Source organism: Microbacterium sp. Gd 4-13, assembly GCF_003095395.1.
In the GTDB taxonomy this organism is placed as follows: Bacteria; Actinomycetota; Actinomycetes; order Actinomycetales; family Microbacteriaceae; genus Microbacterium.
Genome location: NZ_QEIJ01000003.1, coordinates 229160 through 341806 on the forward strand (window position 1 = coordinate 229160; position 112647 = coordinate 341806).

Sequence of the window (112647 nt, forward strand, 5' to 3'; positions counted from 1 at the left end):
ACGCCTCGGCGCTCAAAGACCTCATGAAGCGCCTCGACCCCTCGTTCAGCGAGAAGGGGCTCGGCTTCCGCAGCTTCTCCGACTTCGTCAAGGCCCACCCCGAGGTCGTCGAGGTCGACGAGGCATCGAACGTCGTCCTGGTGCGGGCGGTCGCCCGCCCCGCATGACCCCACCCGCGGCCCGTGCCCGCGGCGTCACCCCCGGGTTTGGGGCGCACTATTCGCACTGGGGCGCGGAAACCCGCGCCCCGACCCGAAAAGAGCGCCCCAAAGCCAGGCGCCGTGCCGCGCAGCATCCGTCACACGGCGCACGCCCCCCACAACCCGAGCCACCCGACCCCGGACGCGGCGCGTGCCCCGGGGTTTGGGGCGCAGTATTCGCATTGGGGCACGAAAACCCGCGCCCAGACCCGAAAAGTGCGCCCCGAAGCCAGGCGTCGTGCCGCGCAGCATCCGTCACACGGCGCACGCTTCCCGCAACCCGAGCCGCCCGACCGCACCCGCGGCCCGTGCCCGCGGCGTCACCCCCGGGTTTGGGGCGCACTATTCGCACTGGGGCACGAAAACCCGCGCCCCGACCCGAAAAGAGCGCCCCGAAACATGCCCTCCAGGGTGGGCATCGGCGTCGGCGTCCGACGTACAGAGAGCGCGGAGTGCGCTCAGAATCAGTCGCGCAGCATCCCTCGCAGCGTCTGGATGGTGTCGGCCTCGGGCGCTCGCTTGTCGGTGCGGTACCCCTTCACGCGCGCGAACCGTAGCGCCACACCACCGGGGTATCGCGTCGACCGCTGCACGCCGTCGATCGCGATCTCGACGACGGTCGAGGGTGCCAGCGTCAGGGCGTACGCCGTCTCGGCGGTGGCGATCGTCGGGAAGTACTCGGTCTGCCAGCGGAGGAGTCCGTCGGTCAGGCCCTTGAAGGTCTTACCCACCATGACGAATCCGCCGGGTTCGCCGAACTCGCCGTCGGGGTCATGAGCGCCCAGGTGGAGGTTCGACAGCCACCCCGAACGGCGTCCGGAACCGCGCTCGACGCCGAGCACGACCAGGTCGAACGTGTGGACGGGCTTCACCTTCAGCCACGTCTTGCCGCGGCGCCCGGCCATGTACGGCGCGTCGATCGCCTTCACCATGACGCCCTCGTGCCCGGCGTCGAGCGCGCCGCGCGCGAAGTCGTCGGCCGCGACGGTGTCGTCGGTGACGAGAGCCGGCACGCGCAGCTCGCCGACGACGCGGGCGAGTTCGGCCGCGCGGACGGCCTGGGGCTCGTCGAGCAGGTCGCGACCGTCGAGGTGGAGGATGTCGAAGAAGCGCGGTCGAAGGATGACCTCGCGTGCCACGTCGGCCCCGAAGCGCGCCATCGTGTCTTGGAAAGGCCGCGGCGCACCGCTCTCGTCGAGCGCGAGCGTCTCGCCGTCGAGGATGACGTCTTCTGCCGGGAGCGCGCACACGACCTCGACGATCTCGGGAACACGGTGGGTCACCTCGGCGAGGGAACGCGTGTAGACGTGCACCTCGTCGCCCCGGCGATGCACCTGGATGCGCGCGCCGTCGAGCTTGTATTCGACCGAGGCCGTGCCGAACTCCGCGAGCGCCTCGCCGACGGTGGTGGCGGTCGCCGCCAGCATCGGCATCACGGGTGTACCCACGACGAGTCCGATGTCGGAGAGTGCCATCGCGGGCTCGGTGAGCGCGATGCGCGCGGTCATGCCGGTGTCGCCCGAGAGCATCGCCGCACGCCGGACGACGGTGAGGTCGCGTTCGGCGGCGCGTGCGATCGCGTCGAGCAGCACGCCCTCAAGAGCCCCGGTGCGCAGCTCGCCCAGCATGGCGTGCGTGAGGTACTCCCACTCGGCCGCGGTCGCGCGCTCGGCGAGCCCGCGCAGCATCGAGGCGCGCTCGGCCGCCGACCCCGCCCCACCCACGGCGGCGAGCGCGGTGAACGTCTCGTCGACATCGCCGATCGTCAGCGTGGGGTCTGCGGCGTGCGACACCTCCAGTGCTCCCAGCGATCGCCAGCCCACACCGAGCCGACCCTGCCGGAGCGACGCGGTCGCGAGCCCGACCAACGGCTCGACCTCATCGGGGCGCGCGGCGGTGAGGAGGTCGGCGAGAGCCTGGGTCTTGGCGAGACGCGAGCGCGTTGCGGTGACCGCGTCGAGCGTCGTGACGAGGTCGGCGAGCAGCATCCTCGAATCATCGCACCGACCCCCGACACCGGTGTCGGGGGCGCTCAACGACCCGTCGCGCGGAGGACGTGCTCGCCGACCGCGCTAGCGTCGCGCGACGTCGCGGAGCGCGGGCTCCAGCTCGGGATAGCGGAAGACGTAGCCGGCCTCCACCAGGCGATCGGGCACGACCCAGCGGCTCTTCAACAGCAGTTCCGACTCGGCGCCGAGCGCCCACAGCGCCGGCTCCAGCATGAACCGGGCCGCCGGGATTCCGACCGGTGCGCCCACCGCCCGCCGCAGCGCCGCCATGACACCGCGGTTGTCGGTCGGATTCGGGGCCGAGAGGTTGATCGGCCCCGACAGCGACGGGGTCTCGCGAAGGAACCGCATCGACCCGACCACATCGTCGAGGTGGATCCAGCTGAAGCGCTGGCGGCCCCGCGACCGGTGCCACGGCGCGCGATCGTCGCCGGTCGGATGCTGGCCGATGCCGCGGTAGCGGCGGTGCGGGAACCACGGGCCGTCGTACTGTGACCCGCCGAGCCCGAGGCGGGCCAGCCGCAGGAGCATCGCGGTCGCCGGGCCGTCGCCGAACACGATCGCCATGCGCAGCGCGACGCGGCGGGTAGCCGGAAGGTCGTCGGCGAAGAGCTCCTGCTCCCACGCCCGCGCCACGTCGACGGAGAAGCCCGATCCGAGATCGCCGCCGTCCTCGGACTGCGGGCGATCGAGGGCGTACCGGTAGATCGTCGCGGTGCTCGCGTTCAGCCACACGGCCGGCGGCGACTCGACGTCCGCGACCGCCTCGCGGAGCTCCCGCGTCGTCTCTACGCGCGAGCGCAAGATCTCGTCGCGGTTCGCGTCGGTGTAGCGGCAATCCACCCTCTTGCCGGCGAGGTTGACGAGCAGTTCGGCCCCGTCGATCGTGCGGCGGATGCCGTCGGAATCGCCCCACGAGGCGTCGGGCCCGCGCCGGCCGATCTGCGTGACGAGATATCCCTCGTCACGCAGCGAGGCGATGACCGCGGTGCCGACGAACCCGCTTCCGCCGGCGACGACCGCGCGTCGGGTCATCGGCGGCGACCGTCGGATCGGGTGGCCCAGATCGCCCACGCGACGAGCACCGGCTGCAGGAAGAGCCGCGCGAATCGGGCGCGATCGGTGCGCATGCCCGGCACGGGTCGACCGCTGCGCCAGTGATGCACGTTCCCGGGGAACACGGCGACGAAGAATGCCGCGATCAGCCCGCCGATGCGCTGTCGGTCCCGCGGCAGCACCAGGAGAGCCGCACCGAGCAGCCCCTCGACCACGCCCGAGGCGACCACGATCGCGTCCTTGTCCAGACGCAGCATCCGCACCGCCCACTCGGGCACGACGATGCGGTAGCCGCGACGCCCCCAGGTCAGGTGCGACAGGCCGGCGCCCAGCAGGAGAGCTGCCAGCGACCACCGCCCGGTCGTGCGGAGTCGTCGACGACCGGCCGATTCGCTCATGCGTCCAGTGTGCCAGCGGTCGGCATCACCAACGCGGGTGCACGGCCTCGCGGAAGTATCGGTCGTAGATCTCGTGCACGCCGGCATCGAATCCGTCCGGCAGCACGACCGTGCCCGCCGCGGCGTTGCCCTCGGCCTGGGCCCGGTTGCGCGCCCCGGGGATGACGGTGGTCACGCCGGGAAGGTTCGCGACCCACGAGAGCGCGGCGGCGGCGGGGGTCACGCCCTCGGGAACGAGGGCGGCGAACTCGCGCGCCGCCCGCACGCCGGTCTCGAAGTCGACGCCCGCGAAGGTCTCGCCCACGTCGAACGCGCTGCCGTCGCGGTTGTAGGTGCGGTGGTCGGATGCGGCGAACGTGGTGTCTTCGGTGTACTTGCCGCTGAGCAGGCCCGACGCGAGCGGTACGCGCACGATGATGCCGACGCCGGCCTCGGCCGCCGCGGGGAGCACCTCGTCGAGCGGCTTGAGCCGGAAGGCGTTGACGATGATCTGGACGCTCGCCGTGCCCGGGCGCGCGATGGCGGCGAGCGCCTCGTCGCAGGTCTCGACGCTCACGCCGTAGTGGGCGATCCGCTTCTCGGCGACGAGGGTGTCGAGGGCGTCGTAGACCGCATCGGTGGAGAACACCGGCGTCGGCGGGCAGTGCAGCTGTACGAGGTCGAGCGTGTCGACGCCCAGGTTCTCGCGCGAGCGGTCGGTCCACGCGCGGAAGTGGTCGAGCGTGAACTCCCCCGGCTCCTGCGGGCCGCGCCGGCCCATCTTGGTGGCGACCGTGATGCCGTGGCCCGGACGCTGAGCGAGGAAGCGCCCGATGAACTGCTCGCTGCGCCCGTCGCCGTAGACGTCGGCCGTGTCGAAGAACGTCACTCCGGCGTCGACCGAGGCACCGAGCACGTCGAAGGCGCTGGCCTCGTCGACATCGCCCCAGTCGGCACCGAGCTGCCAGGTGCCGAGGCCGATGGGAGAGACGGAGAAACCGGTGCGTCCGAGGGTGCGCTGCTGCATGGGGGCGATCCTAGTCGCCGCGGCCCGCGTCAGGGGGCGGTGCGAGCGACGAAGTCGAGCAGAGCGTCGACCCCGTCGTCGGCCGTGATCGCGCGGAGCACCACCTCGTCGACTACGGCCCGGTAGGCGGGGAGGCGTTCGCGCAGCTCCGCCTCGTCGCGGAACGTCGTCTGGGTCGCGTCGACTCCCAGCCGAGCGAAGTTCGCCGCATAGTTCGGATACGAGGCGTACCGCGCGGTCTCGGCGGCGAGCCGGTCGGATGCTGCGGGGTCGATCGCGGTGCGCACGTAGACGCAGACGCGGGTGTCGGCCGATGCCGCGTGGAGCTCGGCGGACTGGACGGCGGCCGCGGAGGCGGGAACCCAGTTGAGCAGAACTCCGTCGGCGCGTTCGGCTCCCAGCATCCGCATCTTCGGCCCCAGCGCCCCGACCACCACGCGGGCGTCGAGCTCGGATCGGAGCGCCTCGACGGCCTCGCCCACGCGCGCGAGCGCGCCCTTCGGGGAGACGCCCGAGCCGATTCCGAGCACGAGTCGCTCCTGCGGGATCCCCGCGGTCAGCACCTCGCGGGCGATCGTCTCGGCCGAGCGTCGGTCGACCGGGATGACCCCCGTCGCGAGGGTCAGCCGGTCGGTGACCTCGGCGGCGGCGGCGAGCGCGGCGAGGGCATCGCCGTCGGGGGTGTCGTTCACCCACAGCGCCGCGAAGCCGGCGGCCTCGACCGCCGGTGCGAGACGTGCGACCGCCTCCGGTCCGAGCGTGCCGGCAACCCCGATCGATACGCGTGCGGTCATGCTCCCCACTCTGTCAGCCCCCGCCACAGACCGCGAGACCGCGTCGGCGCGACGAGACCGTGGTCGAAAGCCAGGGTCTCGCCGCGCACGAGCGGTCTCGCGGTCAGGGGGCGGGCGGCCGGGGTCAGGCGGCCTGGGGGGCGAGGGCGGCGGGACGCACGACGAGGGCGCCGTCGGCGGCATCCACCGTCACCGCTCCCCCGTCGACGAGCGCGCCCGTGACGAACAGGTCGGCGACGCGATCGTCGATCTCGCGCTGGATGAGCCGGCGCAGCGGCCGGGCGCCGTACTCGGGCTCGTACCCGTGCTCGGCGAGCCAGTCGATCGCGGTCTCGGTGATCTCGATCGACACCTCGCGGCGGGCGAGGCGCTTCTCGGTCGTGCCGAGCATGAGCCGCACGATCTCGCGCAGCTGCTCACGGTCGAGCTTGCGGAACAGCACGATGTCGTCGATGCGGTTGAGGAACTCCGGCCGCATGGCCTCGCGCAGGCGCCCCATGACCCGGTCGCGCAGATCCTTCTCGGATCCGAAGCCGGTGGCTCCTCCGCCGTCGGCGATGAAACCGATGGCCCCCGCGCGCGACGCGAGGAACTCGCTGCCGATGTTCGACGTCATGATCACCACGGTGTTGCGGAAATCGACCGTGCGGCCCTGGCCGTCGGTGAGCCGACCGTCGTCGAGCACCTGCAGCAGCAGGTTGAACACGTCGGGGTGCGCCTTCTCGATCTCGTCGAACAGCACGATCGAGTACGGGTTGCGCCGAACGCGCTCGGTGAGCTGTCCCGCCTCGTCGTAGCCGACGTATCCCGGAGGGGCCCCCACGAGACGCGACACCGTGTGCCGCTCGCCGAACTCGCTCATGTCGAAGCGGATGACCGCGCCCTCGTCGTCGAAGAGCGACGCGGCGAGCGCCTTGGCGAGCTCGGTCTTGCCGACTCCGGTCGGACCGAGGAAGAGGAACGACCCGACGGGCCGGTTCGCGTCGCCCATGCCGGTGCGGTTGCGGCGCACCGCCGTCGCGACGGAGGTCACGGCGGCGTCCTGCCCGATCACGCGACCGTGCAGTTCGTCCTCGAGGGTGGCGAGGCGTCCGCGCTCGGTCTCGGTGAGACGGTTCACGGGGATCCCCGTGGCTCGGCTGATGACTGCGGCGATCTCGGGCTCGCCGACGATGGCCGACGAGGCCGTGGCCGACGCGCCCGCGGAGGTCGCCGCATCCAGCTTCTCCTGCACCGAAGAGATCTCATCGCGGATGCGGGAGGCCTCCTCGTAGTGCTCGGCCGAGACCGCGGCGTTCTTGTCGGCCTCGAGGGTCGCGAGCCGGGCGACGAGCTCCGACACGTCGACCTTCACGCCGAGCCGCAGGCGCAGGCGCGCTCCGGCCTGGTCGATGAGGTCGATCGCCTTGTCGGGCAGCACGCGGTCGCTCACGTACCGGTCGGAGAGCTCGACCGCGGCGCGGAGGGCCTCGTCGGTGAAGCTCACACCGTGGTGCTCCTCGTAAGCCGGGCGCAGACCCCGGAGGATCAGCACGGCGTCTTCGATCGAGGGCTCGCCCACACGCACGGGCTGGAACCGGCGCTCCAGCGCCGGGTCTTTCTCGATGGTGCGGTACTCGCGGAGGGTCGTGGCGCCGACGAGGTGCAGGTCGCCCCGCGCCAGGCGCGGCTTGAGGATGTTGCCGGCGTCCATGGCGCCCTCTCCCCCGCCGCCGGCACCGACGACGGTGTGCACCTCGTCGATGAAGAGGATGACTTCGCCCTTGCGGGCGGAGACCTCGTCCATGGTCTGCGTGAGGCGCTCTTCGAAGTCGCCGCGGTAGCGCGTTCCGGCGAGCATCGCCGGGAGGTCGAGTGCGATGACGCGCTTACCGCGCAACTGCTCGGGCACGGAGCCGGCCACGATCGCCGACGCGAGTCCCTCGACGATCGCGGTCTTGCCGACGCCGGCCTCGCCGACGAGCACCGGGTTGTTCTTGGTGCGGCGGCTGAGGATCTCGATCGTCTGCTCGATCTCGTCGCTGCGTCCGATCACGGGGTCGAGGTCTCCCGCCTCGGCGCGCGCGGTGAGGTCGGTGCCGAAGCGGTCGAGCATCGGCGTCTCCGACGGCGCCGCGGAGTCGGAGGCGTCGGTGCCCGGGGTCACGGTCTCGCGCACGGCCTGCGTCAGCGCTTCGGCGGTGACACCCGCCTGGGCGAGGATCTGCCCGGCGGGGGCGTCCTGCGCCAGCACGAGAGCGAAGAAGAGGTGCTCGGGGTCGACGTAGGTCGAACCCGCACTGCGGGCGACCTGGTAGGCCAGGAAGAGCGCACGCTGCACCGATGCGGTGACGACCGCTCCATCGACGTCGGCGGGAGCGGATGCTGCGGGCAGGCGTCCTTCGGTTGCGCGCGCGATGGCGCGGGGATCGGCGCCGATGCGCTGGACGGCCTCGTTCGCCGGCGACTGGTCGACGAGGATGCGCAGGACGTGGAGCGCGTCGAGCTCGCGCTGGCCGCGCTCGAGGGCGAACCGTCCGGCGCGCTGGAGCGCCTCCTGCGTGCGGGAGCTGAGGAAACGGCTGAGATCGATCGACCGCTCGGCGCGCGCCTGCTCGCCGGCGAGGTAGCGGGCGAGGAACTCGTCGAACGAACTCGCGCCGTGGCCGTCGGGGGAAGTGAAGTCTTCGGGCATGTCCCTGATGTCTCCTGGATGAAGGTGAGCGTGTGCGACTCAACTTGATATTACGTAGTTGAGTGCGTGCGTATCAAGTTCAACCGCGCGGCGCTCAGACTATTCCCGGCCTCCGCAGATGCGTCATCTGCCGGCGGGCCGACTACCGTGGCGAGGATGACCTTCCCCTTCGACACCCTTCGCCGCTGGCCCGATGTCGAGGCGCCCGAGCTCCTCGCGGCGGATGCTGCCGACCGCCTCCTCCTCGACGAGTCGGCCGGCGCACGGGCGGCCCTCGACGACGGCGCCCTCGTCGTCATCGGCGACACCCACGGCGCCCTCACCCTCGCCTCCGCCGCCGAGGGAGCGCGCCGCATCCGCGTGCACCAAGACCCGCTGACCGGTGAACGCGCCCTCGCCGCGAACGCCGAGCGGCTCGCGGTCGACGACGACGCCTTCTCGTCGCTGCCGTTCGACGCCGACCTCGTGCGCGACGCCGAGGTCGTGCTGCTGCGGCTGCCGAGGTCGCTCGACGAGCTCGACGACGTCGCAGCGCTCATCGCGCGCCACGCCTCCCGCGGTGTCACCGTCTTCGCCGGTGGACGCATCAAGCACATGACCGTCGCCATGAACGACGTGCTGCGTCGCCACTTCGACGTGGTCGACGTCACCCACGCCCGCCAGAAGTCGCGCGTGCTCGTCGCGCGCGGCCCGAAGGACGGGCACGATCCCGAGCCCCGGAGCGCCACCCACGACGGCCTCGTCGTGTGCGCGTACGGCGGGGTGTTCGCGGGCACCTCCGTCGACATCGGCACGCGGTTCCTGCTCGACAACCTCTCGGGGCGCGTAGCGGGCGGGGGCACCGCCGACGACCCGGTGGTCGACATGGCGTGCGGCACGGGCGTGGTCGCGGCGACGTTCGCCCGGCAGGGACTGCACGCGTACGCCTCCGACCAGTCGGCCGCCGCTGTCGCGTCGGCCCGCGCGACGGCCGCGGCGAACGGGGTGAGCGACCTCGTTCGCGTCGAACGCGACGATCTTCTCTCGCTGCTCGACGACGCGAGCGTGTCGTTCATCGCGCTGAATCCGCCCTTCCACGTGGGCGCGGCCGTCTACGAGGGGGTCGCCGCGCGGCTCTTCGCCGACGCCGCCCGCGTGCTCCGCCCGGGCGGCGAGCTGTGGACCGTCTGGAACTCCGCTCTCCTCTACCGCCCGGCCCTCGAGCGGGTCGTCGGGCCCACCCGCCAGATCGCCCGCAACAGCAAGTTCACCGTGATGGCCTCGGTGCGAAGCGCCTCGGCCTACGACCGCTGACACGGCAGCCCGGCGAGAGGGCGCACCAGCCCGCCGCATCCGGGCGCCGGTACCCGGCGTCCTAGGCTGTGGATGTGAAGCAGTTCGGTGCGGGCGTGGGCATGCTCGCGCGCGGATTCGGCTGGTGGCGTCGTCGTCCCGGAGTGATGGCGGCGGGTCTCGTGCCCGCTCTCATCGTGGGGCTCGTGCTGCTGGCCGGGGTGATCACCCTCGCCGTGTTCCTCCCCGGCATCGCGACCGCCGTCACGCCCTTCACCGACGGGTGGCCCGAGATCTGGGTCTCGGTCGTGCGCTTCGCGGCGGGGGCGGCCACCCTCGGCGCCGCACTGGTGATCGCCGTCGTGTCGTTCACCGCCCTCACGCTCCTGATCGGCGAACCCTTCTACGACCGCATCTGGCGGTCGGTCGAGGAGGAGCTCGGCGAGGTGCCCGACGTGCGCTACGGCTTCGCGCGCGCCCTCGTCGACACCGTCTGGCTCATCGCCCGCGGCATCGGCGTGGCACTTCTGACCGCGCTGGTCGGCCTCGTGCCCGTGGTCGGCGGCGCGGTGGGTGCCGTGCTCGGCGTCGTGCTCACCGGCTGGCTGCTGACCGACGAGCTCACCTCGCGCGCCCTCACCGCCCGCGGCGTCGACCGCGCCCAGCGCCGCCGCCTGCTGCGTGCGCGGCGCGGCCAGGCACTCGGGTTCGGCGTCGCGACGCAGCTCTGCTTCCTCGTGCCGCTGGGGGCGGTGGCCGTCATGCCCGCCGCCGTCGCCGGGTCGACGATGCTGGCGACCTCGCTGCTCGCCGACGCGCCGCGCTCCACCCGCTGAGAGTCCAAGACACCCGGGCGGACGCGCCGCAGCATCCGGGTGTCGCGGACTCTCAGACGGCGGGCGTCTTCGCGGGCATCGGGGGGCTGTTCTCGAGCCCCCGGATCAGGGTCGCCGAGTCGTAGGGGCCGATGTGCCGCCGACCGTTGAGGAAGAACGTCGGCGTGGTGTTCAGATCCATGATCTCGGCGTCGAGCCGGTCGTCCTGGATGTGATGGGCGACCTTCGGCGAGACGAAGTCGTCGGCGAACCGGTCGGGGTCGAGCCCGAGCATCTCGGCGTAGCGGAACAGGTCGTCCCGCTCGAGGTTCTTCTGGTGCGCGAAGAGCTTGCCCGCCATCTCGAAGAACCGCCCCTGCATCGCTGCGGCCTCCGCCGCCTGGGCCGCCTCCTGCGCGTGCGGGTGGGGCTGGTCGAGCGGCAGGTGACGCCACACCCAGCGGATGTCGTCGCCGAAGCGCTCACGCACAGCATCCACCGATCCGGTCGCGCGACTGCAGAACGGGCACTCGAAATCGCCGTACTCGACGATCTCGTACGGCGCGTCCATCGAGCCCTTGATGTGGTCGCGCTGCGGGTCGACCGGGCGCGCGAGCGTGAAACCGACCGGGTGCGGAGGGCTGATGCGGTCGCCGACCGTGAGGATCGCCCACCCCAGGAAGAACGCGATGACGGATGCGGCGAGAACGGCCACGCGCGCGAGATCCTGCGTGTGGGGATCACTGATGGCGATCGGCACGAGGAAGAGCGAGATCGTGAAGCCGATCCCCGAGAGCGCGGCACCACCGGCGACGCGGTGGAGGCTGAGACCGGGGGCGAGCTGGCCGCGGCCGACGACGCCGACCAGCCACGTGGCGAGAGTGATGCCGAGGAACTTCCCGAGTACGAGACCGGCGACGATGCCCCACGCGACGGGCGAGACGAGCGCGTCGCGCAGCGTGTCGCCGTCGATGTGCACCCCGGCGTTGGCGAGGGCGAAGACGGGGAGGATCGCGAACGAGACGTAGGGACGCAGGCCCGTGTCGATGCGCTCGTTGATCGAGATCGATTCGCGCAGGCTCCGCGTGACCGCCGCCGCGTACGCGGGGTTGGGCGATTCGCGGAACGCCCTGGTGAGTTCGACCGATCGCTCGACATCGTTGCGCCGCGGCGGGAAGACGGGGATGAGCAACGCCACCGCGACGCCCGCGAGCGTGGGGTGCACGCCGGCCAGGTACACCACGACGAAGAGCGCCGCGCCCAGCACGCCGTAGGCGAAACCGCGCCCGACCGGCAAGAACCTCACGAGGGCGATGAGCACCATCAGCACCAGGGCGATCACGAAGGGCACCGGGTTGAGGCCGCTGTTGTAGAAGAGCCCGATGACCAGGAGCGCACCGATGTCGTCGACGACGGCGAGGGTGAGCAGGAACGTCCGCAGTCGCGACGAGAACTTCGGCCCGATGAGGGCGAGGGCTCCGAGGAGGAAGGCGGTGTCGGTCGAGATCACCACGCCCCACGCGTCGAACTCGCCGTCGGCGAGGTTGAAGAGGAGGAAGATCCCCGCGGGGAGGACGAGCCCCGCCACGGCCGCCGCGATCGGCACGACCGCTCGCGACCGGTCGGTGAGCTCGCCGACGGTGAGCTCGCGCTTGACTTCCAGACCGACGAGGAAGAAGAACAGCGTCATGAAGCCCTCGTTCACGAGAGCGTGGAGGCTGAACGTCCACGACGCGTCGCCGAACGAGGCGCCCAGCGGAAGGTCCCAGAACTGGTGGTACGTCTCGCCGGGCAGGTTGGCCCACACCATCGCGATCGCGACGCCCACCAGCATCAGCGTCGCCGACAGCCGATCGCCGCCGCGCATCTTCTTCTTGTGCGGGACCGGCGCGGGGCGCGGTGCCCCGGTCGGGATGAGCGGGAACGTCGTCACGCTACCCATCCTGGCCCTCGGAGGTGTCGATCGGGTCACCGGATCGTGACGAGGATGCGTCACCCCATCGGCTTCGGCGAAGGCCCGTCGCAAGGTAGCCTGGCCTGAGGAGGCAACCACACATGTACGTCATCGCTCTGATCCTGTTGCTCGGCGGAATCTTCCTGATCGGCATCTCGTTCTCGATCGTGCCGATCCAGGCGCTGGTGTTCATCGTCGGCATCCTCTGCGTCGCGGCGTCTCTGGCGATCCCCTTCCACTTCAGCGGCAGCGCCTCGCACCGATGACATACACCGTCGCCGATCACCTCCTCGATCGGTTGGCGGATGCTGGTGTCAGACACCTGTTCGGTGTCCCCGGCGACTTCACCCTCGCGTTCCTCGATCACGTCGAGGCGCACCCGAGCATCGAGTGGGTCGGCTGCGCCAATGAACTGGGTGCCGGCTACGCGGCCGACGGCTACGCCCGTCTGGGCGGCCTCGGCGCCCTGAGCACCACGTTCGGCGTCGGAGAGCTGTCGGCGATCGGAGCGGTCGCGGGCAGCTACGCCGAGCACGTTCCCGTGCTCCACGTCGTCGGAGCACCCACGACGGCCGTCCAGGCCGCGGGCCGCGCCACCCATCACACGCTCGGCGACGGCGACTTCGGCCACTTCGCGCGCATGACGGCCGAGGTGACGGCGGCGCAGGCCGTCCTGTCGCCCGAGACGACGACCGACGAGATCGACCGCGTGATCACCGCGGTGCTCGAGCGACGCCTCCCGGGGTACCTCGTGATCCCCGCCGACGTCGCCGAGCACCCGGCGTCGCCTCCCGCGGCACCTCTGCCGCAGCATCCGGGAGTCACCGACCCCGGCGTCCTCGCCCGTTTCCGCGCCGAGGTCGAGGGGCGCGTCGCGGCAGCCTCCACCGTCTCGGCGCTCGCCGACATCCTCGTCTCGCGCCTCGACGTCGAGGCGCAGCTGCACCGGGTGCTCGACGAGGGCATCCCCCACGCGACGCTCTTGTGGGGCCGTCGCGTCGTCGACGAGGCGGCGCCCGCCTACCTCGGGTCGTACGTCGGTGCTGCCAGCTCATCGGCGGTGCGCGAGGGCATCGAGCAGGCCGATCTGCTGATCATGGCGGGGGTGCAGTTCACCGACCTCACGAGCGGCTTCTTCTCGCAGCACCTGGATGCGTCTCGCAGCATCGAGATCCGTGGTGAGCACGCGCGGATCGGCGACGACGACTTCCGGCCCCTCGCGATGGGCGATGCGCTCGACGTCGTCGCCGACGTGCTGGCCGCCACCGGGGGGCGCTTGCGCGCGGGTGCTGCGGTCGCCGCATCCCACCCCGACACCTCCGGGCCGAACGAGGGTGCCCTGTCGCAGACCGCGCTGTGGCGGGAGGTCACCGGCTTCCTCCGCGACGGCGACACGGTGCTCGCCGACCAGGGCACGTCGTTCTACGGCATGGCGGGGCACCGCCTGCCGCACGGGGTGGTCTTCGGCGGGCAGCCGCTGTGGGCCGCGATCGGCTTCACCCTCCCCGCACTCCTGGGCGCCGCCCTCGCCCGCCCGGAACGCCGCCCGGTGCTTCTCATCGGCGACGGGGCCGCCCAGCTGACGATCGCCGAGCTGGGAACGCTGCTGCGCCACCGGATTCCCGCGGTGATCGTCGTCGTCGACAACGACGGGTACACCGTCGAGCGGGTCATCCACGGCCTGCACGAGGAGTACAACGACATCGCCCGGTGGGACTGGACGGCGCTCCTCGCCGCCCTCGACCCGACGGGAACCGCCGTCGGAGTGAAGGCCTCGACGGTCGCCGAGCTGACCGCCGCTCTCGCCGATGCGCGCACCGCCTCCGGGCTCACCCTCATCCAGGCCGTCGTGCCATCGGACGACGTGCCCCCGGTGCTGCGCGATGTCGCCGCCGCGGCGGCGTCGGCCAACGCGCGGCGCTGAGCCGACGATCTGCGCGAACGAGCGTCGGAGATCCGGCGTTTCGTCGGAGGATCGAGCCGCGATGCTCCAACGACGGTGCGATGCTCCGACGAACGATCAGCGACCGGGCGGACCCACCACCAGCAGCACGACGTACGCGACCACGACGACGACCACGAGCAGGCCGACGAACAGCCACGCCCGGCGCAGGAAGAAGCGCAGCGCGCGGTCGACCGGCCGCCGGTCCCGCGCATCATCCGTCTCTTCGAGCCGCCAGGTTCCGGCGAGACGGCCCGTGCGGCTGAGCCACAGCTCCATCGGCAGCGTCGCATAGGGAACGACCGCGCTCGCGACGGCGAGCGCCCCGACCCCGACGCTCCACCGCTGGTGCACGGCGACGATGATCGCGGTGGCACCGTACGCGAGGAAGACGAACCCGTGAATACCCCCGCCGATGGTCACGGCGAGGCTCCACTCGAACAGTGCCCGCAGGATCAGTCCCCCGATGAGGAGCGTCCACGAGATCATCTCGGCGATCGCGAGCGTGCGGAAAAGGGTCAGCGGCGTGCGGAACACGTCTCTCCTCGTCGGGTCGGCGAGCTTCCAGCCTAGGAAAGCCGGGCCGCCGGCACCTGCCGATGCCCCCACCGTCGAGAGATCAGCGTCGGCGGGCGCAGGATGCTGCGCGCACGGACCCGACGGTTCTACGCTGAGCGCATGAGCAGCCGCGTGAGCGCCCCCGTCCTCTCCCCCGGCGACAAGCCGAAGGGCCCGGCGTCGTACTTCCCGAGCATCGAGAAGACCTACGGCACGCCGATCCAGGAGTGGCTCGATCTCATCGTCGAGCAGCTCGACGCAGGGAAGACCCACATGGAGGTCGTCACCGGGCTGAAGACGGAGCGCGGCCTCGGCCACGGTCACGCCAACGCCCTGGTGGCCTACGTGCGCGCGGAGCTCGCGGCGTCCTGATCCTGCGCCGCAACTCGGCGGTTGTGCACGCCGATGATGACGAACATGGGCACGAACATCACCAGCGCGACGATCAGAGCCGACCCGATCGGGCCGAACAGCGTCGAGGTCCAGAACACACCCCACACGGTGAGTCCGGCTCCGAGCGTACGACCGGCGAGCGACCACGCCGTGTTCCGGGGCGGATTCGTCCACCACGACATCCTGCTGCCCCGATTGGCCCGCGACGCGACAAGGAAGGACGCGGTGTAGAGCACCGCGCCCGCGATCGCGCAGAGCATTCCCCAGCCGACGTCCATGCCTCCAGCGCATCACGACCATCACGAGGTGTCAACCGCTCGCGCCTCCGATGAGACGGTGTCCGATCAGCGCCTCCGCGAGCGCGAGGCGCACAATGGGGTCATGGGACTGTTCGCATCGAAACCGGAAGACCCGACCGAGTGGGCGGGCCTCCCCTCGGAACCGTTGGGTCCGCTCAACGACACCGAACGCCTGGCCGATCCCCCGGTCGCCGATGGCCTTCTCGGTGAGACGACGGCGGGCACGGCCTGGGTCACCATCCCGGCCGTGCCCACCGTCACCGAAGGTTCGGCCGGAGACGCACCGACCCCCTGAGGGATCTCGACTACCGACTTCGCCGGTGCGCGTCAGACGATAGCGGCACGCAGTTCTGCAGCCGCTGCCCCGACGTCGTCTGCGCCGTAGATCGCACCGCCGGCCACAGCCACCTGTGCACCGGACGCCTGCACCGCGGCGATGGTCGACGCGTTGATGCCGCCGGCGACGGAGAAGGGAACGCCCGAGGCGCGCCCGTCGTCGAGGAGCGTGGAGAACGTGAAGCCTTCCTCGGCCTGCTCGTCGAGACCCGCGTGCATCTCGACGAACTCGGCGCCGAGGGCGACGACCTCTTTCGCCCGTGCCGGCTTGTCGGCGACCCCGATGAGGTCGACCACGACGCCCTTGTTGTGCTTCTTCGCGGCCTTGACCGCGCCGGCGATGGTGCTGTCGCCGGCAGAGCCGAGAACCGTGACCAGGTCGGCGCCGGCGGTGAAGGCGATGTCGGCCTCGAGCTCACCGGCATCCATGGTCTTCAGGTCGGCGAAGACGATCTTGTCGGGGTGGGCCGCCTTGATGGCGGTGACCGCCGAGAGCCCGGCGCTCTTGATCAGAGGCGTACCGAGTTCCAGGATGTCGACGTGAGGCGCGGCCTGGGCGGCGAGCTCGAGGGCGGCCTCGGTGGTGAGCGTGTCCATAGCGAACTGCAGTTTCATCGTGTCTCTTTCGTGTCGTTCGGGTGGGAGGAGTCGGGTCTATTCGATGTTCGCGTGGCGGGGCCAGAGCTCGTCGGCGCTCTTACCGGAGCGACGCCAGAGCACGTCGAAGAGGGCGTCGCCGAGCAGCACGACGAGCTGCTCGAACAGGCTTCCCGCGTACTGGGCCGAGGACTGACCGGTGCGGTCGAGCTTCTGCGCGGCCGGCACGACCACGACGGCGCGCGAGAGGGCGGCCAGGGGCGAATCGCCGGCGGTGGTGAGGGCTCCGACCTCGGCGCCGGCCTCGACCGCCATCTCCGCCGCCCGGACGACCCCTGCCGTCGTGCCCGACCCGCTCGCGGTGAGCAGCACGTCGCCGGCGCCCAGAGCAGGTGTCGTGACATCGCCCACGACGTGAACGACGAGACCGAGATGCATCAGCCGCATCGCGGTCATCCGCAAGGCCAGACCGGAGCGTCCCGCGCCGAGGACGAACACGCGGTCAGCGCCCGCGACCAGGGCCGCGAGGTCGTCGAGCGACCCTCCGGGGGGATCCGCTGACACGATGCGCTCGAGGACGCCACTCGTCTCCGTCCGCACCATCGCCACAGAGGCCTCGTACGCAGCATCCGAATCGGTCATGACTCCATGCTGCGAGGTCACGGCTCCCGCGCATACGACGCGTTCGGACGGTCTCACCTACCCGGAAGAGTAGTGCTCGACTTCCGTATAGTCGGCTCATGGACTCCACCCCCGGGCCTCATGCGGCGAGCGACGCGATCCCTTCGCTCGCCGTGCGCCAGGCGCAGATCGAGCACGCGCGCAACATGGCCGAGCAGGCCGACCGTCACGCCGTCACACTCGAGTCGATCCTGGCCATCCTGCGCGCGGATCGCTTGGACGACAGGGCCGCGCGCACTCTCGCGATCGACGTGGCCGCGAGCGCTCTCGTGGGCATCCGCATGGAGACCGACGAACGGCGAGACACACGGCTCGAACCCGTGGTGGGAGCTTTCGCACGGCTACGGAACGACCTGCGCCCCCTGGTACGGCACGGCGACCTCGACGTGCAGTTCGTCGAACCACCCATGACGGGGCGTGCGCTTCCCGGCGAGGTCGCCCACGCCGCCCGCGCCATCGTGCGCAGCGCCGTGCTCGCGTTCGTCGATGCCGGCGAGGCGCGCCGTGTTCGAATCCAGTGGGACTGCGACGGGCTGAACCTTCTCATCAGCGTCCGCGACGACGGGCGCGGGGAACTGACCGCACACGACGACTCGCTGCGTCCGATCTCGGAACGCGTCATCGCCCTCGACGGCGACGTGCGCGTGTCGTCGACGGCGGGATGGGGATCGACCCTCGACATCCGCCTCCCGCTCGACCCGCCCGCGATGCCCGACCTGCTGCCGGACTCGATGCCCCTGTCTGCCCGCGAACGCGACGTTCTGCGCCTCCTCGTCACCGGGGCCCGCAACCGTTCGATCGCCGAGCAGCTCGACATCAGCGAGAACACGGTGAAGTTCCACGTCTCGAATCTGCTGCGCAAGGCCGGCGCCGTCTCTCGCGCCGAGCTGATCCTGCTCGCCAAAAGAGACGAGCAGTGAGTGTCGCCGGGCGCGCCGCGCCGGATGACCCCGCAACGCAGAAAGGGGCGGATGCCGCAGCATCCGCCCCTTCGTGACTCACCCGTGTGCGGCGTCGACACACCTGGCGCTGATCGCCCTACTTGGCGCATGCAGTCACTGAAGTCGCGCCCGCACCGCGCCGCCGGATACTTCACAGAAGTTGGCACAGTCTGAAACGCCTCACCGGGCGGGCCGCGAGGAGACTGTGCCGTTTCGCCGTTCCTAGATTGCCTGCCGGCCACCGTGCCGCAGCGGGGTCTGTTTCCTTGACAAGTAACCCCTCAACTGTTGTGGGCGCCGGACGCCCAATGTCGCCACACCGGGTCGATGAGCATCCTAGGAACAAGCCGCGCATCGGTGGAGTCCACAAGTGTCTCGTACGCAATCGGGGTCTGGTTTCGATGGAACCTGACGACCAGAGAGCGGGTGTTCCCTTGACGGGAAAACCCGTAGATCGTTATCGCTTCGCCGCGACCGCCCCGCGGATCGGGATCGTAGAACGGGCTGGCAATCATCGTTGAGTCGTGCTCGCCAGCGTCGCCCGCGACGTTCACCCATGACTCGCTCGCGAACATCACGCCGTCGAACGGAGTCGCTCCTACCGTTTCGAGCGTGTGCACGATGGCGAGCTCATCCGGGTGCTGCGAGCTAAGAGCGAAAGGGACGATTCTTGCGACCTCATGCCCCTGGTAGAAGTACATCCCCGTGCCAACGAAGCCGTCGTTTTCGAGGAACGTCTTGGCCATGAGTAGCCGCTGATCAATGTCTTCGACGGGGCCGTGACCAAACGACTGGCGCAGCCCGTATTTCGCTGCCAGTCCGGGCATCGCGGCGTCGTCGCGAGGTATGAACCTCCGGTGAACCTCGTAGACCTTCCCTGTTTTCAGGTCGATGCTCGCCGAAATCGGTCCCGGCGGCAGGCATCGCAGTGAGGATTCGAGGTCTGACGTGACACACGGTCGAGTGAAGGTGGGCACGGCGCATCTCGTACTTCCAGCTCGCACATGCGCCTCGCGAACAAGCGCTTCCACCCCGGCGTACAGCTCCCGGAGTGCGTCGATGAGCTCATACTCAGGAAGTTGGTCGTCTATCCACTTTCGGGTGACGCGGATAGCGCCCCCTCCCCGGGGCTTGTCCCTCTCGATGAGATCAGAGAAGACGTCGAGGATGTGCTCGGGTGCAATGTAAGGAGGCACGAGGATGATGTCTTCCCCCTCTTGGTGCCGGGTGCCGTAGTAGGTCAGCTCCGCGACGCTCAGCGTCTTGAGGTCTTCCTCCTTGACGATGCGATTTCGTGACCGGACGCCCCACCGCATGACGTGGTTTGCCGCTGCCTCGGTCGACCAGGCGTCGTACCACTCAGCGAAGTTCGACCAGCGACTCTTGCGCTTCTGCACGAGGAAGCTCACGCTACGGGAGTTCTGTATCGCGGCATTCAGGTACCGTCGAAACTCGTCGCCATCGAAGTAAGCCTCACTCGCCCGATGTATGTCCTCGTGCATATCCATGAGTCGGCGGTGCGCATCGGGGCAGGGGCACACGGGTTGCGCGTCTCCCATCAGTGGACAGCCTCAGAGGGCGACTCTGTCCCGCCCCGCATCCGCGCGTTTGCCACGGAAGAGATGTACTCGTACGTCTTTTCTGCCGCACGACGCGCATCCACGGTCTTCGCGCCCCCGCGCCTTGCTTGTTCCATCAGCGCTTTCACAAAGACTGCCGGCCACGGAGTGAAGTCCTCGCGTGACGGCACCTCGACGTACATTCCCGACTCCTTGAACGTCGATTTGAAAGTGGACTGAGGATGACCGGCCTTGATTTCAATGAGGCCAGTTCCCATGGCCAGCTCAGGGAGGATGCCTTGCGTGGCCAGGTCGAAGTCGATGAGGAACGAGGTGGGGGCGGGTCGTATCAACTCAATCAGCAGCCCGACGCGGCCACCGCCCGTGCCCCAGACGGATTTAACGTCCCCGTCGGGCTCGTACTCCGCAACCCGAATGGCCTCTCGGATATCCGGAAATGGTGTGCAGTCCAACACCAGAACGGGTACGGGGGCACCGCCGAAAGCGTCAGCCCTCATCACCATTCCGTCGCCCACGATGCGGACACTCCGACCCGGCTCCACCCGCACTTTCCGACCGCGGGACATCAGAGGCCCCCCTTGATGTCATCCAGGACCCACTCTTTGTTATCCGTGTCCGTCAACCTGAGCCCCTGACGGCGCACGGGCTGCCCACCGGTACGGTCGTTCGACACCGCAAAGGTGAGCCATCCCTCGCTCACCTGCCGAGGCTTCAACTCGAGCGGCAGGGTGACCGCATCTCCGAGCTTGTGGTCGACGGCACCGGCGGCGATTTCGGTGAGCATAGGAGCCTCCCCCACCGAATACTCCACCCAGAGAGCTGCGCGTCGAATCCAGATGGGGTTGTGCGAGAGATTGATGATCTGCACGTGGAGGACCAAGGCATACCCGCCGGCGGCGGTTTGTTGACGTGCTTGAACGAGATATATGTCTACATCCGGCCGGCCCCTCGCTTCCGCGCGTTGTGCGATTCCGAGCGATCTTCTCGCCGTGTTGCGGCTGCTGATCGCAACGAACAACGAAAACGAAGCGATGACGAACGCCAACGCGGGCACGACTGCAATAAGAGTAGTAAGCCAGTCAGGCAACGTCGTCATCTCTAACCTTTACCTCTCGGCGCCTGTGCCTTATCGCTTGGTCGCAATGTTGCAGAGTCGACCTTGAAATGAACCCCCGTGGATAGATCAGGTCCCTTGTCCCCCGCACCGCCGGGGCTCGTCATCGATACGTTACATGGCCGGCCGTTCTCCTGAACGTACAGCCCACGGCGGTAGACGTTGCCGGCCTGGATGGCAGCCAAGGCGTCTCCACTGATGCCAGGATACGGTTGTGTTCAGACCCGACATCTGGGGGCGGCGGGACGCGGATGTCGGCCGGGGTCATAGTGAGGGGAATCGGCTATGAAGTCGTCGAGTTCAAGAACGCGACGTACCGCGCACTCCGCAAAGGTGACCGCGCGTAGCGCCCAGGCGTCCGGCGTCGTCAAGTGTTATGTCGAAGCATTCGAACGCCAGGACCGCCGGCCCGACTTTCGTCTTTTCGAGAAGTCCACACGTCGCCGGGTACGGGTACTTTCCGACAATCCTCTTTTCCAGCGCGTGCCTCCGCTGGCGAACCTGCTCCAGGATTGCCACGCCCACGGCGGGGGCCTCACCGACCGGTGGAGTCGCGAAGAATATATCGCCGTCGCCGCCCCGATCTCTGCTCAGGACCCCGACGAGATCGCCGTATGGCTCGACAACCGCTTTTCGGTGAAGGTGAACATCGCGACAGCGAATATCGAATCACCACCGGTGTCAGTGTGGTGCTACATCGAGGAGTATTCGGAGGGTTCGGAGACTGCTCTCGGCCTTCGACTTCGTGAAAAGACGACCGGCCGCAAGGTAGAGATGTACGGCAGCAACAAGAGGCACCTGACGACGTTCCTCGCTAGCCCCCACTTCACCGGCGCAGACGCGAAGATGTCGAACCTGTACGAGGGTCTGCCGCACCGGTAGGTGACATCTGAGTTTGGTTGCCCGGGAGGGGCGCCCTGGAAGGATGTCATTGCGCCTAAGCCTTATCCGAGCGAGTTCCGTGATGATGTTGTGCGCGTCGCGCGAGGCCGTGAGCCCGGTGTGACCATCGAGCAGGTCGCGACCGATTTCGGTGTCCACCCCATGACGCTCACGAAGTGGCTGCGGCGCGCGGCGGTCGAAGAGGGCGCGAAGGCGGGGGTGACACGGTCCGAGAGCGCCGAGCTGCGCGAGGCGCGGAAGCGGATCCGGCTGCTCGAGCAGGAGGTCGAGGTGCTGCGGCGTGCGGCGGCGTATCTGTCGCAGGCGAACCTGCCGGGAAAAGGCTCTACCCGCTCGTGACCGAGCTCGCCGCTGACGGTGTTCCCGTCGCGGTGACATGCCGGGTGCTCAAGCTCGCTCGCCAGCCCTACTACCGGTGGCTGGCGAACCCGATCACCGATGCTGAACTCATCGCGGCTTATCGCGGGAACGCGCTGTTCGATGCGCACCGCGACGACCCTGAGTTCGGGTACCGGTTCCTCCTCGACGAGGCTCGCGACGCGGGTGAGGTCATGGCCGAGCGGACGGCATGGCGGATCTGCCGTGACAACGGCTGGTGGTCCGCGTTCGGCAAGCGTCGCCGCGGGAAGGGGCGACGTCCCGGCCCGCCCGTCCACGACGATCTCGTGCGCCGGGAGTTCACGGCGGGCGCCCCGAACCGGCTCTGGCTCAGCGACATCACGGAACACAAGACCGGCGAAGGCAAGCTCTACCTCTGCGCGATCAAGGACGTCTTCAGCAACCGGATCGTCGGGTACTCGATCAGCGATCGGATGAAAGCACGTCTCGCCGTCGACGCCGTCAACAGTGCCGTCGCCAGGCGCTGGAACGTCGCCGGCTGCGTGGTCCACACCGACAGAGGATCCCAGTTTCGCGCGAGGAAGATGGTCCGCGCCCTGCATTATCACGGCTTAGTCGGATCAATGGGACGCGTCGGCGCGGCGGGCGATAACGCGGCTATGGAATCGTTCTTCAGCCTGCTGCAGAAGAACGTCCTCAACCGGCGATCCTGGGACACCCGCGACCAGCTCCGCATCGCCATCGTCACCTGGATCGAACGCACATACCACCGGCGCCGCAGGCAGAAGCGGCTCCACGGATTGACCCCCATCGAATACGAAGCAATCATGAACACCGACGTCGCCCTCGCGGCGTGACTACAACCCGTCACCTATCCGTGCGGCAGACCCCTTTCGTGCTGCTGACCACCGGGGCAACCGAAGATCCGTGTGGAACAGTTCTCCTCCGCGCCCAGCCAAACGACACCGTCCCTCCTCCACCGTTGAACCCCGCTTCGCGCGGACGCAATCTCACCGGCGTCCCGAGACTAGCTGTGGGGGAGCTGGCGGCCGCCAGACCTCCGCATTTCATCGACGTACGCAACCATGATTCAGGCCAGCCCCTAGAGACTCATTCCGATTCGTCAGTCCACGTCTCAGGGGCGGTACTGGTCTTCCGGTAATGCAGCCGACGCAGTAATTCGGGTCCGGCCATCTTGCCCAGATCGAATGTGCGGTCGAACGCCTTCCTCGTCCATTCGCGCTCTTCGTACACAAACTGTCGCAGCTGCATCGAGGGCTCTGACTGGACTCCGACGTCCAACCAGTCCTTGGCGGCCGCACGCTTGTTTCGCTCACGAGCCGCGTCCAGCGCGGAAACCACAGCGGTCCCACCACGAAAGACGCTCGAAGCTTTCAGGCCGGCCTCGACGATGTCCCACATGAGGGGCGTCGGTCCACCACCGCGCCCGAGTACGTCGATGTACAGGACTTCGCCGCCCGCCGCGGCGGACGCCCCCAGCAGGGTCACCTGAGGGGTAACCTCCCCTAGCCATGCTCTGGTCTCACCCCGCTGCGGGTAGACGAGCGAGTATCGATAGTGCTCCGGCGGGGATCCCACCGTCCTTGCAAGCGCATCGACGAATGACTCACCAGCCTGCCCGACGACGGTGACAGTTCGAGGCGGCGGGTTCGCATCTCCGAACGGATCACCGGCGTACCAGACGTCTACGGAAACTTGGCTGTCATCCCGGTCTTCGTTACGCATGTCAGCAAGGTACCGGTCGCCAGCACACGGGCATCACTATGTCGACCGTCCCGTCGGTGCACATTGCCGAGTGAACGCCCGCAGACGTCGAACGCCTCACCGCCGGAGCACGGGGGCCGCTGAATCGGCTCACCCGTTAGAAAGTGGCCGGGTGGCGACGATTGCTTTCGTTCATACAGCGCTCGATCTGAAGGCAGCCGTCTAGGAGCGTCCAGGTGCTCGCATCAGCGCCGGTTCCTGTATCAAACAGGGCCAGACCGTACATCGCGTCCATGGCGTCTGCCGGGACTGTGAACACAAGGTCGGTGCTGTTACGCCCGCGCTGCCCAGGTGACGTCGGCTGCTCAGCGTGGGAACGGTCCCCCACGTACTCGCCCGGGCTGAGCAGCTCGTCGCTTTGCATCCAGTCTCCCGGCTCCCAGTGGCTCGCGAAGTTCCAGCTGCCGTCGGGCCCCTTCTGCGCGTCGTCGTTGATGTTGGGAGGAATGGCCCAGTACGGGACCCCGTCGACGTAGACGCAGATCGGTTTGTCCCCAGCCGCCACCGTTTTCGTAGGCGGCATCCAGTGGAGCGTGTCCGCGTAAGGGACGAGAATTCGGATTGTGCTCGGCGGCGACGTTCCGATCCTGACGCTTCCCGCGGCTCGCGGCTCCGCGGTGATCCCCAAGCGAACTTTCAACTGAAATTGTGTGTGGTCCCACCCGCCACCAGCGGCCACCGCCGGGCCGGTGCACCACCAATAAACCTCGAGCTCGACGCGCTCTTCAAGTCTTGCATCTCCCGGTGCGGGACAGGCCTCGTCGGAAGGAGGAAGCGACGCGACCTTCGGCTCGGGCGTAACGGTTGGGGTAGCTCGCGGCGACCCAGTGGTGTCCAGTGAGGCCTCTGGATCAGCGGTAGGCGGGTCGACGGGGGCGGGGATGAGTCCAAAGACGGCCATGACCAGGGTGATCACGACGAGGAGCGCGAAGGACCAAACCCCCGCTGTGGTCCAACGCTCAAGCTTCCGGATCTGCCGGTTCTCGCGCCGCGAATCGGCCCTTTCGCGGACTCGAATAGCTACCAATACAGCAAGGGCCCCCACGAAAATGGTGCAAAGGAACACCGTCAATGGCGCCCAGGGTCGAAGGGACGCGGCAACGGGCGCGATCCAGTCGGTCATAAAGTCCGAATTCCCCTCCGTTGCGTCACTCCAGCGCGCGACATGAAGCCGAATAGGCATGCCTGAGTTACCACCTCACCCCACCGCGGGCAGAATACAGGAGGGGGCGAGCAATGCGTGCGATATCCGATTCAGCCGAGACGGCCGAAGACAGCTTCTCCCGTGTGGTGCAAGACAGCCGTGCGGGCGACCAGTTCCACCATGTGTGGGCCGCGCTACAGTCCCTCAAGCTATTGAACACAAGCTCGGGTTTGCAGGCGGTCTGGGTCGAGGGCGCCGCCGGGGACCCCATTTCCGGCGACGAGATCATCGACGTCGCGGAGTACTACGGCCCCGGTCGCCAAGCGGTAAGCCGTGTGCTCGTTCGTCAATTGAAGTACTCAACACGGAAGGCGAACACAGGCCTCGGCCTGGCCGACGTCGGACCGACACTGCGAAAATTCGCGAAGATCGACGCCCGCTCGGGTGACGCGTTTCGAGTGCCCGCGGGTGCCGACGTCAGCTACAGCGTCGTCACGAACAAACCCATCAACAATGCGCTGGCGACCGCGGTAAGAAGCATCGCGGCCGGAGAACCCATCCGGCCGCGCTCCATCGCCCAGAAGGTTCTCCAATGGCTGGAACTCAAGCCCGACGCCGCGGCACTGTTGTGTTCGCGAATCGAGTTCATTAGCGAAGGTGGAGCGCTCACGGCATTGCGTGGGCGGCTGGCCGCAGAGACCTCCGGGCTGGCGGGCGGGCGGGTGCCGGGCAGTTCCGCGCAGCTCATCGACGCTGTCGCTCGACGTGCCAGCGGCGACGCGACCGGCCCCATCACTCTCCCAGACGTGACCGCAGCGTTCGAGACGACGCCCGCCGATCTGTTCCCCGCGCCGCCAATGCTAGACACTACGCGGGCCGTTGTGCACCGGCCCGCCTACGACGACCTGGCCCGCCGTGTCCTTGCGAGCGCCGAGCCCCTCATCATCACTGCTGATGGCGGCGTGGGCAAGAGCACCTTTGCCTCCCGCCTTCCAATCATCCTGTCGAGCCGCGCACACGTCGTGGTTTACGACTGTTTCGGGGAGGGCGAGTACCGCACACCAACCCACCCTCGCCACCGACACCGTGACGGACTCGTGCAGATCGTGTCCGAGCTCGCCGGCCAGGGCTTGTGCGCACCGCTGGTCCCGTCCCCCTGGACGGAAGCCTCCGACTACCTCAAGGCGTTCACCGAGCGCATCACCGAAGCCGCCACACGCCTTCAGGAGATAAACCCGCCGCGCGAACTGGTCATTCTCATTGACGCCGCCGACAACGCAGCAACCGCTGCCGAAAGTCGAGCAGAACGTACTTTCGTCACCGACCTAGTTCACTTCCCCACCATCGACCACGTCCATCTCGTGCTCACCTGCCGGCCCCACCGTTTGAGACTCCTAGACCCGCCGCGGCGTGTAGCAGTCGCCACATTGCCGGCGTTCGCCGAGAAGGAGTCCGCCGAGATGCTCCGGGCTTTCTTCCCGGCAGCGAGCGACCCGGACGTAGTTGAGTTCCACCAACGCACTTTCGGTAACCCCCGCGTTCAGGCATACGCGCTGACGAATCGGCTCTCGCTCGAACAATGCCTCGCCTTCTTGGCTGGCATCACCGACGAGGACGGTGATGCCCTCACACACCTACTCACCTACAATCTCAATAACATCCTCGACGCGGCCGGCAGGGACCGGGCGACGCTGGAATTCCTCGGCCAGCTTCTCGCCACACTGCGCCCACCGATTCCGCTCCCGGTACTGTCAGTCCTCGCTGGTGCCGACCCCGGCCTCATCCGCGGGTTCGTTTCCGATCTGGAACGCGGGCTGCTCATCCAAGAAGAAACGCTGCGGTTCCTCGATGAACCGACCGAGACGTTCTTCCGAGACCGCTACCCGCTGGACCCGGGAACTACCGGCCAACTCCTCGACCGACTCACCACCCTCTCTGAAACCAACGCGTACGCGGCGGCGGCGTTGCCGCAGGTGCTTTGGGAATCCGGCCGGTACCCGGAACTGATGGCCTTGGCCGGCACAGAAGTGGCGCTTCCGAACACCGGCGAGGTCGAGCGACGCCAAATCGCGCGCTTACGTACAGAGTTCATGCTGCGCGCTGCCGTGGCCCTTCAGCGACCGGCAGACGTTGTACAGACGGCGATGCTGGCGGGCTCCGTCGCGGCAAGCAGCGAACGCAGGTACACCGTCCTTCGCGACGCGGCAGACCTCACCGGGGAGTTCCTCGACGGCATGACCATCGACGAGGCAAGAGAGGGAAAGCTGTTCCCGAGTAACTGGCCAGGCGCGGCGTTTGGGGCCGAAGCGGTCATGCTCGCGATGAACGAGAACCGCCAGGGCGAAGCGCGGGCACGTCTTCGAGCAGCGATCTCCGCGATGACTGCCTGGGCGCGGACTCGCCCGCCTGACCGTGCGCGTCAGGTGACGGCACCTCAGATCGCGCAGATCGCCCTTGCCATCGTGTTTCTCGATGGCCCGCAGCAGGCAGCGTCATTCCTCGCTCGGTTCGCAGCGCGCTGGGCTATGGAGAGCGCGGGCCACATCGCAGCCGTGCTCCTGTCGAGGGGCGACGCCGAAGTGCTTCAGGCCCTCGCGTCGGCACTACCGAATGTCAGTGTGAACGTGGCCGTCGCCGCAGAGCAGCAACGCCTCGGTCAGCCGATGACGTCTCAGCAAACTCAGATCGCTTGGGACAGCTTGCAAGGGGAAGCGGCGGAGTTCGGCGTCAACGAGTACGAGCTGCACAGGACCGAAGACGCGGTGTTCCGCGGCATTGCGTGGATCGCGGCATCTGCCGTCACCCATACTCACGCGTCTGAGGACGAGGCAGTGGGATTACTCGAGAAGTATCTGCCACCAAAACCGCCGTCCGACCTCGCAGATTCCCCTTCGCGCGAGCGGACCGGCCTTCTTCTCGCCTATGCGCTCCGCGCGCAACTTCAGCGCCTCAGTCTTGACGTGCAAGACCTCGCGCCCGAACCCTCCGAAGGGCGCCGTCGACCCCACAGCGACGAACGAGAACAAGACCGGCGGCGACTCCAGGACATCGCACCGTGGATCGAGCAATGGGCACGCTGGTCGCTTGGGCGTGCGACCGACCAAGCCACGGCCAGCCTTTTGAAATCTTTCCCCGCATCGGTCACGAGGTCCCCTCACCAGCACCTGCTTCGCCACATAGCAGGGCCCATTGCTGCTCAACTCGCCCGAGACAGCGCGTCGGCAACGGTCCGCGATCTCTTCGAGGGACTGCTCGAATCAGCCGCCACTCACTCGACTATCCCGGACGCGACGACGATGGTCGCTATCGCCTCCGGAGTTACACGATGGGCCAAGCCTGCCTACGCGTGTCTTCGTGCGAACGCCGACCGCGCCGTGCACCTCGCACAACCTGCGGACGAAATGGCCGCCGACCTCATACAGCTCGCCCGGGCGGCCCATCTGTTCGACCAAGGGGAAGCGCAGGCCTACTTCGAGCGCGCCGTGGAAGTGGCCTCGAAGGTGGGTCCGGACGCATGGGACCAGTGGGAGTCGGTCGTCGCCGTGGCCGGCGCCGCGGGCGCCGAGGACTACCGGGAGGCGTTCGCGCTCGCCACGCACCTGTCGCTGACTGCCCAGGCCATCGAGCCACACATGGGCGATGGGCTCAACTACGCCGCCCTTGTGAATGCATTCACGGCGATAGCCGGCGGCGGCGCCCTCGCCATCGTCAGCCGCTGGCGGGACCGCCGATTCGGTGCGTTCGAATGGATGGCGATGACCCTGGCCGAGGGCTATCTCGCCGCGCACCCGCAGTTCGCCATCGCCCTCGCCCCCTTCAGTGAACGCATCCCCATCAGCCCTCACATCGTCGAATTGGAACATGCCAGCGAACTCACGGATGCCCGTTTCAGCGCGGCTCGAACGGTGGCGTGGGCACGAGGCGAAGACCTCGATGCCAATGCGCTGGGCGCTGACCTCGCCTCCCGCTTCGCTATCCCCTCGGGTAACGAGCCCTTGCCGGAGGAGGATTCGGGCATCAGATCCTCCTGGACGGAGGAGCCGCGACGACGCAAAGACCCGCTCGCTGCGATACGCGCAAAGCTCGCTCGGGCGCACCTGACCGATCCGGGCACCGTAAGCACATTGCTGAAAACTCTCGACACGCGAGACGAGATGCAGCTGCTCGTGGATGACATGTCAACTCGCCCCGAGAACGAATGGGCGCCAGTTGTCCGCAACGTCCTCGCAGCCACCACTGCCACCCCGCGCCAGCAGGGCTTGTTCGTCGAAGCGGCGAGCAAGCTCTCCTCGAACAGCCTCGCCTTCCCCCGCGCGCTCAAGGAGCTGGCCGCCGACTATCTCAAGAACGATGCGACCAACATCGTCATTGGGCACTACTCATCCGGCGGACTTGACAACCTCGCACGGGTGTTCAGCTCCAGCCCTCGCGACGTTCTACTCGACGCCCTGAATCACGCCGATGCCGCGGTCATCGTGTCGTCAACGGAGAGCTGCTACCGCCTTGCGAGAACACTCGCCCGCCTCGTCACACCGACCGAGGGCGCTCTGGTCCTCTCCGCCATCCTGCACCGCCTGGACGAGGCGCTAGGGGTAGGCGCACCGCCGGACGTAGCTACTGCAACCTCGGACACAACCGATGCGGTCGCGGCATTCCTTTGGGCGGCGCTAGCGGACCCGCGCGCGCGCATTCGTTGGCAAGCCATGCACGCAGTGCGATTCTTGGTGGAGTTCGGGGACCCCGCGTTCAGTCGGGCATTGAACGCGGTCGCTCTCGGCGGCGCACCGGTCGGTTTCACTGACCCCCGCTTCCCGTTCTATGAGATGCACGCCGTCGAAGCACTCTTCACAGCCTTCGAGCGGGTAGCACGGGATGACCCAGCTGCCGTCCGCCCACACCTCCCCACCATCCGCGCATTGCAGGGGCGATATCCCGACCATGCCCGTATGCAGCACATCTGCGCGGAAATCGGGAAGCTGATGGGAGAGCCCGCCCTCACCCAGGCCGCCATCACGATGCTCCCGCCCGTCATCGTCTCCTTCGCTGACATGCCGCGCGCTCCGAAGCCGCACTCGCATGGTGCCCCGCGAGCGGAGGTGAGCTTCGGGCTGGACGGCGACGAGTACTGGATCGCACCAGTCAGCGAGGCATTCCCGGTGGAACACGCGGACGTCCTCAACGATGCCAGCGCTGTCGTCCTTGATGAATGGGGATGGCGAGACAACCCGTGGTTCGAACACGATCCACGACACGAGCTCGAAGGGTATGGGCAGGACAAGACCTATCTGTACAAGGACACCGTTCCTGACGCGGAGGATCTGGATTTCTACCTCATGTACCACGCTGCGTTCACCGTGGCCGGCCGCCTGGCGCGCAAACACGCCCCGTACAGAGAGCATGATGCGGACCAGACCAAGTTCGCTCGATGGTTCTCGCGGCTTGACCTCGCGCGACAAGATCGACGGTGGATCTCAGACAACCGCCGCCCATACCCGTCAGGTGTCGGACACGTTCCTTATCACTCGGGAGCCTGGCGTTGGCAGGTGAAGGCCGCGGATTTTCCTTCGGTGTTCCTCGGGACCGACGGCTGGGTCACGGTGCACCAATGGGCGCAGAACGTGAGCTATCGAGCGCGTGAAAACGTCGTGGTGAAGTCGGCGCTGGTGAGTCATGACACAGCGCAGGCACTGATTCGCGCGCTGCAGACGTCCCGCCCCCTTGTCGATTACGTCATCCCCTCCTCCGATAGCTCGCGCGATATCCAGGAAGAACCGTTCGTGCTGCGCGGCTGGGTCGTCGACAATGATTTCGGCGAGCAGGGCGCTGACGCGCGCGATACTTTCGCGTCCGACATCCGCGCCACCGCGCCTCAGCCCGCGGCGTGGGTCCTAGACACGCTTGGTCTCGAAGAGACGGCGGATGGCTTGCAGTGGACGACACCGGGTGACCCCGCGCCCCTGGCGCGTGCAGACCTGTGGGCCAGCAAGCGAGGCGGCGGCGACGAACGCGGGGTAGAGGGGTACCGGCTACGCGTCTCCTCGGATTTTCTACGCGTCCTGACCGAGAGGACGGACTCCGCGTTCATTCTCTCCGTCCGTATCGACCGCGACGAAGAGCCAGACCGCCGCCGCGACACCGACAAAGACGACGATATAGGAGCCCTTGATGACTACGTCAGATTCTTCCTCTATACCCCCAGCGACGGATGGCGAGACTACCTCGGCCGTCCTGTCTCTCGGTGAGCTCCTTGCTTCCTCGATGGACCAGAACGACCTTCTGTCACGGTGGATGGCGCACTACATGGCCGAGCGGATGCGGGCACTGGACACGCTAAGCGGAAACGAGCGAACAAGCGCAGCACAGGACGTTGCAGACCTCATCCTGCGGGTCTGGGCTCATCGAGCTGGCGCCCGCCGCACGGAGAATCCAACGGAGGTATCTGAGCAGGTCGTCCGCGCCGTTGCCCGGTTGGACGACCAAGCCGTGTGGCAATACCTCGACATCTTCGCAGACGTGCCGGGGCCCTCCCGCACCCAGACTGACGCTGACTCGTCCCTCCGCTTCGCGGAGTCCCTCGAACGCGAGACGCGGGTGCTTGTTCGTGCGCTCGTCGCCCAGGCCGCCGCTAATGCAGAAGACCACGAAGCTGGCTGGGTGCGAGCCGCATCGGAGGCGGGCGTTGACCCTCTAGTCCAGTTGCGTTCTCTGATGACCTCGTACGGCGGCGAGGAGACATCCAACAACCCGTTCAGTATTCCCACGCAGGCCGAGAAGCTGCGCCAGATGCTTGCCCCTTTCGCGCAGGCAACGGACGCAGAATAAGAGCCATGGCTCTTCGGCATCACACGGTTCCCCAGCGCTACCTGCGCGGCTTCGCTACGTGGCGCGATGTAGCGGTGAGACAGCCCGCCCGCTGCGGGTAACCGCCGATGCCATTTAGAGACCGAGGTCGTCGAGAGCGGCTTCGATCTCCGAAAGCATGGCAGGCAGGTGTGTGTTGAGCGCGCCGAGGGTTACCTCACGGTTGAGGTGCGCGAACTCGTGTGCGGCCACGTTGCGAATGCCGACCAGGCCGGACCTCATGGTCTTGGGGAGCTGCTCGACTACCTCGGCGGGGAGCTTCTCGACGATGCTCGCCGCTCGTATGATGAGGGCTTCCGCGACCAACATGCTTTCCCCGTCCGGGTCGTCGAGCCGGTCGCGGTGAGACGGCCAGACGGTGTCGAGTTGCGCACGCAGGCGGAGCAGCTTCTCGCGGTGCGCAAGTGGCTCCGCCCTTTCCCGCCGTGGCCGCGGGGAGAAAGGCCCAAGCGCGAATTCTGGGTCGGAGTGTGTTCGCCGCTCGAATCGCCCGCTCGAATGCCGAGGCTGCCCGGTCACAGCTCCACCGCCGACGCCCGGATGTCGTCCATCGCAGGCCCCACGGAGTCGTTGAAGACGACGTGGACAGGAAACCCTAAGAGGTCCGAGGCCGCAGCCGGGAAAGCGATAGCCGTGAAGAACTGTCGAGTCGAGGACGTGTCCCCTGTGACGAGGAGGTTGACGTCGCTGTCGGCGTGGTCGTCGCCGCGAGCGATGGAGCCGAATACCCGCACATTGCTCAAGCCGTGTGCTGCTGCAAGCTCCCGGAGCTCCCGCGCGAAGTGCGCCAGCGGGATGCTGGGCCGCATGTCGACAGCGGCGAACAGCCGCTCGAGCTCCCCCGTCGCGGGACTGACTGTGCCGGCTTCAAAGTCATGCAGAGACGCGACCGGGACGCCTATACGCGCGGCGAGGTCAGCGAGGGTTAGTGAAGCGTCCTCGCGCGCGAGGCGGAGGAGGGCGTGGTCTGCGGCGTGAGGAAGTCTCATACCCCCGTCTATGCGCGGTGTCCGTGACGAGCGGTGCCACAGCTACCGCAGGGAGGAGACCGCTTGTCATTTCCAGAGCTAAACCGGACTGGGGGGCGTCTGGCGGAGTGACAGCTTGGTTGCGGTACCGCGCATGGTCAGAATGTAAATGAATGTCTACGCAGACGGTTTCTGTGAACGAATATCGACATGCCGAAGGAGAGCATCGTGTTGACGGCCGAGGCCGCTGACGCTGCGCGCATCATGGGGTCAGCAGATCAGGCTAGCCCGTCACGCGCGCAAGATGACGGCGGGACGTCTGGCCGAACTTACCGATGTCTCGCCCCGCGTCATCACCCTCATCGAGCGAGGCCACCCGGGCGTTTCCTTCGGGAACGTCCTCAACGCGACAGTGCACGCCGGGGTACCGCTGTTTGACATCACTGGTCCGCGGACGCTCGGGCGCCTGAGCCAGCAGTGTCAGCAGGCCGTGACACTGATCCCCTCCAACGTTCGCAACCGGAAGGAGCGTGCCATAGATGGTGACTTCTGACGCGCGCGGCCCCTTCGTCTGGATATGGATCCGGTCGAGCCTCTCTGTGAGGAGGGCAAGCCCCCGGTCTTCGACATCGAGGAGGTGGGACTCGGGGACGTCAGTCGCATTGCCAGATGCGGACGGCAAGCGTCTTCTTGCCGCCGTTCGTTCCGCGGCTCGAGCAGATCTGAGACGAGGGAAGGAACCTCGGCGCCTTTGTAGAGGCCATGCCCTTCCGGATGCATGCCTCCTCAGGGAACTTGAGGAACTGTCCCCAGCCCGCGTCGTTCATGCTTTTCGCCATGTTCGTGCGCGCCATGCCTGAGATGTTCAGCGTCTCGACGACGACCGTTTGGTTTTCGCGGCTGAGCTTCGAGGCGAGCTGACGGGCATGATTCTCACGAAGGTTTCGCACTCGGCGATGCGCGCGCGCCCGCGCGCGCTTGGCTTTGGCATAGTTGTTGCTCCCCGACTTCTTGCGGGCGAGGTTCTTGTCCGCTCGACGGAGGGAGTCCTCCGCCGTGCGGAAGTGCCGGGGGTTCACGACCTTCTCGCGAGAACCGTCCGAGTATGCGATGGCTGCATAGTCATTCAGGCCGACGTCGGCCCCGGCGATTCGCGGCCCGCGGGTCGGAGTCTTGGCAGGTGCGATGGGCGTGCGGACGACGAACGATGCCGAGAAGGTACCGTCCGGTTCCTCGTGCACGGTCACCGCGGACGGGTAGCCCGGAAGCGGTCGATGCCAGTTGACCCGGATGTCTTGGTCAAAGTTCGCCAGGTTCAGGCGTCCTCCGCCCCTCTGCGTGTTCTGCCATCCGCCCCGGACGGTGAACGAACCACTTCAGCCGCCCGTACATCGACGGATGAGCAGCCGGCCGAGGAGGCCACGCGTGCGTCCGCGCTCGCGGAGATCGGCTTGGCCGGCTGGGCTCAGACGCCCATCGCCTCGTAGAGGGACACCCACTTCCCGGTGTCACCAAACGGCATCCCGAACGCCCACGCGCAACTGGGATGCTCCACCTGGCCCAGGAAGAACGGGTCTTCTCCCAACTGCGCTAGCCGATTCACGAGCCCAGTCGGTGCCAGCACCGCCGGGAACGGGGGTTCGCCGTCCTGACACGCGGCGAGGAGTCTCGCGTCCCGGGTGAGGAAGACGTCGACACCTGCGTTCCAAGCCGACGTGAGCATCCTCCCGTCAAGCGGCGACACGGAGTCAATGAGCCTCGCGGCCACAGGTGGCATCGCCCGCGCGCCGCCGAACCGTTCATCCTCCCGACCCCAGTCACCCGTCTGGAACGTGAGAGCTGCTTCGATGTGCTCGAACATCCGCTCCCTCTCGACCATCCGCGAAGGGGACGGTGCCTTGCGGTAATCAACGCGCGTTCGCGGTACGACGACGAACCGGATGTCGCGCACCATCCACAGATCGAGGATCGCGCCCAGCGCAGCAAGTTCCTGCTGATGTTCGGCGTTGATGCCATCGGCCTCCTCCCGTTCGAGGATGGCGGTCCCGTGCTGCTCCAGGTCGAGGATGATGTTCGAGTCCAACGCGATCAGGAACGGCCCGTCCTCGAGCGAGCCCGCCCCCCGGAACAGGTCAGCATCACTCAGGTAGCAGAAGCCCGGACCGCCATCCCCGGGTGCGCGCAACGGATTGCCGTCCAGGTCCAGCGGGCTCGCAGTCATGGCATGAAACTACGACACCCATGACGGGCGCGTCTCCTTCAGACTTTGAGCGATAGCGTCAACCGGACGCACGACGAGACCAGAAGGGCGATGAATGCTTGAACTGGAAAGGCGGATCGAGGAACGTGGGGCTCCTGCTTTCCCCCACGACCCGAGTTTGACCGCCATGGAGTGGAGTCCGATGCCGCGCGATGAGCACCGCATCAGCTACGCGGTGCTCGAGAACGGCACGGAGGTCGCCAGGGCTCTCGTGAACGTGCGCCCGGCACCCATCGGCCCGAATTACCAGTGCCCGAGCCCTCGTGACGTGGACGTGCAGCTTGAGAAGATTGAGGTTCGCATCGAGCTGACGCGGAACGGACAGCACATGGGCCGGCGCACGGTCGAGGCGCTGCGTGCTGCGCACCCGGGACGCATGTACGCCTTCGCGGCACACGATGCACCGGGGTTTTACCGGAAACTAGGGTGGGCGGAGTACGAGCACGTCGATGGCCCCTCGCGCGGCCGATCCGAGTTGTTCGTCGCGGAGAACTGACTCCGCGCCCGAGCCCCGCGGTCTAGGACATGAGAGGGCCGCGCGACCGCCTATGAGATGAGCGAGCCAGCTAGTCGGGGTGCGTGAAGGCTGAAACCGTCAGCGCGGTCCAGTTTCCGGGTTTCGGCCAAGGTCTACCAAGGTCTACCAAGGTCACCTTGGCTGGAGTTTGCCCAGTCTTTTGAAGGGATCGCTTCGTATAAACGAACAGTTGGCTAGTCAATTCAATGACACAGCCCCGGCAGCGCAGGAGAGGTCATGCGCTCTATATGCGCGGTCGCCGTGGTCATACTGACCACGTACGCGGCGCCGCGCCAAACCTGCTGGTTGGTAGCTACTTGCCGTAGGGCGGGAGCGTGTCGAGTAGCGTGGCGCTCATCTCGATGATTCCGGACGCGGCCTCGACTGCTTCGTCAACGTCGTCCGCCTCGAGAGCAGGCGAATCTGCCTGCGGGTACTCGGCATCGTTACGTGTGCGACGCATCCAGTCGAAGGGTTTGATCGTCGCACCCAAGGGCGGGTCGAACTGAGCCAGCGCCCCCTGGTAGACGGCGATGTGGCCTCCGGCAGATGTTGGTCTCAACCCCTGAATGGCAAACACCGCCGTCAACGCTTTTCGCGCCGCGTCGTATGCAGCGGAGAACGCTAGTTCGAGGTCGCTGTCCCGAAGTATCCGTGCAGATGCAGCGTGACGGCGCGCTTGATCAAGAAGCATCTCCGCGTGCTCCCTGTTGGCCGGCACGCGGTCGAGATGACGTCTTGCTAGCAGCCCGTCGACAGCGTCGCGGCCAGTCGTCCACCGAAGGGGGGCGGTCATACCTCAGCCTTTCTTGCCGCCAGCTCCAACTGGACAAGCGGACGCTGACGGACGCTGCGGAGGAACGGTTCGTCCGCAGCCTTCCAACGGTCAGCACGGATGGATCGGATATTGACCTCGCGACCGATCTCTCTCTGCGCCGCAGCGGCCGCGTCGAACATGTCAGCACGGTCCGGCCGGCCGACAACGAGAACGTCGATATCGGCTGGGTCGGCGCCTTCTTCGCCATTCATGCGCGCTGCCCAGGAACCGTAGATGTACGCCTCCTCGATTCCGTCAACCAGGCTCAGCAAGCGCGAAAGGACGAGCCGCGGGCCGTAGGCGTACTCAACGATTTGGCGCACCGGCCGGTACAACGGATGGTCAACGTTGGCTTGGACGTAGCGATTCCGGCCAGAACGTCGTTCGCTGAGAAAGCCAGAGCTTACGAGCCGATCCAGTTCTCTGTGCACGGTCGGCATCGTCGCATCCACGGCCTTCGTCAATCCGCTCAGCGTGTGTTCCTCCGGCGCAATGAGCAGCTCAGCCAGCAGCCGACCTTGGAGATCCGACCGCAGGAGCGGGGAGATCGTCGGTACGGAAGGTTTCACATTTTGTACGATATCGAACATTTTGTGAAAGTGACACCCAGAGAGCGAACAGCTGCAACCTTTCCGCATGACTCAGTCACGTGCGCTGACCGACCGTGGTTCTTACACCTGCATCCCCTGTCGCCCACCAGCGGTTTAGGAACTGACCCCGCATCAGCCGCTCCGACGGGTCGCCGCCCAGGACGTAGTGGGAGGTGCTTCCCTGCAGCCTGTGGTGAAAGCGGCTGAGAACGTTCAAGCGAGCGTCAGCACGAACAATATCCAGTCCGGCGCCGACGTCGCTCTGTCGGAATGTGTTCGCCCCTGTGCCTTGATGGGCGCGAGCGACGAGCCCTTCCACGAGGTTCCGCAATTGGGACAGGACGTTCTGAGACAGCAGATCGCGCTGGTCGGTCAGCGCCTCGATGTTCCGGACGATGACGTTGTCAGCGTCGTAAATTTGCTGGTCGATAGTGCTCATGCGTCCCCCAACGCACCTGTCGTGGCTCCCATGCGGTCAATCCCCCTGATTGCAACCGGGTAGAGCTGGCCGCCAAGAGCTTGCTCGAGAAGAGCAATAGTACGGAGGTCAGGCCATGTGGCACCCGAAAGGATCCGCCGAAGGGTTCCTTCGTCCACGTCCGCGTCGCGCGCGACAGAGCGAACGCTTCGACCACCTACCGCCGCCGCAAGATTCTGAGCGAACTGACGCGCGATCTCTGCAGCATGATCCTCAGACGGGCACGCCGGCCACCCCACCGTCAACTCGGCGGGCGACCGGCGCGTCGTGCGACTCATCTCATTAAGGTCCCGTGAAAAGCCGCTGCGAAAGCGTCGACCCCCGTGATTTCATGCGCCAACTACCGGATCGGTGCCAGGTCTTGTGGCGCATGCCAACTTCAATGGTGTGAAATGCCAGGTGTGTCGACGCCGCACAACCCGGTCAGAAGTCCCAGTCGTCGTCTTCGGTGGCCTCGGCCTTGCCGATGACGTACGACGAACCGGAGCCCGAGAAGAAGTCGTGGTTCTCGTCGGCGTTCGGCGACAGGGCCGACAGGATCGACGGGTTCACGTTCGTCACGGTCGCCGGGAACATCGCCTCGTAGCCCAGGTTCATCAGGGCCTTGTTGGCGTTGTAGTGCAGGAACTTCTTGACGTCTTCGGTGAGACCGACGGCGTCGTAGAGGTCTTGCGTGTACTGGATCTCGTTGTCGTAGAGCTCGTAGAGCAGCGAGAACGTGTAGTCCTTGATGTCGTCGCGCTCGGCCTGCGTGACCTTCTCGAGGCCCTTCTGGAACTTGTACCCGATGTAGTACCCGTGCACGGCCTCATCGCGGATGATGAGGCGAATGATGTCGGCCGTGTTCGTCAGCTTCGCCTTCGACGACCAGTGCATCGGCAGGTAGAAGCCGGAGTAGAACAGGAACGACTCGAGCAGGGTCGATGCGACCTTGCGCTTGAGGGGCGAGTCGCCGCGGTAGTACTCCATGACGATCTGAGCCTTCTTCTGAAGGTTCGGATTCTCGACCGACCAGCGGAACGCCTCGTCGATCTCGGTCGTCGAGCACAGCGTCGAGAAGATCGACGAATAGCTCTTGGCGTGCACCGACTCCATGAACGCGATGTTCGTGTAGACGGCCTCCTCGTGCGGGGTGATCGCGTCGGGGATCAGCGAGACGGCGCCCACCGTGCCCTGGATCGTGTCGAGCAGGGTCAGACCGGTGAACACGCGCATCGTCAGCGTCTGCTCGTCGGGGGTGAGCGTGTTCCACGACTGGATGTCGTTCGACAGCGGCACCTTCTCGGGCAGCCAGAAGTTGTTCACGAGGCGGTTCCACACCTCGAGGTCTTTATCGTCCTGGATGCGGTTCCAGTTGATGGCCTCGACGTGCGAGAGCAGCTTGAGCGGTTCGGGTGTCATGTCAGTCCTTGTCGGTTCCTGAGCCTGTCGAAGGACGCGGCACTAGAGGGTGCAGCTGACGCACATGTCGAGCTCGGTGCCCTCGAGCGCCATCTGACGCAGGCGGATGTAGTAGATCGTCTTGATGCCCTTGCGCCACGCGTAGATCTGCGCCTTGTTGATGTCGCGCGTGGTGGCGGTGTCTTTGAAGAACAGCGTGAGCGACAGGCCCTGGTCGACGTGCTGCGTCGCCGCGGCGTAGGTGTCGATGACCTTCTCGTAGCCGATCTCGTAGGCGTCCTGGTAGTACTCCAGGTTCTCGTTCGTCATGAACGGCGCCGGGTAGTAGACGCGGCCGAGCTTGCCTTCCTTGCGGATCTCGACCTTCGCCGCGATCGGGTGGATCGAGCTCGTCGAGTTGTTGATGTACGAGATCGAACCGGTCGGCGGCACGGCCTGCAGGTTCTGGTTGTAGATGCCGTGCTTCTGGATCGACGCCTTGAGCTCTGCCCAGTCGCCCTGCGTCGGGATGTGGTGGCCGGCGAACATGTCCTTGACCTTGTCGGTCTGCGGCACCCACTCCTGCTCGAGGTACTTGTCGAAGAACGTGCCCGACGCGTAGGTCGAGTCTTCGAAGCCCTCGAACGCCTGCTTGCGCTCGATCGCGATGCGGTTCGACGCCTGGAGGGCGTGGAAGAGCACCGTGTAGAAGTAGATGTTCGTGAAGTCGATGCCCTCTTCCGACCCGTAGTGCACGTGCTCGCGCGCCAGGTAGCCGTGGAGGTTCATCTGCCCGAGACCGATCGCGTGGGTACGGTCGTTGCCGTCCTCGATGGAGCGCACCGAACGGATGTGGCTCTGGTCGCTGACCGCGGTGAGGGCACGGATGCTGGTGTCGACCGTCAGCCCGAGGTTGCCGCCGTCCATCGCCAGGGCGATGTTGAGCGAGCCCAGGTTGCAGGAGATGTCCTTGCCGATCTGGTCGTACGACAGGTCTTCGTTGTAGGTCGTCGGGGTGTTGACCTGCAGGATCTCCGAGCACAGGTTCGACATGTTGATGCGGCCCTTGATCGGGTTCGCCTTGTTCACCGTGTCTTCGAACATGATGTACGGGTAGCCCGACTCGAACTGGATCTCGGCGAGGGTCTGGAAGAACTCGCGCGCGTTGATCTTCGTCTTCTTGATGCGCGCGTCGTCGACCATCTCGCGGTACTTCTCCGACACCGAGATGTCGCCGAAGGGAACGCCGTAGACCTTCTCGACGTCGTACGGCGAGAAGAGGTACATGTCTTCGCCGTTCTTGGCGAGTTCGAACGTGATGTCGGGCACGACGACACCGAGCGACAGCGTCTTGATGCGGATCTTCTCGTCGGCGTTCTCGCGCTTGGTGTCGAGGAACCGCATGATGTCGGGGTGGTGCGCGTTGAGGTACACCGCTCCGGCGCCCTGACGCGCGCCGAGCTGGTTGGCGTAGCTGAAGCTGTCTTCGAGCAGCTTCATCACGGGGATGATGCCGCTGGACTGGTTCTCGATCTGCTTGATCGGGGCGCCGGCCTCACGGATGTTCGACAGCAGCAGGGCCACGCCGCCGCCGCGCTTGGAGAGCTGGAGCGCGGAGTTGATGCCGCGCGAGATCGACTCCATGTTGTCTTCGATGCGCAGCAGGAAGCAGGAGACGAGCTCGCCGCGCTGCGCCTTGCCCGTGTTGAGGAACGTCGGGGTGGCGGGCTGGAAGCGGCCGGAGAGGATCTCGTCGACGATCTGCATGGCGAGCTTCTCGTCACCGTCGGCGAGGCCGAGACCGGTCATGACGACGCGGTCTTCGAAACGCTCGAGGTAGCGCTTTCCGTCGAACGTCTTCAGCGTGTAGCTGGTGTAGTACTTGAACGCGCCGAGGAAGGACTCGAAACGGAACTTCTTGCCGTAGGCGAAGTCGTTGAGCTTCTGGATGAACTCGAGCGAGTACTTCTCGATGACCGCGGGCTCGTAGTACTCCTTCTCGACGAGGTAGTCGAGGCGCTCCTTCAGCGAGTGGAAGAAGACGGTGTTCTGGTTGACGTGCTGCAGGAAGTACTCCCGCGCCGCGCGCTTGTCGGCGTCGAACTGGATCTTCCCGTCCGCGTCGTACAGGTTGAGCATCGCGTTGAGGGCGTGGTAGTCCATGCCCTCGAAACGCGCCTGAGTCTTGAAATCGAGATCCTTCAGAACCGTTTCCACCATCGTTCCAATCCTTCGTTGACGTGGTCGACGTCTTCCGGCGTGCCGAAGACCTCCACCCGATACAGGTGCGGCACGGAGCACTTCCGGCTGATGACGTCACCGGCGAACCCGAAGTGCTCGCCGAAATTCGTGTTGCCCGCGGAGATGACCCCGCGGATCTGACTGCGGTTGCCCGGATCGTTCAGAAACCGGATGACCTGCTTGGGAACGGCACCCTTCTCGACCCCGCGGCCCTGCCCCCCGCCATAGGTCGGGGTCACGAGCACGTACGGTTCGTCGACGTGAAGGGGCGGTTCGGAGGGGAGAAGAGGAATCCGCGCCGCGCGCGCTCCTAGCTTCTCGATGAAACGTGCGGTGTTGCCCGACACGCTCGAGAAGAACACCAGGAGCGGCGCAGCGGCATTCGATTCAGTGCTGGACGACTCGGCCGCACTGGACTCAGTGGCGACCGTCATCGTCAGACGAGTCGCGAGGCGAGTGCGTCGATCTTGTCGGGACGGAAGCCCGACCAGTGGTCTTCGTCGGTGATGACGACGGGAGCCTGGAGGTAGCCGAGAGCCTTGACCTGCTCGAGCGCTCCGGCGTCCTGCGAGAGGTCGAGGACCTCGTATTCGATGCCCTTCGAGTCCAGCGCTCGGTACGTCGCCGTGCACTGTACGCACGAGGGCTTGGTGTACACCGTGATAGCCATCAGAACCGTTTCTCCCCTCACAACCTTCGTTTTCCCGGTGGACCGCCGCCGGGACCTCAATACTACATATGGGTGCCGACATCGGAAGACACCACAAGGGGTAGTAGTTACATTCGTGTAGTTTTCCACCGCCCTCCCCATATACAACACAGGTTGTCCACCGTTTCATCCACAGGCGCGAGCATTGATCGATACCTGGAAAACGCCTGAACGACGGGCTTTTCGGGAGGGCCTGCAGCATCCCTCCACAGGCGCGACCATACGAGCACCCACCGACATCGGCACACCTGTGGAAACCGACGTCACGGCGTGTCGCGAGCCGACGCCTCCGGCCCCCTCGCGACCGGGCACCCGAACCCGCGCGGAGTCGGTACCGTAGAGCGGTCATGGCTGGCTACGGAGATCTTCTGCGCACCCGAGGGGTCGCGCGCATCATGGCGGCCCAGCTCACGGCCCGCTTCCCCAACGGCATGACCAGCCTCGCCGTTCTGCTGCACATCGAGCAGGTCACGGGGTCGTACGGCGCCGCGGGCCTCGTGCTCGCCGCAACGTCGATCGGCCAGGCCGTGGCCGGCCCCGTCACCAGCCGGTGGATGGGCCGGTGGGGCATGCGCCGCGTGCTGACCCTCACCCTCATCGTGTGCGCCGCGGCGATCGCCACCCTCGCCCTGGTCGACCTGCCCGTTCCCGGGTACATGGCCCTCGGGCTCCTCGCCGGCCTCGCTACCCCGCCGGTGCAGTCAGCCGTGCGCACCATCTACCCCAAGATGGTGACCTCGAAGCAGCTGACGCCCCTGTTCTCGCTCGACGCCTCCCTGCAGGAGATCATCTGGATCGTCGCGCCGGTCGTCATCACGTTCGTCGCCACCCAGGTCGGTACCGTGCAGGCCCTGCTGCTCATCGTCGTCATCCTCATCGGCGGCGGCGCGTGGTTCATCCTCTCCCCCGAGGTCGGGCGCGTGCGCATCCCCCGCAGCCGTCGCGGTTTCGGACGAGTGCTCGCCAAGCCGCCGGTCATCCTCGCCACCGTCTCGGGTTTCCTCCTGATCGGGGCCTGCGCGGCGGTAGAGGCCGGAGTCGTCGCGACCTTCGGCCACGGCGGCGCCGAGGCGGGCATCGTGCTGGCCGTCTTCGCGATCGGAAGCCTCACCGGCGGCCTCAGTTTCGGACACATCCCGATGGGCCGCTGGGCCATGGCTCGCCGACTGGCGATCGTCGCCGGAGGCCTGGCGCTGACGATGATCTCGCTCGAGATGTGGTGGCTCAGCGGCACGCTGTTCATCGCCGGCATCGGCATCGCCCCCGCCCTCGCGGTCATCTTCGCGATCACCTCGGCGAGCGTGCGCTTCAGCGAGACGGCCGAGGCCTACGGCTGGGTCGGCACCGGTCAGCTCATCGGCGCGGCCGCGGGCTCGGCGGTCGCGGGGCTGCTCATCGACGCGGGCGGCCCCAGCGGCGCGTACGTGGCGGCGACGGCCTTCGCCGTGGCCGGCGTCGCCGTGGCAGCGACATTCGTGCGGGGCTTCCCCGACCTGCGCGGGCGCGATGCGAGCCCCGCACCCGATACCGAGCCGGTGCGGACGATCACCTGACCGCCTCGCTCACGATCGGCGTGTGACTCAGGCCATGCGGCGCAGGTGCTCGAGAACGGCGAGCGCGTAGGCGTCGGAAGGCTCCGGATGCTGGAAGGTCAACACGTCGGCGCCGATCGCGGCTTCGACCTCGTAGGTGTCGGTGAGCCGCCGCAGCATCCGGAATCCTCCGCGCAGCATCTCGCGCAGCTGCTCCTCGGCCGGGAGCCAGAGGGCGTCCTGCAGCGCGACGGAGTCGAGCGCCCATTCGGTCGTGCCGTTGAAGGCGAGGATCGTGCCCGTCGAATACGCGCGCGGCTCGATCGTCATCTCGCTGACGGTGAACACGTCGGCGTCGAACTCGGGGTCGTTCAACTGGAAGCGATCGCCTGACTGCGGGCGCCAGACGAGACCGGCGTCGCGCAGCGCCATGGCCGACTCGGAGGAGATCATGCCTCCAGTCTGCGACCCCTCGGAGCCTGCGGACGGAAACGGGCGACGAACGGAGGAGATGTCACCGCGGGAGTATCCATCTCTCCCGCCCTGCCCTCCGCTCGTGAGATGTCCTCCTCCGATGACGGAGGCACGGGCGCCGGGCTCGCCGGATGCTGCGCGATCGGGCGGACAATGGAAGGGTGACCGACACGTTCGACCCCGCCCGGATCCTCCCCGACGACCTGCTGGAGCGGATCCGCGAACGCGCCGTGGTGCACGACCGCGAGAACACCTTCCCCGAAGACGACCTCGCAGAGCTTCGCGAGGTCGGGTACCTCTCGATGCTCGTGCCCGCGGATCGCGGCGGACTCGGGCTCGGACTGGTCGAAGCATCCGTCCTGCAGCAGCGGCTCGCGACCGCCGCGCCCGCCACAGCGCTGGCGATCAACATGCACCTGGTCTGGACCGGCGTCGCGAAGGTGCTGCGCGACCGGGGCATCGACGACCTCGCGTTCGTGCAGGAGGGGGCGGCGGCCGGTGAGGTCTTCGCCTTCGGCATCAGCGAGGCCGGCAACGACCTGGTGCTCTTCGGGAGTGGAACGGATGCGGCGCCCACCGCCGACGGCGGATACTCCTTCACCGGCACCAAGATCTTCACCTCGCTCTCCCCCGTCTGGACGCAGCTGGGCGTGCACGGGCTCGACACCACCTCGCCCGACGCGCCGAAGATGGTCTACGCCTTCGTTCCCCGCGGCGATGCGGTGGTCACCCGCGACGACTGGGACACCCTGGGCATGCGGGGTACGCAGAGCCGCACCACCGAACTGCGCGGGGCCGTCGCGCCCGCCCACCGCGTAGTGCGCCGCGTCGACCCCGGACCCCAGCCCGACCCGATCGTGTTCGGCATCTTCAGCGTGTTCGAGATCCTGCTGGGCTCGGTCTACACCGGCATCGCCCGCCGCGCGCTCGATCTCGCGGTCGAGGCCGCGTCCGGCCGGCGTTCGAAGAAGACCGGCAAGGCCTACAGCCAAGATCCCGACATCCGCTGGCGCGTCGGTGCGATGGCACTCGAGTACGAGGCCCTCCCGCCCCAGCTGGCCGCGCTCGCCCGCGACGTCGACGAGCGCGTCGACCACGGCGGCAGATGGTTCTCGCTGCTCTCGGGCGTGAAGCACCGCGCGGTGGTCTCGGCCAAGCACGTCGTCGACGAGGCGATCCTCGTCGCCGGCGGGTCGTCGTACTTCGCCTCGAACGAGCTGTCGCGCCTCTACCGCGACGTGCTGGCGGGCATGTTCCACCCCTCCGACCCCGAGTCGGCGCACGGCACCGCGGCGAGCGCGTGGCTCGGGCCGATCGAGGGCTGAACCCCCGCCCGCCCGCGTGCGGGCGGCCTCCCTTGCTCGTGCGTCCACGCCATACTGAGTGCGAGAAGAGAGAGGGGCGGGGCGATGACGGATGCGGCGACCGTCGCCATCGTCGACGATCATGAGCTCATCGCTCTGGCCGTTCGAGGGATTCTGGCGCAAACCGACGATCTCGTCTTCGCACGGCATGCCCCGACCGTCGGCGAGCTCGTTTCGCGCCCGCGCGACGCCGACCTGGTGCTCCTGGATCTGAGACTGCGCGATGGAAGCCGGCCCGCCGACAACGTCGCAGCCCTACGGGAATGGGGGGCCAGGGTGCTCGTGCTCACCTCGGCGGAGAACCCGTATCTCGTGCGCGAAGCGGCCCGCACCGCCGCGGAAGGGGTGGTGCGCAAGTCCGCCCCCGCAGAGGTGCTGCACCAGGCGCTGCGCGACGCCGCGCGTGGGGACCTCCCGCTCAGCCCGGAGTGGGCGTCCGCCCTCGACACCGACCCGCTCATGGACGCGGCACCGCTGACCGACCGGGAGCGCGAGGTTCTCTCGCTGTACGCGTCGGGCCTGGGCGCCAAACAGGTCGCACGTCAGCTCTACGTCAGCGAGAACACCGTCGACGACCATCTGCGGCGCATCCGGAGCGTCTATCAGCAGATCGGGCGCCCGGCGGCCACGAAGGTCGACCTGTATCGACGCGGCGTGGAGGACGGGTTCCTTCCGGGACCGACGCGTGGGTGAGATCGGCGGGGCGGAGCTGGTCAGCCGGCGCGTCTTGGCGGTCGCCGCCGCGTTCATCACGGTCGTCATCACCGCCGTCACGCCGCGATTCGTCGGTGGCGAGGGGGCAGCGTTGCCGACGTGGTACGTCACCCTCGTCGTGGCGGTCATCGCCGTGATCGTCGTCACCGGCACCGTGGCGGCGTGGTCGAGCGCTCGGGTGCTGCGCCTCGGCGCCGCGGTCGCGACGACGGGTTACGTGCTCATCCTCGTCGGCTTCGCGCCCGCGGCGCTCGCGACGCCGTCGCTCGGTCGGGTGCCGTGGATGTTGTCAACGGTGGGGCTCGGGTCGGGCATCGCGCTCCTCGCCGGCGGGGTGGTCCTCGCCGGCGCCGTCCTCGCGCTCGGTGCGGGACTCGGTGTGACCTACCGCCTGGCATTCGGCGGTTTCGACCTCGACGGCGTCGTGAACGATCTCGAGAGCGTCATGACGGCGACGATGGCCTGCGCTCTGATCGCGCACCTGCTGGCCGTGACCGGCTCGATCGACCGAGCCCGCGCGGCGGAGAGGGAAGCGAGGGCACGCGCGGCCGCAGAAGGCGGCCGCCTCGCCGCCCGCACCCGGGCAGCGGCGCTCGTGCACGACGAAGTGCTCGCCACTCTCACGATCGCGGCGGCGAAGGGAGCCGCGGCCTCGCTCATCCCCCGCGCGGCGCTGTCGCGTCAGGCCGCGCAGGCACGTGCCCTGGTCGAAGACCTCGACCGGCAAGGGGCATCGCCGGTGGGCACCCTACGCGCGGAGCTCGTCACGGTCACGAGCGGCGCCCGCGCCGAGCTCGAGGTGCTCATAGCGGACGCCGTCGAACCGCCCCCCGCGGCGGAGGAGGCATTGCTGGCCGCCACGCGGCAGGCGCTCGTCAACAGCATCCGTCACGCCGGCGAGGACGTCGCCCGGCGCGTGACGTTGCGAACGGCCGCGAGCGGGATCACGATCGAGATCGTCGACGACGGATGCGGCTTCGACCCTGCGACGGTGCCCGCCGACCGGCTCGGCATCGCCACCAGCATCCTGCGTCGCATGGCCGATGTGCCGGGCGGCACAGCCGCGGTCCGCAGCTCACCGGGCGAGGGAACCGCTGTGACGGTGCAGTGGGCGCCCCCACCCGTGACACCCGTCGCCCCCACGCCCGGCACCCGCTCGGTGCGCGGTGCGATCACGGCGACGGCCGTCGTCTTCGTCGTGACGCAGGGACTCGCCGCAGTCGCCGCGGCGCTGGCAGGCCCGGCGTGGTGGGTCGCGCCGGCACTGCTGGTCACGCTGCTCGCTTTCGGTGAAGGGCTTCGCCGTGCCGGGCGCCCTCAACCCCCGGTCTGGAGTGCCGCGTATATCGCCGGAGGCCTGGTCGCGGTCGTGGCAATGGGCGCACTGGTCAGCCCGTACGGCTTCGGCCGATTGTGGTTCGTCACCGCCGCCGGGTTCGTGCTGGCCGCGCTCGCCCTGACCGGTCGGCCACTCATCGCGGTGACCGCGCAGGTCGCGGTGGTGGTCGCGGTGGTGGCGATCGTGCTGGTGCGCCACGATGACCTCGTCGTCCTCGGGTGGGTGATCACTCGCGCGCTGCTGGTGGTCGGCGTCTCCGCGGGGCTGTGGTTCGTGATCGCTCGGCTCATGCACCGCCGTCGGCTGCTCGACGCGCAGACCATGTCGGAGGCTGGGGCGCGGGCATGGGATGCTGCCGCCCGGGCGGAGCTCGCCCAGCACGCAACGACGCTTCGCGCACAGGTCGCGCCCGTCCTGACGCGACTCGCGGGCGACGATCCGCTGGACGAGCGAGACCGCAGCGCCTGCGCGAGCCTCGAGGGTCAGCTGCGCGACGAGTATCGCGCGGGCGTGCTGGCCCGCGATCCGCTCGATGCCGCCGTCCGCGCCGCCCGCGCGCGAGGGGTGGACGTCGTGCTCCTTGACGACGGCGACGGATCGGCATCCGACGGGCTCGTCGACGAGGTCGCGCGCTGGATGGCACCGCTCGTCGACAGCGCGCGCGAGCGCGTGCTGGGGCGCTTGCTTCCCCCCGGACGATCGGCGATCGCGACGATCGTCACCGATGACGAAACCACCCTTTTCCGGGGCCCGGCCCCCTCCGCTCCGTAGCCGCCGCTCCCTAGGGTTTCGGGTGACGGCCCGCCATTCCGGCAGGTTCCGACTCGCGAAGGAGATCGCACGACCATGCGTCACATCACACGCGCCGCCCTCATCACCGTCGCGAGCGCGGCGCTGGTGGCAACGGCCTCCGCGCCCGCCCTCGCTGTACCCGACGCCTCCGACACGACGGCCCTCACCGCGACCATCGGGAGTGGATCGCTGTCCATCAGTTCCCAGGCTTCGGTCGCGTTCGCGGCGTTCACCCCCTCGGTGTACAACGGCGACCACTACGAAAACGAGAGCTTCGGCACCGTCGTCACCGACAACCGAGCCGGGACCAGCGGGTACACCGTCAGCTGGAGCGTCACAGACTTCACCACCAGCCCCAGCAACGGCAAGCCGATCGCGGCGAACCGCCTGACCGTCACCCCGATGCCGGCGGACGACACGAGCGGCACGGTCACGTGGACCGCAGGATCGGCGAGTTCCTCCGGATCCGGTGTGCTCGGGACGGCGAGCAACGTCAGCGGCGTCAACGCTATCGCGCTCAGCACCGACCTCGAGCTCAGGATGCCCGAGAATGCACTGGCCGGCGAGTACAGCGCCGTGCTGACCGTCTCGGTGACCGGCGGCTGAGGGCGGGTGGGACGCCGACACTCGGCCCGCACCCCGCACGCCGAGCGCGTGCCCGCGCGCGATGGTGAGGCGACGGCGGCGTGATGAAGATCGCCGCCGTCGCCCTCCTCGGCGCGCTCCTCGTGGGCGCGCCCTCGCCGACGCCCACGCCGATCGCCGACGGCAGCGGGGGCAGCGGGATCGGCATCCAGCTCCTCGACATCCCGGTCGACGCGCAGGACGACTCCCGGGCACGCACCAACATCGTCGACAACGTCGCCCCGGGAACCACGATCCAGCGCCGCGTGACGATCTCGAACTTCGACGGCGGGGAACAGCAGGCGTCAGTCTCGGCGGCGGCCTCCACGGTCGTCGACGGGGCCTTCACCCCCGATGACGCGCACCCGAACGAGCTCGTGAGCTGGATCTCGGTCGATCACCCCACGCTCACCCTGCCCGCACGCTCGGCCGCCGACGTCACGGTGACGATCGCGGTGCCCGCCGACGCTCCCGAAGGAGAGCAGTACGCCACCGTCTGGGCGCAGGCCGACGCCGGGCGGCAGACCGCCTCGGGGGTCACGATCGTCAATCGCAGCGGCATCCGCGTGTATCTGTCCGTCGGTGCCGGGAACGGTCCGGCGTCGGACTTCGCGATCGAGGGCGTGACGGCATCGACGGGACCGGACGGCGTGCCGCAGATCGACGCCGTCGTGCACAACACGGGCGGACGCGCGATCGACGTCAAGGGCAGCGTCGCTCTCCGCGACGGACCGGGGATGACGTCGGCGGGCCCCTTCGATCTGGGGACGGCGACCACGATCCTGCCCGGGGCGACGCACACGGTCTCGATTCCGCTCGCGGCCGGGCTGTCGGCCGGCCCCTGGACGGCGGCGCTCACCTTGCGCAGCGGGCTCACCGAGCGCACGGAGACCGCGACCGTCGCGTTCCCCGTCGCAGAGGCGGATGCACCCGTACCCGCCCCACAGCTGTGGAGCGCGGTCCTGGTCGCCGGCGCCGGCCTCGTGGCACTCTCCGCCCTGGTGTGGGCACTCGTTCTTCTGCGTCGACGCTCGAGCCGCGCGCACGCCCGCGCGGCGGGTTGACCCCCGCGCCCGGGGCGCCGCCCGGGGCGCGCAAACCCGCGGAGCCGACTTCGCACCCCGCCCGCAAGCCCCGGCCGCGTGCCGGTGCGCGTGCGAGGATCGGGGCATGTCCCCCACCCCCGTGGCCCTGCTGACTCCAGCCGACCTCGAACGGCGGCGCGGCCTGCGTCAGATGAAGGGCGTCGCTCTCGGCGCACTCGTCTTCATGGCGGTGCTGTTCGTCGTCGCCTACCTGTTCCAGGAGCGCTACCCCTGGCTGCAGTGGGTGCGCGCAGCGGCCGAAGGGGGGATGGTCGGCGCCCTGGCCGACTGGTTCGCGGTCACGGCGCTGTTCCGCCGGCCGCTCGGGCTCCCCATCCCCCACACCGCGATCATCCCGAGGCGCAAGGACGAGATCGGCCGCACCCTCGGCGAGTTCGTCGAGACGAACTTCCTCTCCGGTCCCGTCGTCCGCGCCCGCCTGGAGGGCACGCCGCTGGCGGCGCGCTTCGGCGGCTGGCTTCGACAGCGCGTCAACGCCGAGCGCGTGGCCACCGAGGGCGCCTCGGTGGCAACCGCGGTGCTCGGGGCCCTCAGCGACGACGACGTGAGCGAGCTCATCGGCGACCTCGCCCGCGAGCACCTCATCGCCCCCGACTGGGGCCCCTCGCTCGGCGGCTGGCTCGAGAAGGTCACCGAGTCGGGCGCGCACCACGGTGCCGTCGACCTGGCCGCCGAGAACATCGTGAACTGGCTGAACGACAATCCGCAGGCCTTCGACGGCATCGTCTCGCGGCGGCTTCCGTCGTGGGTGCCGAGCATGGTGGTGCGGCTCATCGACGACACCCTCTACCGCGAGGCGGTCTCGTTCGTCTCGGCCGTCCGCGCCGACGGCGACCACCCCGCCCGTCACGCCATCGACGCCTACCTCGCGCGTCTGGCCGACAACCTCCAGCACGACCCCGCCACCATCGGGCGCCTCGAAGACGCGAAGGTCTCGGTCTTCGACAGTCCGCGCGTGCGGGGTCTGGCCTCCGAGGCCTGGGAGACGGCGAAGACCGGGTTGCTCTCGGCGCTCGCCGACCCGCAGAGCGGGCTGCGCGTGCGCGCGGCGGACGCACTGGTCGAGATCGGCGAGCGACTCGAGACGGATGCGGCGCTGCAGAGCCGCGTCGACGGGTGGGTCATCGACGCCGCGGTCTTCGTCGTGGAGCGCTACCGCCATGACATCGCCTCGATCATCACCGACACCGTGCAGCGGTGGGACCCGGCCGAGACCACCGAGAAGATCGAGCTCATGGTGGGACGCGACCTGCAGTACATCCGTTTGAACGGCACGATCGTCGGCGCGCTCGCGGGCGCGGTCATCTTCACCCTCGCCCACGTCGTGCTGGGCGGGGCGGTAGCGTGATCTCCGTGGCCGAAGCATCCGCCGACCAGGCGCTTTTCACCTACGGAACCCTGCAGCTCCCCGAGGTGCAGCTCGACACGTTCGGGCGCCTCGTCGAGGGCGAGGACGACGTGCTGCCCGGCTACACGACGGTCGACGTCAACGTCGACGATCCGCGCGTCGTGACGCTCTCGGGGTCGGCCGTGCACTCGGTGCTGCGGCGCACGGGCAGCGCCCGCGACAAGGTCGTCGGCACCGTGCTGTGGGTCACCGAAGAAGAACTCGACGCCGCCGACGAATACGAGGTCGCCGTGTACCGCCGGGTGGAGGTCACGCTCGCCAGCGGCCGTACCGCGTGGGTCTACACCGCGGCGGCGGGGGTCGGCGCATGATCCAGCTCGCGGTGGTGCGTCACGCCAAGGCCGAGCACGGCGGGTTCGAGCTCGTCGACCACGAGCGCCGGTTGAGTGCGCAGGGCGTGCGCGACGCCGCCGACGTGGCGGCCCGCGTTCTGCGCTCGGGCGTGAGGTCGGAGGTCGTGCTCTCGAGCACGGCGGCCCGCGCCACCGCGACCGCCGCGGCGTTCGCCGACGCCTTCGGCACGACGGTCGTCGAAGACGCCGACCTGTACGCCGCCTCCGCCGACCGCATCCTCGCGATCGCCCGCGCCCACGGCGCCGCCGAACTCACGGTCGTCTCGCACGACCCGGGTGTCAGCGCCCTGGTGAGCGAGCTGTCGGGCCGAGACGTGGGGATGACCACCGGTGCGGTGGCGCTGTTGACCTGGAACGACGGCGATTGGAACGACGTCGGCATTGTGCCGCCCGACGAGTTCACGCTGCTGACGCCCGGCTGAGCCGAGGCTCGAGCCGGGCGTCGCGGGCCGGGGCGACGACGGCCGGCCTCACCCACGCTGCGTTCAGAATCCAGGACGAATGAGCCGCGAGGCGTCTCACACGCGCCCGTTGCCCCGCTCGGTCCTGGATTCTGGGCCACGGCGTGCGCGCAGCAGGCCGCGGAGAGCAGCCAAGACCTCGCCCTCCCGCCACATGATGTCCTCCGCGATCGCGCGATACGTGCAGTAGCCCTGGGCGGCGGCCGCCTGGTCACGCCGCAGATCCCTTCGGCGCTCGGCCCATCCGGAGTGATACCGCTCACTGTCGCACTCGACGATCAGCCACCCGTCCACGACGAAGTCCACGCGGCCGACGCGGGCGATCTGCACCTGCACCTCGAAGCGACACCCGAGACGCCGGAGCAGAAGTCGCATGAGCGATTCCGGACCCGATTCCGCGCGGGAGTCGATCAGTCGACGCAGCACGCGGTACCGCCGCGGAAGGAGGCCGAAGAGCTCGTCGACCTCGTCCTCGCGGATGACTCCGAGACGCAGCGCCGAATCGAGGGTGGCGACGGCCGCTTTCGGGGTCTGGCATCGCACCGCATGAAGGACGGCGTCGAACGATTCGACCGAGCACGATGCGGGATGAGGCTGCCGAGTCAGGCGCGCCCAGTGGCGCCGAACCGGCGAGCCGACCTTCCGCGCTGTCGTCCGCGACGACGTCGGCGGGAGCTGGACGTGCTGCCCGGTTTGCTCGAGGACGAACACGCCGAGCCGACTCAGCTCGGTGACGCACGTCACTCGTCCGCCCAGCTGTGCTGCGGCGTACGCCGCCTCGTCGACACCCGCCGGCAGGTACACACCGTTGCGTGCGCGCAGCAGGTCTCCCGATCGCACGCCCGCGGCGATCGCACGCGAGCTCCACCCCTCGGCCATCAGATCGTCCCGCGATCGCGTGAAGGCGGTGGGTCTCACGGCATCGGATTCACTGGCGTTCCACGGCACGGGTCCAGGATCGAACCGGACGCCGGGCCCGCGGGCCCGCCCTCGGCTCTCTGGGGATGGATCGCACCGGCCCCCGCGTGGGGAGGAGAAGCCATGCACGTTCAGAATCCAGGAGAGACCGCCCCGCAGACCTGCGCGAGCCCCGCGACGCCGGGGTTCGTCCTGCATTCTGAACGCAAAACCCGAAAGAGCGTTGCAGGTCACCGCGTTCGTCAGCGCACTGCAGGCCGAGAGCGCACCCGAGCAGCGCGCGGCGGTCTTCGCCGGGATGGGGCTGCTGTTCGCCGTGGGCCAGGCGATCGGGCTGCTGCTGGGAGGCCTCGCCGACAGCGGGGTTCCGCTCCTCGTGCTCCTTCAGGTGCAGGGCTGCGTGTACGTGGTCGCCGGCGCGGTCGGGCTGTTCTCGCGCCGCCGTGCGACGGCTGTCAGTCGACTCTGACGACCGGCGCGCCGGTGAGGCGCACGAGTTCGTCGAACGTGAGCGGGAAGACGGTGTGCGGCGTGCCGCCCGCCGCCCACAGCTGCGGATACTCCGCCAGCGCCTCGTCGACGACCGTGCGGATCGGCGCGGGGTGGCCGGTCGGCGCGACACCGCCGATCGCCTGGCCCGTCGCCTCGCGCACCTGATCGGCGCCGGCCCGGGCGATGCGGGCGAGGCCGAGCCGTTCCGCCAGAGCGGCGGTGTCGACGCGGTGGGCGCCGCTGGTCATGACGAGCAGGGGTTCGCCGTCGCCGAGGAAGACGAGGCTGTTCGCGATGGCCCCGACCTCGACACCGAGAGCTGCAGCGGCCAGGGCGGCGGTCGACGCGGCATCGGGCAGCACACGGATCTCACCCGTGATGCCCGCCTCGCGAAGGCGGGCGGCGACCAGCTGGCTGCGGGCGGGAAGCGCATCGGTCATCCCCTCAGCCTAGGGCGGCGCGGGGTGCGAACGGGAGACGGATGCTGCGCCGTCAGCGTGCTCCGACGCCGCCCTCGACCGCGACGATGCGGTGGTCGCGGTCGTGGGTGAGCTCGGTGCGCAGGAACAGATCGTCGACCGGCAGGTGCAGATGGAAACGCGCGTACGCGGCGACCCGCAGCTCGCCCGCTCCGGCCGTCAGCTCGAGCACGTGTCCGCCGGCGAGTCGGTCGTCGGCGAGGAAGTGGAGGTGCAGCCCCGCGACCGCGATGCCCTGGTAGATCGCCGGGGCCCAGAACCCGACGAGGGTACCGCGGCGCTCGACGAGGTCGGTCTCGACCTGCGTCCGCGTGACCTCATCCAGCGGCGGCAGCGGGTGGTGCTGGCGGGGCGTCGCCCGGATGCGCACGCGCGCCAGCACCCCGTCGAAGCGCACCGCGTGGAAGAGGTTGCGGCTGACGAGGCGGTTCTCGACCGCGGCCGTGAAGCCCGCCAGGTCGAGCCCGCCGACGTCCGTCGCCTCCGTCTCCGCGAGAGGGGCGATGTCGACGAACGGCAGGATCGCCGAGTCGGCCATCCGGGAGGGCGGACCGTCGACGGTGCACTCGAACGCCTCCCCGTCGACGACGACGACCTCGCCGCCGAGGCGGTCGCAGCATCCGACCCCGAAGTCCCCGTGCTCGAGCGCGAACCCGACGGTCATGCCCGACTCGTACGTGCCGGCGAGAAGGGCGTCGAGAACGGCGAACTGGGTCACGGCATCGGTCGAGAGGGTGGTCACGGATGCGACGCTACCGCCTCCCCCGCGCGACGGGCGGAGGAAACCTCACGACGGGAGGACGATCCGGCCCCCGGGCGTCCTCCGCCCGTGAGATCTCCTCCGCCGACAACGCCTGCGCAAGCAAGAAGGCCCCCGGCGAACCGGGGGCCTTCTGTCGTTCTGGTGGACCTGAGGGGAATTGAACCCCTGACCTCCTCGATGCGAACGAGGCGCGCTACCAACTGCGCTACAGGCCCGAGAACTCACCAACATTATCACGGTGAAAACGCCCGGACGTGCCATGGGCGACCCGCTACTGCCCTGAGGCGCGGCGCTCCAGCAGGTGGCGTACGTGCTCTTCGATCTCGGCGTCGTCGACGTAGCCCATGCGGCTGAACTCCGACTGACGCGCGACGCGGGCGGTGTCGATCGAGGGCGGGGCCTGCTTCTCGGCGAGCTCGCGCATGGCCTCCTCGCGGGCGGCGGCGCGAAGGGCGTCGCGCGCGGCCTGCTCGTCGAGCACGGCGGCGGCACGCGAGCCCGCCGACGACACGAGCGGACGCGGCAGATCGCGCGGGGTCCACGCCGAGACGCGGGCGACTTCGAGCGGGACGTCTTGCACGGGGCCTGCGACACGGGCGGCGGGTGCGACGGCCGGGCGGGCGACCGAGCGCGCGGCGACGCGCGAGAGCCGGTGGAGGGTCAGCGCGCAGAGCGCGGTCACGGCGACGCCGGTCCACAGAAGAGCGACGGATGCGGCGGCCACGGCCTGCCAGATGCCGACGCCCGTGACGGCGAGGGCGACGAGCGCGACGAGCGTCGTGGCCAGGCGGAAGCGGCGGCGAGCGCGCGCGCGGCGCGCCTCGGGGAGGGCGTGCGTCGCGGCCTGGCGGGCACGCGCCTCGGCCTGGCGGGCACGGGCCTCTTCGCGGGCGATCGCGAGCTCGGCCTTGGCCGCCTCGCGCTCCGCAGCATCCTGTTCGCGTTCGACGTCGAGGCGGGCGCGAGCGACCGCGAGTTCGGCGTGCGCGCGCTGCTCCTGAGCGCGGCGGGCGAGCTTCTGCTGAGCGAGCGCCGTGCGCGCGTTCAGCTCGAGGCGCACTTCCTCAGGCGTCTCGCTCGTCTCGGCGAGAACGCGGATCGCCTGGTTCAGGCGCACCGCGTTGCGCTCGGCAGACGTGTACTGATGACGGCTGTGCCACGACGGCAGCAGATACACCAGCCAGAGCGCGACGGCGACGAAGACGATCACGCCGCCGCCCAACACCTGTCCACCCATGCGCACCACGGTATGCGACGGCATGCGCCCCGCGCCGCAACCCGCCGCCGTGTCGCGGGGCGGATGCTGCGGATTCGCCGTGTGTCAGAGCGACGCGAGCTTCGGCAGCACCTCGCCGGAGATGCGCTCGACCTGCCCGACGGGGTCGGGGTCGGCCGGGTTGCGACCGAGGACGACCATCGTCACCCCGAGATCCGACAGCTTCTCCATGTCGCGGAGGAAGTCGTCGGAGAACGGGTCGCGCGAGCCGGAGATCACGGTCTTCTCGATCGCGTCGTAGTCGGTGCCGAGGCGGTCGCAGTGGCCTCGCAGCACGTCGAGGAGGCGCGCCACCTCGCCCGGTTCGGCCGTGGTGAGGTTCAGGATCTGCGCGTACTGGGCGACCATGCGCAGCGTCTTCTTCTCGCCCTTGCCGCCGATCATGATGGGCGGGTGCGGGCGCTGGATCGATGAGGGGCTGTTGAGCGTCTCTTCGAGCTGGAAGTGCGTTCCCCGGTAGGGCCCGTCGTCGTCGCTCCACATCTGGAGAGCGATCTGCAGCGCCTCTTCGAGACGCTCGAAGCGCTCGGAGATCGCGGGATAGGGAACGCCGAGACCGCGATGCTCCCGGTCGTACCAGGCGGCGCCGATTCCGAGCATGGCGCGCCCCGAGCTGAGCACGTCGAGGGTCGTCACGATCTTCGCAAGGAGAGCCGGGTAGCGGTAGGTCACGCCCGCCACGAGCGGCCCGAGCCGCATGGACGAGGTCTGCCCGGCGAGAAACCCGAGGGTCGTGAACGCCTCGAGCATCGGCTCGGTCGCGGGCGCCGCGGCCTCCATCTGGAACCAGTGGTCCATGACGGTGAATTGCGTGAACCCGCCCTGTTCGGCGGTGCGCGCGGTCTCGGCGAGGACAGCCGGAAGCGAACCGGGCGCGCCGGGGACGGTGAAGTTCCAGAAGTGGAAGCCAGCCTGCATAGCGCCAGGCTAAGCCCCTCGCGACCCGCCGAGGGCCGCGTTCACCGATCGGTCATGTGTGGAGACGGTCGGCCGGCGGGATCGTCGCGGCGTCCTGCGGCGCCCGTCCCGCGGCCCACCGCTCGAGCACGCCCTCGGGCACTTCCTCGCGCACCAGGGCGAAGGCGTAGTGATCGCGCCAGTCGCCGTTGATGTGGATGTACCGGCGCCGCAGCCCCTCGTAACGGAACCCGAGCTTCTCGACCACGCGCAGGCTCGCCTGGTTCTCGGGCCGGATGCAGATCTCCATGCGATGCAGTCGCAGCTCGGTGAAGCAGAGGTCGGTGGCCAGCGCGACCGATGTCGGGGTGATGTTCTTCCCGGCGAACCGCTCGCTGACCCAGTACCCGATCGTCGCCGAGGACAGCGACCCCCGGGCGATCCCCCAGACGTTGAGCTGCCCGGCGATCTGACCGTCGTACTCCATCACGAGCGGCACCCCAACACCGTCGCGGTGCTGCTGGAGCAGGCGACGCACCCCGAGGCGCATGTCGAACGAGACGGGTCCGTCAGGACTCGTGGCCTCCCACTGCCGCAGCCACGAGCGATTCGAGAGCAGCTCGTTCTGCAGGGTGCGCGCGTCGCGCGCGCGAACGAGGCGCACGCCGATGGGGCCGTGCTGCCGCGGAACGGACAGGTCCATCCCACTCCCTCGAACGAGCGGCGTCAGAGTGTGGCCGCGAACTCCTTGAACCAGGGACGCAGCTGGGGTCCGAGATCTTCGCGATCCGACGCCAATTGCACGATGGCCTTGATGTAGTCCACTCTATCTCCGGTGTCGTACCGGCGCCCGCGGAAGATCACGCCGTACACGCCGCCTCCGTCACCGCCTCCGGTCGCGAGCTCTTCGAGTGCGTCGGTGAGCTGGATCTCGCCGCCCTTGCCGGGTTCGGTGCGCTCGAGGATGCGGAAGACGTCGGGTCCGAGAACGTACCGACCGATGATGGCGAGGTTCGAGGGCGCGTCTTCCTTCGACGGCTTCTCGACCAGCTGGGTGACCCGCACCACGTCGTCTTCGTCGGTCGCCTCGACCGCTGCCACGCCGTAGAGGTGGATGTGCTCGGGGTCGACCTCCATCAGAGCGATGACGGTCGCGGTGCGCTTGTCGTACTCCTCGAGCATCTTCGTCAGCAGCGGGTCGCGCTCGTCGATGAGGTCGTCGCCGAGCAGGACGGCGAACGGGTGGTCGCCGACGTGACCCTCGGCGCGCAGCACGGCGTGGCCCAGACCCTTGGGCTCGCCCTGGCGCACCATGTGGATGTCGGCGAGCTCAGACGAGTGCTCCACCTTGGCGAGCTTGTCGAGGTCGCCCTTCTGGCGCAGCTTCTCTTCGAGCTCGGGCATCGCGTCGAAGTGGTTCGCGATGTTGTTCTTGTTACGACCGAGGATGATGAGCACGTCGGTGATGCCGGCTTTGACCGACTCCTCCACCACGTACTGGATGGCGGGCTTGTCGACGACCGGCAGCATCTCCTTCGGCATCGCCTTGGTGGCGGGAAGGAATCGCGTACCGAGTCCGGCGGCAGGGATGACGGCCTTGAATGGCTTGTGCGGCATGCGAACAGATTAGCGGGATCGCATGGCGGGCATGTTAACGGAGCGCGCCCGTACAATCGTCTCCATGCCCGATCGCATCGAACAGGCCAAGCGCGCGCTGCGCGCCGACCTCCGCGAGCGGCGGCAGAATCGCTCCGAATCCGCCCGCGCCGACGCAGCCCTCGGGGTACAGACCCAGCTCGACGCGCTCATCGAGAAGCTCGGGGCGACGTCGCTGTCGTGCTTCCTCTCCACCACGACCGAGCCCGGCACCCACGAGTTCGTCGAAGCCGCGGTCGCCCGGGGCCTTCGCGTGCTGCTGCCGATCTCGCGTGACGACGGGCTGCTCGACTGGGTCGTGGCCACCCCGGGCGGCGCGATCGCAGAGGGACTGTTCGGACTCCCCGAACCCGTCGGCGAGGTGCTCGGTCCGATCGCGGTCAACGACGTCGACCTGCTCGTGATTCCGGCGGCGGCCGTCGACCAGAGCGGCATGCGTCTGGGATGGGGCCGCGGCTACTTCGACAAGACGATCGGCTCCATGGAGCGCTGCCCGCCCGTGTACGCCGTCGTCTTCGACTCCGAGTACGTCGACGACGTACCGCGCGACGTGCACGACCAGCCCGTCTCGGGCATCGTCACCCCCACGCAGACCATCACCTTCGCTTCGGCGAACCGCTGACCCTCCCCGAGGAGCCCCCATGCCTACCTACGCCTATGCCTGCAAGTCGTGCGGACACCGCTTCGACACCGTGCAGTCGTTCTCGGAAGCCTCGCTCACCGAATGCCCCGAGTGCGGCGGCGAGCTGCGCAAGCAGTACGGCTCCATCGGGGTGACCTTCAACGGTTCCGGTTTCTACCGCACCGACTCGCGCTCCGGCGAGGGCAAGAAGGCGGATGCGTCGTCCACGGCAGCGAGCGGATCGGCCCCCGCCGCCGCGTCGTCGACGTCATCGTCGGCGGGAAAGACAGAATCGAAGGCATCCGCCGCCCCGTCGGGTTCGTGACCCGGCGCCGGCGCACGAGACTGAGGAGCACAGCGTGATCAAGGGATTCAAGGAGTTCATCCTCCGCGGCAACGTCATCGACCTCGCGGTCGCCGTCGTCATCGGCGCGGCGTTCACCGCGGTGGTCAACTCGATCGTGTCGAGCATCATCAACCCGCTGATCGAGATCTTCTGGAAGCCCGCCGAGAACGGCATGGTCGGCATCCCCGTGCAGGGCTTCTACGGCGAGGTGGTCTTCCCCGTCGGAGATCTGCTGAACGCCGTCATCGCCTTCTTCGCGGTGGCCCTCGTGGTGTACTTCGTGTTCGTGCACCCCATGAACCTCATGAAGCAGCGCGCCGCCGCCAAGGCCGGCCTCGACAAGGAGCCGCAGGAATCGCAGCTGCCCACCGAGCAGGAGATCCTCGTGCAGATCCGCGATCTGCTCCAGCAGCAGCAGAGCGGAACCTCGCCCAAGCCGTAGGGCCGCGGACCCTTCGACAAGCTCAGGGACCGCTCGCACGCTCCTCGACCCACCCGGTCGCGGAGCCTGTCGAACCGGTCGCTAAGCCTGTCGAACCGGCCACCCACCCGGTCGCTGAGCTTGTCGAACCGGTCGCTGAGCCTGTCGAAGCGGCCACCCGCACGGTCGCTGAGCCTGTCGAACCGGTCGCTGAGCCTGTCGAAGCGTCCACCCGCCCGGTCGCTGAGCCTGTTGAACCGGTCGCTGAGCTTGTCGAAGCGGCCACCGTCCCCTCGCACTCAGTAGTGCGGGGGGACGTCCTGTCTCAGCCGTGCATCGTTCGGGCCCGACTCCCCCGCTCGCGCGGGGGGCGCAGCATCCTGCTCCTCATCCGCCGGCACCGGCTCGGGCGAGGTTCCCGGGGCGGGGGTCAGGCGCGCGCGACGCGCGCCGGGCACGCGTTCGACGCGTTGGCGATCACTCGACGACATCGATCGGCTGCGTGCTCGATTCGGCCGTCGGGCCGTCGACCTTCACGCCCAGAAGAGCGGCGATGCGCGCGGCGACCGTTGCCGGATCGCTGTAGAGATCGAACGAGTGCACGCGCACGTAGTGCCAGCCGAGGCGACGCAGAATCTGCGGGCGCAGACGCAGCGACTCGCGCAGCGAATCGCCCACCGTCTCGGGATCGCTCTCGGCAACGACCGCCTTGCCGCCGTGCTGTGCGACGAGAGGCAGCAGACCGCGGTAGTGCACGTCGACGGCGATTCCGAGGCGTCGCAGCTCGCGCGCGAGCGCCAGGGTGAGCGGATCGGCGAGGTCTTCGAGGCGCGACTCGCGGCCGCGCGCGGCCAGGTTGCCGAGGATGCCCATGAGGGTGGCGGCGCCGTGCTCGAGTCGTCCGTCGTCGAACGACGACGGGCGGATCGACGACACGATCACCATCGAGCGGCGCGCGCGCGTCATGCCGACCGTGAGCAGTCGCTCTCCGTCGGGCGTCGAGAGGTCGCCGAAGTCGCTGAGCACCCGACCGTGCTTGGTGAGGCCGAACCCGAGCGAGAAGATCACGCGGTCGCGACTCTCGGCGACGGACTCCTCGAGGGTGAGCACCGCGAACGGTTCGGCGGTGTCGCGCGAGACGAAGTCCGACACGTCGGAGCGTCCGGCGAACGCCGCCTCGACCGCGGCGCGCACGCGCTCGGCGTGGCGCCTGCTGGCCGTGACCACCATGAGCGACTCCGCACCGCGGTTGACGGCGTGCTCGACGACGAGCGTGACGACGCGGGCGACCTCGGCGTCGGGGCTCTCGACGGCGCCCGTGACGGGGTCGGGCGCACCGGTGCCGCCCTCGACGTAGTCGACGCTCAGGCTGCCGCGTCCGAGGTACGACCCGGCCCAGGGCAGCGAGACGATCTCGCCGCCGTAGAAGGCGTCGTTCACGAGCTCGGCGAGGTCTTCGCCGCCGGCGCGATAGCTGCGGGTGAGGGTCTCGACCGGCAGCAGCTCGGCCAGGCGCTCGAACACCGAGGCGTCGTCGAAGGGCTGCTCGTCTTCGGTGTCTTCGTCGGAGGCGAAGGTCGCGCTCACCCGGAACGGCGTGGGCTTCTGCGTCACGGGATCGCCGAACACGACGATCTGACCGGCGCGCCGCAGGGCGGGCGCGGCCTCGGTCAGGCAGAGCGCTCCGGCGTCGGCGATGAGCACCACGTCGAAGCCGTCGGCGTCGGGGATCTCGGGCACCTCGTAGGGCGAGGCCAGCCAGACCGGAGCGACGGTGCGCAGCAGCCCGGGCGCGATGGCGGCGAGCTCTTCGGCTGTCGTGGCTCCGCGCTTGAGCGCGTCTTTGAGAGCCGCGGCCTCGTCGGCGAGGTCGACGATGCCGATGCGCCACTGCTGCGCCAGGCGGGCGGCCAGGAGGGGTCCGGATGCTGCGGCGTGGGCCTCGTCGACGAGGCGGAAGTCGCGTTCGAGTCGATCGACGACCGACGTGTTGGCTCCGAGGAGTGCCCGATCGGTGCGCAGGAGGTGCTCGAGGGCCGACTGCCACCAGGCGAACTCGAGCTCGTCGGCGACCCGGTCTTCGGGGACGTGCCGCACCGACAGCTCGAGCAGGAGGGGCTCGAGCCCGAGGCGGGCGAGCTCCGAACGCAGTTCGGCGCGTTCGACGAGGTTGTCGAAGAAGGTCGACTCGGCGGCGAGGCCCGCGAGGGTGCGCACGAGACGCGCGACCGGGAGGGTCGTCATGCGGGCGGAGTTCTGACGACCGAGGATCTGGTCGAGTTCACCGAGCTCGGCGTCGACGCGCTGCCACGCGACCGCGACGTCGGCGAGGCCGAGCGGCACCTCGGGGGTGACGCCCGCCTCGACGTAGCGCTGCCATTCGGTGCGCTGCTCCTGAATGCGTACGAGCGCCTCGTGCATATCGGTGACGTGCACACCCGGACGCAGGTACTCGCGCGACAGACGCTTGAGCCTGCGCCGGTTGGGGCCGCTCATCTCACCGGCGTCGCGCCGCGCGGCGTGGGCCTGGATGAGCTCGCCGAGCGGGCGCTCGAACACGGTGGGGCTGAAGCGGTCGAGCGACTCGCGGATGCCCTGCAGAAGGCGCAGGTAGCCGCCGAGCTCGGAGATGGTCTGGAACGGGCGCATGCGCGTCTGGGCGATGAGCTCGTACCCGCGCTCGAGAAGGCTCGGAACGTCGCGGCGGTGCAGCTTGCCGGCGAGCGCGTGCGCGGCACGGGCATCTTCGGTGCGGGTGAACGACACTCCGTACCAGGGCGAGTCGTCGGGGCCGAAGCGGAACTCGCCCAGGCGCGCGGCGGCGGCGAGCGCCGAGCCCGCCTCGGCGCGGCGGTCGGCCAGGCCTTCGAGCGTCGCGACGTCGAAGCGCGTGGTCGTCGAGGGCGCGGGCGACCGCCCGGCCAGGGTCGTCAGGGTGCGCAGCACATCGAGGGCCGAGACGCCGAGCGACGGGTGCTCGACCGTGACGGCGTGGCGGTAGTCGCGCAGCACCGTGCGCAGGCGCACGAGAGCGTCGTCGATGTCGGAGACGCGCGGCTGCTCGGCCTTCTCGTTGCGTCCGATCGCGCGGATGAGGTCGCGGCGGATGTGCGTGGGAGAGACGGCGAGGCCGTCGAGGCCGATTCCGGCGAGGCGGTGGCGGATGCCCTCGAGGGTCGAGCGGCGCGCGCTCACGACGAGCACCCGCTTTCCGTCCTGCACGAGGCGACCGACCGCGTTGATGATCGTCTGGGTGCCGCCCGTTCCGGGCAGGGTGTGCACGGCGAGCGACTGTCCGGCGGCGATCCGCGCGAGCACGGCCTCCTGCTCGGCATCCGCGTCGAGCAGCAGCGCGTCGGCCGCGGGTGCGCGCTCGTCGGGTCCGTCGACCACGGGGGCCGGACGCCGCTGCATGACGAGGGCGCGGTCGGTGGGGTGGCCCGCGAGGGCGTTCAGCACGGGGTGGTCGAGGTCGGCGGTGTCGCGCGCCATCGCCGAGCCGACGTCGGCGAACGACGAGATGACGAGGCGCGGATGCACGACGAACGTCGGGATGTGGGTGGTGAGGGCTCGCAGGTGGTCGATGACAGGCTGCGGCTTGAACACACCGCGGTCGTAAGCCAGGCCGGCGAGAGCCAGGCTGTCGATCCGGATGCCGAAGTGGGTCAGGAACGCCTTGGCCAGCTCGGGGTTGACCATGAACGAGCCGTGCAGCTTGAGCTCGAAGTCGCCGTGATGACGGCGGATCGCCAGCGGGCGCAGCAGCACGGGGGCCGACCACGCGACTCCCCCGATGCGCCAAGCGGCGAGCCCGACGGCGAGGTGCACGGGCTCGAGACCGCGCGACGTGCGCAGCTCCACGTTCTTCGCGGTGATGCGCTCTGCGGCCATGCGCGCCGTGCGCAGCGCCACCTCGTCGCGGAAGAGGTTGGAGAGCAGCGTCGAGCGCCCGGTGATGAACTGCGGGAGGCTCCCGGGGTGGGCCTTGGTGATGTCGATACCGGCATCGGATGCGTCGTCGAAACGCAGCAGCGTCGATCTGCCGCCGAGCGCGGCGGCCTCGGTGCGGATGCGGGCGCGCTCCGGTTCTGCGACATGCATGACGGAGACGCCCGGCTCGGACAGACCGAGATTTCCGGGGTTAACGGACGTCGCCGACACGTCACCCTCTGCGCCGTCTACGACGCCCTCTGCTCGCCACACGACAGTCACCCTAGGCGCGCGTCGCGCTCCTCGCCGGTATCCTTCCGGGGTTTCGCGGTATTACCCGACACGCCGGATGATCGGCCTTTCCTCCCCAGCCGGGGGTCGAAGCACCCTTGTCCACTGTTTCTGCACGACGAGCCGACCCCGCCGCCACCGCCCCGGAGGATGGGAACATGACCCGGTACACGACCGCTTGGCACCCGACTCCGGTGGGCGATGCGCTGCTCGCCTTCGCCGACGACGACCTCGTCGCCCTCCGCCTCGAACACGATGAACGCGCCTACGCCATCGAGAGCCTGACGAGGCTCCTTCAGGTCGCGCCGCATCACGACGACCGGGCGGGGGCGCTCGTCGCGACGCAGCTCGACGAGTACTTCGCCGGTGAACGGCGGGCATTCGACCTCCGCCTCGACTGGCGTCTCGCGCGGGGCTTCACGCTTCAGGCGCTGACCGCGGTGACCGAGATCCCGTACGGCGAGACCGCGTCGTACGGCGAGGTCGCCGCTCTCGCGGGAAAGCCCCGCGCCGCCCGCGCGGTCGGCACGGCCTGCCGCACGACGCCCTTCTCTCTCGTCGTGCCCGTGCATCGGGTGGTTCGTTCCGACGGGTCGATCGGCGAGTACGGAGGGCACCCCGAGGTGAAGGAGTACCTGCTCGACCTCGAGCGCACCGCCGGCGTGTAGGCCGCGGGCGGTGCGCTCGGGGCCCCGGATGCGCGTCCGGGGCCCCGAGGGTCGATCAGTGGTCGGTGGCCTTCTCGGCGCCGAAGCCGGTCAACGACCTGACGTCCATCTCTGCCGCCTTCGCCGGGTTCTCCTTGCGGCGCGACGTCACCGAGCCGAGCCACCCCAGGAAGAACCCGATGGGGATCGAGACGATGCCGGGGTTGTTGAACGGCCAGATCGCCGCCCCGGTGTCTTTGAAGACGCTCGTCGGTGTTCCCCAGAAGACCGGGGAGAGCACGATGAGGATGATCGCCGCGGCCAGTCCCCCGTACATGCTCCACACCGCACCCCGGGTCGTGAAGCGACGCCAGAAGAGCGAGTAGAGGATCGTCGGCAGGTTCGCCGATGCCGCGACCGCGAAGGCCAGCGCCACCAGAAACGCCACGTTCTGGCCCTGCACGCCGATGCCGCCGAGGATCGCCAGCACGCCGATGACGATGACCGTTCGCCGAGCCACCTTGACCTCACCGTCGGGCGGAACGTTGCCCTTTTTGATGACGTTCGCGTAGATGTCGTGCGCGAACGACGCGGCCGCCGTGATGGTGAGCCCCGCCACCACCGCGAGGATCGTCGCGAAGGCGACCGCCGAGATGAAGCCGAGCAGCACCGGTCCGCCCAGCTGGAGCGCCAACAGCGGTGCGGCGGAGTTGACCCCGCCGGGTGCGGCCTTGATCACGTCGGGTCCGACGAGGGCGGCCGCCCCGTATCCGAGCACGAGGGTCAGCAGGTAGAAGAGCCCGATCAGCCAGATGGCCCAGACCACCGAACGACGCGCCTCTTTGGCGGTCGGAACGGTGTAGAAGCGCATGAGCACGTGCGGGAGGCCGGCCGTTCCCAGCACCAGCGCGAGGGCGAGCGAGATGAAGTCCCACGGGTTCGAGCCGTACTGCAGGCCCGGGCCGAGGATCGCATCCTTCGGGTCGCTCGTCGACGTGGCCACCGCGCTCTCGAGCAACGTGTTGAGGTTGAACCCGTTGATGGCGAGCACCCAGATCGTCATCACCAGGGCGCCGCCGATGAGCAGGAACGCCTTGACGATCTGCACCCACGTCGTGCCCTTCATGCCTCCGATCAGCACGTAGACGATCATCAGTACGCCCACCACACCGACGACGATCGACTGACCGAGCTGGTCGCCGATACCCAGGAGCAGCGAGACGAGACCGCCTGCGCCCGCCATCTGCGCGAGCAGGTAGAAGAAGCAGACCGCGAGAGTGGTGAGCGCCGCCGCCATCCGCACCGGGCCCTGCTTCAACCGGAACGACAGCACGTCGGCCATCGTGAACTTGCCGGTGTTGCGCATCAGCTCCGCGACCAGCAGCAGCGCGACGAGCCACGCCACGAGGAAGCCGATGGAGTAGAGGAAGCCGTCGTAGCCGTTGATCGCGATCGCTCCGCAGATTCCGAGGAACGATGCCGCCGACAGGTAATCGCCGGAGATGGCGAAGCCGTTCTGCGGTCCGGTGAAGGAACGACCGGCCGCGTAGTAGTCCGCGGCGGTCTTGTTGTTGCGACTGGCGCGGATCACGATGAACAGGGTCACCGCGACGAATGCGCCGAAGATCGAGATATTCAGCACGGGGTTGTTCTCCACCGTCTGCACCGCCGTATCGACGGCGCCGAGCACATCATTCACGACCGGCCTCCCGATGCGCGTTCGAGATCGGCTCGAATGGCCGCCGCCCGGGGATCGAGCCGGCGATTGGCATATGCGACGTAGGCCATCGTGATGACGAAGGTCGAGACGAATTGACCGAGGCCGAGGAGGAGCCCGACGGTGACGTCGCCCCACACTCGCTGAGACATGAATTCCGTCGCGAACGACGACAGCAGCACATAGACGAAGTACCAGAGCAGGAACACGATCGCGAGCGGGAAGATGAAACTCCGCTGCGCTTTCTTCAGTTCTTGGAACGGCGGCGATTGCTCGACCGCGATGTAATCGATGTCATCCGACGGGGTGACATCGACGCGTGGATCCGACATGGGGCCTCCTTGCCTCATCGGCCCGGCGCAGCATTGCACCGGTAGCGAGAACCGCGGACGCCGGTGGCGACCCCGGTGATATCGTCGACGCTACGAAGGCGGCGATGAGGCCGTCACCCCCGGAAGTAGGTAGTGCGTGGCAGCACGGACGGGCAGCGTCGGTGACACCGAGCTGATTTCACGCGCGGTCGGCGATCTCGCCCGACGCACGCGTTTTCCCGTTGCGTTCGGAGGCCTCGAGCACGACGGCGCCGTGCACGTCACCTCCATCGTGGGCGCCCGCGGACGCAGCCTCGACGGCCTCGTCGTCGAAGCGCATCGCGGCCTCGGCGGGCGGGCGCTCGTCGAGAAGCGCCCGAGGCTCGCCCTCGACTACCGCACGTCCCGCACGATCACCCACGACTACGACCGCGCGATCCTCGGCGAGGGGATCTCTACGCTGTTCGCGGTGCCCATCGTCGTGACGGGAACGGCGCGAGGAGTGCTGTACTGCGGCGCGTGGCACGAAGCATCCGTCGGTGATGTCGTGGCGCAGCCCGCGTTCCGGGTCGCAGCGGAGGTGGCCACCGAGCTGCGGGTGCGCGACGAGGTCGACCGCCGGCTCACCGCCATTCCCCCGTCGTCGGAACCCATCGCGGCGGGCGCTCGGGAAGAGCTGCGTGAGACGTACGCCGAGCTTCGGCGCATCGCGGCGGGCGTCGACGACGAATCTCTCCGCACGCGATTGGAAAGCCTCGAGCAACGTCTCGCCGCTCTTTCGGGCGACCAGCGCAAGCCCGTGGTCGAACTCGATGTTGCTTTGTCGCCGCGCGAGATCGACGTGCTCGCGTGCGCGGCATTGGGGGCGACGAATTCTGAGGTGGGTGCGTCGCTCGGACTCCGCGAAACGACGGTGAAGTCGTATCTCGCATCGGCAATGTCCAAATTGGATGCATCGACCCGGCATTCTGCCGTCACCAAAGCGAGGCGCGCGGGCATCTTGCCCTGATGCCGCGACCCCACCTAGCTGTCGGTGAGATATCCCTATATCGTATTCTTCGCCTATTCTGGACCGCTCAGACGGAGAGCTACGATGAAATTTCTCGACCGCACCCGCAGTCGGTCGGGAGGAGAAGAGATCACCCATGGCACGTAAGCAGATCACCCAGCTGATCGACGACCTCGACGGTCAGACCCTCGAAGATGGCGGCGAAACCGTCCTTTTCTCGCTCGACGGTCGCCCCTATGAAATCGACCTTTCGGCCGAGCACGCCGCCGAATTGCGCGATGCACTGAAGCCGTTCATCGACGCCGGTCGCTCGGTCGGCGCCGCCGCCCGCACGGCGACCTCGCGCAGCCGTTCCACCCGCCAGCAGAGCGGCCGCGACCTCGGCGCCGTCCGTCAGTGGGCGCGCGAGAACGGCCACGACATCAGCGAGCGCGGCCGCATCCCCGCTTCGATCCTCGACGCGTACGACGCCAGCCGCTGAACCAGTAGCCGGTTTTCGAGAGCTGCGGCGCGCAGGGGCGTGTGCACCGCAGCTCTCGTGGCGTGTAGCGGGCGAGCTTGACAGGCGCATCGCTCGATACACTGGAGCACCTGCCTCTGTAGCTCAATGGAAGAGCTGCTCCGTCCTAAGGAGAAGGTTGGGGGTTCGAGTCCCTCCAGGGGCACCGTCTTTCCCTGTCCGCTGCCCGATGGCAGCGCACCAGCGGCATCTGATCGTTCAGTGACGTCGCGTCGGCATCCAATCCCCCCGGCCCATCTCGGGCACACGCCTGTTCAATCATCGGAGCATGCCGCTCTGCCTAAGGGAACGGAGCGATGCTGTGACGCTGACCTCTTTCTCTCCGCCTCATAGACTGACCAACAGCCGAGCGTTGGAGGACAAGTGGCACGTCGTCGTGGTTTTTTCGCGGAGATCCAGCATCAGTCGAGGCTCGCCGACCAACGCCAACAGGCTGCGCTTCGCCAGCAGGCTGCAGGGGCTCGGCGTGCGGAACAGGCTCAGCGCGCTGCAGAGCGAGCGCAGCTCGCCGCAGAACGCGCGTCTGAAGCCGATCGTAAGCGGCTCGAAAAGGCTGCTGCCGACGCCCACGTCGCAGCTCAGCTTGCGGAAGTCGACGATCTGAACGCGGACTTACGCGGCAAGTACGAGACGCTGGACTCCCTCCTGCAGGCCACTCTTGATGTGGACGATTTCGTCGACCTTGAGGATCTACGCGTCGTTGTCGTGCATCCGCCGTTTGGCAGGCCGGACCTCAAGCGCCCATTCCCTGCGCCGACGCCCATCCCTGACCCGCCGCTTCCGGTGAAGAGAGCGCCAGAGGAAGTCAAGAGCCTCTTCGGAAAGAAGAAAAAGGAAGCTGAAGCGCTCGCGGCAGTCGAGCAACAGTATGCGAGCGACTACTACGCGTGGCAGGCGGCCGTGGAAGCTCTGCCCGCCCGCAGGGCAGAACAACTTCAGAAGCACTCCGAAGTTGAGCAACGTCGTCTAGGGCAGCTCACGCTCGAGACAGAGAAGTACGAAGCCGAGTGCGCACTCCGGGAGACAGAAGCAGCAGAGCAGAACGAAGCCCTCGATCAACTGATTACAGGCCTGGGGTACGGCACGGCAGATGCCGTCCAGGAGTATGTGGGAATTGTCCTCGCCAACTCCGTATACCCGGACTGGTTCCCGGTGTCGCACACAGCAGTCTTCGAACCAGCGACGGCTGAACTAGCCGTTCGGGTCCTAATCCCAGGACCTGATTCGGTGCCGTCCATCAAGCACTACAAATACGTGAAGGCAACTGACGAGATCACCCCGGTCGCAGGGACCCAGAAGGACACGAAGGAGCGCTACGCCGGGATCGTTCATAACGTCGCGCTTCGCACTCTGCACGAGGTATTCGAAGCTGATCGACGCGGCCTCTTCAAGGGGATATCACTAGAACTCGGAACAGAGACCACGAACCCCGCCACAGGCAGGCCGACATACATTCCGTTCGTTGCGGTCGCAACTGGACGCGAACGGTTCGAGGAGATCGACCTCTCTGGCGTTGTCCCGGGTATGACTCTGGAGCATCTAGGCGCAGCCACATCAAAGAACCCACAAGGACTTGTGCCCGTAGCCCCAGGGGGAGTGAGGCGGGCATAGTGGCTGACGGACCAGTCTTCAATCCGCCTCCCGGATGGCCGAAGCCGCCTGCGGCCTGGCTTCCGCCGGCCGGATGGGCGCCTGACCCGGCATGGCCGGAGCCGCCCGAGGGTTGGGTCCTATGGATCACCGAGGGTGCATCTGATGCGGAGCCTCAGGTGGAAGATTCCCTGCCTGCGGTGTCGATCGAAGCTCCTGCGCTCGTGGATCCGGCGATCGCTACTTCGGCGGAGCTGGACTTCTTGAGACGCGAGAACAGAGCACTGCGCGCCCAACTCGCTGAGGCGGCCTCGCCGGACTATGTCGAGCTCAGCGATGCTCGCGTCCTCCAAGACGTGGGCATCTACCGATACCACCACCCGCTCGAACTGGCGGCGGCCTATCAAGATCGTCTCGCGTCGATCGAGACTCGGATAGCCGAAGTAGTGAAGGCGGGCAGGGCAATCGTCAAGTCGGAGATGTTCACGTTCAACAACTCGCTCGCGCAAGGTCGACGGATGACCGACGACCTCGCAAAACTGATGCTCCGCGCCTACAACTCAGAAGCGGATAACGCCCTTAGATCGCTGCGTGCGGGCAACGTCGTGACGGCCAAACGGCGACTCGATGCTTCGCGGAGCGCGATTGCGAAGCTCGGTTCGATGATGGAGATGCGTATCAGCGATGAGTTTCACGATCTTCGATTCGAGGAGCTTGAACTCACCGCAGACTGGCTGATGAAGAAGCAAGAAGAGCGCGAAGTTGCCCGCGACGAGCGCGCGCGACTTCGTGAGGAGCAGCGCGTCGCTAAGGAGCTAGCGGAAGAGCGGACCCGGCTCGATAAGGAGCGGGCCCATCTTGCCAACATGCTTGCCGCACTCGAAGAGAGAGGTGAGCTGGACCCGGTGCTTGCCGCCCGACTCGCCGAAGTCGACGATGCGATAGCCCAGAACGACTTCCGTGCCGCAAACATTCGAGCAGGGTACGTGTACGTGATCTCCAACGAAGGCGCGTTCGGCAGGGATGTCGTGAAGATCGGACTCACGCGCCGGCTCGAACCACGAGAGCGAATCTATGAACTTGGCGGCGCCTCGGTACCGTTCCGCTTCGATACGCACACGCTGTACTTCTCTGAGGACGCCGTGACCTTGGAAGCAGAGCTACACCGCCATTTTGCGTCGCGCGCTTTGAATCAGGCAAACTCCCGAAAAGAGTTCTTTTTCGCCACGCCGGGCGAGGTACGCGATGTGCTCATCGAAAAGGTCGGCAGCATGCTCGAGTTCACCGAGACGGCTGACGCCATCGAGTACCGGCAGTCAGTCGGTGCTTGGCCGGCGAGGGTCACGCCATCGATCTAGGACGGCGGCTCCCGCTCACCGCCCTCGCCGCTTTGCTCCATACGCCAGTGGAGGAGACGGCTGGTAACGGGCCAACTGGCCTTCGACCGGAGGCCGAGCCGCGTGTCCTGATACGGTCGCAACCGTGACGAGTGAGCGGGTTCGCAAGACGCTGGAGGATTTCGTTCGGGAGCGTGATTGGGCCCAGTTTCACAGTCCCGCGAACCTCGCCAAGAGCATCGCGATCGAGGCAGGCGAGCTATTGGAGTGCTTTCAGTGGAGCGACGATGCGGATGAGGCGCAGGTGCGGGCCGAGCTCGCCGACGTAGTGACCTATTGCACGCTGCTCGCTTCGCGGCTCGGGATCGATCTCGACGAGATCGTTCTCGAGAAGCTCGTGGCTACGAGGAAGAAGTACCCGGCCGATCGTGCACGGGGGCGGAGCACGAAGTATGACGCCCTTTGAGGTCCAGAGATTAGAACTCACATCGGGCGCGATCTCGGGTTGGGTGGCCCGCGACGAGCGCCTCAGGAACTGGCCGGTCGTCTACGTGCTCGACGGTGAGACCTCGTCTGGGTCCGGATCCGTCTACGTCGGCGAGACAGTTAACGCTGCTGCACGAATGCGCCAGCATCTCGCGACCCCCGCGAAGAGCGCATTCCGGAGCGTGCGCGTCGTCATCGACGACACTTTCAACAAGTCGGCGTGCCTCGATCTGGAATCTCATCTCATTCGCTGGCTCGCCGGCGACGGCCAGTTCACCGTACTGAACGGTAACGAGGGCATCATCGATGCTCAGTACTACGAGCGCGCCCTCTACCGGGAGAGCTTCCGCGACATCTTCGAGAGGCTGCGCTCAGACGGGATCTTTCAACGCAGCATCCCTGAGATCGAGAACAGCGATCTCTTCAAATTTTCGCCATTCAAAGTGCTCACGCCGGAACAAGCAATCGCCGTCGAGGACATTGTGGAGGGGCTGCTCGCCGACCTCGAGACTGGAGCGTCGTCCGAAAGCGTCATCGAGGGGCAGCCGGGGACGGGCAAGACAATCGTTGCGATCTTCCTGATGAAGCTCCTCGCGGATATTCGCGACCACAGCGATGCAGATGAGGTCGAACCAGACTCGATGTTTGCCGATTTCTTCGTCGCCGAGAATCGCGCACTGCTCGCAGGCCTTCGGATCGGTTTCGTCGTGCCTCAACAGTCTCTGCGCGAGTCGATCAAGCGCGTGTTCAAGAAGACGCCCAAGGTCACGGACAGAGAGATTCTTACGCCCTTTGAAGTCGGGGCATCGGATGAGCCGTGGGACCTCCTCATCGTGGACGAGACCCATCGCCTGAACCAGCGCGCGAACCAGTCATCCGGTGTCAACAACAAGCGATTTGTTACGATCAACGAGAAGCTATTTGGCGCGGATGACCCGTCGAAGACGCAGCTTGACTGGATCCGCGCGCAGAGTAGACATCAGGTCTATCTGCTCGACGCGGAGCAGACCGTACGGCCAGCTGACCTGCCCCAGAACGTCCTCCGATCACTCGTAAAGGAGGCGCGGTCGACGCATCGTCGGTATCCGTTGTCCACCCAGATGCGCGTTCGTGCGGGCACCGACTACGTGCAATTCGTGCGCGACGTCCTGCGCGGCGAGTCTCGCGCGGGCGAGCGACCTGACTTCGGTGACTACGACCTGAGATTCTTCAACGACCTCGCGGCGATGCGGGGCGAGATCGTCGAGCGCAACGCCGAGCATGGTCTCGCGCGCCTCATCGCAGGCTACGCGTGGGAGTGGAAAAGCAATCGCAACAAGGAGGCGTTCGATATTGAGCTGGATGGCGTGAGCCTTCGGTGGAATAGCCAAGCGAAGGACTGGATAAGTAGTCCGGCATCCATTCACGAGGTGGGCTCAATCCACACCATCCAGGGCTACGACCTCAACTACGCCGGCGTCATCATCGGCAACGATCTCCGGTACGACCCGCACTCGCGACGGCTCTTCATCGACCGCGGCTCGTATCGCGATGCAAAGGGCAAAGAGAACAACAAGCAACGCGGCATCGCGTACTCCGACGACGACCTGCTCGAGTTCATCCGCAACATCTATGGCGTTCTACTCACAAGGGGTATGCGCGGCACGTACGTCTACGTATGTGACCCGGCTTTGCGGCAGTACATTGCGGGGGAGTTCGGGCGTCACACTGTCGATGGCGTCCGCGCTATCGGCAAGTCGACAACGGAGCCATTCTGATGCTCTACGCGACAGCACTGGAGCTCCCTATGACGATCGACTTTCAGGTCGTCGGGATTGACGCCGGACCGGGTCACGGAACGCTCGTCGCCGACGCTGATCGCGTTCTTCTGGTCACGGACTATCACTTCTCGTACACGACGGGACGCTCGCCGGCGCGAGTCCTGAAGGGCCGGATCAACGGAAACCCAGTGACTCTCGTGGGCAGCTTTTGGGTATCAGCGTCCGGTACTGGACTGCTGGTCTCGGAGTTAAGAATCGGCTCCGACGAACTGCAACCGACCTACACCGTGGTCCGCGCTTCACGGCGCGTCGGCTGCTTCCTACCGGTATGAGGACGGCGCCGCACGCCCCGATCGTGTTGCCATGGGCTTGCCCGCGCTGGAGTCCGCGCGAGCGATGGCGCTGCGCTATCCCGACCCGTCCGGAGCGGCGATATTCGAGAGTACAACTCCGGTCACGTTGGAAGAGTTCGACATTCACCTAGCGGCGTTGCAAGACCTGCTCAGCGTCGCGGAGGACACTCCGGTCGGCCGACTGCACCTCGAGGCGGTCGACACGGCCGGGCGCACGGTGGTCATCCATGGGCACGAACGATTCCCGCCCTTCGAGAAACCCACCAGGAAACCGATCGAGTTCCTGCTGCGTCTCGGCGCTGAATATACCCCGACCGTCCTCGACGGCTGGTGGCGTGCTCGCGCCGATCTGCGTCCCGTGCCCCAGATACTGGCGGGCATCCTTTATCAACCTGGCTACGTGGAGAGCAGCGTCATTGCCCTGGCAGCGGTCGCACAACGCACCGCACGCGCGCGGCTCGGCGTCCCTCACGAGCACACCTTCCGGCACGGCCTCCAGGCGATCATCAGTTACCTCGGCCCTAGGGTGGTGACCGCGACGAAGGTCAACCCGGGTGAATGGGAAGACCATCTCGTGTGGGCACGCAATGACATCGCTCACGAGGGTGCTCCAGACAGCAGCGCTGGAGAACGATTCGTCAGCGATGACGAGTCACGGGCGGTCCGAGATGCCACCCGGATTCTGGTTTCACTGACAATGGCGAAGTCGATCGGCGTCCCAGCTACCGTCCTAGACCGCGCAGCCGAACGCCTCGCCGTGCGGTACTCGACTCGGCACTGGGGCACCACGATATTCCTTCATTGAGGATCACGAGCTGATCGCGGCAGCTGTCGAAATCAGTTCTCGCTCGTAACATTGACTCCACTGTGCCGCGCATAGCCACTCGGGGTGTGCCGGTCCTGCATCATGGGGGAGGAAAAGCCGTGGCGCACGCTGGAAGGAAAAGACCAGAGAAGCGTCCGTGACGTCGGGGGGCGGTGCAGTCAGCAGGGTTACTACGCTGAACTCGTAACCCGTAACCCGGTTTTCGGTTTACGCTAGAGCAATGGAGAGCGGTGTCGGCGACAGATCAAAGCTGCTCTTCAACAACACACATATGCTGAGCGTTGCCGAAGCAATCGGCGCCGGGGAGGGTGTCGTGGACTCGAAGAGCCTGCAGAATCGGCTCGGGCTGAGGCAGTCGGCGGTGCAGCGTATTCTCGTCGCCCTGGAAGGAGTGGGACTTATGGAGAGGCTGGATCGACAGGCGCGGACAGAGCCCATCCGGTTCCGACGGGTTACGCATCCGTTCTGGGAAGCCGCGCTGGAGCTCGCTCGTGCTTGAGGTGTTGCAGGAGTCAGACGCGATCTACCGGCACGAGGGCGTGTTCGACCGGTCGCTGCTGACGGTCACGTACTCCGTTAACCGCGCCGAGCATGAGGCGCGTGTCGGCGCCGGTCGACGCGAGATCCGTGATGAGTACCTTCTGACGGCGCTTCTCAGCGTGCCGGAGGATCGGCTGTCACCGGTGTCTCCGCGCTTCGAGCGCGTGCTGCGCAAGGCGGACAGCGCGCAACTCGTTACGATCCTTAACGACCCTGAAGGTGGTCTCTGGGCGCAGCGGCGCGTACAGCCGGCCGTGGACGTTCGCAGCATCGAGATCACGTCTACGAGCTTGAAGCGGGGATGCACCGCTGCGCACCGGTGGGCCGGGTACGGCCCGCGGACAATCACGACGTCTGCCTCGGTGAGCGCGTTCGAGCTCACAGAGGCTTCCCACTACGGGATCGGACTTCAGATGACGGACGGCGAGTGCGTGATGATGCCAGCCGCTTTCGTCCCACAGCGCTGGTCGTCAGCGCGCTGGCGGTTCGCTGAGCTCGTCTATGGCCAGTTCCGCGACTTGAACGACTAGGACGCCTTCGCCCAGACCTTCTCAAGAATGGGGTCCACGGGAAGGCTGCGGCCGAGGTGCGACTCTAGTTGCGGATAGGTGTCCAGAGCACCCTGAACCTGATCGGCCCACAGTGTGCGGCGCGCAGAGGCGCCGAGACCGACGTACGACGAGTACAGGGCGTCGAGGTTCACGACGTTGTGGTTGTGGCCGATGCGACGCTCCGACTCGTCCGAGTGGAGACGGTCGACGTCGGCTCCACGGCAAATGGCACAGAAGCACTGGATCGGCGCAGCGCTCGCAAACCACTCACGCCGCATGTGGAGTGAGCGCACGATGCGGAGCATGTCCGTGAGCAGCATGTGCGGTGACATCTCTTCGACGTCGTTGACGGGCCCGCCGCGGTGGTCGAAGGGGTTGAGGCGCCGCGTCGACGGGTAGGAGCCGATGGCGGAGGCGATGGCGCCGTGCGCGAGAGCGTCGAAGCCGACAAGGTCGGCGCGGTGGGCGACGACGGGGACCGTCGTTTCCTGGAAGATGCGTCGATACGCGCGGGCGCGCTTCATGCTGCCGACCGGGTTGTGCCCGTCGATGAAGGCGAACAGGACCGGGTTGACGCTGCGGTTGATGACGGTGATGAGCTGCTTGACGTACTGGTCGTCGCTGAGCCAGCCGGCGTATGCGGGGATCGCGAACATGGTGTCGGTGCGGTCGAGCTTGTTCGCTTCACGAAGCGCGGCCTTCAGGGTGTCGGAGTCGCCCGCGCGGATCTGACCGGTCGGGGTGATGGCGAGGTCGCTGTAGACGCGCTGCTGATCGAGGTCGTCGCTGAGCGTGGCCGTGGTCAGCTGGAACGGCTGGGCGTCGGTCGCCAGGTGCTTGCGAAGGGACCGGGGTTCGACGATGAGGGGCAGGAGCGGGTTCGCCGCGCGGATGGATGCGACGTTCGCGACGGCGTCGTCCCCGACAAGGAATGCTCCACCGCTTGTGGTCTGGATGAGCGGCGCTTCGCCACGCATGTTCCGGCCGGCCACGTGGAACTGTCGGTCGGTGAGCAGCGCGATGGCGTCACCGGTCTCGACGGCGCGAGGGGCGGTAAACAGCGGGGTCGGGGCGGTGCTGGGGTTGTCGATGACGGTGAAGTTCATGATGTTTCCTCAAGGAAGGTCAGTTGAAACTCGCGCGGGTACATGTGGGCACTGCTCGCAAGTTCCTCGAGACTCGCGCCTTCGTCGAGGGACTTTCGTATTGCTGTGGTGAGCGCGGTGGGGTTCTCGCGCTCGGTGGGGTCTGGTTCACGGCGGTGCATTCCCGTTGTGCTCAGTTGGATGCTCCAGTGCCGATACTCCTGCTCGGTGAGTCGGCCGGTGTCCTTGCCCCGTCGGATGAGAGCGGACAGGGAGATGCCCCATCGCTTCTTCAGTAACAGGAGCGAGTCAAGGCTGCCGTCGGCCGGCCACTCCTTCGCGATCTCGGATCCGGGTGCGAGGAACTCAGCGGCGAACGCGTCCGCCTCCGCTTCCTGCTCCCTCTCCGCCTCGTCGTCGTGCATGACCGCGTGGCCGAGCTCGTGCGCCATGGTGAAGCGCTGCCGGTCGGCGGGGACGTGCTCGCCGATCAGGATCACGGGGACGTTGTCGTCCTGCCAGGACGCGATGGCGTCGACCTGAATGTTGCCCAGCGGCCACCGCAGCACCAGGACGCCAGCATCTTCGAGGATGGCGACGAGGTCATCAAGCGGTCCACGGCCGAGACCGAGCTCGTCGCGCACATCGCGCGCGATCTCCTGCGGGGTGTTGAACCCGCCTTCGCGGTCGTGGCGGCGCAGAGTCGTGGTCTGATCCCCCATGAGGTCGCGAACGCGGAGGCGGACTAGGGACAGCTCGGCGGCCACCTTATTCACGGCGCTCTTCGGGGTGGTGCGCTGCTTGCGGTGGAAAATACGAGCGGGCGCCGTGGATGACTGGACCGCGCGGAACGCCGACAGCGGCACCAGCAGCTCTTTTGCGACGTTGCGCCAGGTCTCGAGGTCCAGACGAGCTTCACCGGACTCAACCTTCGACAGGGTGGCCTGCGAGATGCCGACGGCCGTGGCGAGCTCTACCTGCGTGAGCCCGCGCGAGAGGCGCAGAGCTGCCAGGAGCTCGCCGCGCGCTTCAGCCTTGGATGCCATACCTCAAGCATAGCAGGAAATATTCCATGCGTGTCACATGTGGCATCTGTGGCCTCTGTGACACTTGGCTGGAATCGCTTCATGGCCTCGCGGAGAGCGGATGGTTCCGAATTGACCGACTCCGTGCCATGTGTGACACTTGGATCATGCGTATACGCCGACGACGGTGACCATCCCCGTTCCTCCGCACCCCACCACATGCCACGTCCCAGTGTGGCAATCTCTCTGAAATCCCCGACAGGATCTGAGGCAATCTGCCATGCCTAAGCTTGACGCTTCTAGCGTGCCCGCGACCGAGATCACCGTCCTCGAAGACGCATTCCTCCAGCTGCCCGATGGCGCGCTGCGCACCACCCTTGAGAATCTCTCCCTCGCCTTGCGCGAGGGGCAGGACACGTTCGTCGTGTGCGAGAAGGAAGATCTCACCCCGGCCGAGGCTGCGAAGCTGCTCGGTGTCAGCCGCACCCACCTCTACAAGATCCTCGACTCCGGGGCCCTCGCCCACCACGTTGTCGGCGCCCGCGACCGTCGGATCGCGGCAACCGACCTCTTCACGTACCGAGCTCGGATGCTCGCGATGCAAAAGCGTCACGCTGAAGCCGCCGCGCGCACGGACGATCTTGACGATCTCGCTCTGGACGAGTTCGACTGAGCCGAAGGGTCGCCCTGTGTCGCTCGCAGTTCGTATGCTGATGCCATGGGACGAAGCCGCCGGGTCACGCTGCGCTGCGTAACCGAGGACTTGGCGTCCGACTGGACAACGCCGGTCGACCTCTCTAACGCGAAGCGCCTGCGCGAGCTTGCCCAACAAGCTGTCGGCGGCGACATCCCCGACTCGGCCGTCCGAAAGGGGCTGAGACTGCTCCCGCCGCTGTCGCAGCTGCGCCATCCGCTGATACTCGCGTTCGACGACCAGTTCGCAGGTGAGGACGACGCGGGGACCCTGCGGGAGACCATTAGCGCCGTGAGCGACCGGCAGTGGTTCAAGCAAACCTACTCGGCCCGGTGGCGGGGTGCTGCCGCCGTTCTCCACGAGGACGGCGAGGAGACCGCCTGGCTGGGTGCTGCCGGATATCACCGCGAGGGATCCATAGAAGACTTCTACGAGGAGTTCGCTCGACGCTGCCACTCTGGCTCCGACGCGTTCCTCCCCACGGATGAGGATGTCACGCTCCGTCGCGTCGAGGTGAAGGTCGCTCGCCACGACGCGTGGAAGCTGCAACTACATCTGACGGCTCTCGTGCTCCTGGACGCAGCAGTCAACAACCCCGAGCACGCATGCAACACCATCGTGCTCTCGCCAGACAGCACGGAGTTGCTGACCCTGTCGATGCTCGTAGTGCAGACCGACGTCGATGGCGCTATCGCGCACGAACTCGTTGTGGAGGTCGTGCCCGCGGGCTGGGAGCACCCGAACCTCTACGACCGCGCGTCCATCGTCGTCAAGACCGCCATCGAACCGCAATTCGAGGCCTGGACGAGCGCTCCTCTGAACCACAATGCCGAGTCCCACTGGACAGTGCTGACCGAGGAGGCGATGTCCGCAGCGCGCGCGATCGCCGATTCCGGGACCCTGTCCGCGGACGTTCGCCCTGGCGAAGTCCGTCTTGGCACCATCGCCCACTACTCGCACCACGATCACATTGCCTACGCCTCGGTGCACGGTGAAGCGATCCGGGCGATGTGCGGCCACTGGTTCGTCCCCACCGCTGATCACGAGTCCAAACCGGTGTGCGCCACCTGCCAGGAAGAGTACGCGAACATTCCTGCCTGACCCGGCGCGGATCCTCGACACTGTGAAGTGCATTCAACATTCGGGATAGGTAGTGAGACCGCGCGCGACACACGTTGTACGTCGTAACCGAGGTGCACGTCCCAGTCATCCTCACCCCGGTGTGCGTCAAAGACGAGCGACACCCGCTCGTCTTTGGTGCCCTGAAACCTCCATCCGTGCAGGCCGTGGTGCCGCTGGACCGGAACATAGTGAGTCGAGTGGCTAGACATCGCCGGGCTGCGGGAGCAAGCGCCGAACTGTTCGACGATGTTGGGCCAGACACCCGGGTCCGGCTTCCGCGCACCGCACGAATGCGGATCGCGGCCGGCCACGGACGGCGTCTAAGGGCTGCTTGAGTCTAGGAAAGCCAGAACGCTGCGCATCGCCTCAATCGCCCGTATGGCGTCGGGCTGCTCGACGCGCGTGTCGCCCTCGTGCACTGCCATGTGCCGGGTCTTTACAGGGACTCACCTGCGGTCGTGACGTCTGCGGAAGCATTAGCAAGCCGGCGCTTCACATCGGGTCCACGTCCGCCACACGCCGTCTCAACGGCGAGTCTCGCGGCAAGCACGGCCTCCCGGTACCGGCTCCTGTCGAGGTGCGTCTGCGCGCTGTGAGCACGAACAGCCGGACTCCGCTGGCGCTGACCCCGGGCTGTATAAGCGTCGACAACGAACGCGCGCAGCAGCGGCACGAGGGGGATCATCCGACGCGGGCCGGGCTGGACCGTGAGGATGGTCCCGCTTTCGATGCCGAGCTTGATCGTGCGGTAGTCGACGCCGACGAGCTTCGCAACATCCTTCATCGGCAGTCCCGGGGTCCGTGGCGGCGCACGCCTGATCAGTCCTCGAATGCAACCGCCCGGGGCACGAGGCCTCTCGTGGGTCGTAGGCGTCCGACGGTGCGCCCCATCATGAACCCATCGTCAGCTGACTTTGACAACGGCGCCGCCCCTCCCTCGTGGGACGGCATCGTCGGGGCACGGGCGACCGCACCGTGTGCGACGCTGGTGGGGCACACCGACCGCTCCGCGAGTGAGGAACCCCATGGCGGAATGGGCCGAACGGCACCAGGTCGCGCTCTACATCGCGGCGATCGTCGCCGGGGCGGCGGTCGGACTCGGCCTCATGTCTTCCGGGCCTCCCCTCGAACCCTCGATCACTCCCCTGCTCGGGCTCCTACTGTTCGCGACCTTCCTCGGGGTTCCCTTCGCCCAGGTCGTCCACGGTCTGCGCGATGCGCGGATGCTCGCCGCCCTCGTCGCGGTCAACTTCGTCGTCGTGCCGGCTGTCGTGTTCGGCCTCAGCCGATTCGTCGCCGATGAACCCGCGCTGCTCGTCGGCGTGCTGCTCGTGCTGCTCACGCCGTGCGTGGATTACGTCATCGTCTTCGTCGGCCTGGCGGGAGGAGCCCGCGACCGCCTCCTTGCCGCCACTCCCCTGCTCATGGGGTTGCAGATCGTGCTCCTCCCCCTCTACCTCTGGGCGATGACGGATGCTGACGTCCTCGGTGCGTTCGACGTGCGGCCGTTCGTCGAGGCGTTCGTCTTCCTGATCGTCGTGCCGCTCGCCGCGGCCGCCCTGGTTCAGGCGCTCGCTCGACGCCGTCTGCCGTTCGCCGCGATCCTCCGAGCGGCACCGACCGCCATGATCCCCCTCATGATGCTCACTCTCGCCACCGTGGTGGCCTCGCAGGTGTCGGCGGTGAGCGCGTCGGGGGCCGACCTGTGGCGCGTCGTGCCGATCTTCATCGCGTTCCCCCTCATCGCCGCCCCGCTCGGCGTGCTCGCAGCACGGTTTGCCCGCCTGGATGTGCCGGGTCGCCGCGCCTCTGCCTTCAGCGCGGCGACCCGCAACTCACTGGTCGTGCTCCCTCTCGCACTCGCCCTCCCCGGGTCATTCGCGCTGACCCCGCTTGTCGTCGTCACGCAGACGCTGATCGAACTCGTCGCGATGGTCGTGATGGTGGCCGTCGTCCCCCGCGTCGTGCGTGCGAGCGGTCCGACTCAGCCGCGCCCGAGCCGGTCCTGAGCGCGGTCGCGACCACGCCCGATCGGCACCGAAGAGGTGGCCGCAGCGAGCCCGCGCACCGGTGAATCCACGTACACTGACTCGGCCCGCTCGACGACATACGTCTCGTGCCAGACGCCGACGGCACCGGGCACCTTCCGCGCTCGGCGGTTGAAGTCCGCCCAGGCGGGTCGGTGAGCCGCCTCGCGATCGCTCGCGTACCCGTAGAGCTTCTCCACCGACGACCAGTACTGCACGAGCAGCGGGCCACCTCGCCCGAGCGTCATCCGGTATCCCATGAGGCCCGAATCGGCGTCGCTCGCGAGCTCCGCCAGCATCCGCGGCATAGCCATGAACGCCGGCCACCACGCGTCCACACGCCAGGGACGGTTGAGAGTCATCCCGATGAGGAAGACGACGAGCTCGCCATCGTGATCGTGGGTTCGTCGACCCTGTTCGACAGTCATGCGCCGGCTCCTTAGAATTAGAAAGTACTGGTAGCCATAATTGGGTATCGCTACTTTCCAGTCAAGGAGGTCGTCCTGAAAATCTCGCAACTCGCGGCGCTGAGCGGCGTTCCGGTCGGGACGATCAAGTACTACCTGCGCGAGGGCCTCCTGCACGACGGCACCCTGACGGCAGCGACTCAGGCCTCCTACGACGGGAGCCATGTGGAGCGACTCTCGCTGATCCGCGCGCTCGTCGGCCCGGCAGGGCTGTCGATCTCGGCGACCCGCAAGGTGTTCGAGACGCTCGACGATCGGGGCACTCCCCTGTTCGAGCTGCTCGGGCAGGTGCATCACACGACAGGGCCGCCGGTCAGCGACGACCAAGACCTCCGCGCCGCCCAAGCGCTCCTCGACAGGTGGGGCTGGCGATGCGAGACCGACGACCTCCCCACCGTGGGTGCTCTCGCCCGCGCCCTCGACGGACTCGCCGCGGCGGGGTTCGAGCTGACGCCGGAGCAGCTCGACGACTACGCCGCCCGCGTGCTCGGTATCGCGACGGACGAAGTCGACCGCATTCCGGTGAATTCACCCGAAGCTGCCGCGCGCTACGTGGCACTTGGCACGGTGCTGGTGGAGCCGCTCATCCTGGCCCTCCGCCGACTCGGCCACCAGCACGCGTCGCGCGAACGCTTCGGTGGCACCACCCCGTCATGACAGACCCGGGTCGATTCGCTCAACGCTGCTCGTGAGCCCCCACGTGCGTCACCGGAAGTCACGGGACGCATGCGACACCCCGACACGGAGATCTTCGAACCGGTCGGCCAGCAGGTTCGTCACTCCCTCCACCGAACGCTCCAGCACTCCGCGCACGATCAGAGCGGGCGACTCGCGGGCGACCCTTCGATAGCGGTTCCACACCCCGACCGAGCAGATCACGTTCACGAGGCCGTGTTCGTCTTCGAGGTTCAGGAAGGTGATTCCGGATGCTGTGGCCGGGCGCTGCCGGTGCGTGACGAGTCCTGCGACCTCGATTCTTCTGCCCGACTCGTGGGTGCGCATCTCTCGAGAGGTGAGCACGCCGCGCGCATCGAGCTGCGAGCGGTAATGGGTGAGCGGGTGGTCAGAGGTCGAGATGCCGGTCGCCCACAGATCAGCGGCGAGCACCTCGTAGCTGGTCTGGTCGGTGAACAGGGGCGGCTGCACCGAGGTGAGGGAATCGGGGAGGTACTCCACCTGGTCTTCGGCGGCCGAGCCGGCGAGCCAGATCGCCTCTCGGCGACTGAGTCCCAGGCACTCGAACGCCCCCGCCGTGGCGAAGGATTCGAGCTGCGCGGCGGTGACGCCGACGCGCCGCACGAGATCGCGCATGTCGCGGTAGTCACCGCCGCGCTCTCGCTCGGCGACGATGCGCTGGGCGAGCTTCTCGCCGATGCCATGGACGCCGGCGAGCCCCAGCCTGACCGCGAACCCGCCGTCGCGCCGATGCGCCTCCGACTCGTCGGGCTCGGCCGGGTCGAAGTCGCCCACGTCGGGCTGCTCCCAGTGCGCGCAGGCGTCGAGCCCGGTGGGTGCCGACGGCGCCGTGCCCGACAGCGCTTCGAGGGTGGCCTCCGCCCGCGACCGCAGGAGGTCGGGCCGACGCACCTCCACCCCGTGCCGGCGGGCGTCGGCGGTGAGGGTCGCCGGCGAGTAGAAGCCCATCGGCTGCGCCCGCAGCAGCCCCGCGAGGAACGCCCCGGGATAGTGCAGCTTGATCCACGAGCTCGCATAGACGAGAAGCCCGAACGACAGCGAGTGCGACTCGGCGAACCCGAAGTTCGCGAACGCCTGGATCTTGGCGTAGAGGTCGTCGGCGACCTGGCCGACGAGGCCGTTGTCTTTCATGCCCTCGTAGAGCTTCGTGCGGAGCCTGTCGATCTTTTCGAGCCCCCGTTTGGAGCCCATGGCCCGTCGCAGCAGATCGGCGTCCTCGCCACTGCAGTTGCCGACCGCGACGGCCATCTGCATGAGCTGCTCCTGAAACACCGGCACGCCGTAGGTGCGCTCGAGCACGGGCCGCAGCTTCTCGTGCACGTAGGTGACCTTCTCCTGGCCGAGCTTGCGCCGCACGAACGGGTGCACCGCGCCACCCTGGATCGGTCCGGGGCGGATCAGGGCGATCTGCACCACCAGGTCGTAGAACTTCCTCGGCTGCAGGCGTGGGAGCAGCCCCATCTGCGCGCGGGATTCGACCTGGAACACCCCGATCGAATCCGCCCGGCAGAGCATGTCGTAGACCGCCTTCTCCTCCTTGGGCAGGGTCGAGAGCTCCCACTCCTCGCCCGTGGCGTCGCGGATGAGATCGAAGCAGTACTGCAGGGCGGCCAGCATCCCGAGGCCCAGCAGGTCGAACTTGACCAGGCCCATCCAGGCGGCGTCGTCTTTGTCCCACTGGATGACCGTGCGGTTCTCCATGCGGGCATGCTCGATCGGCACGACCTCCCCCACCGGACGGTCGGTGAGCACCATGCCCCCGGAATGGATGCCGAGGTGGCGGGGGGCTTTGAGCAGCTCGGCGGCGAACTCGATCACCTGATCGGGGATGTCATGGTCGGCCCCCGTCTCGAGCACCGCCCCCCACCGCTCGACCTGCTTCGACCAGGCGTCTTGCTGGCCGGGCGAATGACCGAGAGCCTTCGCCATGTCGCGCACGGCGTTCTTGGGGCGGTACTGGATGACGTTGGCCACCTGCGCCGCCCGATCGCGGCCGTATTCCCCGTACACCCACTGAATGATCTCCTCACGGCGATCGGAGTCGAAGTCGACATCGATGTCGGGTTCTTCGTCGCGAAGGCTCGAGAGAAACCTCTCGAACGGCAGCTTGTAGGCGATCGAGTCGACGGCCGTGATGTCGAGCAGGTAGCAGACGGCGCTGTTGGCAGCCGACCCGCGGCCCTGACACAGGATGCCGCGGCGTCGCGCTTCTTGCACGATGCCCCACACGATGAGGAAGTACCCGGGGAAGTCCTTCATCTCGATGACGCCGAGTTCGCGCTCGATGCGCTCCCGGTCTTCGAATCTGAGACCCGGGTACTTGCGCGGCACCGCCTCCCACACGAGGTGGCGCAGGTACGACATCGGGGTGTGCCCCTCCGGCACCTTCTGCTTCGGCAGGGCGGGCTTGGCCCGTCGGAGCGGAAAGGCCAGCTCGTCGGCGAGCGAGACGGTGCGGGAGACCGCGCCGGGGTACCGGGCGAACCGCCGCGTCATCTCGGCCCCCGACCGCAGGTGCGCCCCCGCGTGGGCGGGAAGCCATCCGTCGAGCTCATCGAGCCCCCGCCCCGCCCGCACCGCGGCGACGGCCGCGGCGAGCAGTTCTCGACGCGGAACGGCGTAGTGCACGTTGTTGGTGGCGAGGATGGGCAGCCCTCGCTCCGCGGCGAGGCCGGCGAGCACGTCGTTCGTGCGGCTGTCGAGAGGGTCGCCGTGGTTCATCAGCTCGACGTGCACGGAATCGCGGCCGAAGAGCGCGACCAATCGGTCGAGTTCGGTCGCCGCAGCATCCGGCCCCGACTCGGCCAGCGCACGGCGCACGGCGCCCTTGCGGCACCCGGTGAGCACCGCCCAGTGCGGGTCGCCCGGGCCGCCCGATCGTTCGCCGAGCTCGTCGAGGTCGTATACCGGGCGCCCCTTCTCGGCACCGCGCAGCTGCGCCGAGGTGAGAGCCGCGGCGAGGCGGTGGTAGCCCTCTTCGCCGCGCGCGAGCACCAGCAGATGGGAGCCCGCGGGGTCGGGCTCGCCGTTCTGCGGCTGGGGCAGCTCGAGCGAGAGTTCGGCCCCGAACACCGTCTTCACCTGAAGGTGCTCGGCGGCCTCGGCGAACCGCACGATGCCGTAGAAGCCGTCGTGATCGCTGATCGCGAGGGCGTGGAGACCGAGCCGCTCGGCCTCTTCGGCCAACTCTTCGGGCGACGACGCACCGTCGAGGAAGGAGTAGGAGGAATGCGCGTGCAACTCGGCGTAGGGCACCGACTGCGCGGGCCGCTCGATCTCGGGCGTGACGTAGGCGCCGCGCTTGTGCGACCACGCCGGACTGTCTCCGCCGTCGGCACCCGCGGGCGTCTCGCGAGGACGTCGCACATCGCTGAGCGCACGCTCGAGCTCCGACCACGGCACGGGGGGATTGTGCCAACCCATTAGCGGCGCACCTCGGAGTCGGACCCTTCGACAGGCTCAGGGACCGGCGTGGCGGGGTCAGGGACCGGCGTGGCGGGGTCAGGGATCGGCCCTTCGACAGGCTCAGGGACCGGCGTGTGGGGGTCAGGGACCGGGGTGGCGGGGTAAGGGAGCGGCCCTTCGACAGGCTCAGGGACCGGGGTGGCGGGGTCAGGGAGCGGCGTGTGGGGGTCAGGGACCGGGTCAGTCATAGCGACCCTCGGCTCTCCACTCGCCGGCTTCGCAGATCAGCAGCCATGCCGCGCCCTCGGCGTCAACGATCTGGAACCGATGGGCGTGCCGCGCGCGCAGAGGATCCCACCCCCGCTCGCTGATCGGCCACGGCCCGGCCCACGCCTCGATACGGCGGCGGCGGCCTGCGGCGTCGAGGTGGGCCGGAGGTGCGCTCAGCACCTCGCGCTCCCCCACCGACACCGCCGCACCCGCGATGTCGGTCACCTCGACCAGTCGCGGCTCGGGGAACACCGTCGCCGGCAGCGGGTCGGGGAGGCTCCCGGGCCACGGCCGGGCGCGCTCCTTCGTGGTGACGGCCCGGTCGCCCCAGGGCACGGGCACCTGCCGCTCGGCCAGCCAGCGCCCCCCGCCGATGACCGGTGTGACGACGCTCCGATGCCCCAGCATCGCCTGCACGCGCGACAGGGCATGGTGCACGCGTTCGTCGGTGCCCGCCCCGAAGAGACCCTTGGCGTGATGGGAGGCGTCGTCGACCGCCTCGGGAGAGATGCGCACCCCGGCCACGCCCATCCGGAAAACGTCTTTTCCGCCCTCGGCGAGCTGCCACCGCACCCGGTCGACCACGGCCGAAGCATCGAACGACCCCGGGTGCAGCCATACCCGCTCGCTGCGTTCCCCCCGATCGCCGATGAGCTCGACCCGCAGCTCGGTGCAGACCAGGTCGAGCGCGCCCAGACCCGTCACGAACGCGTCGGCCGCCATGCGCATGCCGAACGCGATCTGGTCGGCGAGCTCGAGCGGAGGCTCGAAGGCGACCTCGCGATGCAGCTCGGGAGGGGGCGTGCGCGGCTGCACCGGCCGAGAGTCACCGCCCGCCGCGAGCGCGTGGGAACGCACCCCCGGCTCGCCGAAGCGCTCGCGCACCCGATCGACCTCCATCTCGGCGAAGGCGCCGAGGGTGTGCACGCCGAGACGGGCAAGGAGCCCGGCGAACTCGCCCACGGCGTTCGACGGCGCGATCGAGGCATCGAGCACCGTGACCGGTAGAGGCGACAAGAACGCCCCGGCCTCACCGGCGGGCACGACGCGCACCGGCGCCTCCGCCCGGGTGGCACGCGCGGCCTGCTCGGCCGTGAACGGGCCGTCGGCCACACCCGCCCGCACCCCCGTGATCCCCTGCTCCTCGAGGGTCGCGAGCATCACGTGCGCGGCCTCCGCCTCGCCGCCGTAGTAGCGCGCGGGGCCCCGGGCGCGCAGCGCGCAGAGTCCGGCGCGCACGATCTGCACCCCCGGGGCGATCTGCTCGATGCGCGCCACCACGGGCGAGAAGACACGGTGGTCTCGCGTCTCGTCGGCCGCGATCACCACTAGTCGCGGGTAGGCCGCTTGGGCATCACGTCGGCGTTGCCCCCGCCGCACGCCCTGTTCGCGCGCCGACGCAGAGCACGCGACGACGAGATTGCGCTCGAACACGGCGATCGGCGCCCCCGCTCTCGCCGCGGCCGACGTGGTCGCCTCGCGCAGATATGCGGTGACCGGCCAATCGGGAAACCAGAGCACGAGGCTTCGGGTGGGCTCGTGCATCAGCCGGCCGCCGCCGTCTCGTAGGCATCGGGAACGGCCCGCAGACGAGGCGGCGCCACGGCCTGTTCGAGAAGGCTCACCGTTCCGTCTGCGGCGGGCAGCAGCATCCGTGCGCGTCGGGCACCCGGCGAGCGCCGATGCGTCACCGTGACCGTGAGCTCGCGCCCCGAGAGGTAGCCGTGCCCGTCGCCGAGGCCCGCCCACCGCGGGTCGGCCACGTCGATCGTGGCCTCGGCCTGCGGCCACGCACCCTGGACGAGCAGCACCGTTCCCCGATCGCGCAGACGCGCCGCCAGTCGGGCAACCTCTTTCTCAGACACCCTCGACGGCGGACGCACGGCGACCACGGGCAGCACCTCGGCGATCGTGGCGGTGACCGCCAGCCACCGGGGCCCGGGGTCGGGCACGAACACCAGCCGGTCGAGATCGAGACCGTACCGCTCGGCCGCCTCGGCACCGAGCTCGGGCATGCCGATGGCGCCGCACCATGCGCCGTCTTGCGAGGGTCGCGCCATGAGGGCGAGCAGCAGCGACGCCGACGGACTGAGCGCATAGGCCGAGCCGGGGCGCAGCCCGCCGCCCGGAAGCAGCGACGTGAAGGCCGGATGCGTCGGCAGCACGGGCGCGTCGAGCCGACGCCCCTGCATCCGTTCGAGCTGCGCGCGCAGCTCGTGGATGTCGCTCACCGCCTCGGCGCTTCTCACCATCGTCGCCCTCATCGGATCAGGCTAGAACTTATGTTCTAGCGAATCAAGATGAGTCGAGACTACGTACGGCCTCCGACATCGAGAATCGGGCGATATCCGTCAGATATGTTCGATACTGCGCACCACACCGGCCTGCACACGCCCGAGCCCCGGCACGTCTGTGGCGAGGTCGCACGTGCGGGACGCATCGAGGGCGACCGCTCGCCCCTCTTCGCCGAACCCGCACGGTATTGCCGAAACCGCACGATATCGACGGCAACGGCGTGCGGGCTCGGCGAGACCGTGCGGGCTCGACGAAGGCGCAGACGAAAGACGAAGAACAGCGGCGCGCTAGGCGGCGAGGGCGAGATAGGGCTCCCAGCGCGGGTCGGCGCGCTCGGTGCCGCGCACCGTCCACTGCCCACCGCGAGGGGCCTGCGGCACGAGGCGCAGCTCCCAGTGCATCTCCTGGGGCGTGCGGTCGCTCTTGATGTTGTTGCAGCGCAGGCAGCAGGCCACGAGGTTCTCCCACGTGTCCTTGCCGCCGCGCGACCGCGGCATCACGTGGTCGATCGTCGAGGCCGCCTTGCCGCAGTAGGCGCAGCGATGCGCGTCACGGCGCAGCACCCCGCGCCGGGTGACCGGCACCCGACGTGCGCCCGGCACCCGCACGTAGCGCGAGAGCACGATCACCGCCGGGCGATCCCAGTGACCGGTGCTCCCCCACACCGGTTCGCCTTCGACGTGTTCGACCACGGTGGCCTTGTCGCTCATGACGAGAACCAGGGCTCGTTTGAACGACACCACCGCGAGCGGTTCGTAGCCCGCGTTGAGTACCAGAGTGCGCATGTCGGCATCCTCTCGAACGGTCCGGGACGGCTTCCCGGGTTATTCGACCTGCGACGCGTCGGTCTGCGGAGGGTATGAAAAAGGCGCTGTCTTACAGACAGCGCCAGGCGGCCGCGGTTTCACCGCAGCATCCGATCACACGATGCCGAAGGACGAGCAGACCGAGCGCATCCATGGTTCGGATACGTGGTGTCGCGCCCATCGGCTTCCTCCGCTTCTCTCTACGTCGAGGAAAGGGTAACCCACCGCGACACGCCCGAGGGTCGCCGAAAGGGGAAACAAAAAGCGGCGTGTCGGAGAACGAATGCTCCGACACGCCGCTTCGACGCTGTTGCGGGGGCTCAGCCGGCGTTCTGCTCGAGCCAGGCCCACGGGTCGACGACCGCGTTGTTGATGTGCACCTCGAAGTGGAGGTGGCACGCGGTGGAGCTGCCGGTGCTGCCGACGACGCCGATCAACTGACCTGCCTCGACCGTCTGGCCCGACTGCACCTGGCGGCTGCCGTAGGTCATGTGGCCGTAGAGCGTGTTCACGCGCTGTCCGTTGATCACGTGGTCGATCGTGACGGCGACGCCGTAGCCGCCGAAGCTCTCTTGCGAGACGCGCACGACACCGGCTGCCGCGGCGAAGAGGGGGGTACCGCACGAGGCGAGAAGGTCGACGCCCTGGTGGTAGCCCGAGTCCCAGAGACCGCGGCCCTTGGTGAAGCCCTGGATCGGCCAGCGCACCTCGCCCGAGCCCGGGGCGGTCATCGACAGGTCGATCGGGGTGGAGTTCGTCGAGTTCGCCGAGTTGGTCGACGTCGAGGTCGACGTGGTGCGCGCGGCGGCGGCGACCTGACGGGCACGCTCGGCGGCTGCCTCGGCGGCCTTCTTCTTGTCGATCTCTTCCGCCGTGGTCGCGGAGTAGCTGCTGCGGTCGAGCTGCGCGACGGTGGCGTCGGACGCGACGACGAGCGACTGCGCGTCGGCGGCGGCGGCCTGCTGCAGGGTCTTCGTCTCGGCCTCGGGGCGGAAGGCCGCGTAGGCGGGGAGCGCGACGGTGGCGATCAGACCGACGACCATCGTGAAGATGACGGCGCTGCGCACCGGACGCGAGCCCGAGCGGGGGCGAGCGGATGCGGCGACCGGAGCGGATGCTGCAACGGTGCGCGCGACGGGTCGGGCGGCGCGTGAACGAGGGGTGCGTCGTTCACGGTTCCTGCGAGTGAGATCGGTCGCGGTCTGCTCGGGTGCAGATGCGTCCGAATCGATTGGTTCAGCCAAACTTTTCCTCCGGCGCCTCTGCGCGTAACGCTGACTCGTCGACACTCGGTGTGGGGCACGATGTGCGGGCTTCACCCTCTGCGGACGACGAGCCGATGAGGCAATCTGCGAGGGGTCCGTTGGCGGGCTTCTCGCCTGTGGACGGGGGCCACGCTACCCGAAGGTAACGAATAAGTCACGCTGAGCCGGGACACCAGTGGATAACCCCGTGCCCCCCGACGCCCGGGGAGGATCAGCGTGCGTCGACGAGGAAGATGTGCGAGGCGACCTCGACGGGCAGTTCGAGCCCCTCGTCGCTGCCGTCCATCTCAACGAGGACATACCCCTCGTTGAAGCGGTAGCTGCCCGTCGCGCCGGGCATCACACCGGCGTCCTTGAGCTGCTGCAGCAGTTCGGGATCGACCTGGGCGGGCTCTGCGAGACGACGCACGGTGCCGGTGATCGGGGCACCCTCGTCGGTGAGTTTGCGCACGAGACCGACGACGCCCTGCTCGAAGGTGTTGGCGGGGTGGTCGCCGAGCTGGTCGAGTCCGGGGATGGGGTTTCCGTACGGAGATTCGGTCGGGTGCCCGAGCAGCTCGACGAGGCGCCGCTCGACCTGCTCGCTCATCACGTGCTCCCACCGGCACGCCTCTTCATGCACGTATGCCCAGTCGAGTCCGATCACGTCGCTGAGCAGACGCTCGGCGAGGCGGTGCTTGCGCATGACGTCGACGGCCTTCTGACGCCCGGAGTCGGTCAGTTCGAGGCGACGGTCTTCAGAGACGACGACGAGTCCGTCGCGTTCCATGCGACCGACGGTCTGCGAGACCGTGGGGCCGGAATGACCGAGTCGCTCCGAGATGCGCGCGCGCAGGGGAACGATGTTCTCCTCCTCGAGCTCGAGGATCGTGCGGAGATACATCTCGGTGGTGTCGATGAGATCTGTCATGGGGTCCTCAGACGTGCGAAGGGAATCGGTCCAGCTTATCCGCTGCCCCAGGCCCCCGGCCGGGGCGGCCAACCGCCCGCTCGGGCGGACCCTAGAATCGACGCATGTCGCACGTGGAACTGCCGAAGGACCTCCTGCCCACCGACGGTCGATTCGGCTGCGGGCCGTCGAAGATCCGCGGGGCCCAGCTCGAAGCCCTCGTCACTCGCGGCGCGGGGATCCTCGGCACCTCGCACCGCCAGGCCCCCGTGAAGAACCTCGTCGGCAGCGTACGCGCGCAGCTAGCAGAGCTCTTCCGCCTTCCCGACGGGTACGAGATCATCGTCGGCAACGGCGGGTCGACCGCGTTCTGGGATGCCGCCGCATTCGGACTCATCGAGAACCGCAGCCAGAACCTCGTCTTCGGCGAGTTCGGCGGCAAGTTCGCCGCCGCGGCCGCCGCGCCGTGGCTGCAGGCGCCCGACGTGCGAAAGGCCGAGCCCGGCTCGCGCACCACCGCCGAGCCGGTCGACGGCGTCGACGTCTACGCCTGGCCCCACAACGAGACCTCGACGGGCGTCGCGGCGACGATCACCCGCGTCGAGGCCGATCCGGGCGCCTTGACCGTCATCGATGCGACGAGCGCCGCGGGCGGCATCGACTTCGACGTCACGCAGGCCGACGTCTACTACTTCGCTCCGCAGAAGAACCTCGGCTCCGACGGCGGACTCTGGTTCGCCGCGGTCTCACCGGCAGCCATCGAGCGCATCGAGCGGATAGCCGCATCCGACCGCTACATCCCCGAGTTCCTCAGCCTCAAGAACGCCCTCGACAACTCGCGCCTTCAGCAGACGCTCAACACCCCCGCCGTCACGACCCTGCTGCTGCTCGACGAGCAGCTCTCGTGGATCGCGGGCAACGGCGGCCTGGCGTGGGCGGATGCGCGCACGCGCGAATCGTCTGACGCGCTGTACGAGTGGGCCGAGGCGTCGAGCATCGCGACGCCGTTCGTGTCCGACCCGGCCGACCGGTCGCCCGTCGTGGTCACCATCGACTTCGACGCGAACGTCAACGCCGCGGCGGTCGCCCAGAGCCTGCGCGCGAACGGCATCGTCGACACCGAGCCCTACCGCAAGCTCGGGCGCAACCAGCTGCGCGTCGCGACCTTCGTCTCGATCGAACCCGAAGACGTACGCCAGCTCATCCGCTCGATCGACTACACGATCGAGCGCCTCTGACCGACGCGCAGACGAGAATCATTCGTCGTCCTGATCGTGCAGGACGGATGCTGCGGAGCGACTAGCACTCGTCGCCCCGAACTGCTCACGCAGCCCGTCTGTAGAGGTGTGGCTCCTAACCTTGGAATCGAGGATGGGGTTATGCCGAAGGAACTGGCGAATGGGAAGCCGACGATGCGTCGGTACTCGGTCGAGGAGAAGGCCGCCGCGGTGCGGATGGTGAGGACGCTGCGCGCCGAGCTCGGTGTCACGCAGGGGACGGTGCAGCGGGTCGCGACCCAGCTCGGTTACGGGGTCGAGTCGGTGCGGATGTGGGTGAAGTAGGCCGACGCGACCAAGACCCGCGCCCCGCCCGCCCGCGCCCAGCGGGACGAGGAGTTGATCCCGCAGCTGGTCGAGATCTGGGAGACCAACTGTGGACGTTTGACGGTCGGCCGGACATGTCGGTAAGTGAACCCAACCTGGAGGATCACATGAACGAGACGCTCGACCCGATGGACGATCTGCTCAACCGCACGGCACCGCCGCCGATTGAAAGCGGTTCCGCATTGGGACGTGACCTGAGGATGGTGTCGCGCGAGGCGCGTCGCCACGCCCGGCACACGACTGTGCCGGGCCCCCGTACGCGGCCGGCGCGGGTGGCCCTCGGTGCGGGGCTCGCCGTGCTTCTCGTGGCCGGAGCTGGCACGGCAGTAGCCGCCACCACCTTCGACTGGGCCCCCTGGGCACAAGACCCCGACATCAGCTACCCCTTCGCTTTGCCCAGCGGTCGCGACTGTGAAGCGAGGGTGCAGATGCTCGTCGTGACGAGCATCGACGAGAACGGTCGTATCGAAACCGCCTACGACGAGACCGTCGCCGACCACTTCCGCGCCTTCGACGCTATCGGCGCCTCGGACGTCGAAGAGTCGATCACCGAGGTGCTGAACCGGAAGGGCAGCGGCTCCATGATCGTCATCCATCCGGACGGGCAGATTTCCGACATGCCGGAGACGCCAGAAGGGCCAACGCAGGACGATGTCTATGCGGCTGCGGTCGACGATGCACTCGGCGATGCCTTACGCACCGAAGCGGTGGCCTATGGCCTGACCGAGGACCAATGGAACTCCAACGAGGTCATCCTGTGCGAAGCGGCACCTGAATGAGATCGGGACGTGCCCTTCGTTATACAGGGCTGGAACGGGCGCTCGAACAGAACTCGGCGGACGTGCTGTCCTACCTGCGTCGCCGGGCAGGCTCAGAGGACGCGTCAGACCTGTTCGGAGAAACACTCGTCGTGGTGTGGCGGCGGGTCGAAGAACTTCCTGCTGACGCGGACCAAGCACGCATGTGGCTGTTCGGGGTCGCTCGGGGGGTTCTCCTGAACTACCGACGGGGCGAACGACGCCGCTGGGCGCTGGCAGACCGCCTCAAGAAGCACACACGCCTCGACCCGGTCGCGCCGCCGGCGGACGAGCACGCTGAGGTCCACGACGCTATAGCGCGGTTGGAACCCGACCTGGGCGAACTCGTGCAGCTCGTGCACTGGGAACACATGACCCTGGTCGAGGCAGCACAGGTAGTCAGGATTCCCGCGTCCACCGCCCGTGGCCGCTACCAGCGGGCGAAAGAACAGTTGCGGGCCGTACTCGGCACCCCCGCTCCTCTGTAAGCGCGGGCACCCCGTGCAGAAGGGTGCCGCGGTCGATGCCGGCCGGGGCACTCTTCTGCCGCGCCTGCGAACCGCACTAGCCGATCAACCTTGCACCGACGCACGACCCCTCGGGAGGTACGTCCCCGAAACGCAGGGTCGCGGCGCGGAAGCATGATTGTCTCGAGCTTGCACCCGGGACCCTTCTATCCCACTGGCACGTCGCGGGTGCTGGTGTCTTCATAAGGGGATCCGCTACCGGGCCGATGGGCCGAGGGGTTCGAAGCCAGACCAGTTGGAGTCCGTCTCGTTAATCGATCAACGCGACGAACCGAGTCACACTGGCCGACCGAAGGGGGGCTGTCAGGGTGGGTTACCCCGTGAGGTGTCGGACGGCGGTCCATGCCGGATCTTTGTCCGACCGGATCTCAGAACCGCGTTCAACTGCCCAATCGGTGGCGGGCTGTGAAGCATTCTGGTCCTCGCTGTCGAGGTACACGTGGAAGGAGCGCCGGCCCTGCGTGGTTTCGTGCCCCACCAGAATGCCGCGTCCGCGAATCGTCTCTTCCAGTTCATCCTCGAGAGTGTGGAGCGAATCGAGTACGCCACCGTCAGCGGGCAGACCATCGTCCCTTGATTCGAACGGTATTTACACGGTCAGGTGCTGATCCAGAGTTGGGAAGTCGTTCCAACGAAGGCCTTTTCGGAAGCTCGCGATGACGGGATAGCCGTCCGTGTCCGCCCACTTCACCAGAACCCACTCGTCCAGATTTCGTTGCTCTGCAAGCCCAGCAACCGCGGCGACCACGTCATCAGGGGTCGCCGACGGCGTCGGCAGAGCAGTGAGAGTCTCGATCACGCCCAGCCAGCGTTCGACGTCGTCCTCGCCGAGCAGCCAATCGAGTACCAGGAAAGAAATCTGGGTTCTTACCTCCTCCTGCAGGGCGCCGAACTGGGGGTGGTACACCCCAACATCGACACGCATGCGGTTGACGTCCGACTGCAGACTGAACAGGGTCTTCGACAGATCTACCCGAGCCTTACCGATCTCGAGGATATTGCTGAGCGCGGAGGGTTCCGCCTCCTGGCTTGCGCGAAATTCCCACGTCGCGTCGGCAGGTGGGGCGGCCCGGAGCCATCGTTCGGCGAGGGGACGGAGTGCCGCCTGTCCCCCGGCAGAGACCGTCAAGCGGTGCTCCGACTCAGTGCCGGCGCTGAAATGCCACGCAAGGCCATTGTCGATGGACAGGACTCGCCGATTGAGCTCGGCGACTTTCGGTGACGCAGCGTGCGGGTTGACCGCGTGGCCGTCGCGACGCCACCAGTCCCAGAAAGCGAAAACGGGATGAGGAGAATCTGCCGACTGGCGAGCACGAAACAGACGCATGGCAGCAATGTTCGCATTCCTCGGAGTCTGGGACTTCCGCACCTCCACAGCCGGTCGTCGCGATTGCTGCTTCGAGTCCACCGCCCGTGGTTGCACGGATCCGCACTGCGGCTCCTAGGAACTGGCTCGGGCGAAGACTCTCATACCGCTCGTAATGCGATTGTTGTGCGCACTCGGCTATATAAGGCGATCGGAGGAGCTGCCGGTTGCTGGCGTCGACCCGGGAGGCACCTAGCGCGCCGTGGCTCGCGTGTAGCCCGCCCGCGGATCGGCCCGCTCAAGGGTCCGGATAGGGACGCCGACTCCCGGAGCCGAATACGCCCTCGTGCCGGTTGCGGTGCACGGGAAGGTGAAAGCCGTCCACACCCCCAGCTCGACAACACGCACCGAAGTAGACGGCGATCAAGCCCCAGTGCTGGGCCCGGGCGGGAGCGCTCAGCGCTCGTCGGACGCGGGCTCCGACCGGTCGAAGTACTCTTCGTCCTCGTCGGAGTCCTCCTCGTCGGAGTCGTCGTCATCGTCGGAGTCGTCGTCCTCCGCCGTCGCGTCGTCGAGCTCGTCGATCTCGACACCGTCGATGTCGCCGCCGTGGGTGCGGCTCACGCCCTCGTCGTCGTCATCATCGTCTTCTTCGTCGTCTTCGAACTCGTCGTCGGACTCGTCATCATCGTCGTCCGACTCGGATGCTTCGGCGAGCGCCGTCTGCGCGGCCTGGTAGTCGGCGAGGCGCTCGGCCCACGGCACCCAGTCGGGGGCGAGGAGCGCTCCGTCGCCGGGCAGCAGTTCGACCTCGAGCACGGTGGGAGCTTCGCCCTCGACGCGGGCGAGCGAAACGGTCCAGAACCAGCCCGGGTACCCGGGGAGGGTCGTGGCGAAGCGCAGGGAGACGACGCCGTCGTCCTCGAGCGTGTACCCGGCGGGGGCGCCGATCGAGGAGACGGGCGTCACCTCCGCGAGTGCGGCGATCGCGAGATCGTGCGCCGCCAGCAGCTCGGCGTCGGCCGGCTCAGGCTTCGAAGTCATCGGCTACCTTGCGCAGGACCGCGGCGATCTTCTTGGAGTGCGAACCGCTCGGGTAGCGGCCCCGGCGAAGGTCGCCGCCGATGCCGTCGAGCAGCTTCACGAGGTCTTCGACGATGATCGCCATGTCGTCAGCGGGCTTGCGCGCACGCTTCGCGAGGCTGGGGGGCGTGTCGAGCACGCGCACCGAGAGGGCCTGGAGGCCTCGCTTGCCGTCGGCGACGCCGAACTCGAGCCGCGCACCGGCCTTGAGGGCAGGGGTGCCTTCGGGCAGCGCCGTGGCGTGGAGGAAGACGTCCTGGCCGTCATCGGTGGTGATGAAGCCGAACCCCTTCTCCTCGTCGTAGAACCTGACTTTGCCGGTGGGCATGGCACAACCTCGCTGGGAGAACGGGAGTCCGTGCGTGCACGGACTCTGGAGTCGGGGCAGGCGAGCCCCTCCTCCAGCCTACGACACGCCCGGCAGGCGCTAGGCTGAGCGGGATGAGTCCCACAGCACGCGAAGACATGCCGGTCCGCCGCATCGACCGCATTCTCGCGTTCATGTCGATCGGTCTGCTGGTGCTCTCCGTGGGGTGCTTCTTCGCGGTGCTCATCTCACGCCCCGCCGGTGTCACCGATTATTCGGAGGGCCTGTGGCCCACGGTGATCGTGCTTCCGAGCGTCGGTCTCCCCCTCGCCTTCGCGCTGATCGTCGTTGTGCTGGTGATGAGCTTCGTCAGAAGGGCTCGGGCCAACAAGGGTCGCTGAGCATGCCTCCCGCCTCCGATCAGCGCGCGCTCGCGTCTTCTCTGTCCGAGCGCGACGACGCGGAGCTCGCGACGCTGCTCTCCGTACGAGGCGTCTCACCGACGGCCACGTGGCGCGATCTCTACGACGCCGCCGAGGCGTTCCTCGAACCCGCGGCTGTCAGCCGCGCGTTGGACGCGCTCCCGTCCACCGCAGCCGTCGCCCTGGCCGAGGCCGTGACCACGCAGACCGCCGTCGCCGCGCCCGCGCGCGCCGACCTCGCCGCGCGAGCTCTCGCGACGATCGACGGCGACGTGTTCCAGGCCGTGAGCGACGTCGTGCGCGAGCGCCTTCCCCTCATCGAGCCCATCGACGCCGTGCGGCCCGACTCGACCCCCGACGACGACGCGGCCGCCGCGGAACGGGCGTTCACGTCCGCCGCATCCCTCGCCGATCTGCTGCTGCTGTGCCTCGAGGCTCCGCTGGGGCGCATCGGGTCGGGAACCCTCGGCGCGGTCGATCGACGCCGCCTGGTGGAGGCGGGTGCCATCGCCCAGGCCGAAGACGCCGACCCCCTGGTCGAGGTCGCCGACGCGGGCGGCCTCATCGTCGGACGCGAACGCACCTGGCTGGTGACTCGCTCCGGACGGGAATGGCTGCACGCGACGACCGCCTCCCGCTGGGAGACGCTGGCCCTGCACCTGCGCGATGCGCTGCCCGAGGGCCTCCGCTCGCCGACCGGTGGCTGGATCCCCGCGGTCGACTGGCCCTCCGCCTACCCGTTCCAGCGGTCGTGGCCGGCCGTGGCCGAGCAGTGGCGACGGCGTTGGGTCGCGTGGGGCCTGTTCACCCCCGCCGGCGCCGAGCCGAGCTGGGTCGCCCCACTCGCCCGCGGCGAGGGTGTCGACGCCGACGTCTGGGCACGGATGCTGCCGACCGAGGTCGATCGGCTGTATCTGCAGAACGATCTCACCGCGATCGCTCCGGGGCCGTTGGCACCCGAGCTCGATGTGCGCCTCCGCACGATGGCCAACCGCGAGTCCCGCGCGCAGGCGACGACCTACCGCTTCACCGCGGCGACCATCGGCGCGGCGATCACGGCCGGCGAGACCGCGGAGTCGCTGCGCGACTTCCTCGAGACGGTGTCTCTGACGGGTCTCCCGCAGCCTCTCGCGTACGTCATCGAGAGCACGGCCGCCCGCCACGGTCTCATCCGCGTCGAGCGCGACGAAGCATCCGTGCTCACCCGTGTCGTCAGCGACGACCCGGCGACGATCGCCACGATCGCCGTCGACCAGGCGCTGCGCTCGCTCGGCCTCGTGCGCGAGGGCGACGACCTCATCTCACGCGTCCCCGCCGACAGCGTCTACTGGGCTCTGGCAGACGCCCGGTACCCGGTGATCGCGGTCGACGGCGCAGGGTCTACGCGCACCCTCGACCGCTCGCGGATCGCCGACGACCCCTCCCCGGTGCCTGCGACCGGCAAGTACGCGGCCCTCCTGCTCCGTCTGCGGTCGGGCGGCTCGGACGGCGACGCCGCGTGGCTCGAGCGCGAACTCGATCATGCGGTGCGCGCCCGCGCCGTCGTCGACGTCGTGGTGAGCCTCCCCGACGCCAGCACACGCACCTTCCGCCTTGAGGCCACCGGGCTCGGCGGCGGGCGCCTGCGCGGACGCGACCGCGGCGCCGACGTCGAGCGCACGCTGCCCCTGCGCAGCATCGTGAGCGTCCACCCGGTGGCGTGAACGGGCGACCGCGACGCCTCGACGATCCGCCCGCACGGTAGAATCGGTCCTTATGGCTGACGGCCCCCTCATCGTCCAGAGCGACCGCACGGTGCTTCTCGAAGTGGCGCACCCCGACGCTGAGAGCGCCCGGCACGAGCTGGCGGTCTTCGCCGAGCTCGAGCGCGCTCCCGAGCACATCCACACCTACCGCATCACCCGCCTCGGGCTGTGGAACGCCCGTGCCGCCGGGCACACCGCCGAAGACATGCTCGACACCCTGAGCCGCTGGACGCGCTTCCCCGTGCCCGCCTCGGTGACGATCGACATCAGCGAGACCGTGAACCGCTACGGGCGCCTCGTCATCGAACGAGACGCCGAGGGCGCGCTCGTGCTGAGGTCGACGGATGCTGCGGTGCTGGCCGAGGTCGCCCGCAACAAGCGCATTCAGCCGCTCCTCATCGGCCGCCCCTCCCCCGACTCCTTCGCGGTGGACGCGTGGGCGCGCGGTCACATCAAGCAGGAGCTGCTGAAGATCGGCTGGCCCGCCGAAGACCTCGCCGGCTACACCCCCGGAACCCCGCACGAGATCGACCTGGCCGAGGACGGCTGGACGCTCCGCCCCTATCAGCGGCAGGCGGTCGACACCTTCACCGAAGGCGGATCGGGCGTCGTCGTGCTCCCCTGCGGCGCGGGCAAGACCCTCGTCGGGGCGGCCGCCATGGCCGACACGAAGACCACCACCCTGATCCTGGTGACGAACACCGTCAGTGCCCGGCAGTGGCGCGACGAGCTGCTGCGGCGCACGTCGCTCACCCCGGAGGAGATCGGGGAGTACTCGGGTCAGGCGAAAGAGATCAAGCCGGTCACCATCGCCACCTACCAGATCCTCACCGCAAAGCGGGGCGGTCAGTACGCCCACCTCGCGCTCCTCGACGCCCTCGACTGGGGCCTCGTGGTCTACGACGAGGTGCACCTCCTCCCCGCACCGGTCTTCAAGCTCACCGCCGACCTGCAGGCGCGGCGCCGGCTCGGACTCACGGCCACGCTCGTCCGAGAGGACGGACGGGAGGGCGACGTCTTCAGCCTCATCGGCCCCAAGCGGTTCGACGCGCCCTGGAAGGAGATCGAGGCCCAGGGCTTCATCTCTCCGGCCGCCTGCTACGAGGTGCGCGTAGACCTCCCCGACGGCGACCGCATGGAGTACGCCGCGGCCGCCGACGAAGACCGCTACCGCATCGCGGCCACCGCGCCCGCGAAGATCGACGTGGTCCGCGGACTCGTCGAGCGCCACTCCGGCGAGCGCATCCTCGTGATCGGTCAGTACCTCGACCAGATCGACCTGCTCTCCGAGTCGCTCGGAGCCCCGAAGATCACCGGCGCGACCCCGATCCCCGAGCGCGAGGAGCTCTTCCAGGCGTTCCGCGTCGGCGAGATCTCGGTGCTGGTCGTATCGAAGGTCGCGAACTTCTCGATCGACCTGCCCGAAGCATCCGTGGCCATTCAGGTCTCCGGATCGTTCGGGTCTCGTCAGGAGGAGGCCCAGCGCCTCGGGCGCCTGCTGCGCCCCAAGAAGTCGGGCAACACGGCCAGCTTCTACACCCTGATCGCCCGGGACACGGTCGACCAGGACTTCGCGCAGAACCGGCAGCGCTTCCTCGCCGAGCAGGGCTACGCGTACACGATCCTCGACGCCGACGGCATCCTCGCGCCCGCCGCGTAGCCGCCGATCCGTTCGATATCAGCCCATCCATCATCGACTTCGCGATAATGAGGCCATGAACGCACCGCGCATCCTCGTCGTGGACGACGAACCCAACATCCGCGACCTGCTCATCACGAGTCTGCGTTTCGCCGGATTCCAGGTCCGGGCCGTGGCCAACGGCGCACAGACCATCTCGGCCGTACTCGAAGAGGAACCCGACCTCATCGTGCTCGACGTGATGCTGCCCGACATGAACGGGTTCAGCGTCACCAAGCGCCTCCGTGGCGCGGGGTACACCGCTCCCATCCTCTTCCTCACGGCCAAGGACGAGACCGAGGACAAGATCACGGGTCTCAACTCCGGCGGCGACGACTACGTCACGAAGCCCTTCAGTCTCGACGAGATCGTCGCCCGCATCCAGGCGATCCTCCGCCGCACGATGCAGGCCGACGAGGAATCGGTGATCCGCGCGGGCGAGCTCACGATGGACCAGGACACCCACGACGTCACCATCGGCGACGTCTCGATCGACCTGAGCCCCACCGAGTTCAAGCTGCTGCGCTACCTCATGCTCAACCCGAACCGGGTGCTGTCGAAGGCGCAGATCCTCGACCACGTCTGGGAGTACGACTTCAACGGCGACGCGGGAATCGTGGAGAGCTACATCTCCTACCTGCGACGCAAGATCGACCCGCACTCCTCCGAGCCGCTCATCCAGACCAAGCGCGGCTTCGGCTACATGCTCAAGGCGGGCAAGACCGTCTGATCCACCGCGAAGCCGTGAGGCACGATCGGGGGTCATCCTGAGCGACACACACGACGCCGTCACCAGCTGGTGGCGCGGCCTCAGCCTGCGCGCGAAGGTCACCGGTGTGACGGTGACCCTGCTCGCCGTCGGGCTGTTCGCCGCCGGCGTGGGCACGATGGCGTTCCTGCGGAACACGCTCATCGTCAACCTGGACGCCAGCCTGCAGCAGGCGGTGACGACCGATATCGGCAGCACGGTGTTCGACATCCAGAACTTCGGCGGCGTCCTCAGTCTGACGGCGACCGAGACCAGTCCTCCCGCGGGTAACGTGCTGGCCATCTACGGCCCCGACGGCGACCTGGAGGCCGTGGCGAGCACCGTCTCGGCCGAGGACCGACCGCTGCTCCCCAGTACCTACACCCTGGAGCGGAGCTCCGTTCAGGGAACGACGGCCTTCCCCCTGACGGCCTCCGAGACCGGCTCGGCCTTCCACGCCAGCGTGGACGTCTTCGAGGCTCCCGGGGGGATCCTCTACACGCAGTTGCTCGCTCAGTCACTCGCTCCGACCGAGCGCGTCGTCGGCACGTTCGTCGGCATCTACAGCGTGCTCGCGCTGCTCATCCTCGTCGCCAGCGCGATCGCGACCCGTTACCTCGTCACCCTCACCTTCCGCGGGCTCGGCCAGGTGGAGACGACCGCGATGGCGATCGCCGCCGGCGATTTCAGCCAGCGCATGGCCGACGTCGTGCCCGGCACGGAGGTCGGCCGGCTGAAGGCCGCCATCAACACCATGCTCGGGCGCGTCGACGCCTCGCTGCGTCAACGCGACGCGACGGTGCGACAGATGCGGCGGTTCATCGGCGACGCGAGCCATGAGTTGCGCACGCCGCTGGTCACGGTGCGCGGGTATGCCGAGCTCTACCGCATGGGCGCCATCCGCAGCGAAGACGACGTGGCGCAGTCGATGGAGCGCATCGAGAAGGAGGCGATCCGCATGGGGGTGCTCGTCGAAGACCTCCTGGCCCTCGCCCGCCTCGACGAGCGACGAGACGTCGAGATCGTTCCGATCGACCTGCGGCCGCTGGCCCGCGACGCCGCGCTCGACCTGCGCGCCGCATCGCCGCAGCGCGTCGTCACGGTCGACGACACGACGGAGATCACCCCTCCCCCCGCTCCCGAGCCCCCGGCCGCGCCCTCGGAACCCGCGGAGCCCGTCGGACCGAAGCCGCCCGCAGACAGCCGACGACGAACGATCCCGGCGACGTCGGCCATCGCCATCGCGGGCGCGACCTTCTCGCGCCTGCGCCGTCGCCCGCGCACCGACGGCGCGCAGGTGGACGTCGTCATGGAGCCCGAGTCGGAGGTCGTCGAGCCGATCGTGCTCGGGGAGGAGAACCGCATCCGTCAGGTCATCGCGAACCTCCTCGGCAATGCCCGACGGTTCACGGCCGACGACTCGCCCATCGGGCTCCGCGTCGGAGCCGATCGGGAGGCGGGCATGGGCTGGATCGAGGTCATCGATCACGGCGAGGGCGTGCCCGCGCAGATCCGCGACCAGATCTTCCAGCGCTTCTGGCGCGCCGACACCTCGCGCACCCGCGAGACGGGCGGTGCGGGTCTGGGCCTGTCGATCGTGGCGTCGATCGTCGACGCGCTGAACGGCACCGTCTCGGTCACCGACACCCCGGGCGGAGGCGCAACCTTCCGCGTCTCGCTCCCGCTCGTCGACCCCACCCCCGACGCGCCCGACGAGGGCCTCGACACGCAGCCGCTGCCCCGCCAAGACCTGCCGACCGCCCGCTGACCCTCTCCCCCGCGCAACGACCGGAGGAGATCTCACCGGCGGCTGACGCCCGCGGCGCGAGCGATCCTCCGCTCGTGAGATCCCCTCCGGCGGTGACGCGTCGTCCGCCCCTCCCCAGGCGTCCCCCGTCGGCGGCTGTGCACGGCGGCATCATCGGCGGGCGGGCGGCCGTGCTCGGCGGCCTAGCGTGGCGGCATCCCATCGAAAGGAGCCCCCTTGGCCAGATTCTCCGTCGACAGCGACGAGGTACTCACCGCCACCGCGCTCGTGCAGGGCACGGTCGGCCGGCTCGAGTCCGAGTCGACCGCGCTGCTGTCTCAACTCACCCGACTGCAGGGCTCGTGGACCGGCTCGGCCGCGATCGCGTTCCAGGGGGTCGTCGAACGTTGGCGGGCGACCCAGCGCCAGGTCGAAGAGAGCCTCGCCGACATCAACGGTGCTCTCGCCGCGGCCGGGCGTCAGTACGCCGACGTCGAACAGGCGAGCACGAGCCTGTTCCGCTGACGCCAACGAAAGAACGGCCCCTCCGAAGCGGAGGGGCCGTTCTTTTCGACTAAGCGTGGATCAGAAGTCCATGCCGCCGGTCGGGTCGCCGGCCGGAGCCGCCGCCTTCTCGGGCTTGTCGGCGACGACGGCCTCGGTCGTGAGGAACAGGCCCGCGATGGATGCTGCGTTCTGCAGCGCCGAGCGCGTCACCTTGGCCGGGTCGATGATGCCCTGCTCGAACAGGTCGCCGTACTCGCCGGTCGCGGCGTTGAGGCCGTGTCCGACGGGGAGCTCCGCGACCTTGTTCGCGACGACACCGGGCTCGAGACCGGCGTTCAGCGCGATCTGCTTGAGCGGGGCCTCGATCGCGACACGCACGATGTTCGCACCGGTCGCCTCGTCGCCCGTGAGCGAGAGGGTCGCCAGGGCGACCTTGCCGGCCTGGATGAGCGCGACGCCACCACCGGCGACGATGCCCTCTTCGACGGCGGCCTTCGCGTTGCGAACGGCGTCTTCGATGCGGTGCTTGCGCTCCTTGAGCTCGACCTCGGTCGCCGCACCCGCCTTGATGACGGCGACGCCGCCGGCGAGCTTGGCGAGGCGCTCCTGGAGCTTCTCGCGGTCGTAGTCGCTGTCGGTGTTCTCGATCTCGCGGCGGATCTGGGTCACGCGACCCTCGATCTGAGCCGAGTCGCCCGCACCCTCGACGATGGTCGTCTCGTCCTTGGTGATGATGACCTTGCGCGCACGGCCGAGCAGGTCGGTCGTGGCGTTCTCGAGCTTGAGGCCGACCTCTTCGGTGATGACCTGGCCGCCGGTGAGGATCGCGATGTCCTGCAGCTGCGCCTTGCGACGGTCTCCGAAGCCGGGAGCCTTGACGGCGACCGACTTGAAGATGCCGCGGATCTTGTTGAGAACCAGCGTCGCGAGAGCTTCGCCCTCGACGTCCTCGGCGATGATGAGGAGCTCTTTGCCCTCCTGGATCACCTTGTCGACGATGGGGAGGAGATCCTTGATGTTCGAGATCTTCTGGTTCGCGATCAGGATGTAGGGGTCTTCGAAGACCGCTTCCTGGCGCTCGGGGTCGGTGACGAAGTAGGGGTTGATGTACCCCTTGTCGAAACGCATACCCTCGGTGAGCTCGAGCTCGGTGCCGAAGGTGTTCGACTCCTCGACGGTGACGACGCCTTCCTTGCCGACCTTGTCGATGGCCTCGGCGATGAGCTCGCCGATGGCGGGGTCAGCGGCAGAGATCGACGCGGTCGCGGCGATCTGAGCCTTGCCGTCGACCTCCTTCGCGCTGGCGAGGAGCTCGTCGGTGATGGCCTTGACGGCCTTCTCGATGCCCTTCTTGAGCGAGATGGGGTCGGCGCCGGCTGCGACGTTGCGCAGGCCTTCGCGAACGAGTGCCTGAGCGAGCACCGTGGCCGTCGTCGTGCCGTCACCGGCGACGTCGTCGGTCTTCTTGGCGACCTCCTTGACGAGCTCGGCGCCGATCTTCTCGAACGGGTCGTCGAGTTCGATCTCCTTGGCGATCGAGACGCCGTCGTTCGTGATGGTGGGAGCGCCCCACTTCTTCTCGAGCACGACGTTGCGGCCACGGGGGCCCAGCGTCACCTTGACGGCGTCGGCGAGAATGTTGAGGCCGCGCTCGAGACCGCGACGGGCCTCCTCATCGAAAGCGATGATTTTTGCCATGTTTTGTCGTCCCTCCCGGACGTTGGGTAGACAGAGTCTTTAGCACTCAGCGAAGCCGAGTGCTAATCCCATCTTGGCACTCTCCCCTAGGGAGTGCAAGCTGCGGCGAGCGCCCTGACGCAAAGAGAAACGCCGCAGCATCCGACACGGGATGCTGCGGCGAAGACGTGAGACGACGGGTCAGACCACGCGCACCGATTCGGCCTGGGGGCCCTTCTGCCCGGCACCCACCGTGAACTCGACCGCCTGGCCCTCCTCGAGGACGCGGAAGCCGGTCATGTCGATGTTCGAGTAATGGACGAAGACGTCCTGGCCATCACCCGCGGTGATGAAGCCGAAGCCTTTTTCGGCGTTGAACCATTTGACGGTGCCCTGGGTCATGCGACTCTCCTGATGCTGTGCGACGAGCCCCATGTTAGGCACGCCCCACCCGGCCGATCATCGTCCGGAGGCATACTGTGACACGCGTGCATCCAAGTGTTTACGCGCCGGAAACACAGGCCGCGCGAACCGGGTGTCAGGGCGCGGGAGTGGCTCCGGCGACCCGGTCGGTGCCGATCACGACCACCAGGCGCACCGCCTGCGTCTCGTCGGCGTCGGTGGCGGGGTTGTCTTCGACCGGATAGGCGTCGTACTGCGAGCTCTGGGCGACCTGCGCCCCGCCGATGACGTCGGCGACCCCCATCGCCGCCGCCTCGTCGTCGGTCCGCGAGTAGTAGACGGTGGTCGTCTCGAACGACCCGCCCGCGTCACCCGGCAACACCGATTCGGGGTTCCAGCCCGCCGTGACCAGGACGTCCTTGGTCTGCGTGGCGAGCCCCTGCTGCCCGGACGCGTTCAGCACGATGACCGTGGAGCTGGTGTCGACCACGGCAGCCACCTCGGGAAGGGAAGCCGCCGTCGGCGCGGTGGTCGGAAACAGCGCAAGGCGCCCCGAGACCACCAGCGAGCCGAAGATCCCCGCGGCGACCAGCACGATGGTCGCGACCACGGCCCACAACAGGATGACGCCGCCGCGCAGGCGGGGGTTCTCGGAACGGTGCGCTCCCACACGGCCGGTCTCGTCTGCGAGGTCGTCGAAGCGGTCTCGCGGATACGTCGGGTTCGGCACCCGACGATGCTACCCGTCGGCGCCCAGCAGACCTGTCAGCGTGACGCCGTGCGCGTCACTCGCGCGGCGCGCGCCGCCTCCCGCGCCTCGCGGAGTCGGCGAAGCCGGCGCACGAGCATCGGATCGTGCTCGAGTGCATCGGCCGTATCGATCAACCGTCCGAGCAGCTGGTAGTAGCGAGCGGGCGGCATGCCCAGGTCGGAACGGATCGCCTCTTCCTTCGAACCGTCGTGACGGCGCCACTCGGCCTCGAAGGCGAGCAGGGCGCGATCGCGGTCGGAGAGGGGCACCCCCTCACGCTAGCTCGGCGTCGCGGAGTTTGCGCGCAGCCACTCCACGCTCGCACCGAGCGGATCGACCGCGGCGAGGATCTCTCCGTCGAGGCCGAGGGCGAACCTCCCCGGCCACGGCTCGGGCACGGCCGTCCACCCGTCGTGCAGCCCCGGTTCGTCGATCGTGATCCACCGTCCCGCTGCGCGCGCGGCGGCGATCATCGCCGCGCGGTCGCGACGGGGAACGTGCGCGAGAATGCCCGGGGTCGTGACCACCAGAGTGGCGTCGCGGGGGGCGAGCGCGGCGATCTCGGCAAGGAGCACGGATGCGTCACCCGCTGCCATCAGCGCGGGCTCGGCGGCGGCGATGTCGAGCGCGGCGGTGATCCGCTCGACGCGGCCGGTCTCACCCGGCCACGCGAGCCCCTCGATCCAGCGGCGGTCGTCGGTATCGCGCGCGTCTCGCGGGTGCAGGTCGATCCCCGCCCGCCAGACGATCTCGGGCATGCGCAACGGGGGCACTCCGACGAGGGCACTGTCGTTAAGGGCACTCTCGAGCACGACGGGGCTGACTCCCGCGGCGGGGTCGAGCGCCAGAACCCCCTCCTCGGTGGCGTAGCGGTAGGAGTACCGATCGGGGTAGAGGCAGAGTCCGGCACTCGCCCCCACCTCCAGCAGGGCGATCGGGCCGTCGACGAGCGAGAGCGCGGGCAACAGTGCCGCGCAGCGCAGCGGCTCGTTGGTCTGGATGCTGCGCGCCGAGCACTCGACGACGACGGCGCGAGCGTGCGCGGCGAGCCAGTGGGCCCATGCGCGGTAGTCGCTCTCCGGCGCCCCGAGCAGGCGCGTCACGGCGAACACCAGGGGCGGTTGACGATGCGTCTCGGGAATCTGCGCGAGGATCGCCCGCGCCCCGGCGTCGGATGCGACGCCCGCCGCCCACTCGGCGTAGAGGGCGGAACGCCCCGGCGCCTCGACCTCGGCGAAGCGGCGGTACCTCGCGCCGATCGCGACGTCGAGGGCGGTCGCAGCATCCTGATCCACTCCCCCATCTTCGCGGCAAGGCCGGGCCCGCGCCGCGCGGCATCGGGTTGAATAGAGGTGGAAAGGATCCGCAGATGACATACGCCGTCAGCAAGACCGACGAGGAGTGGCGCGCAGAGCTCGGCGCCGACCAGTACGCCGTGCTCCGTCAGGCCGCCACCGAACGCGCCTGGACGGGCGAGCTGCTCGACGAGAAGCGCGCGGGACTCTACGCCTGCGCCGCGTGCGGAGCCGAGCTCTTCCAGAGCGGCACGAAGTTCGACTCGAACTGCGGTTGGCCGAGCTTCTACGAGTCGGTGCGTCCGGAGGCGGTCGAACTCATCGCCGACAACACGCTCGGCATGGTGCGCACCGAGGTGCGCTGTGCGAGCTGCGGCTCGCATCTCGGCCACGTGTTCCCCGACGGATACGGCACGCCGACCGGTGACCGCTACTGCATGAATTCGCTCGCGCTGGAGTTCACGCCCGGCGACGACGCATGAGCGCGACGCTCGAGGCCGTCCGCTCGCGTCGATCGTGGTCGAAGGTCACCGATGTGGCGCCGACGCGCGCCGAACTGGAAGACCTGATCTCTGCGGCGGGGAGGGTCGCCGACCATTCGTCGTTGCGGCCCTGGCGGATCATCGAACTGCGCGGCGACGACCGCGAGGTCTTGGGCCGGGCGATGAACAAGGCCACCGGCCACAAGGGCGCCTCGTCCAAGCCGATGCGCGCGCCGCTGCTGCTCGCCGTGGTCGCCAGCTACCGCAAGAGCAAGGTGCCCCGCTGGGAGCAGGAGGCGGTGGCGTCCGGCGTCGCCCACATGATGAGCCTTCTGCTCGATGACGCCGGATGGGGCGTGTTCTGGCGCACCGGCGACTACACCCGCAGCAAGGCCGTCGCGAAGGCGCACGGCCTGGAGAAGAACGAGGAGCTGCTGGGCTGGCTGTACGTCGGCGGCAAGCCTCCCGTGAAGCGTGAGGCCCGCCGCAAGGTCGTCGACGCCACCCGCCACCTCTCGCGGATGCCCGCCCCGAAGAAGGGTCGCGGGGACGACTCCTAGCGAGGGACGCTGCGGTGGGTCCCCGGCGAACCGCGGCGTCCGAGAAGTCGGGCACCGCGGATCGTTTCGGCCGCAGCGCGCCCCTCACGCGGGGACGAGGCCGCTCCCTCCCGATGCGCCATCGCGCCGACCGGTGGCATGACCCGGCCCGACGAAGCCTCTCAGATCCAAGCCGTTGGGGCTGTGGGCCTCGTCGAGCATCTTCTCGAAGACCTCGCGGTCGATCTTGTCGACGCGCGCCGTGTACACCTGAATCACGAGCGGCACCGAGGGCGAGATCCACAGGCTGCGGTAGCCCCCGGTTCCTTCGAGCCCCACGGAGAGCATGAACGGTTCTGCCCGTCGAAGCTTGGTGGCCACCACGACGCGTAACGGCAGCAAGATCTCGTCGGGGATGTCGTAGCCGGATTTCGCGTCGTTGTTGTACGTCAGTCGTCCCACAGGACGAATGCTACGGCCGATCTCCGACATTGCTCCGACGCGCCCCGTATGACACGTACGGGTCGACGCCCACTTCATGGTGCCGGCTACAGGACTTGAACCTGCAACCCCCGTATGACAACGTACGGGTCGACGCCCATCTGCGTGGTGCCGGCTACAGGACTTGAACCTGCAACCCCCGTATTACAAGTACGGTGCGCTACCAATTGCGCCAAGCCGGCGGAGCGCCCAGTCTATCGGCGCACGGGCACGCCTTACGGAGCGGCGGTGGCGGTCTCTTCAGGAGCCGCGGTCTGTGCCGGAGCGGCCGTCTCGGCAGGGGTCGCCGTGGGGGTGGGCGTCGGCGTGGCGGTGCGGAAGTAGGCGTCGCTCGCGACGGCGAAGACGAACTGCTGGAACTCCTTCGGGTCGCTCAGCTTGCCCACGTAGGGCGTGCCGTTGACGAGCACCTTCGGCATGCTGTCGAGGGTGAGCCCTTCGGTGTCGGGCAGCCCCTTGAGAGCGCGATCGGTCGCCGCCTTCGCCCAGGCCGCGAACTCCTCGTTCTCGATACACGAGCGCACGGTCGTGGGGTCGGTGACGCTCGAGCCCTGCGCGAGGTCGGCGAGTTCCGAATCGGAGTGTCCGTCGGTGTCGATCTCGGGCTGAGCGCGCAGCAGCTCGTTGTTGAAGTCGAAGAACCGCTCGGGCGAGTGCGTGGCGACGCAGGCGGCCGCGCTCGCGGCACGCAGCGAGTACTTCGTTCCGTTCGACTTCGCCGTGAGCATCGCGACGGGGTAGTAGGTGAGCGACGCGGTGTCGCTGCTCACCCACTGCGAGAGCTGCGACCGGTTGGCGAGCTGGAACTCGCGTGCACCGGCGGAGAGGTAGTCGACGTACACGCGGATGTCGACCGCGGGGGCGGCCGTCGGTGTCGTGGTCGGCGCGGCTTCGCCCTCGACCGCAGCATCCGTCGGCTCGGGCACGGGGGTGGCGTCTGCGATCGAACCGTCGCCGCCGCCGACAGCGGTGATGTCGGAGACGGTGAAACCGTCCTGCGACGCGTTCTCGGGCTGCGCCTGGGGGGTGGATGCTGTGGAGTCGAGCGCCCACGCGACACCGAAGGCCGTGCCGCCGACGACGACGAGCGCAGCCACGCCGATCAGCACGCCGCGCAGGATGCGCAGGCGAGACTGCTTCGTCTGAACCTGCTGCGCTTTCTCGCGGACGGCCTCTCGGCGGTCGCGCTTGGCGGGCACGTTCGGGGACTCGTCGTGGGACATGAAACCTTCTGGAAAAGACGTGCGCCGGCTCGGATCCCGGCGTGCCGCAGGAGAACGCGGTCGAATGACGATGCTAGCCAGGCAGGCTGGGAAAAGCCCAGACGCACGGCCGATCCGTGGCCCCACCCGAGCGGGTCCGGGTCGTGACATAATGACCCTGCGCCCGAAGCCGTGCGCACGGGGCCTACCCGCCCCGCTCATTCCATCACTACGGATCGTCCGGCACGTACCTGCCGGTGAAGGAGAAGAGAATATGGCGTCCGTCACGTTTGACAACGCAACCCGTCTGTACCCCGGTGGCACGCGCCCCGCGGTCGACAAGCTCAACCTCGAGGTGAGCGATGGCGAGTTCCTCGTTCTCGTCGGCCCCTCCGGTTGCGGAAAGTCCACGTCCCTGCGCATGCTCGCGGGCCTCGAAGAGGTCAACGACGGTCGCATCCTCATCGGTGACCGCGACGTCACCGATGTGCCCCCGAAAGACCGCGACATCGCGATGGTCTTCCAGAACTACGCGCTCTACCCGCACATGACGGTTGCCGAGAACATGGGCTTCGCGCTCAAGATCGCCGGCGTCGGCAAGGACGAGCGCGCCACCCGCGTGCTCGAGGCCGCCAAGCTCCTCGACCTCGAGGAGTACCTGACCCGCAAGCCGAAGGCGCTCTCGGGTGGTCAGCGTCAGCGCGTCGCCATGGGCCGCGCCATCGTGCGTCAGCCCCAGGTCTTCCTCATGGACGAGCCGCTGTCGAACCTCGACGCCAAGCTCCGCGTGCAGACCCGCACCCAGATCGCGTCGCTGCAGCGTCGCCTCGGCGTCACCACGGTCTACGTCACGCACGACCAGACCGAGGCGCTCACCATGGGCGACCGCATCGCGGTTCTCAAGGACGGCATCCTCCAGCAGGTCGGCACCCCGCGCGACCTGTACGAGAAGCCGAACAACGTGTTCGTCGCCGGCTTCATCGGTTCGCCGGCCATGAACCTGTTCTCGGCCGACCTCGCCGAGGGCGGCGTGCGCTTCGGCACGGAGGTCGTTCCGCTCGACCGCGACACCGTCGGCCGCGCCAACGGCAGCCAGGTCACCGTGGGTGTGCGCCCCGAAGACATCGTGGTCGGCCCCGCCGACGGCAAGGGTCTCTCGGTCGTCGTCGACCTCGTCGAGGAACTCGGCGCAGACGGCTACCTCTACGGCCACACCGAGATCAACGGCAAGCGCGCCGACCTCGTCGCGCGCGTCGACGGCCGCAGCCACCCGAACGCGGGCGAGACGGTCACCCTGGCCGCCAGCGCCGGTCACGTGCACGCGTTCGACGCCGACTCGGGCGAGCGCCTGAACGACAAGGCCATCGCCTCGGCGTAAGCCAGCACGCACAACGTCAGAAGCACCGTCGCGGCGCGTCCGTCGGTCCTCGATTCCATCGAAGGATCCGACGGGCGCGCCGCGTCTTTGTGAAGGAAGGTCTCGTGTCCGACTCCCTCAGCATCACCGCCAGCTCCGTCGACCCGGGGCTGCTCGCCCTCCCCTGGTCGACGCCCCTCGCCGACTGGCCGAGCAGCAACATCGTGTTCCTCCCGAAGGGCCTCTCCCGGCACCTGGTGCGGTTCGCGAACCTGTCGGGCCGCGTGGTCGCCATCAAGGAGACCACCGAGGAGATGGCGCGCCGCGAGTACGACATGCTCGGCAACCTCACCCGCCTCGACGCCCCGTGCGTCGATCGCGTCGCCGTGATCGCGGGCAGGACCGACG

Annotated in this window: 111 protein-coding genes, 3 tRNA genes and 1 pseudogene (2 of these 115 only partly in view); 56 read left to right on the plus strand and 59 right to left on the minus strand. The window is 68.0% G+C overall.

Features of this window, described 5'->3' with window-relative positions; all coding sequences use genetic code 11:
- Window positions 1–167, plus strand: partial view of an NYN domain-containing protein gene (locus DEA06_RS08185; RefSeq protein WP_116647494.1) — the 3' end only. The gene continues 697 nt to the left of window position 1, outside the view; 167 of the gene's 864 nt are visible here — the last part of the coding sequence; its start codon lies beyond the left edge, outside the window; the stop codon is at window positions 165–167.
- A 497-nt stretch (window positions 168–664) separates the two neighbouring features.
- On the opposite strand, the gene DEA06_RS08190 is transcribed toward DEA06_RS08185, so the two are convergent.
- The 6 genes from DEA06_RS08190 to DEA06_RS08215 form a co-directional block, all read right to left on the minus strand.
- A complete protein-coding gene (locus tag DEA06_RS08190; protein WP_116647495.1) occupies window positions 665–2188 on the minus strand; it encodes an ATP-dependent DNA ligase in 1524 nt (507 codons plus the stop codon).
- A gap of 84 nt (window positions 2189–2272) precedes the next feature.
- The gene (locus DEA06_RS08195; protein ID WP_116647645.1) at window positions 2273–3244 is read right to left on the minus strand and encodes a DUF1731 domain-containing protein; all 972 of its coding nucleotides are present in this window, start codon (window positions 3242–3244) and stop codon (window positions 2273–2275) included.
- Window positions 3241–3663 carry a hypothetical protein gene (locus DEA06_RS08200; RefSeq protein WP_116647496.1) on the minus strand — a complete coding sequence of 141 codons (423 nt, stop codon included), beginning with the start codon at window positions 3661–3663 and terminating at the stop codon, window positions 3241–3243. The genes DEA06_RS08195 and DEA06_RS08200 overlap by 4 nt, the downstream gene beginning before the upstream one ends.
- 25 nt (window positions 3664–3688) lie before the next feature.
- Window positions 3689–4669, minus strand: a complete 981-nt coding sequence (locus DEA06_RS08205; protein ID WP_116647497.1) for an aldo/keto reductase — start codon at window positions 4667–4669, stop codon at window positions 3689–3691.
- Window positions 4670–4698: 29 nt separating this feature from the next.
- Window positions 4699–5463: an LLM class flavin-dependent oxidoreductase gene (locus DEA06_RS08210; RefSeq protein WP_116647498.1), complete on the minus strand. Its 765-nt coding sequence runs from the start codon at window positions 5461–5463 to the stop codon at window positions 4699–4701.
- Between the two features lie 124 nt (window positions 5464–5587).
- A complete protein-coding gene (locus DEA06_RS08215) occupies window positions 5588–8137 on the minus strand; it encodes an ATP-dependent Clp protease ATP-binding subunit (RefSeq protein WP_116647499.1) in 2550 nt (849 codons plus the stop codon).
- A gap of 156 nt (window positions 8138–8293) precedes the next feature.
- On the opposite strand from DEA06_RS08215, the gene DEA06_RS08220 reads away from it, so the two are divergent.
- Window positions 8294–9430 (plus strand): methyltransferase, encoded by a 1137-nt coding sequence (locus DEA06_RS08220; RefSeq protein WP_116647500.1) that lies wholly within the window; start codon window positions 8294–8296, stop codon window positions 9428–9430.
- Window positions 9431–9504: 74 nt separating this feature from the next.
- Entirely contained in the window at window positions 9505–10245 is a 741-nt protein-coding gene (locus tag DEA06_RS08225) for an EI24 domain-containing protein (RefSeq protein ID WP_240606867.1), read from the plus strand.
- A gap of 52 nt (window positions 10246–10297) precedes the next feature.
- Here DEA06_RS08225 and nhaA read toward each other — a convergent pair whose 3' ends face one another.
- Window positions 10298–12157 carry a Na+/H+ antiporter NhaA gene (gene nhaA, locus DEA06_RS08230; RefSeq protein WP_240606868.1) on the minus strand — a complete coding sequence of 620 codons (1860 nt, stop codon included), beginning with the start codon at window positions 12155–12157 and terminating at the stop codon, window positions 10298–10300.
- A gap of 122 nt (window positions 12158–12279) precedes the next feature.
- Between nhaA and DEA06_RS16540 the strand changes: the two genes are divergently transcribed.
- Together DEA06_RS16540 and DEA06_RS08235 are read left to right on the plus strand one after the other, a co-directional pair.
- Complete coding sequence (locus tag DEA06_RS16540; RefSeq protein ID WP_165817956.1) at window positions 12280–12444, plus strand: hypothetical protein; 165 nt, start codon at window positions 12280–12282, stop codon at window positions 12442–12444.
- Window positions 12441–14102 carry a thiamine pyrophosphate-binding protein gene (locus DEA06_RS08235; RefSeq protein ID WP_116647501.1) on the plus strand — a complete coding sequence of 554 codons (1662 nt, stop codon included), beginning with the start codon at window positions 12441–12443 and terminating at the stop codon, window positions 14100–14102. Before DEA06_RS16540 ends, DEA06_RS08235 begins: the two co-directional genes overlap by 4 nt.
- Before the next feature lie 96 nt (window positions 14103–14198).
- Here the strand turns inward: DEA06_RS08235 and DEA06_RS08240 are convergent, their stop codons facing one another.
- Window positions 14199–14657: a DUF3817 domain-containing protein gene (locus DEA06_RS08240; RefSeq protein ID WP_116647502.1), complete on the minus strand. Its 459-nt coding sequence runs from the start codon at window positions 14655–14657 to the stop codon at window positions 14199–14201.
- 141 nt (window positions 14658–14798) lie between these two features.
- On the opposite strand from DEA06_RS08240, the gene DEA06_RS08245 reads away from it, so the two are divergent.
- Window positions 14799–15050, plus strand: a complete 252-nt coding sequence (locus tag DEA06_RS08245) for a DUF4287 domain-containing protein (protein ID WP_116647648.1) — start codon at window positions 14799–14801, stop codon at window positions 15048–15050.
- Here the strand turns inward: DEA06_RS08245 and DEA06_RS08250 are convergent.
- Entirely contained in the window at window positions 15020–15349 is a 330-nt protein-coding gene (locus DEA06_RS08250; protein ID WP_116647503.1) for a hypothetical protein, read from the minus strand. The genes DEA06_RS08245 and DEA06_RS08250 overlap by 31 nt on opposite strands.
- Window positions 15350–15452: 103 nt before the next feature.
- On the opposite strand from DEA06_RS08250, the gene DEA06_RS08255 reads away from it, so the two are divergent.
- Window positions 15453–15665: a hypothetical protein gene (locus tag DEA06_RS08255; RefSeq protein WP_133241720.1), complete on the plus strand. Its 213-nt coding sequence runs from the start codon at window positions 15453–15455 to the stop codon at window positions 15663–15665.
- 32 nt (window positions 15666–15697) lie between these two features.
- Here the strand turns inward: DEA06_RS08255 and hxlA are convergent, their stop codons facing one another.
- A complete protein-coding gene (gene hxlA / locus DEA06_RS08260) occupies window positions 15698–16321 on the minus strand; it encodes a 3-hexulose-6-phosphate synthase (protein WP_116647505.1) in 624 nt (207 codons plus the stop codon).
- 39 nt (window positions 16322–16360) lie between these two features.
- Window positions 16361–16945: a 6-phospho-3-hexuloisomerase gene (hxlB, locus tag DEA06_RS08265; RefSeq protein WP_240606869.1), complete on the minus strand. Its 585-nt coding sequence runs from the start codon at window positions 16943–16945 to the stop codon at window positions 16361–16363.
- A gap of 98 nt (window positions 16946–17043) precedes the next feature.
- Between hxlB and DEA06_RS08270 the strand changes: the two genes are divergently transcribed.
- Window positions 17044–17904 (plus strand): LuxR C-terminal-related transcriptional regulator, encoded by an 861-nt coding sequence (locus DEA06_RS08270; RefSeq protein WP_116647506.1) that lies wholly within the window; start codon window positions 17044–17046, stop codon window positions 17902–17904.
- 302 nt (window positions 17905–18206) lie between these two features.
- Here DEA06_RS08270 and DEA06_RS08275 read toward each other — a convergent pair whose 3' ends face one another.
- The 3 genes from DEA06_RS08275 to DEA06_RS08285 are packed head-to-tail and all read right to left on the minus strand — an operon-like array spanning window position 18207 to window position 20601.
- Window positions 18207–19433: a hypothetical protein gene (locus DEA06_RS08275; protein ID WP_133241721.1), complete on the minus strand. Its 1227-nt coding sequence runs from the start codon at window positions 19431–19433 to the stop codon at window positions 18207–18209.
- Window positions 19434–19483: 50 nt separating this feature from the next.
- On the minus strand, window positions 19484–20020 hold the full coding sequence (locus DEA06_RS08280; protein ID WP_133241722.1) for a hypothetical protein: 537 nt from the start codon (window positions 20018–20020) through the stop codon (window positions 19484–19486).
- A 50-nt stretch (window positions 20021–20070) separates the two neighbouring features.
- Entirely contained in the window at window positions 20071–20601 is a 531-nt protein-coding gene (locus tag DEA06_RS08285; protein WP_116647509.1) for a hypothetical protein, read from the minus strand.
- 351 nt (window positions 20602–20952) lie between these two features.
- On the opposite strand from DEA06_RS08285, the gene DEA06_RS08290 reads away from it, so the two are divergent.
- Both DEA06_RS08290 and DEA06_RS08295 read left to right on the plus strand, forming a co-directional pair.
- Complete coding sequence (locus DEA06_RS08290; protein WP_133241723.1) at window positions 20953–21501, plus strand: hypothetical protein; 549 nt, start codon at window positions 20953–20955, stop codon at window positions 21499–21501.
- A 48-nt stretch (window positions 21502–21549) separates the two neighbouring features.
- Window positions 21550–22718 (plus strand): IS3 family transposase gene (locus tag DEA06_RS08295; RefSeq protein ID WP_116647650.1). Its coding sequence is split into 2 segments (ribosomal slippage): window positions 21550–21837 and window positions 21840–22718, totalling 1167 coding nucleotides; the frame shifts between segments, so codons are not numbered across the junction.
- A 253-nt stretch (window positions 22719–22971) separates the two neighbouring features.
- Here the strand turns inward: DEA06_RS08295 and DEA06_RS16355 are convergent.
- A complete protein-coding gene (locus DEA06_RS16355; protein ID WP_133241724.1) occupies window positions 22972–23607 on the minus strand; it encodes a hypothetical protein in 636 nt (211 codons plus the stop codon).
- 136 nt (window positions 23608–23743) lie between these two features.
- A complete protein-coding gene (locus DEA06_RS16360; protein ID WP_133241725.1) occupies window positions 23744–24769 on the minus strand; it encodes a hypothetical protein in 1026 nt (341 codons plus the stop codon).
- A gap of 113 nt (window positions 24770–24882) precedes the next feature.
- Between DEA06_RS16360 and DEA06_RS08310 the strand changes: the two genes are divergently transcribed.
- Together DEA06_RS08310 and DEA06_RS08315 are read left to right on the plus strand one after the other, a co-directional pair.
- Window positions 24883–31032, plus strand: coding sequence for a hypothetical protein (locus DEA06_RS08310; protein WP_116647513.1), 6150 nt, complete (start codon window positions 24883–24885; stop codon window positions 31030–31032).
- A gap of 16 nt (window positions 31033–31048) precedes the next feature.
- Window positions 31049–31612 carry a hypothetical protein gene (locus tag DEA06_RS08315; protein ID WP_133241726.1) on the plus strand — a complete coding sequence of 188 codons (564 nt, stop codon included), beginning with the start codon at window positions 31049–31051 and terminating at the stop codon, window positions 31610–31612.
- Between the two features lie 114 nt (window positions 31613–31726).
- Here the strand turns inward: DEA06_RS08315 and DEA06_RS08320 are convergent, their stop codons facing one another.
- The 4 genes from DEA06_RS08320 to DEA06_RS08340 form a co-directional block, all read right to left on the minus strand.
- The gene (locus DEA06_RS08320) at window positions 31727–31960 is read right to left on the minus strand and encodes a hypothetical protein (protein ID WP_116647515.1); all 234 of its coding nucleotides are present in this window, start codon (window positions 31958–31960) and stop codon (window positions 31727–31729) included.
- Window positions 31961–32166: 206 nt separating this feature from the next.
- Window positions 32167–32640: an XRE family transcriptional regulator gene (locus DEA06_RS08325; protein WP_116647516.1), complete on the minus strand. Its 474-nt coding sequence runs from the start codon at window positions 32638–32640 to the stop codon at window positions 32167–32169.
- Window positions 32641–33272: 632 nt separating this feature from the next.
- Window positions 33273–33938: an RNA-guided endonuclease TnpB family protein gene (locus tag DEA06_RS08335; protein WP_116647518.1), complete on the minus strand. Its 666-nt coding sequence runs from the start codon at window positions 33936–33938 to the stop codon at window positions 33273–33275.
- A 146-nt stretch (window positions 33939–34084) separates the two neighbouring features.
- On the minus strand, window positions 34085–34840 hold the full coding sequence (locus DEA06_RS08340; RefSeq protein ID WP_116647519.1) for a hypothetical protein: 756 nt from the start codon (window positions 34838–34840) through the stop codon (window positions 34085–34087).
- A 166-nt stretch (window positions 34841–35006) separates the two neighbouring features.
- Here DEA06_RS08340 and DEA06_RS08345 point away from each other — a divergent pair, with 166 nt between their 5' ends.
- On the plus strand, window positions 35007–35375 hold the full coding sequence (locus tag DEA06_RS08345; protein WP_133241727.1) for a hypothetical protein: 369 nt from the start codon (window positions 35007–35009) through the stop codon (window positions 35373–35375).
- Window positions 35376–35709: 334 nt separating this feature from the next.
- On the opposite strand, the gene DEA06_RS08350 is transcribed toward DEA06_RS08345, so the two are convergent.
- The 7 genes from DEA06_RS08350 to nrdH all read right to left on the minus strand — a co-directional run bounded on the left by DEA06_RS08350 (window position 35710) and on the right by nrdH (window position 41572).
- Window positions 35710–36192, minus strand: a complete 483-nt coding sequence (locus DEA06_RS08350) for a HEPN domain-containing protein (protein ID WP_116647521.1) — start codon at window positions 36190–36192, stop codon at window positions 35710–35712.
- Window positions 36189–36803: a hypothetical protein gene (locus DEA06_RS08355; protein ID WP_205781242.1), complete on the minus strand. Its 615-nt coding sequence runs from the start codon at window positions 36801–36803 to the stop codon at window positions 36189–36191. Before DEA06_RS08355 ends, DEA06_RS08350 begins: the two co-directional genes overlap by 4 nt.
- Before the next feature lie 55 nt (window positions 36804–36858).
- Window positions 36859–37242, minus strand: coding sequence for a hypothetical protein (locus tag DEA06_RS08360; RefSeq protein WP_116647523.1), 384 nt, complete (start codon window positions 37240–37242; stop codon window positions 36859–36861).
- 462 nt (window positions 37243–37704) lie between these two features.
- Complete coding sequence (gene nrdF, locus DEA06_RS08365) at window positions 37705–38682, minus strand: class 1b ribonucleoside-diphosphate reductase subunit beta (RefSeq protein ID WP_116647524.1); 978 nt, start codon at window positions 38680–38682, stop codon at window positions 37705–37707.
- Between the two features lie 42 nt (window positions 38683–38724).
- The gene (gene nrdE, locus DEA06_RS08370) at window positions 38725–40881 is read right to left on the minus strand and encodes a class 1b ribonucleoside-diphosphate reductase subunit alpha (protein WP_116647525.1); all 2157 of its coding nucleotides are present in this window, start codon (window positions 40879–40881) and stop codon (window positions 38725–38727) included.
- The gene (gene nrdI, locus DEA06_RS08375) at window positions 40863–41336 is read right to left on the minus strand and encodes a class Ib ribonucleoside-diphosphate reductase assembly flavoprotein NrdI (RefSeq protein WP_116647526.1); all 474 of its coding nucleotides are present in this window, start codon (window positions 41334–41336) and stop codon (window positions 40863–40865) included. The genes nrdE and nrdI overlap by 19 nt, the downstream gene beginning before the upstream one ends.
- A gap of 2 nt (window positions 41337–41338) precedes the next feature.
- The gene (gene nrdH, locus DEA06_RS08380; RefSeq protein WP_116647527.1) at window positions 41339–41572 is read right to left on the minus strand and encodes a glutaredoxin-like protein NrdH; all 234 of its coding nucleotides are present in this window, start codon (window positions 41570–41572) and stop codon (window positions 41339–41341) included.
- A 386-nt stretch (window positions 41573–41958) separates the two neighbouring features.
- Here nrdH and DEA06_RS08385 point away from each other — a divergent pair, with 386 nt between their 5' ends.
- On the plus strand, window positions 41959–43164 hold the full coding sequence (locus tag DEA06_RS08385) for an MFS transporter (RefSeq protein ID WP_116647528.1): 1206 nt from the start codon (window positions 41959–41961) through the stop codon (window positions 43162–43164).
- Window positions 43165–43191: 27 nt separating this feature from the next.
- Here DEA06_RS08385 and DEA06_RS08390 read toward each other — a convergent pair whose 3' ends face one another.
- A complete protein-coding gene (locus tag DEA06_RS08390) occupies window positions 43192–43596 on the minus strand; it encodes a pilus assembly protein CpaE (protein ID WP_116647529.1) in 405 nt (134 codons plus the stop codon).
- Between the two features lie 182 nt (window positions 43597–43778).
- Between DEA06_RS08390 and DEA06_RS08395 the strand changes: the two genes are divergently transcribed.
- The 8 genes from DEA06_RS08395 (at window position 43779) to DEA06_RS08430 (ending at window position 51739) form a co-directional block, all read left to right on the plus strand.
- Window positions 43779–44942 carry an acyl-CoA dehydrogenase family protein gene (locus DEA06_RS08395; RefSeq protein ID WP_240606870.1) on the plus strand — a complete coding sequence of 388 codons (1164 nt, stop codon included), beginning with the start codon at window positions 43779–43781 and terminating at the stop codon, window positions 44940–44942.
- Between the two features lie 84 nt (window positions 44943–45026).
- Window positions 45027–45674 (plus strand): response regulator transcription factor, encoded by a 648-nt coding sequence (locus DEA06_RS08400; protein ID WP_116647531.1) that lies wholly within the window; start codon window positions 45027–45029, stop codon window positions 45672–45674.
- Window positions 45667–47805 carry an ATP-binding protein gene (locus DEA06_RS08405; protein WP_116647532.1) on the plus strand — a complete coding sequence of 713 codons (2139 nt, stop codon included), beginning with the start codon at window positions 45667–45669 and terminating at the stop codon, window positions 47803–47805. The genes DEA06_RS08400 and DEA06_RS08405 overlap by 8 nt, the downstream gene beginning before the upstream one ends.
- A 75-nt stretch (window positions 47806–47880) precedes the next feature.
- On the plus strand, window positions 47881–48432 hold the full coding sequence (locus DEA06_RS08410) for a hypothetical protein (protein ID WP_116647533.1): 552 nt from the start codon (window positions 47881–47883) through the stop codon (window positions 48430–48432).
- A gap of 80 nt (window positions 48433–48512) precedes the next feature.
- Window positions 48513–49514 (plus strand): hypothetical protein, encoded by a 1002-nt coding sequence (locus DEA06_RS08415; protein WP_133241728.1) that lies wholly within the window; start codon window positions 48513–48515, stop codon window positions 49512–49514.
- 106 nt (window positions 49515–49620) lie between these two features.
- Complete coding sequence (locus DEA06_RS08420) at window positions 49621–50904, plus strand: DUF445 domain-containing protein (RefSeq protein ID WP_116647535.1); 1284 nt, start codon at window positions 49621–49623, stop codon at window positions 50902–50904.
- A 5-nt stretch (window positions 50905–50909) separates the two neighbouring features.
- A complete protein-coding gene (locus tag DEA06_RS08425; RefSeq protein ID WP_116647651.1) occupies window positions 50910–51275 on the plus strand; it encodes a gamma-glutamylcyclotransferase family protein in 366 nt (121 codons plus the stop codon).
- Window positions 51272–51739: a histidine phosphatase family protein gene (locus DEA06_RS08430; protein WP_116647536.1), complete on the plus strand. Its 468-nt coding sequence runs from the start codon at window positions 51272–51274 to the stop codon at window positions 51737–51739. Before DEA06_RS08425 ends, DEA06_RS08430 begins: the two co-directional genes overlap by 4 nt.
- A gap of 96 nt (window positions 51740–51835) precedes the next feature.
- On the opposite strand, the gene DEA06_RS08435 is transcribed toward DEA06_RS08430, so the two are convergent.
- Entirely contained in the window at window positions 51836–52696 is an 861-nt protein-coding gene (locus DEA06_RS08435) for a DUF559 domain-containing protein (RefSeq protein ID WP_133241729.1), read from the minus strand.
- A gap of 223 nt (window positions 52697–52919) precedes the next feature.
- Here DEA06_RS08435 and DEA06_RS08440 point away from each other — a divergent pair, with 223 nt between their 5' ends.
- Window positions 52920–53165: a hypothetical protein gene (locus DEA06_RS08440; protein ID WP_116647538.1), complete on the plus strand. Its 246-nt coding sequence runs from the start codon at window positions 52920–52922 to the stop codon at window positions 53163–53165.
- Here DEA06_RS08440 and DEA06_RS08445 read toward each other — a convergent pair.
- The 7 genes from DEA06_RS08445 to galU form a co-directional block, all read right to left on the minus strand.
- Window positions 53152–53628 (minus strand): YbaK/EbsC family protein, encoded by a 477-nt coding sequence (locus tag DEA06_RS08445; protein WP_116647539.1) that lies wholly within the window; start codon window positions 53626–53628, stop codon window positions 53152–53154. The genes DEA06_RS08440 and DEA06_RS08445 overlap by 14 nt on opposite strands.
- A 52-nt stretch (window positions 53629–53680) precedes the next feature.
- Window positions 53681–54409, minus strand: coding sequence for an acetolactate decarboxylase (locus DEA06_RS08450; protein WP_116647540.1), 729 nt, complete (start codon window positions 54407–54409; stop codon window positions 53681–53683).
- 160 nt (window positions 54410–54569) lie between these two features.
- Window positions 54570–54645: transfer RNA gene (locus tag DEA06_RS08455), tRNA-Ala, on the minus strand.
- A gap of 56 nt (window positions 54646–54701) precedes the next feature.
- The gene (locus DEA06_RS08460) at window positions 54702–55667 is read right to left on the minus strand and encodes a large exoprotein (RefSeq protein WP_116647541.1); all 966 of its coding nucleotides are present in this window, start codon (window positions 55665–55667) and stop codon (window positions 54702–54704) included.
- Window positions 55668–55751: 84 nt separating this feature from the next.
- On the minus strand, window positions 55752–56624 hold the full coding sequence (locus DEA06_RS08465; protein WP_116647542.1) for an LLM class F420-dependent oxidoreductase: 873 nt from the start codon (window positions 56622–56624) through the stop codon (window positions 55752–55754).
- 52 nt (window positions 56625–56676) lie between these two features.
- On the minus strand, window positions 56677–57306 hold the full coding sequence (locus tag DEA06_RS08470) for a GNAT family protein (RefSeq protein ID WP_116647543.1): 630 nt from the start codon (window positions 57304–57306) through the stop codon (window positions 56677–56679).
- Between the two features lie 23 nt (window positions 57307–57329).
- On the minus strand, window positions 57330–58220 hold the full coding sequence (galU, locus tag DEA06_RS08475; protein WP_116647544.1) for a UTP--glucose-1-phosphate uridylyltransferase GalU: 891 nt from the start codon (window positions 58218–58220) through the stop codon (window positions 57330–57332).
- A gap of 64 nt (window positions 58221–58284) precedes the next feature.
- Between galU and DEA06_RS08480 the strand changes: the two genes are divergently transcribed.
- Genes DEA06_RS08480 through mscL form a run of 3 tightly spaced genes read left to right on the plus strand, consistent with a single transcriptional unit; the run spans window position 58285 to window position 59669 of the window.
- Window positions 58285–58881 carry a 5-formyltetrahydrofolate cyclo-ligase gene (locus DEA06_RS08480; RefSeq protein ID WP_116647545.1) on the plus strand — a complete coding sequence of 199 codons (597 nt, stop codon included), beginning with the start codon at window positions 58285–58287 and terminating at the stop codon, window positions 58879–58881.
- Between the two features lie 19 nt (window positions 58882–58900).
- The gene (locus tag DEA06_RS08485; protein WP_116647546.1) at window positions 58901–59206 is read left to right on the plus strand and encodes an FmdB family zinc ribbon protein; all 306 of its coding nucleotides are present in this window, start codon (window positions 58901–58903) and stop codon (window positions 59204–59206) included.
- 34 nt (window positions 59207–59240) lie between these two features.
- On the plus strand, window positions 59241–59669 hold the full coding sequence (gene mscL / locus DEA06_RS08490) for a large conductance mechanosensitive channel protein MscL (RefSeq protein WP_116647547.1): 429 nt from the start codon (window positions 59241–59243) through the stop codon (window positions 59667–59669).
- 456 nt (window positions 59670–60125) lie between these two features.
- On the opposite strand, the gene DEA06_RS08500 is transcribed toward mscL, so the two are convergent.
- Window positions 60126–63860, minus strand: a complete 3735-nt coding sequence (locus DEA06_RS08500) for an AAA family ATPase (protein WP_240606871.1) — start codon at window positions 63858–63860, stop codon at window positions 60126–60128.
- A gap of 167 nt (window positions 63861–64027) precedes the next feature.
- On the opposite strand from DEA06_RS08500, the gene DEA06_RS08505 reads away from it, so the two are divergent.
- Window positions 64028–64537, plus strand: coding sequence for a methylated-DNA--[protein]-cysteine S-methyltransferase (locus DEA06_RS08505; RefSeq protein WP_116647549.1), 510 nt, complete (start codon window positions 64028–64030; stop codon window positions 64535–64537).
- Between the two features lie 55 nt (window positions 64538–64592).
- On the opposite strand, the gene DEA06_RS08510 is transcribed toward DEA06_RS08505, so the two are convergent.
- Both DEA06_RS08510 and DEA06_RS08515 read right to left on the minus strand, forming a co-directional pair.
- Window positions 64593–66215 carry a sodium/solute symporter gene (locus tag DEA06_RS08510; protein ID WP_205781244.1) on the minus strand — a complete coding sequence of 541 codons (1623 nt, stop codon included), beginning with the start codon at window positions 66213–66215 and terminating at the stop codon, window positions 64593–64595.
- Window positions 66212–66565: a DUF485 domain-containing protein gene (locus tag DEA06_RS08515; protein WP_116647551.1), complete on the minus strand. Its 354-nt coding sequence runs from the start codon at window positions 66563–66565 to the stop codon at window positions 66212–66214. Before DEA06_RS08515 ends, DEA06_RS08510 begins: the two co-directional genes overlap by 4 nt.
- 136 nt (window positions 66566–66701) lie before the next feature.
- On the opposite strand from DEA06_RS08515, the gene DEA06_RS08520 reads away from it, so the two are divergent.
- The 11 genes from DEA06_RS08520 (at window position 66702) to DEA06_RS08570 (ending at window position 75495) form a co-directional block, all read left to right on the plus strand.
- The gene (locus DEA06_RS08520) at window positions 66702–67553 is read left to right on the plus strand and encodes a helix-turn-helix transcriptional regulator (protein ID WP_116647552.1); all 852 of its coding nucleotides are present in this window, start codon (window positions 66702–66704) and stop codon (window positions 67551–67553) included.
- A 136-nt stretch (window positions 67554–67689) separates the two neighbouring features.
- On the plus strand, window positions 67690–68034 hold the full coding sequence (locus DEA06_RS08525) for an Lsr2 family protein (RefSeq protein WP_116647553.1): 345 nt from the start codon (window positions 67690–67692) through the stop codon (window positions 68032–68034).
- Window positions 68035–68146: 112 nt separating this feature from the next.
- Window positions 68147–68218 (plus strand) — tRNA-Arg (locus tag DEA06_RS08530).
- Between the two features lie 218 nt (window positions 68219–68436).
- Window positions 68437–69684, plus strand: coding sequence for a hypothetical protein (locus DEA06_RS08535; protein WP_205781245.1), 1248 nt, complete (start codon window positions 68437–68439; stop codon window positions 69682–69684).
- Window positions 69685–69842: 158 nt separating this feature from the next.
- Complete coding sequence (locus DEA06_RS08540; protein WP_240606872.1) at window positions 69843–71021, plus strand: DUF4041 domain-containing protein; 1179 nt, start codon at window positions 69843–69845, stop codon at window positions 71019–71021.
- Window positions 71022–71145: 124 nt separating this feature from the next.
- Window positions 71146–71466 (plus strand): nucleotide pyrophosphohydrolase, encoded by a 321-nt coding sequence (locus DEA06_RS08545; RefSeq protein WP_116647555.1) that lies wholly within the window; start codon window positions 71146–71148, stop codon window positions 71464–71466.
- The gene (locus DEA06_RS08550) at window positions 71453–73243 is read left to right on the plus strand and encodes a DUF2075 domain-containing protein (RefSeq protein ID WP_116647556.1); all 1791 of its coding nucleotides are present in this window, start codon (window positions 71453–71455) and stop codon (window positions 73241–73243) included. Before DEA06_RS08545 ends, DEA06_RS08550 begins: the two co-directional genes overlap by 14 nt.
- 29 nt (window positions 73244–73272) lie before the next feature.
- A complete protein-coding gene (locus DEA06_RS08555) occupies window positions 73273–73578 on the plus strand; it encodes a hypothetical protein (protein ID WP_133241730.1) in 306 nt (101 codons plus the stop codon).
- A 31-nt stretch (window positions 73579–73609) separates the two neighbouring features.
- Window positions 73610–74404: a hypothetical protein gene (locus DEA06_RS08560; RefSeq protein WP_116647558.1), complete on the plus strand. Its 795-nt coding sequence runs from the start codon at window positions 73610–73612 to the stop codon at window positions 74402–74404.
- A 241-nt stretch (window positions 74405–74645) separates the two neighbouring features.
- Window positions 74646–74924, plus strand: a complete 279-nt coding sequence (locus DEA06_RS08565) for a hypothetical protein (RefSeq protein WP_116647559.1) — start codon at window positions 74646–74648, stop codon at window positions 74922–74924.
- Window positions 74917–75495, plus strand: coding sequence for a hypothetical protein (locus DEA06_RS08570; protein WP_116647560.1), 579 nt, complete (start codon window positions 74917–74919; stop codon window positions 75493–75495). The genes DEA06_RS08565 and DEA06_RS08570 overlap by 8 nt, the downstream gene beginning before the upstream one ends.
- Here DEA06_RS08570 and DEA06_RS08575 read toward each other — a convergent pair.
- Together DEA06_RS08575 and DEA06_RS08580 are read right to left on the minus strand one after the other, a co-directional pair.
- A complete protein-coding gene (locus DEA06_RS08575; RefSeq protein ID WP_116647561.1) occupies window positions 75492–76622 on the minus strand; it encodes a hypothetical protein in 1131 nt (376 codons plus the stop codon). The two genes, DEA06_RS08570 and DEA06_RS08575, sit on opposite strands and share 4 nt — an antisense overlap.
- The gene (locus DEA06_RS08580) at window positions 76619–77647 is read right to left on the minus strand and encodes an XRE family transcriptional regulator (protein WP_116647562.1); all 1029 of its coding nucleotides are present in this window, start codon (window positions 77645–77647) and stop codon (window positions 76619–76621) included. The genes DEA06_RS08575 and DEA06_RS08580 overlap by 4 nt, the downstream gene beginning before the upstream one ends.
- Window positions 77648–77930: 283 nt before the next feature.
- Between DEA06_RS08580 and DEA06_RS08585 the strand changes: the two genes are divergently transcribed.
- From DEA06_RS08585 to DEA06_RS08600, 3 genes are all read left to right on the plus strand, one after another.
- A complete protein-coding gene (locus DEA06_RS08585) occupies window positions 77931–78299 on the plus strand; it encodes a helix-turn-helix domain-containing protein (RefSeq protein ID WP_240606873.1) in 369 nt (122 codons plus the stop codon).
- Window positions 78300–78344: 45 nt separating this feature from the next.
- On the plus strand, window positions 78345–79421 hold the full coding sequence (locus DEA06_RS08590; RefSeq protein ID WP_116647564.1) for a DUF3039 domain-containing protein: 1077 nt from the start codon (window positions 78345–78347) through the stop codon (window positions 79419–79421).
- A 1046-nt stretch (window positions 79422–80467) separates the two neighbouring features.
- Entirely contained in the window at window positions 80468–81451 is a 984-nt protein-coding gene (locus DEA06_RS08600) for an arsenic resistance protein (RefSeq protein ID WP_116647565.1), read from the plus strand.
- Here the strand turns inward: DEA06_RS08600 and DEA06_RS08605 are convergent.
- Window positions 81427–81897, minus strand: coding sequence for a DUF4188 domain-containing protein (locus DEA06_RS08605; protein WP_116647566.1), 471 nt, complete (start codon window positions 81895–81897; stop codon window positions 81427–81429). The genes DEA06_RS08600 and DEA06_RS08605 overlap by 25 nt on opposite strands.
- 81 nt (window positions 81898–81978) lie before the next feature.
- On the opposite strand from DEA06_RS08605, the gene DEA06_RS08610 reads away from it, so the two are divergent.
- Entirely contained in the window at window positions 81979–82593 is a 615-nt protein-coding gene (locus DEA06_RS08610) for a MerR family transcriptional regulator (protein ID WP_276308349.1), read from the plus strand.
- A 48-nt stretch (window positions 82594–82641) separates the two neighbouring features.
- Here DEA06_RS08610 and DEA06_RS08615 read toward each other — a convergent pair whose 3' ends face one another.
- From DEA06_RS08615 to DEA06_RS08645, 6 genes are all read right to left on the minus strand, one after another.
- Window positions 82642–86055, minus strand: coding sequence for an error-prone DNA polymerase (locus tag DEA06_RS08615; RefSeq protein ID WP_116647568.1), 3414 nt, complete (start codon window positions 86053–86055; stop codon window positions 82642–82644).
- 222 nt (window positions 86056–86277) lie between these two features.
- Window positions 86278–87852 carry a DNA polymerase Y family protein gene (locus DEA06_RS08625; RefSeq protein ID WP_116647569.1) on the minus strand — a complete coding sequence of 525 codons (1575 nt, stop codon included), beginning with the start codon at window positions 87850–87852 and terminating at the stop codon, window positions 86278–86280.
- Complete coding sequence (locus tag DEA06_RS08630) at window positions 87852–88571, minus strand: hypothetical protein (protein WP_240606874.1); 720 nt, start codon at window positions 88569–88571, stop codon at window positions 87852–87854. The genes DEA06_RS08625 and DEA06_RS08630 overlap by 1 nt, the downstream gene beginning before the upstream one ends.
- 318 nt (window positions 88572–88889) lie before the next feature.
- Window positions 88890–89387 (minus strand): HNH endonuclease, encoded by a 498-nt coding sequence (locus tag DEA06_RS08635; protein WP_116647571.1) that lies wholly within the window; start codon window positions 89385–89387, stop codon window positions 88890–88892.
- A 341-nt stretch (window positions 89388–89728) separates the two neighbouring features.
- Window positions 89729–90652 (minus strand): M23 family metallopeptidase, encoded by a 924-nt coding sequence (locus DEA06_RS08640; protein WP_240606875.1) that lies wholly within the window; start codon window positions 90650–90652, stop codon window positions 89729–89731.
- Between the two features lie 232 nt (window positions 90653–90884).
- Window positions 90885–91583: a metal-dependent transcriptional regulator gene (locus DEA06_RS08645; protein ID WP_116647572.1), complete on the minus strand. Its 699-nt coding sequence runs from the start codon at window positions 91581–91583 to the stop codon at window positions 90885–90887.
- Window positions 91584–91687: 104 nt separating this feature from the next.
- Between DEA06_RS08645 and serC the strand changes: the two genes are divergently transcribed.
- The 4 genes and pseudogenes from serC to DEA06_RS08665 all read left to right on the plus strand — a co-directional run bounded on the left by serC (window position 91688) and on the right by DEA06_RS08665 (window position 94451).
- Window positions 91688–92800: a phosphoserine transaminase gene (gene serC, locus DEA06_RS08650; RefSeq protein ID WP_116647573.1), complete on the plus strand. Its 1113-nt coding sequence runs from the start codon at window positions 91688–91690 to the stop codon at window positions 92798–92800.
- A gap of 141 nt (window positions 92801–92941) precedes the next feature.
- Window positions 92942–93214 (plus strand): annotated as a pseudogene (locus DEA06_RS08655) (IS3 family transposase); the annotation flags it as partial.
- Between the two features lie 59 nt (window positions 93215–93273).
- A complete protein-coding gene (locus tag DEA06_RS08660) occupies window positions 93274–93945 on the plus strand; it encodes a hypothetical protein (RefSeq protein WP_116647574.1) in 672 nt (223 codons plus the stop codon).
- A complete protein-coding gene (locus DEA06_RS08665) occupies window positions 93942–94451 on the plus strand; it encodes a sigma-70 family RNA polymerase sigma factor (RefSeq protein ID WP_116647575.1) in 510 nt (169 codons plus the stop codon). The genes DEA06_RS08660 and DEA06_RS08665 overlap by 4 nt, the downstream gene beginning before the upstream one ends.
- A gap of 628 nt (window positions 94452–95079) precedes the next feature.
- Here the strand turns inward: DEA06_RS08665 and DEA06_RS08675 are convergent.
- The 3 genes from DEA06_RS08675 to DEA06_RS08685 form a co-directional block, all read right to left on the minus strand.
- On the minus strand, window positions 95080–95817 hold the full coding sequence (locus DEA06_RS08675; protein ID WP_116647577.1) for a hypothetical protein: 738 nt from the start codon (window positions 95815–95817) through the stop codon (window positions 95080–95082).
- A gap of 435 nt (window positions 95818–96252) precedes the next feature.
- Window positions 96253–96840, minus strand: a complete 588-nt coding sequence (locus DEA06_RS08680) for a DUF3027 domain-containing protein (protein WP_116647578.1) — start codon at window positions 96838–96840, stop codon at window positions 96253–96255.
- Complete coding sequence (locus tag DEA06_RS08685) at window positions 96824–97207, minus strand: cold shock domain-containing protein (RefSeq protein WP_116647579.1); 384 nt, start codon at window positions 97205–97207, stop codon at window positions 96824–96826. The genes DEA06_RS08680 and DEA06_RS08685 overlap by 17 nt, the downstream gene beginning before the upstream one ends.
- A 113-nt stretch (window positions 97208–97320) precedes the next feature.
- Here DEA06_RS08685 and DEA06_RS08690 point away from each other — a divergent pair, with 113 nt between their 5' ends.
- From DEA06_RS08690 to DEA06_RS08715, 6 genes are all read left to right on the plus strand, one after another.
- Window positions 97321–97587 (plus strand): multidrug ABC transporter ATPase, encoded by a 267-nt coding sequence (locus DEA06_RS08690; protein WP_116647580.1) that lies wholly within the window; start codon window positions 97321–97323, stop codon window positions 97585–97587.
- Window positions 97588–97589: 2 nt separating this feature from the next.
- Complete coding sequence (locus DEA06_RS08695) at window positions 97590–99311, plus strand: helicase-associated domain-containing protein (protein ID WP_116647581.1); 1722 nt, start codon at window positions 97590–97592, stop codon at window positions 99309–99311.
- A gap of 52 nt (window positions 99312–99363) precedes the next feature.
- The gene (locus DEA06_RS08700; RefSeq protein WP_116647582.1) at window positions 99364–101013 is read left to right on the plus strand and encodes a DNA repair helicase XPB; all 1650 of its coding nucleotides are present in this window, start codon (window positions 99364–99366) and stop codon (window positions 101011–101013) included.
- 55 nt (window positions 101014–101068) lie between these two features.
- On the plus strand, window positions 101069–101761 hold the full coding sequence (locus DEA06_RS08705; protein ID WP_116647583.1) for a response regulator transcription factor: 693 nt from the start codon (window positions 101069–101071) through the stop codon (window positions 101759–101761).
- A gap of 106 nt (window positions 101762–101867) precedes the next feature.
- Window positions 101868–103547, plus strand: a complete 1680-nt coding sequence (locus DEA06_RS08710; protein ID WP_116647584.1) for a HAMP domain-containing sensor histidine kinase — start codon at window positions 101868–101870, stop codon at window positions 103545–103547.
- 216 nt (window positions 103548–103763) lie between these two features.
- Window positions 103764–104051: a WXG100 family type VII secretion target gene (locus DEA06_RS08715; RefSeq protein WP_116647585.1), complete on the plus strand. Its 288-nt coding sequence runs from the start codon at window positions 103764–103766 to the stop codon at window positions 104049–104051.
- Between the two features lie 60 nt (window positions 104052–104111).
- On the opposite strand, the gene groL is transcribed toward DEA06_RS08715, so the two are convergent.
- The 5 genes from groL to DEA06_RS08740 all read right to left on the minus strand — a co-directional run bounded on the left by groL (window position 104112) and on the right by DEA06_RS08740 (window position 108158).
- Complete coding sequence (groL, locus tag DEA06_RS08720) at window positions 104112–105731, minus strand: chaperonin GroEL (RefSeq protein ID WP_116647586.1); 1620 nt, start codon at window positions 105729–105731, stop codon at window positions 104112–104114.
- Between the two features lie 180 nt (window positions 105732–105911).
- Window positions 105912–106112, minus strand: coding sequence for a cold-shock protein (locus DEA06_RS08725; RefSeq protein WP_116647655.1), 201 nt, complete (start codon window positions 106110–106112; stop codon window positions 105912–105914).
- A gap of 136 nt (window positions 106113–106248) precedes the next feature.
- Window positions 106249–106842, minus strand: a complete 594-nt coding sequence (locus DEA06_RS08730; RefSeq protein WP_116647587.1) for a LytR C-terminal domain-containing protein — start codon at window positions 106840–106842, stop codon at window positions 106249–106251.
- Between the two features lie 35 nt (window positions 106843–106877).
- The gene (locus DEA06_RS08735; RefSeq protein WP_116647588.1) at window positions 106878–107132 is read right to left on the minus strand and encodes a DUF3263 domain-containing protein; all 255 of its coding nucleotides are present in this window, start codon (window positions 107130–107132) and stop codon (window positions 106878–106880) included.
- Between the two features lie 9 nt (window positions 107133–107141).
- Window positions 107142–108158 carry a DUF2332 family protein gene (locus DEA06_RS08740; RefSeq protein ID WP_240606876.1) on the minus strand — a complete coding sequence of 339 codons (1017 nt, stop codon included), beginning with the start codon at window positions 108156–108158 and terminating at the stop codon, window positions 107142–107144.
- Between the two features lie 74 nt (window positions 108159–108232).
- Between DEA06_RS08740 and msrB the strand changes: the two genes are divergently transcribed.
- Window positions 108233–108640, plus strand: a complete 408-nt coding sequence (gene msrB, locus DEA06_RS08745; RefSeq protein ID WP_116647590.1) for a peptide-methionine (R)-S-oxide reductase MsrB — start codon at window positions 108233–108235, stop codon at window positions 108638–108640.
- Window positions 108637–109200 carry a nitroreductase family protein gene (locus tag DEA06_RS08750; protein ID WP_116647591.1) on the plus strand — a complete coding sequence of 188 codons (564 nt, stop codon included), beginning with the start codon at window positions 108637–108639 and terminating at the stop codon, window positions 109198–109200. The genes msrB and DEA06_RS08750 overlap by 4 nt, the downstream gene beginning before the upstream one ends.
- Window positions 109201–109284: 84 nt before the next feature.
- On the opposite strand, the gene DEA06_RS08755 is transcribed toward DEA06_RS08750, so the two are convergent.
- From DEA06_RS08755 to DEA06_RS08770, 3 genes are all read right to left on the minus strand, one after another.
- On the minus strand, window positions 109285–109641 hold the full coding sequence (locus DEA06_RS08755) for an ATP-dependent DNA ligase (protein WP_116647592.1): 357 nt from the start codon (window positions 109639–109641) through the stop codon (window positions 109285–109287).
- Window positions 109642–109786: 145 nt separating this feature from the next.
- Window positions 109787–109862 (minus strand) — tRNA-Thr (locus DEA06_RS08765).
- A gap of 33 nt (window positions 109863–109895) precedes the next feature.
- On the minus strand, window positions 109896–110903 hold the full coding sequence (locus tag DEA06_RS08770) for a thioredoxin domain-containing protein (protein ID WP_116647593.1): 1008 nt from the start codon (window positions 110901–110903) through the stop codon (window positions 109896–109898).
- Window positions 110904–111156: 253 nt separating this feature from the next.
- Between DEA06_RS08770 and ugpC the strand changes: the two genes are divergently transcribed.
- Window positions 111157–112260, plus strand: a complete 1104-nt coding sequence (gene ugpC / locus DEA06_RS08775) for a sn-glycerol-3-phosphate ABC transporter ATP-binding protein UgpC (protein WP_116647594.1) — start codon at window positions 111157–111159, stop codon at window positions 112258–112260.
- A gap of 104 nt (window positions 112261–112364) precedes the next feature.
- A protein-coding gene (locus DEA06_RS08780) for a DUF4032 domain-containing protein (protein ID WP_116647656.1) crosses the window boundary here: on the plus strand, window positions 112365–112647 show its 5' portion. 1022 nt of this gene lie beyond the right edge of the window; 283 of the gene's 1305 nt are visible here — the first part of the coding sequence; the start codon lies at window positions 112365–112367; its stop codon lies beyond the right edge, outside the window.

What these genes read in the sequence shown, in the direction of transcription:
- DEA06_RS08190 (WP_116647495.1), bottom strand. Translation starts at nt 2,188, where the DNA reads ATGCTGCTCGCCGACCTCGTCACGACGCTCGACGCGGTCACCGCAACG.
- DEA06_RS08195 (WP_116647645.1), bottom strand. Translation starts at nt 3,244, where the DNA reads ATGACCCGACGCGCGGTCGTCGCCGGCGGAAGCGGGTTCGTCGGCACC.
- DEA06_RS08200 (WP_116647496.1), bottom strand. Translation starts at nt 3,663, where the DNA reads ATGAGCGAATCGGCCGGTCGTCGACGACTCCGCACGACCGGGCGGTGG.
- DEA06_RS08205 (WP_116647497.1), bottom strand. Translation starts at nt 4,669, where the DNA reads ATGCAGCAGCGCACCCTCGGACGCACCGGTTTCTCCGTCTCTCCCATC.
- DEA06_RS08210 (WP_116647498.1), bottom strand. Translation starts at nt 5,463, where the DNA reads ATGACCGCACGCGTATCGATCGGGGTTGCCGGCACGCTCGGACCGGAG.
- DEA06_RS08215 (WP_116647499.1), bottom strand. Translation starts at nt 8,137, where the DNA reads ATGCCCGAAGACTTCACTTCCCCCGACGGCCACGGCGCGAGTTCGTTC.
- DEA06_RS08220 (WP_116647500.1), top strand. Translation starts at nt 8,294, where the DNA reads ATGACCTTCCCCTTCGACACCCTTCGCCGCTGGCCCGATGTCGAGGCG.
- DEA06_RS16540 (WP_165817956.1), top strand. Translation starts at nt 12,280, where the DNA reads ATGTACGTCATCGCTCTGATCCTGTTGCTCGGCGGAATCTTCCTGATC.
- DEA06_RS08235 (WP_116647501.1), top strand. Translation starts at nt 12,441, where the DNA reads ATGACATACACCGTCGCCGATCACCTCCTCGATCGGTTGGCGGATGCT.
- DEA06_RS08245 (WP_116647648.1), top strand. Translation starts at nt 14,799, where the DNA reads ATGAGCAGCCGCGTGAGCGCCCCCGTCCTCTCCCCCGGCGACAAGCCG.
- DEA06_RS08250 (WP_116647503.1), bottom strand. Translation starts at nt 15,349, where the DNA reads ATGGACGTCGGCTGGGGAATGCTCTGCGCGATCGCGGGCGCGGTGCTC.
- DEA06_RS08255 (WP_133241720.1), top strand. Translation starts at nt 15,453, where the DNA reads ATGGGACTGTTCGCATCGAAACCGGAAGACCCGACCGAGTGGGCGGGC.
- hxlA (WP_116647505.1), bottom strand. Translation starts at nt 16,321, where the DNA reads ATGAAACTGCAGTTCGCTATGGACACGCTCACCACCGAGGCCGCCCTC.
- hxlB (WP_240606869.1), bottom strand. Translation starts at nt 16,945, where the DNA reads ATGACCGATTCGGATGCTGCGTACGAGGCCTCTGTGGCGATGGTGCGG.
- DEA06_RS08270 (WP_116647506.1), top strand. Translation starts at nt 17,044, where the DNA reads ATGGACTCCACCCCCGGGCCTCATGCGGCGAGCGACGCGATCCCTTCG.
- DEA06_RS08275 (WP_133241721.1), bottom strand. Translation starts at nt 19,433, where the DNA reads ATGGATATGCACGAGGACATACATCGGGCGAGTGAGGCTTACTTCGAT.
- DEA06_RS08285 (WP_116647509.1), bottom strand. Translation starts at nt 20,601, where the DNA reads ATGACGACGTTGCCTGACTGGCTTACTACTCTTATTGCAGTCGTGCCC.
- DEA06_RS16355 (WP_133241724.1), bottom strand. Translation starts at nt 23,607, where the DNA reads ATGCGTAACGAAGACCGGGATGACAGCCAAGTTTCCGTAGACGTCTGG.
- DEA06_RS16360 (WP_133241725.1), bottom strand. Translation starts at nt 24,769, where the DNA reads ATGACCGACTGGATCGCGCCCGTTGCCGCGTCCCTTCGACCCTGGGCG.
- DEA06_RS08310 (WP_116647513.1), top strand. Translation starts at nt 24,883, where the DNA reads ATGCGTGCGATATCCGATTCAGCCGAGACGGCCGAAGACAGCTTCTCC.
- DEA06_RS08315 (WP_133241726.1), top strand. Translation starts at nt 31,049, where the DNA reads ATGGACCAGAACGACCTTCTGTCACGGTGGATGGCGCACTACATGGCC.
- DEA06_RS08320 (WP_116647515.1), bottom strand. Translation starts at nt 31,960, where the DNA reads ATGTTGGTCGCGGAAGCCCTCATCATACGAGCGGCGAGCATCGTCGAG.
- DEA06_RS08325 (WP_116647516.1), bottom strand. Translation starts at nt 32,640, where the DNA reads ATGAGACTTCCTCACGCCGCAGACCACGCCCTCCTCCGCCTCGCGCGC.
- DEA06_RS08340 (WP_116647519.1), bottom strand. Translation starts at nt 34,840, where the DNA reads ATGACTGCGAGCCCGCTGGACCTGGACGGCAATCCGTTGCGCGCACCC.
- DEA06_RS08345 (WP_133241727.1), top strand. Translation starts at nt 35,007, where the DNA reads ATGGAGTGGAGTCCGATGCCGCGCGATGAGCACCGCATCAGCTACGCG.
- DEA06_RS08350 (WP_116647521.1), bottom strand. Translation starts at nt 36,192, where the DNA reads ATGACCGCCCCCCTTCGGTGGACGACTGGCCGCGACGCTGTCGACGGG.
- DEA06_RS08355 (WP_205781242.1), bottom strand. Translation starts at nt 36,803, where the DNA reads ATGTTCGATATCGTACAAAATGTGAAACCTTCCGTACCGACGATCTCC.
- DEA06_RS08360 (WP_116647523.1), bottom strand. Translation starts at nt 37,242, where the DNA reads ATGAGCACTATCGACCAGCAAATTTACGACGCTGACAACGTCATCGTC.
- nrdF (WP_116647524.1), bottom strand. Translation starts at nt 38,682, where the DNA reads ATGACACCCGAACCGCTCAAGCTGCTCTCGCACGTCGAGGCCATCAAC.
- nrdE (WP_116647525.1), bottom strand. Translation starts at nt 40,881, where the DNA reads ATGGTGGAAACGGTTCTGAAGGATCTCGATTTCAAGACTCAGGCGCGT.
- nrdI (WP_116647526.1), bottom strand. Translation starts at nt 41,336, where the DNA reads ATGACGGTCGCCACTGAGTCCAGTGCGGCCGAGTCGTCCAGCACTGAA.
- nrdH (WP_116647527.1), bottom strand. Translation starts at nt 41,572, where the DNA reads ATGGCTATCACGGTGTACACCAAGCCCTCGTGCGTACAGTGCACGGCG.
- DEA06_RS08385 (WP_116647528.1), top strand. Translation starts at nt 41,959, where the DNA reads ATGGCTGGCTACGGAGATCTTCTGCGCACCCGAGGGGTCGCGCGCATC.
- DEA06_RS08390 (WP_116647529.1), bottom strand. Translation starts at nt 43,596, where the DNA reads ATGATCTCCTCCGAGTCGGCCATGGCGCTGCGCGACGCCGGTCTCGTC.
- DEA06_RS08400 (WP_116647531.1), top strand. Translation starts at nt 45,027, where the DNA reads ATGACGGATGCGGCGACCGTCGCCATCGTCGACGATCATGAGCTCATC.
- DEA06_RS08410 (WP_116647533.1), top strand. Translation starts at nt 47,881, where the DNA reads ATGCGTCACATCACACGCGCCGCCCTCATCACCGTCGCGAGCGCGGCG.
- DEA06_RS08420 (WP_116647535.1), top strand. Translation starts at nt 49,621, where the DNA reads ATGTCCCCCACCCCCGTGGCCCTGCTGACTCCAGCCGACCTCGAACGG.
- DEA06_RS08430 (WP_116647536.1), top strand. Translation starts at nt 51,272, where the DNA reads ATGATCCAGCTCGCGGTGGTGCGTCACGCCAAGGCCGAGCACGGCGGG.
- DEA06_RS08445 (WP_116647539.1), bottom strand. Translation starts at nt 53,628, where the DNA reads ATGACCGATGCGCTTCCCGCCCGCAGCCAGCTGGTCGCCGCCCGCCTT.
- DEA06_RS08460 (WP_116647541.1), bottom strand. Translation starts at nt 55,667, where the DNA reads ATGGGTGGACAGGTGTTGGGCGGCGGCGTGATCGTCTTCGTCGCCGTC.
- DEA06_RS08465 (WP_116647542.1), bottom strand. Translation starts at nt 56,624, where the DNA reads ATGCAGGCTGGCTTCCACTTCTGGAACTTCACCGTCCCCGGCGCGCCC.
- DEA06_RS08470 (WP_116647543.1), bottom strand. Translation starts at nt 57,306, where the DNA reads ATGGACCTGTCCGTTCCGCGGCAGCACGGCCCCATCGGCGTGCGCCTC.
- galU (WP_116647544.1), bottom strand. Translation starts at nt 58,220, where the DNA reads ATGCCGCACAAGCCATTCAAGGCCGTCATCCCTGCCGCCGGACTCGGT.
- DEA06_RS08480 (WP_116647545.1), top strand. Translation starts at nt 58,285, where the DNA reads ATGCCCGATCGCATCGAACAGGCCAAGCGCGCGCTGCGCGCCGACCTC.
- DEA06_RS08485 (WP_116647546.1), top strand. Translation starts at nt 58,901, where the DNA reads ATGCCTACCTACGCCTATGCCTGCAAGTCGTGCGGACACCGCTTCGAC.
- DEA06_RS08505 (WP_116647549.1), top strand. Translation starts at nt 64,028, where the DNA reads ATGACCCGGTACACGACCGCTTGGCACCCGACTCCGGTGGGCGATGCG.
- DEA06_RS08515 (WP_116647551.1), bottom strand. Translation starts at nt 66,565, where the DNA reads ATGTCGGATCCACGCGTCGATGTCACCCCGTCGGATGACATCGATTAC.
- DEA06_RS08525 (WP_116647553.1), top strand. Translation starts at nt 67,690, where the DNA reads ATGGCACGTAAGCAGATCACCCAGCTGATCGACGACCTCGACGGTCAG.
- DEA06_RS08550 (WP_116647556.1), top strand. Translation starts at nt 71,453, where the DNA reads ATGACGCCCTTTGAGGTCCAGAGATTAGAACTCACATCGGGCGCGATC.
- DEA06_RS08555 (WP_133241730.1), top strand. Translation starts at nt 73,273, where the DNA reads ATGACGATCGACTTTCAGGTCGTCGGGATTGACGCCGGACCGGGTCAC.
- DEA06_RS08560 (WP_116647558.1), top strand. Translation starts at nt 73,610, where the DNA reads ATGGGCTTGCCCGCGCTGGAGTCCGCGCGAGCGATGGCGCTGCGCTAT.
- DEA06_RS08565 (WP_116647559.1), top strand. Translation starts at nt 74,646, where the DNA reads ATGGAGAGCGGTGTCGGCGACAGATCAAAGCTGCTCTTCAACAACACA.
- DEA06_RS08575 (WP_116647561.1), bottom strand. Translation starts at nt 76,622, where the DNA reads ATGAACTTCACCGTCATCGACAACCCCAGCACCGCCCCGACCCCGCTG.
- DEA06_RS08580 (WP_116647562.1), bottom strand. Translation starts at nt 77,647, where the DNA reads ATGGCATCCAAGGCTGAAGCGCGCGGCGAGCTCCTGGCAGCTCTGCGC.
- DEA06_RS08590 (WP_116647564.1), top strand. Translation starts at nt 78,345, where the DNA reads ATGGGACGAAGCCGCCGGGTCACGCTGCGCTGCGTAACCGAGGACTTG.
- DEA06_RS08600 (WP_116647565.1), top strand. Translation starts at nt 80,468, where the DNA reads ATGGCGGAATGGGCCGAACGGCACCAGGTCGCGCTCTACATCGCGGCG.
- DEA06_RS08605 (WP_116647566.1), bottom strand. Translation starts at nt 81,897, where the DNA reads ATGACTGTCGAACAGGGTCGACGAACCCACGATCACGATGGCGAGCTC.
- DEA06_RS08615 (WP_116647568.1), bottom strand. Translation starts at nt 86,055, where the DNA reads ATGGGTTGGCACAATCCCCCCGTGCCGTGGTCGGAGCTCGAGCGTGCG.
- DEA06_RS08625 (WP_116647569.1), bottom strand. Translation starts at nt 87,852, where the DNA reads ATGCACGAGCCCACCCGAAGCCTCGTGCTCTGGTTTCCCGATTGGCCG.
- DEA06_RS08630 (WP_240606874.1), bottom strand. Translation starts at nt 88,571, where the DNA reads ATGAGGGCGACGATGGTGAGAAGCGCCGAGGCGGTGAGCGACATCCAC.
- DEA06_RS08635 (WP_116647571.1), bottom strand. Translation starts at nt 89,387, where the DNA reads ATGCGCACTCTGGTACTCAACGCGGGCTACGAACCGCTCGCGGTGGTG.
- DEA06_RS08645 (WP_116647572.1), bottom strand. Translation starts at nt 91,583, where the DNA reads ATGACAGATCTCATCGACACCACCGAGATGTATCTCCGCACGATCCTC.
- serC (WP_116647573.1), top strand. Translation starts at nt 91,688, where the DNA reads ATGTCGCACGTGGAACTGCCGAAGGACCTCCTGCCCACCGACGGTCGA.
- DEA06_RS08660 (WP_116647574.1), top strand. Translation starts at nt 93,274, where the DNA reads ATGAACGAGACGCTCGACCCGATGGACGATCTGCTCAACCGCACGGCA.
- DEA06_RS08665 (WP_116647575.1), top strand. Translation starts at nt 93,942, where the DNA reads ATGAGATCGGGACGTGCCCTTCGTTATACAGGGCTGGAACGGGCGCTC.
- DEA06_RS08675 (WP_116647577.1), bottom strand. Translation starts at nt 95,817, where the DNA reads ATGCGTCTGTTTCGTGCTCGCCAGTCGGCAGATTCTCCTCATCCCGTT.
- DEA06_RS08680 (WP_116647578.1), bottom strand. Translation starts at nt 96,840, where the DNA reads ATGACTTCGAAGCCTGAGCCGGCCGACGCCGAGCTGCTGGCGGCGCAC.
- DEA06_RS08685 (WP_116647579.1), bottom strand. Translation starts at nt 97,207, where the DNA reads ATGCCCACCGGCAAAGTCAGGTTCTACGACGAGGAGAAGGGGTTCGGC.
- DEA06_RS08690 (WP_116647580.1), top strand. Translation starts at nt 97,321, where the DNA reads ATGAGTCCCACAGCACGCGAAGACATGCCGGTCCGCCGCATCGACCGC.
- DEA06_RS08695 (WP_116647581.1), top strand. Translation starts at nt 97,590, where the DNA reads ATGCCTCCCGCCTCCGATCAGCGCGCGCTCGCGTCTTCTCTGTCCGAG.
- DEA06_RS08700 (WP_116647582.1), top strand. Translation starts at nt 99,364, where the DNA reads ATGGCTGACGGCCCCCTCATCGTCCAGAGCGACCGCACGGTGCTTCTC.
- DEA06_RS08705 (WP_116647583.1), top strand. Translation starts at nt 101,069, where the DNA reads ATGAACGCACCGCGCATCCTCGTCGTGGACGACGAACCCAACATCCGC.
- groL (WP_116647586.1), bottom strand. Translation starts at nt 105,731, where the DNA reads ATGGCAAAAATCATCGCTTTCGATGAGGAGGCCCGTCGCGGTCTCGAG.
- DEA06_RS08725 (WP_116647655.1), bottom strand. Translation starts at nt 106,112, where the DNA reads ATGACCCAGGGCACCGTCAAATGGTTCAACGCCGAAAAAGGCTTCGGC.
- msrB (WP_116647590.1), top strand. Translation starts at nt 108,233, where the DNA reads ATGACATACGCCGTCAGCAAGACCGACGAGGAGTGGCGCGCAGAGCTC.
- DEA06_RS08750 (WP_116647591.1), top strand. Translation starts at nt 108,637, where the DNA reads ATGAGCGCGACGCTCGAGGCCGTCCGCTCGCGTCGATCGTGGTCGAAG.
- DEA06_RS08770 (WP_116647593.1), bottom strand. Translation starts at nt 110,903, where the DNA reads ATGTCCCACGACGAGTCCCCGAACGTGCCCGCCAAGCGCGACCGCCGA.
- ugpC (WP_116647594.1), top strand. Translation starts at nt 111,157, where the DNA reads ATGGCGTCCGTCACGTTTGACAACGCAACCCGTCTGTACCCCGGTGGC.